Annotated in this window: 116 protein-coding genes, 6 tRNA genes and 1 pseudogene; 68 read left to right on the top strand and 55 right to left on the bottom strand. The window is 61.7% G+C overall.

All coding sequences use genetic code 11. From position 1 onward, the window contains the following. Positions 1-191: 191 nt before the first annotated feature. Complete coding sequence (locus B0G73_RS22000; protein WP_106283389.1) at positions 192-1,577, top strand: amino acid permease; 1,386 nt, start codon at positions 192-194, stop codon at positions 1,575-1,577. Positions 1,578-1,727: 150 nt separating this feature from the next. On the opposite strand, the gene B0G73_RS21995 is transcribed toward B0G73_RS22000, so the two are convergent. Further along, a tRNA-Leu gene (locus tag B0G73_RS21995) sits at positions 1,728-1,812 on the bottom strand. Positions 1,813-1,918: 106 nt separating this feature from the next. Then, a complete protein-coding gene (gene hemN, locus B0G73_RS21990) occupies positions 1,919-3,301 on the bottom strand; it encodes an oxygen-independent coproporphyrinogen III oxidase (protein ID WP_106283458.1) in 1,383 nt (460 codons plus the stop codon). Positions 3,302-3,525: 224 nt separating this feature from the next. Here hemN and B0G73_RS40120 point away from each other — a divergent pair, with 224 nt between their 5' ends. From B0G73_RS40120 to B0G73_RS21980, 3 genes are all read left to right on the top strand, one after another. Further along, positions 3,526-3,861: a YkgJ family cysteine cluster protein gene (locus B0G73_RS40120; protein ID WP_146144225.1), complete on the top strand. Its 336-nt coding sequence runs from the start codon at positions 3,526-3,528 to the stop codon at positions 3,859-3,861. Positions 3,862-3,967: 106 nt separating this feature from the next. After that, the gene (locus B0G73_RS21985; RefSeq protein ID WP_106283388.1) at positions 3,968-4,561 is read left to right on the top strand and encodes a DUF1439 domain-containing protein; all 594 of its coding nucleotides are present in this window, start codon (positions 3,968-3,970) and stop codon (positions 4,559-4,561) included. A gap of 81 nt (positions 4,562-4,642) precedes the next feature. Then, complete coding sequence (locus B0G73_RS21980) at positions 4,643-5,479, top strand: undecaprenyl-diphosphate phosphatase (protein WP_106283387.1); 837 nt, start codon at positions 4,643-4,645, stop codon at positions 5,477-5,479. Positions 5,480-5,559: 80 nt separating this feature from the next. Here B0G73_RS21980 and trmB read toward each other — a convergent pair whose 3' ends face one another. Then, positions 5,560-6,342, bottom strand: coding sequence for a tRNA (guanosine(46)-N7)-methyltransferase TrmB (gene trmB / locus B0G73_RS21975; protein ID WP_106283386.1), 783 nt, complete (start codon positions 6,340-6,342; stop codon positions 5,560-5,562). 652 nt (positions 6,343-6,994) lie between these two features. Next, positions 6,995-7,068, bottom strand: a tRNA-Gly gene (locus B0G73_RS21970). A 214-nt stretch (positions 7,069-7,282) separates the two neighbouring features. Between B0G73_RS21970 and B0G73_RS21965 the strand changes: the two genes are divergently transcribed. Together B0G73_RS21965 and B0G73_RS21960 are read left to right on the top strand one after the other, a co-directional pair. Further along, positions 7,283-7,948 (top strand): hypothetical protein, encoded by a 666-nt coding sequence (locus B0G73_RS21965; protein WP_106283385.1) that lies wholly within the window; start codon positions 7,283-7,285, stop codon positions 7,946-7,948. Then, complete coding sequence (locus B0G73_RS21960; protein WP_106283384.1) at positions 7,932-9,143, top strand: XRE family transcriptional regulator; 1,212 nt, start codon at positions 7,932-7,934, stop codon at positions 9,141-9,143. The genes B0G73_RS21965 and B0G73_RS21960 overlap by 17 nt, the downstream gene beginning before the upstream one ends. A gap of 174 nt (positions 9,144-9,317) precedes the next feature. On the opposite strand, the gene B0G73_RS40115 is transcribed toward B0G73_RS21960, so the two are convergent. From B0G73_RS40115 to B0G73_RS41925, 6 genes are all read right to left on the bottom strand, one after another. Then, positions 9,318-10,184, bottom strand: a complete 867-nt coding sequence (locus B0G73_RS40115; RefSeq protein ID WP_146144224.1) for a hypothetical protein — start codon at positions 10,182-10,184, stop codon at positions 9,318-9,320. Positions 10,185-10,502: 318 nt separating this feature from the next. Then, the gene (locus B0G73_RS21950) at positions 10,503-11,357 is read right to left on the bottom strand and encodes a serine protease (protein WP_219907290.1); all 855 of its coding nucleotides are present in this window, start codon (positions 11,355-11,357) and stop codon (positions 10,503-10,505) included. 503 nt (positions 11,358-11,860) lie between these two features. Continuing rightward, complete coding sequence (locus B0G73_RS21945) at positions 11,861-13,141, bottom strand: hypothetical protein (RefSeq protein WP_146144223.1); 1,281 nt, start codon at positions 13,139-13,141, stop codon at positions 11,861-11,863. A 177-nt stretch (positions 13,142-13,318) separates the two neighbouring features. Continuing rightward, positions 13,319-14,275, bottom strand: coding sequence for a retron St85 family RNA-directed DNA polymerase (locus B0G73_RS21940; protein ID WP_106283381.1), 957 nt, complete (start codon positions 14,273-14,275; stop codon positions 13,319-13,321). Then, positions 14,220-15,185: a retron St85 family effector protein gene (locus B0G73_RS21935; protein WP_106283380.1), complete on the bottom strand. Its 966-nt coding sequence runs from the start codon at positions 15,183-15,185 to the stop codon at positions 14,220-14,222. Before B0G73_RS21935 ends, B0G73_RS21940 begins: the two co-directional genes overlap by 56 nt. 931 nt (positions 15,186-16,116) lie before the next feature. After that, positions 16,117-16,548 (bottom strand): hypothetical protein, encoded by a 432-nt coding sequence (locus B0G73_RS41925; protein ID WP_374957028.1) that lies wholly within the window; start codon positions 16,546-16,548, stop codon positions 16,117-16,119. On the opposite strand from B0G73_RS41925, the gene B0G73_RS21930 reads away from it, so the two are divergent. Beyond that, a complete protein-coding gene (locus tag B0G73_RS21930; RefSeq protein ID WP_374957027.1) occupies positions 16,526-17,155 on the top strand; it encodes a hypothetical protein in 630 nt (209 codons plus the stop codon). The two genes, B0G73_RS41925 and B0G73_RS21930, sit on opposite strands and share 23 nt — an antisense overlap. Positions 17,156-17,250: 95 nt before the next feature. Here B0G73_RS21930 and B0G73_RS21925 read toward each other — a convergent pair whose 3' ends face one another. From B0G73_RS21925 to B0G73_RS21915, 3 genes are all read right to left on the bottom strand, one after another. Further along, entirely contained in the window at positions 17,251-17,814 is a 564-nt protein-coding gene (locus tag B0G73_RS21925; RefSeq protein ID WP_106283378.1) for a YggT family protein, read from the bottom strand. Between the two features lie 228 nt (positions 17,815-18,042). Then, a complete protein-coding gene (locus tag B0G73_RS21920) occupies positions 18,043-18,363 on the bottom strand; it encodes an EthD family reductase (protein WP_106283377.1) in 321 nt (106 codons plus the stop codon). Between the two features lie 77 nt (positions 18,364-18,440). Then, positions 18,441-19,379 (bottom strand): Rossmann-like and DUF2520 domain-containing protein, encoded by a 939-nt coding sequence (locus B0G73_RS21915; RefSeq protein WP_106283376.1) that lies wholly within the window; start codon positions 19,377-19,379, stop codon positions 18,441-18,443. Positions 19,380-19,615: 236 nt separating this feature from the next. On the opposite strand from B0G73_RS21915, the gene B0G73_RS40605 reads away from it, so the two are divergent. From B0G73_RS40605 to B0G73_RS21905, 3 genes are all read left to right on the top strand, one after another. Next, positions 19,616-19,777, top strand: a complete 162-nt coding sequence (locus B0G73_RS40605; RefSeq protein WP_007180743.1) for a hypothetical protein — start codon at positions 19,616-19,618, stop codon at positions 19,775-19,777. 374 nt (positions 19,778-20,151) lie between these two features. After that, positions 20,152-20,445 carry a hypothetical protein gene (locus B0G73_RS21910; protein WP_106283375.1) on the top strand — a complete coding sequence of 98 codons (294 nt, stop codon included), beginning with the start codon at positions 20,152-20,154 and terminating at the stop codon, positions 20,443-20,445. Positions 20,446-20,699: 254 nt separating this feature from the next. Continuing rightward, positions 20,700-21,665, top strand: coding sequence for a threo-3-hydroxy-L-aspartate ammonia-lyase (locus tag B0G73_RS21905; RefSeq protein ID WP_106283374.1), 966 nt, complete (start codon positions 20,700-20,702; stop codon positions 21,663-21,665). A gap of 78 nt (positions 21,666-21,743) precedes the next feature. On the opposite strand, the gene B0G73_RS21900 is transcribed toward B0G73_RS21905, so the two are convergent. Together B0G73_RS21900 and B0G73_RS21895 are read right to left on the bottom strand one after the other, a co-directional pair. After that, positions 21,744-22,421, bottom strand: coding sequence for a LysE family translocator (locus B0G73_RS21900; RefSeq protein ID WP_106283373.1), 678 nt, complete (start codon positions 22,419-22,421; stop codon positions 21,744-21,746). Between the two features lie 52 nt (positions 22,422-22,473). Then, positions 22,474-24,042: a UbiD family decarboxylase gene (locus tag B0G73_RS21895; RefSeq protein ID WP_106283372.1), complete on the bottom strand. Its 1,569-nt coding sequence runs from the start codon at positions 24,040-24,042 to the stop codon at positions 22,474-22,476. A 606-nt stretch (positions 24,043-24,648) separates the two neighbouring features. On the opposite strand from B0G73_RS21895, the gene B0G73_RS21890 reads away from it, so the two are divergent. Further along, complete coding sequence (locus B0G73_RS21890) at positions 24,649-25,833, top strand: transglycosylase SLT domain-containing protein (protein WP_106283371.1); 1,185 nt, start codon at positions 24,649-24,651, stop codon at positions 25,831-25,833. Between the two features lie 113 nt (positions 25,834-25,946). Here B0G73_RS21890 and B0G73_RS21885 read toward each other — a convergent pair whose 3' ends face one another. The 8 genes and pseudogenes from B0G73_RS21885 to B0G73_RS21850 form a co-directional block, all read right to left on the bottom strand. Then, the gene (locus B0G73_RS21885) at positions 25,947-27,143 is read right to left on the bottom strand and encodes a pyridoxal phosphate-dependent aminotransferase (RefSeq protein WP_106283370.1); all 1,197 of its coding nucleotides are present in this window, start codon (positions 27,141-27,143) and stop codon (positions 25,947-25,949) included. A gap of 157 nt (positions 27,144-27,300) precedes the next feature. Continuing rightward, the gene (gene nusB / locus B0G73_RS21880) at positions 27,301-27,735 is read right to left on the bottom strand and encodes a transcription antitermination factor NusB (protein WP_106283369.1); all 435 of its coding nucleotides are present in this window, start codon (positions 27,733-27,735) and stop codon (positions 27,301-27,303) included. After that, entirely contained in the window at positions 27,732-28,238 is a 507-nt protein-coding gene (gene ribH / locus B0G73_RS21875; protein WP_006050161.1) for a 6,7-dimethyl-8-ribityllumazine synthase, read from the bottom strand. Before ribH ends, nusB begins: the two co-directional genes overlap by 4 nt. Positions 28,239-28,287: 49 nt before the next feature. Further along, positions 28,288-29,424 (bottom strand): bifunctional 3,4-dihydroxy-2-butanone-4-phosphate synthase/GTP cyclohydrolase II, encoded by a 1,137-nt coding sequence (gene ribBA / locus B0G73_RS21870; RefSeq protein ID WP_106283368.1) that lies wholly within the window; start codon positions 29,422-29,424, stop codon positions 28,288-28,290. A gap of 199 nt (positions 29,425-29,623) precedes the next feature. Then, entirely contained in the window at positions 29,624-30,238 is a 615-nt protein-coding gene (locus B0G73_RS21865) for a riboflavin synthase (RefSeq protein ID WP_106283367.1), read from the bottom strand. A gap of 15 nt (positions 30,239-30,253) precedes the next feature. After that, positions 30,254-31,423, bottom strand: coding sequence for a bifunctional diaminohydroxyphosphoribosylaminopyrimidine deaminase/5-amino-6-(5-phosphoribosylamino)uracil reductase RibD (gene ribD / locus B0G73_RS21860; protein ID WP_106283366.1), 1,170 nt, complete (start codon positions 31,421-31,423; stop codon positions 30,254-30,256). A 71-nt stretch (positions 31,424-31,494) separates the two neighbouring features. Next, on the bottom strand, positions 31,495-32,778 hold the full coding sequence (hemL, locus tag B0G73_RS21855) for a glutamate-1-semialdehyde 2,1-aminomutase (RefSeq protein WP_106283365.1): 1,284 nt from the start codon (positions 32,776-32,778) through the stop codon (positions 31,495-31,497). A gap of 138 nt (positions 32,779-32,916) precedes the next feature. After that, positions 32,917-33,401: pseudogene (locus B0G73_RS21850) on the bottom strand (hypothetical protein). A gap of 258 nt (positions 33,402-33,659) precedes the next feature. Here B0G73_RS21850 and B0G73_RS21845 point away from each other — a divergent pair. From B0G73_RS21845 to B0G73_RS21835, 3 genes are all read left to right on the top strand, one after another. After that, positions 33,660-34,880, top strand: a complete 1,221-nt coding sequence (locus B0G73_RS21845; RefSeq protein ID WP_106283364.1) for a Bcr/CflA family multidrug efflux MFS transporter — start codon at positions 33,660-33,662, stop codon at positions 34,878-34,880. Positions 34,881-34,999: 119 nt separating this feature from the next. Next, the gene (locus B0G73_RS21840; protein ID WP_106283456.1) at positions 35,000-35,230 is read left to right on the top strand and encodes a hypothetical protein; all 231 of its coding nucleotides are present in this window, start codon (positions 35,000-35,002) and stop codon (positions 35,228-35,230) included. A 180-nt stretch (positions 35,231-35,410) separates the two neighbouring features. After that, positions 35,411-35,815 carry a RidA family protein gene (locus B0G73_RS21835; protein WP_106283363.1) on the top strand — a complete coding sequence of 135 codons (405 nt, stop codon included), beginning with the start codon at positions 35,411-35,413 and terminating at the stop codon, positions 35,813-35,815. Between the two features lie 528 nt (positions 35,816-36,343). Here the strand turns inward: B0G73_RS21835 and B0G73_RS21830 are convergent. Beyond that, positions 36,344-36,757, bottom strand: coding sequence for a DUF4279 domain-containing protein (locus B0G73_RS21830; RefSeq protein WP_106283362.1), 414 nt, complete (start codon positions 36,755-36,757; stop codon positions 36,344-36,346). Between the two features lie 16 nt (positions 36,758-36,773). After that, positions 36,774-37,574 (bottom strand): hypothetical protein, encoded by an 801-nt coding sequence (locus tag B0G73_RS21825; RefSeq protein WP_106283455.1) that lies wholly within the window; start codon positions 37,572-37,574, stop codon positions 36,774-36,776. Between the two features lie 584 nt (positions 37,575-38,158). Here B0G73_RS21825 and B0G73_RS21820 point away from each other — a divergent pair. The 17 genes from B0G73_RS21820 (at position 38,159) to B0G73_RS21750 (ending at position 47,415) form a co-directional block, all read left to right on the top strand. Next, a complete protein-coding gene (locus B0G73_RS21820) occupies positions 38,159-39,391 on the top strand; it encodes an integrase arm-type DNA-binding domain-containing protein (protein ID WP_106283361.1) in 1,233 nt (410 codons plus the stop codon). A 3-nt stretch (positions 39,392-39,394) separates the two neighbouring features. Continuing rightward, entirely contained in the window at positions 39,395-39,571 is a 177-nt protein-coding gene (locus B0G73_RS40600; RefSeq protein ID WP_181196618.1) for a hypothetical protein, read from the top strand. Positions 39,572-39,662: 91 nt separating this feature from the next. Further along, the gene (locus B0G73_RS21815) at positions 39,663-40,145 is read left to right on the top strand and encodes a hypothetical protein (protein WP_106283360.1); all 483 of its coding nucleotides are present in this window, start codon (positions 39,663-39,665) and stop codon (positions 40,143-40,145) included. Positions 40,146-40,236: 91 nt separating this feature from the next. Next, positions 40,237-40,440, top strand: coding sequence for an AlpA family transcriptional regulator (locus tag B0G73_RS21810; protein WP_106283359.1), 204 nt, complete (start codon positions 40,237-40,239; stop codon positions 40,438-40,440). A 9-nt stretch (positions 40,441-40,449) separates the two neighbouring features. Then, entirely contained in the window at positions 40,450-40,779 is a 330-nt protein-coding gene (locus B0G73_RS21805; RefSeq protein WP_106283358.1) for a helix-turn-helix domain-containing protein, read from the top strand. 3 nt (positions 40,780-40,782) lie between these two features. Beyond that, a complete protein-coding gene (locus tag B0G73_RS21800; protein ID WP_106283357.1) occupies positions 40,783-41,202 on the top strand; it encodes a hypothetical protein in 420 nt (139 codons plus the stop codon). Positions 41,203-41,356: 154 nt separating this feature from the next. After that, complete coding sequence (locus B0G73_RS21795; RefSeq protein ID WP_106283356.1) at positions 41,357-41,575, top strand: hypothetical protein; 219 nt, start codon at positions 41,357-41,359, stop codon at positions 41,573-41,575. Continuing rightward, complete coding sequence (locus tag B0G73_RS21790) at positions 41,572-41,949, top strand: hypothetical protein (protein ID WP_106283454.1); 378 nt, start codon at positions 41,572-41,574, stop codon at positions 41,947-41,949. The genes B0G73_RS21795 and B0G73_RS21790 overlap by 4 nt, the downstream gene beginning before the upstream one ends. Further along, complete coding sequence (locus B0G73_RS40595; RefSeq protein WP_181196617.1) at positions 41,946-42,089, top strand: hypothetical protein; 144 nt, start codon at positions 41,946-41,948, stop codon at positions 42,087-42,089. Before B0G73_RS21790 ends, B0G73_RS40595 begins: the two co-directional genes overlap by 4 nt. Positions 42,090-42,176: 87 nt before the next feature. Then, a complete protein-coding gene (locus B0G73_RS21785; protein ID WP_146144221.1) occupies positions 42,177-42,938 on the top strand; it encodes a hypothetical protein in 762 nt (253 codons plus the stop codon). A gap of 248 nt (positions 42,939-43,186) precedes the next feature. Further along, on the top strand, positions 43,187-43,849 hold the full coding sequence (locus B0G73_RS21780) for a phage baseplate protein (protein ID WP_146144220.1): 663 nt from the start codon (positions 43,187-43,189) through the stop codon (positions 43,847-43,849). Between the two features lie 121 nt (positions 43,850-43,970). Continuing rightward, positions 43,971-44,378, top strand: a complete 408-nt coding sequence (locus tag B0G73_RS21775; protein ID WP_106283353.1) for a DUF5681 domain-containing protein — start codon at positions 43,971-43,973, stop codon at positions 44,376-44,378. Beyond that, complete coding sequence (locus B0G73_RS21770) at positions 44,375-44,698, top strand: hypothetical protein (RefSeq protein WP_106283352.1); 324 nt, start codon at positions 44,375-44,377, stop codon at positions 44,696-44,698. The genes B0G73_RS21775 and B0G73_RS21770 overlap by 4 nt, the downstream gene beginning before the upstream one ends. Further along, positions 44,692-45,051, top strand: coding sequence for a hypothetical protein (locus B0G73_RS21765; protein ID WP_106283351.1), 360 nt, complete (start codon positions 44,692-44,694; stop codon positions 45,049-45,051). The genes B0G73_RS21770 and B0G73_RS21765 overlap by 7 nt, the downstream gene beginning before the upstream one ends. A gap of 876 nt (positions 45,052-45,927) precedes the next feature. Further along, positions 45,928-46,239, top strand: a complete 312-nt coding sequence (locus tag B0G73_RS21760) for an AlpA family transcriptional regulator (RefSeq protein ID WP_146144219.1) — start codon at positions 45,928-45,930, stop codon at positions 46,237-46,239. Continuing rightward, on the top strand, positions 46,226-47,227 hold the full coding sequence (locus tag B0G73_RS21755; RefSeq protein ID WP_106283350.1) for a hypothetical protein: 1,002 nt from the start codon (positions 46,226-46,228) through the stop codon (positions 47,225-47,227). Before B0G73_RS21760 ends, B0G73_RS21755 begins: the two co-directional genes overlap by 14 nt. An 8-nt stretch (positions 47,228-47,235) precedes the next feature. Next, positions 47,236-47,415 carry a hypothetical protein gene (locus tag B0G73_RS21750; protein WP_106283349.1) on the top strand — a complete coding sequence of 60 codons (180 nt, stop codon included), beginning with the start codon at positions 47,236-47,238 and terminating at the stop codon, positions 47,413-47,415. Between the two features lie 159 nt (positions 47,416-47,574). On the opposite strand, the gene B0G73_RS21745 is transcribed toward B0G73_RS21750, so the two are convergent. Further along, positions 47,575-47,988, bottom strand: coding sequence for a PH domain-containing protein (locus B0G73_RS21745; protein ID WP_106283348.1), 414 nt, complete (start codon positions 47,986-47,988; stop codon positions 47,575-47,577). Positions 47,989-48,103: 115 nt separating this feature from the next. On the opposite strand from B0G73_RS21745, the gene B0G73_RS21740 reads away from it, so the two are divergent. After that, on the top strand, positions 48,104-48,784 hold the full coding sequence (locus B0G73_RS21740; protein ID WP_146144218.1) for a hypothetical protein: 681 nt from the start codon (positions 48,104-48,106) through the stop codon (positions 48,782-48,784). A 49-nt stretch (positions 48,785-48,833) separates the two neighbouring features. Here the strand turns inward: B0G73_RS21740 and B0G73_RS21735 are convergent, their stop codons facing one another. From B0G73_RS21735 to B0G73_RS21720, 3 genes are all read right to left on the bottom strand, one after another. Then, a complete protein-coding gene (locus tag B0G73_RS21735) occupies positions 48,834-49,634 on the bottom strand; it encodes a hypothetical protein (protein ID WP_146144217.1) in 801 nt (266 codons plus the stop codon). A gap of 128 nt (positions 49,635-49,762) precedes the next feature. Beyond that, positions 49,763-49,999: a hypothetical protein gene (locus B0G73_RS21730; protein ID WP_106283345.1), complete on the bottom strand. Its 237-nt coding sequence runs from the start codon at positions 49,997-49,999 to the stop codon at positions 49,763-49,765. Positions 50,000-50,292: 293 nt separating this feature from the next. Further along, entirely contained in the window at positions 50,293-50,526 is a 234-nt protein-coding gene (locus B0G73_RS21720) for an Arc family DNA-binding protein (protein ID WP_106283343.1), read from the bottom strand. 131 nt (positions 50,527-50,657) lie between these two features. Here B0G73_RS21720 and B0G73_RS21715 point away from each other — a divergent pair, with 131 nt between their 5' ends. The 6 genes from B0G73_RS21715 to B0G73_RS21695 are packed head-to-tail and all read left to right on the top strand — an operon-like array spanning position 50,658 to position 53,149. After that, positions 50,658-51,017, top strand: coding sequence for a hypothetical protein (locus B0G73_RS21715; protein ID WP_106283342.1), 360 nt, complete (start codon positions 50,658-50,660; stop codon positions 51,015-51,017). Positions 51,018-51,066: 49 nt separating this feature from the next. After that, positions 51,067-51,573: a hypothetical protein gene (locus tag B0G73_RS21710; RefSeq protein ID WP_106283341.1), complete on the top strand. Its 507-nt coding sequence runs from the start codon at positions 51,067-51,069 to the stop codon at positions 51,571-51,573. Further along, positions 51,570-51,899, top strand: coding sequence for a S24 family peptidase (locus B0G73_RS21705; protein ID WP_181196616.1), 330 nt, complete (start codon positions 51,570-51,572; stop codon positions 51,897-51,899). Before B0G73_RS21710 ends, B0G73_RS21705 begins: the two co-directional genes overlap by 4 nt. Continuing rightward, positions 51,892-52,167 carry a hypothetical protein gene (locus tag B0G73_RS40105; RefSeq protein WP_146144216.1) on the top strand — a complete coding sequence of 92 codons (276 nt, stop codon included), beginning with the start codon at positions 51,892-51,894 and terminating at the stop codon, positions 52,165-52,167. The genes B0G73_RS21705 and B0G73_RS40105 overlap by 8 nt, the downstream gene beginning before the upstream one ends. A gap of 11 nt (positions 52,168-52,178) precedes the next feature. Beyond that, positions 52,179-52,646: a hypothetical protein gene (locus B0G73_RS21700; protein ID WP_106283339.1), complete on the top strand. Its 468-nt coding sequence runs from the start codon at positions 52,179-52,181 to the stop codon at positions 52,644-52,646. A gap of 23 nt (positions 52,647-52,669) precedes the next feature. Then, on the top strand, positions 52,670-53,149 hold the full coding sequence (locus B0G73_RS21695) for a hypothetical protein (protein ID WP_106283338.1): 480 nt from the start codon (positions 52,670-52,672) through the stop codon (positions 53,147-53,149). Between the two features lie 744 nt (positions 53,150-53,893). Here B0G73_RS21695 and B0G73_RS21690 read toward each other — a convergent pair. From B0G73_RS21690 to rph, 6 genes are all read right to left on the bottom strand, one after another. Next, positions 53,894-54,184: a hypothetical protein gene (locus tag B0G73_RS21690; RefSeq protein ID WP_106283337.1), complete on the bottom strand. Its 291-nt coding sequence runs from the start codon at positions 54,182-54,184 to the stop codon at positions 53,894-53,896. Continuing rightward, positions 54,185-54,397, bottom strand: a complete 213-nt coding sequence (locus B0G73_RS21685; RefSeq protein WP_106283336.1) for a ribbon-helix-helix protein, CopG family — start codon at positions 54,395-54,397, stop codon at positions 54,185-54,187. A 207-nt stretch (positions 54,398-54,604) separates the two neighbouring features. Then, positions 54,605-54,694 (bottom strand) — tRNA-Ser (locus B0G73_RS21680). Between the two features lie 55 nt (positions 54,695-54,749). Continuing rightward, positions 54,750-55,979: a radical SAM family heme chaperone HemW gene (gene hemW, locus B0G73_RS21675; protein ID WP_106283335.1), complete on the bottom strand. Its 1,230-nt coding sequence runs from the start codon at positions 55,977-55,979 to the stop codon at positions 54,750-54,752. Further along, entirely contained in the window at positions 55,976-56,623 is a 648-nt protein-coding gene (rdgB, locus tag B0G73_RS21670) for an RdgB/HAM1 family non-canonical purine NTP pyrophosphatase (RefSeq protein ID WP_106283334.1), read from the bottom strand. The genes hemW and rdgB overlap by 4 nt, the downstream gene beginning before the upstream one ends. Continuing rightward, positions 56,616-57,356, bottom strand: coding sequence for a ribonuclease PH (gene rph / locus B0G73_RS21665; RefSeq protein WP_106283333.1), 741 nt, complete (start codon positions 57,354-57,356; stop codon positions 56,616-56,618). Before rph ends, rdgB begins: the two co-directional genes overlap by 8 nt. A 210-nt stretch (positions 57,357-57,566) precedes the next feature. Here rph and B0G73_RS21660 point away from each other — a divergent pair, with 210 nt between their 5' ends. From B0G73_RS21660 to B0G73_RS21640, 5 genes are all read left to right on the top strand, one after another. Next, a complete protein-coding gene (locus B0G73_RS21660) occupies positions 57,567-58,490 on the top strand; it encodes a YicC/YloC family endoribonuclease (RefSeq protein ID WP_106283332.1) in 924 nt (307 codons plus the stop codon). Between the two features lie 18 nt (positions 58,491-58,508). Next, positions 58,509-59,189: a guanylate kinase gene (gene gmk, locus B0G73_RS21655; protein ID WP_106283331.1), complete on the top strand. Its 681-nt coding sequence runs from the start codon at positions 58,509-58,511 to the stop codon at positions 59,187-59,189. Between the two features lie 60 nt (positions 59,190-59,249). Then, entirely contained in the window at positions 59,250-59,453 is a 204-nt protein-coding gene (gene rpoZ / locus B0G73_RS21650) for a DNA-directed RNA polymerase subunit omega (protein ID WP_006025620.1), read from the top strand. A gap of 142 nt (positions 59,454-59,595) precedes the next feature. Next, the gene (locus tag B0G73_RS21645; RefSeq protein WP_106283330.1) at positions 59,596-61,953 is read left to right on the top strand and encodes a bifunctional (p)ppGpp synthetase/guanosine-3',5'-bis(diphosphate) 3'-pyrophosphohydrolase; all 2,358 of its coding nucleotides are present in this window, start codon (positions 59,596-59,598) and stop codon (positions 61,951-61,953) included. 108 nt (positions 61,954-62,061) lie between these two features. Then, positions 62,062-62,550 carry a phage protein NinX family protein gene (locus B0G73_RS21640; protein WP_106283329.1) on the top strand — a complete coding sequence of 163 codons (489 nt, stop codon included), beginning with the start codon at positions 62,062-62,064 and terminating at the stop codon, positions 62,548-62,550. Positions 62,551-62,660: 110 nt separating this feature from the next. Here B0G73_RS21640 and B0G73_RS21635 read toward each other — a convergent pair. Together B0G73_RS21635 and B0G73_RS21630 are read right to left on the bottom strand one after the other, a co-directional pair. Next, a tRNA-Arg gene (locus B0G73_RS21635) sits at positions 62,661-62,737 on the bottom strand. Positions 62,738-62,815: 78 nt separating this feature from the next. Next, positions 62,816-62,892 (bottom strand) — tRNA-Arg (locus B0G73_RS21630). A 120-nt stretch (positions 62,893-63,012) separates the two neighbouring features. On the opposite strand from B0G73_RS21630, the gene greB reads away from it, so the two are divergent. After that, the gene (gene greB, locus B0G73_RS21625; RefSeq protein WP_106283328.1) at positions 63,013-63,582 is read left to right on the top strand and encodes a transcription elongation factor GreB; all 570 of its coding nucleotides are present in this window, start codon (positions 63,013-63,015) and stop codon (positions 63,580-63,582) included. A gap of 114 nt (positions 63,583-63,696) precedes the next feature. Here the strand turns inward: greB and B0G73_RS21620 are convergent, their stop codons facing one another. Beyond that, complete coding sequence (locus B0G73_RS21620) at positions 63,697-64,842, bottom strand: porin (RefSeq protein WP_106283327.1); 1,146 nt, start codon at positions 64,840-64,842, stop codon at positions 63,697-63,699. A 529-nt stretch (positions 64,843-65,371) separates the two neighbouring features. Next, on the bottom strand, positions 65,372-65,620 hold the full coding sequence (locus tag B0G73_RS21615) for a hypothetical protein (protein ID WP_106283326.1): 249 nt from the start codon (positions 65,618-65,620) through the stop codon (positions 65,372-65,374). Between the two features lie 594 nt (positions 65,621-66,214). On the opposite strand from B0G73_RS21615, the gene B0G73_RS21610 reads away from it, so the two are divergent. After that, positions 66,215-67,366 (top strand): exonuclease domain-containing protein, encoded by a 1,152-nt coding sequence (locus B0G73_RS21610; RefSeq protein ID WP_106283325.1) that lies wholly within the window; start codon positions 66,215-66,217, stop codon positions 67,364-67,366. Positions 67,367-67,492: 126 nt separating this feature from the next. Here B0G73_RS21610 and B0G73_RS21605 read toward each other — a convergent pair whose 3' ends face one another. Together B0G73_RS21605 and B0G73_RS40590 are read right to left on the bottom strand one after the other, a co-directional pair. Then, on the bottom strand, positions 67,493-68,089 hold the full coding sequence (locus B0G73_RS21605) for a chorismate mutase (RefSeq protein WP_106283324.1): 597 nt from the start codon (positions 68,087-68,089) through the stop codon (positions 67,493-67,495). A gap of 256 nt (positions 68,090-68,345) precedes the next feature. Further along, a complete protein-coding gene (locus B0G73_RS40590; RefSeq protein WP_007180815.1) occupies positions 68,346-68,495 on the bottom strand; it encodes a hypothetical protein in 150 nt (49 codons plus the stop codon). Between B0G73_RS40590 and B0G73_RS40100 the strand changes: the two genes are divergently transcribed. Continuing rightward, positions 68,494-68,847, top strand: a complete 354-nt coding sequence (locus tag B0G73_RS40100; RefSeq protein WP_146144215.1) for a hypothetical protein — start codon at positions 68,494-68,496, stop codon at positions 68,845-68,847. The genes B0G73_RS40590 and B0G73_RS40100 overlap by 2 nt on opposite strands. Positions 68,848-69,009: 162 nt before the next feature. Here the strand turns inward: B0G73_RS40100 and B0G73_RS21600 are convergent, their stop codons facing one another. Further along, entirely contained in the window at positions 69,010-70,125 is a 1,116-nt protein-coding gene (locus tag B0G73_RS21600) for an aldo/keto reductase (RefSeq protein ID WP_106283323.1), read from the bottom strand. Between the two features lie 128 nt (positions 70,126-70,253). Here B0G73_RS21600 and B0G73_RS21595 point away from each other — a divergent pair, with 128 nt between their 5' ends. Further along, complete coding sequence (locus B0G73_RS21595) at positions 70,254-71,165, top strand: LysR family transcriptional regulator (RefSeq protein WP_219907288.1); 912 nt, start codon at positions 70,254-70,256, stop codon at positions 71,163-71,165. Positions 71,166-71,183: 18 nt separating this feature from the next. Here the strand turns inward: B0G73_RS21595 and B0G73_RS21590 are convergent, their stop codons facing one another. Further along, on the bottom strand, positions 71,184-73,871 hold the full coding sequence (locus B0G73_RS21590) for an excinuclease ABC subunit UvrA (RefSeq protein ID WP_106283321.1): 2,688 nt from the start codon (positions 73,869-73,871) through the stop codon (positions 71,184-71,186). A 235-nt stretch (positions 73,872-74,106) separates the two neighbouring features. On the opposite strand from B0G73_RS21590, the gene B0G73_RS21585 reads away from it, so the two are divergent. Continuing rightward, positions 74,107-74,307, top strand: coding sequence for a hypothetical protein (locus B0G73_RS21585; RefSeq protein WP_106283320.1), 201 nt, complete (start codon positions 74,107-74,109; stop codon positions 74,305-74,307). Positions 74,308-74,414: 107 nt separating this feature from the next. On the opposite strand, the gene B0G73_RS21580 is transcribed toward B0G73_RS21585, so the two are convergent. The 5 genes from B0G73_RS21580 to pepN form a co-directional block, all read right to left on the bottom strand. After that, positions 74,415-74,490: transfer RNA gene (locus B0G73_RS21580), tRNA-Thr, on the bottom strand. A gap of 55 nt (positions 74,491-74,545) precedes the next feature. Further along, positions 74,546-75,562, bottom strand: a complete 1,017-nt coding sequence (locus B0G73_RS21575; protein WP_106283319.1) for a class 1 fructose-bisphosphatase — start codon at positions 75,560-75,562, stop codon at positions 74,546-74,548. A 121-nt stretch (positions 75,563-75,683) separates the two neighbouring features. Further along, the gene (locus B0G73_RS21570) at positions 75,684-76,139 is read right to left on the bottom strand and encodes a HigA family addiction module antitoxin (RefSeq protein WP_106283318.1); all 456 of its coding nucleotides are present in this window, start codon (positions 76,137-76,139) and stop codon (positions 75,684-75,686) included. 16 nt (positions 76,140-76,155) lie between these two features. Beyond that, positions 76,156-76,437 (bottom strand): type II toxin-antitoxin system RelE/ParE family toxin, encoded by a 282-nt coding sequence (locus tag B0G73_RS21565; protein WP_012434039.1) that lies wholly within the window; start codon positions 76,435-76,437, stop codon positions 76,156-76,158. A 203-nt stretch (positions 76,438-76,640) separates the two neighbouring features. Further along, positions 76,641-79,337, bottom strand: a complete 2,697-nt coding sequence (pepN, locus tag B0G73_RS21560; RefSeq protein WP_106283317.1) for an aminopeptidase N — start codon at positions 79,335-79,337, stop codon at positions 76,641-76,643. 240 nt (positions 79,338-79,577) lie between these two features. Between pepN and B0G73_RS21555 the strand changes: the two genes are divergently transcribed. The 19 genes from B0G73_RS21555 (at position 79,578) to B0G73_RS21465 (ending at position 98,232) form a co-directional block, all read left to right on the top strand. Then, a complete protein-coding gene (locus tag B0G73_RS21555) occupies positions 79,578-80,282 on the top strand; it encodes a DUF4136 domain-containing protein (protein WP_106283316.1) in 705 nt (234 codons plus the stop codon). A gap of 681 nt (positions 80,283-80,963) precedes the next feature. After that, a complete protein-coding gene (locus B0G73_RS21550; protein WP_106283315.1) occupies positions 80,964-81,728 on the top strand; it encodes a beta-ketoacyl synthase chain length factor in 765 nt (254 codons plus the stop codon). Next, complete coding sequence (locus B0G73_RS21545; RefSeq protein WP_106283314.1) at positions 81,712-82,506, top strand: 1-acyl-sn-glycerol-3-phosphate acyltransferase; 795 nt, start codon at positions 81,712-81,714, stop codon at positions 82,504-82,506. The genes B0G73_RS21550 and B0G73_RS21545 overlap by 17 nt, the downstream gene beginning before the upstream one ends. Further along, complete coding sequence (locus B0G73_RS21540) at positions 82,481-82,780, top strand: phosphopantetheine-binding protein (RefSeq protein WP_106283313.1); 300 nt, start codon at positions 82,481-82,483, stop codon at positions 82,778-82,780. Before B0G73_RS21545 ends, B0G73_RS21540 begins: the two co-directional genes overlap by 26 nt. 3 nt (positions 82,781-82,783) lie before the next feature. After that, entirely contained in the window at positions 82,784-83,035 is a 252-nt protein-coding gene (locus tag B0G73_RS21535) for an acyl carrier protein (protein WP_007180827.1), read from the top strand. After that, a complete protein-coding gene (locus tag B0G73_RS21530; protein WP_106283312.1) occupies positions 83,035-83,697 on the top strand; it encodes a hypothetical protein in 663 nt (220 codons plus the stop codon). Before B0G73_RS21535 ends, B0G73_RS21530 begins: the two co-directional genes overlap by 1 nt. Beyond that, positions 83,694-85,568, top strand: a complete 1,875-nt coding sequence (locus B0G73_RS21525; protein WP_106283311.1) for an AMP-binding protein — start codon at positions 83,694-83,696, stop codon at positions 85,566-85,568. Before B0G73_RS21530 ends, B0G73_RS21525 begins: the two co-directional genes overlap by 4 nt. Further along, a complete protein-coding gene (locus B0G73_RS21520) occupies positions 85,568-87,292 on the top strand; it encodes a glycosyltransferase (RefSeq protein WP_106283310.1) in 1,725 nt (574 codons plus the stop codon). Before B0G73_RS21525 ends, B0G73_RS21520 begins: the two co-directional genes overlap by 1 nt. Continuing rightward, positions 87,279-88,874 carry a histidine ammonia-lyase gene (gene hutH, locus B0G73_RS21515; protein WP_106283309.1) on the top strand — a complete coding sequence of 532 codons (1,596 nt, stop codon included), beginning with the start codon at positions 87,279-87,281 and terminating at the stop codon, positions 88,872-88,874. The genes B0G73_RS21520 and hutH overlap by 14 nt, the downstream gene beginning before the upstream one ends. After that, entirely contained in the window at positions 88,871-89,302 is a 432-nt protein-coding gene (locus B0G73_RS21510; RefSeq protein WP_106283308.1) for a thioesterase family protein, read from the top strand. The genes hutH and B0G73_RS21510 overlap by 4 nt, the downstream gene beginning before the upstream one ends. Next, on the top strand, positions 89,290-89,979 hold the full coding sequence (locus tag B0G73_RS21505) for an outer membrane lipoprotein carrier protein LolA (RefSeq protein ID WP_106283307.1): 690 nt from the start codon (positions 89,290-89,292) through the stop codon (positions 89,977-89,979). Before B0G73_RS21510 ends, B0G73_RS21505 begins: the two co-directional genes overlap by 13 nt. Next, positions 89,979-92,387 (top strand): MMPL family transporter, encoded by a 2,409-nt coding sequence (locus B0G73_RS21500; protein WP_106283306.1) that lies wholly within the window; start codon positions 89,979-89,981, stop codon positions 92,385-92,387. Before B0G73_RS21505 ends, B0G73_RS21500 begins: the two co-directional genes overlap by 1 nt. Further along, the gene (locus tag B0G73_RS21495) at positions 92,384-93,565 is read left to right on the top strand and encodes a beta-ketoacyl-[acyl-carrier-protein] synthase family protein (protein ID WP_106283305.1); all 1,182 of its coding nucleotides are present in this window, start codon (positions 92,384-92,386) and stop codon (positions 93,563-93,565) included. Before B0G73_RS21500 ends, B0G73_RS21495 begins: the two co-directional genes overlap by 4 nt. 32 nt (positions 93,566-93,597) lie before the next feature. Beyond that, on the top strand, positions 93,598-94,083 hold the full coding sequence (locus B0G73_RS21490) for a hotdog family protein (RefSeq protein ID WP_106283453.1): 486 nt from the start codon (positions 93,598-93,600) through the stop codon (positions 94,081-94,083). Continuing rightward, a complete protein-coding gene (locus B0G73_RS21485) occupies positions 94,080-94,805 on the top strand; it encodes a 3-ketoacyl-ACP reductase FabG2 (RefSeq protein WP_106283304.1) in 726 nt (241 codons plus the stop codon). The genes B0G73_RS21490 and B0G73_RS21485 overlap by 4 nt, the downstream gene beginning before the upstream one ends. Beyond that, positions 94,805-96,031 carry a beta-ketoacyl-ACP synthase gene (locus B0G73_RS21480; RefSeq protein ID WP_106283303.1) on the top strand — a complete coding sequence of 409 codons (1,227 nt, stop codon included), beginning with the start codon at positions 94,805-94,807 and terminating at the stop codon, positions 96,029-96,031. Before B0G73_RS21485 ends, B0G73_RS21480 begins: the two co-directional genes overlap by 1 nt. Beyond that, positions 96,028-97,269 carry a beta-ketoacyl synthase N-terminal-like domain-containing protein gene (locus B0G73_RS21475; RefSeq protein ID WP_106283302.1) on the top strand — a complete coding sequence of 414 codons (1,242 nt, stop codon included), beginning with the start codon at positions 96,028-96,030 and terminating at the stop codon, positions 97,267-97,269. Before B0G73_RS21480 ends, B0G73_RS21475 begins: the two co-directional genes overlap by 4 nt. Before the next feature lie 36 nt (positions 97,270-97,305). Next, complete coding sequence (locus B0G73_RS21470; protein WP_106283301.1) at positions 97,306-97,728, top strand: signal peptidase; 423 nt, start codon at positions 97,306-97,308, stop codon at positions 97,726-97,728. Positions 97,729-97,788: 60 nt separating this feature from the next. Further along, the gene (locus B0G73_RS21465; protein ID WP_106283300.1) at positions 97,789-98,232 is read left to right on the top strand and encodes an excinuclease ABC subunit A; all 444 of its coding nucleotides are present in this window, start codon (positions 97,789-97,791) and stop codon (positions 98,230-98,232) included. A gap of 115 nt (positions 98,233-98,347) precedes the next feature. Here B0G73_RS21465 and B0G73_RS21460 read toward each other — a convergent pair whose 3' ends face one another. Then, positions 98,348-99,076, bottom strand: coding sequence for a class I SAM-dependent methyltransferase (locus B0G73_RS21460; protein ID WP_106283299.1), 729 nt, complete (start codon positions 99,074-99,076; stop codon positions 98,348-98,350). Positions 99,077-99,211: 135 nt separating this feature from the next. Here B0G73_RS21460 and B0G73_RS21455 point away from each other — a divergent pair, with 135 nt between their 5' ends. Further along, positions 99,212-100,459 carry an NAD(P)/FAD-dependent oxidoreductase gene (locus B0G73_RS21455; protein WP_106283298.1) on the top strand — a complete coding sequence of 416 codons (1,248 nt, stop codon included), beginning with the start codon at positions 99,212-99,214 and terminating at the stop codon, positions 100,457-100,459. Between the two features lie 108 nt (positions 100,460-100,567). Here the strand turns inward: B0G73_RS21455 and guaD are convergent, their stop codons facing one another. The 6 genes from guaD to B0G73_RS21425 all read right to left on the bottom strand — a co-directional run bounded on the left by guaD (position 100,568) and on the right by B0G73_RS21425 (position 109,148). After that, on the bottom strand, positions 100,568-101,944 hold the full coding sequence (guaD, locus tag B0G73_RS21450; RefSeq protein ID WP_106283297.1) for a guanine deaminase: 1,377 nt from the start codon (positions 101,942-101,944) through the stop codon (positions 100,568-100,570). Between the two features lie 105 nt (positions 101,945-102,049). Next, a complete protein-coding gene (locus B0G73_RS21445; protein WP_106283296.1) occupies positions 102,050-103,102 on the bottom strand; it encodes an adenosine deaminase in 1,053 nt (350 codons plus the stop codon). A gap of 82 nt (positions 103,103-103,184) precedes the next feature. Next, positions 103,185-104,201: a xanthine dehydrogenase accessory protein XdhC gene (gene xdhC, locus B0G73_RS21440; protein ID WP_106283295.1), complete on the bottom strand. Its 1,017-nt coding sequence runs from the start codon at positions 104,199-104,201 to the stop codon at positions 103,185-103,187. Between the two features lie 105 nt (positions 104,202-104,306). Beyond that, positions 104,307-106,712: a xanthine dehydrogenase molybdopterin binding subunit gene (gene xdhB / locus B0G73_RS21435; RefSeq protein ID WP_106283294.1), complete on the bottom strand. Its 2,406-nt coding sequence runs from the start codon at positions 106,710-106,712 to the stop codon at positions 104,307-104,309. Continuing rightward, positions 106,712-108,259, bottom strand: a complete 1,548-nt coding sequence (gene xdhA / locus B0G73_RS21430) for a xanthine dehydrogenase small subunit (protein WP_181196615.1) — start codon at positions 108,257-108,259, stop codon at positions 106,712-106,714. The genes xdhB and xdhA overlap by 1 nt, the downstream gene beginning before the upstream one ends. Positions 108,260-108,638: 379 nt before the next feature. After that, positions 108,639-109,148, bottom strand: a complete 510-nt coding sequence (locus tag B0G73_RS21425; RefSeq protein WP_106283292.1) for a disulfide bond formation protein B — start codon at positions 109,146-109,148, stop codon at positions 108,639-108,641. Positions 109,149-109,221 lie beyond the last annotated feature (73 nt).

Below are 109,221 nucleotides of genomic sequence, written 5' to 3'. Positions count from 1 at the left end.
CTCGACTAGGGCAACATACAGAAGCCCTGCGCCAGTGACAATCACTATCCTTGCCGTTAAGTGCGGCGCAGAACGAAACGCGGGTTGCTCCCAGTATTTCGCTAATATCGGCCACGGTAAAATTTCAGGTTCTGCCGGGCCGGGCCATAAGTCCGTCCGGGCGATCGATATCCATACACTGGGGCGCAACGTTGAATAGTGCACAGCAGCAAGACGGCCTGAAGCGCGGGCTCAAGAATCGCCATATCCAGCTCATCGCGCTGGGCGGTGCGATCGGCACCGGCCTGTTTCTCGGCTCCGCCAGCGTGTTGCAGGCAGCCGGCCCGTCGATGATTCTCGGCTACGCGATCGGCGGCATCATCGCCTTCATGATCATGCGGCAATTGGGCGAAATGGTGGCGCAGGAGCCGGTGGCGGGTTCGTTCAGCCACTTCGCGTACAAGTATTGGGGCGACTTTCCCGGCTTTCTGTCCGGCTGGAACTACTGGGTGCTTTATGTGCTCGTCAGCATGGCCGAGCTGACCGCCGTCGGCACTTACGTTCACTACTGGTGGCCGGGCGTGCCGACGTGGGTGTCGGCGCTGGTGTGTTTCGCTTTGATCAACGCGATCAATCTCGCCAACGTCAAAGCCTACGGTGAAACCGAGTTCTGGTTCGCGATCATCAAGGTCGTGGCGGTGATCGGCATGATCGTGTTCGGCGGCTATCTGCTGATCAGCGGCCATGGTGGTCCGCAAGCCTCGATCACCAACCTTTGGGCTCACGGCGGCTTTTTCCCGCACGGCTTTCATGGCCTGTTCATGATGCTCGCGGTCATCATGTTTTCGTTCGGCGGGCTGGAACTGATCGGCATTACGGCGGCGGAAGCCGACCAGCCGCAGAAGAGCATTCCGAAGGCCGTGAATCAGGTGATCTACCGGATCCTGATTTTCTACATCTGCTCGCTGGCGATATTGCTGTCGTTGTATCCGTGGAATGAAGTAGCGGCGGGCGGCAGTCCGTTCGTGATGATCTTCTCGCAGATCGGTTCGACGCTGACCGCGAACGTCCTCAACGTGGTGGTGTTGACTGCCGCGCTGTCGGTGTACAACAGCGGCGTGTATGCGAATAGCCGCATGCTGTACGGCCTCGCGGAGCAGGGCAATGCGCCGCGCGCGCTGATGAAGGTCGACCGGCGCGGCGTGCCGTATATGGCGATCGGGTTGTCGGCGCTCGCCACGTTCACGTGCGTGATCGTCAACTATCTGATTCCCGCCGAGGCGCTCGGCCTGCTGATGGCGCTGGTGGTCGCCGCGCTCGTGCTGAACTGGGCGCTGATCAGCCTGACGCATCTCAAGTCGCGCAAGGCAATGGTTGCTGCCGGCGAGACACTCGTGTTCAAGTCGTTCTGGTTCCCGGTCAGCAACTGGATCTGCCTCGCGTTCATGGCGCTGATCCTCGTAATTCTGGCGATGACGCCGGGCTTGTCGGTGTCCGTGTGGCTGGTGCCGGCGTGGCTGGTGGTGATGTGGGCCGGATATGTGTTCAAGCGCCGGCGCGCGGCTGTGCAGGGTGGGGCGCGGGTGGTGGGGCGGTAAGGCGTCTCGAAGGGCGTGAGGGGCGAAGTTCGCGCTCACGCCGTTTGAATTCCCTGAGGTTTTCAGACCGGCCAGAAACGACAAACCCCGCGAGCAGCATGTGCTGGCGGGGTTCGAGGAAATACTGAAACAGCGGCGTTTCGAATTCTTTGGTGCCCAGGGCCGGAATCGAACCGGCACGCCTTGCGGCGGGGGATTTTGAGTCCCCTGCGTCTACCAATTTCACCACCTGGGCAGGTCTTGCAGCGTACGCGTCAGAAGCTGGCGCGCGGCGAAGACGCAGATTATGGCCGAAAATTCGGCGCCGGGCAAGCCAGTTGCCTTCTTCCGCTGCAAGGCCTTCAAACCGTGCGGGAAAATCGCTCGAGTGTCTGCTGGCCGAGATAGCGGTCGAACACCATCGCGATGTTGCGCACGAGCATGCGGCCGGCCATCCGCACTTCGAGCTTGCCAGCATCAAGCGACACCAGACCGTCCTGCTCGAAGCCGCGCAAGCGCTTTAACTCCGGCTCGAATGTCCCGGCGAAGCGGATGCCATACGCCGCTTCGAATTCGTCGAAGCGCAATTCCAGGTTGCACATCAGTTGCGTGATCACGTCGCGGCGCAGACGGTCGTCGGCGGTGAGGCGCACGCCGCGTGCGATGGCGAGTGTGCCCGCATCGATCGCCGCGGCATAGCCCGGCAGATCCTTGACGTTCTGCGCGTACACGTCCCCGACCTTGCCGATGGACGATGCGCCGAAGCCGATCAGATCGCATTCCGCCCGCGTGCTGTAGCCCTGAAAATTGCGATGCAAGGTGCGCTGCGCTTGCGCGCGCGCGAGCTCGTCGGTGGGCAGCGCGAAGTGATCCATGCCGATGTACACATAGCCCGCACCTGTCAGACGTTCGACCACATGCTGCAGGATCGCGAGTCTCACGTCGGATGAAGGCAGCGTGGCGGGGTCCATCTGGCGTTGCATCTTGAAGAGTTGCGGCATGTGCGCATAGGCGAAGACCGAGAGGCGATCGGGCGCAAGCGCGAGCATCGTGTCGAGCGTGCGGCCGAAGCTCTCGACCGTCTGATGCGGCAGTCCGTAAATCAGATCGACGCCGATCGAGTGAAAGCCCGTGGCGCGCGCGGCCTGCATCACCGAGGCGGTCATCTCGAGCGGGTGAATGCGGTTGATCGCCTGCTGCACGACCGGATCGAAGTCTTGCACGCCGAGGCTCAGCCGGTTGAAACCCAGCTTGCGCAGATGCGCGATCGTATCGGGCGATGCTTCACGCGGATCGACTTCGATCGAATACTCGGCGTCGGCGTCGGGCAGCAGCGCGAAGTGCTCGCGCGTGGCGGCCATCAGTTCGGCCGTTTCCTCGTGCGACAGGAAGGTCGGCGTGCCGCCGCCCCAATGCAATTGCGATACCGGACGCCGCGTGTCGAAGCAGGCGGCCTGCAACGCCATTTCGCGCTTCAACCGATCGAGGTACGGGCGCGCGTGGGCGCGATTTTTGGTGGCGACCTTGTTGCAGCCGCAGTAGAAACACACGGTGTCGCAAAACGGAATGTGGAAGTACAACGAGAGATCCGTGGACGACGCGCCCGGGTCGGCGGCGCGTAAATAGTCGGTGGGATCGAAGTCGTCGCGGAACTGCAGGGCGGTCGGATAGGACGTATACCGTGGGCCGTTCGCGCTGTATTTGGCGAGCAGGTCAGGGCGAAACAGCGTACTGGCGATGGACATGAGGGACTCGATGGCTGGCAGGCGGCCATCGAGTAAGAGGCGGACCGCCGCGATTCGCGCGACCGGATCGATCCGCGCAGACGCCTCTTGCGCATGGCCTTTAAGATCTTTCGAGTTTACGCGAGTGACCATTCGCCCGATTGCGTAAAAAGGTCGCACGGAATGCGATGGCACAATGCGGGTCTGATAGTGCATGGCCCGTTTTCAGGTTCAGGAAAAATGTCGTGAGTGATGTGTCGAACAGCGCCGTGAAGCGCGAGCCCCCGTTCCACGCGGCGGGTCACGCGTGCCGCCCTGATTGCGGCGCGTGCTGTATTGCGCCGTCGATTTCGAGTCCGATTCCGGGTATGCCGAATGGCAAGCCGGCGGGCGTACGCTGCGCGCAACTCGGCGACGATCTGCGCTGCGCGATCTTCGGTCAGCCTGAACGGCCGGCGTGCTGTTCAGGTCTGCAGCCGCAGCTTGAAATGTGCGGCACGAATCGCGGCGAGGCGCTCGCGTGGCTCACGCAACTGGAGATGCAGACTCAACCGAACGCGCAACCGGTGGCTCAGCGCTAATGCGCGCAAGCGATCGCCGCGAACAGCAAACTGCAAACGGCAAACCACCAGCCGAAAACGAACACCGTAATCGCATGCCAGAACAGGTTTCCACAGGAGATTTCGCATGACTCGACCCGCCGCGCCGGCCCGGCGCCGCTTTCTGCTTGCCGCGCTGACAGGCTGCAGCGCGCTCGGCATCACCGTTTCGCTCTCGGCCTGCGCAACCTCGACTTTTCCGTTCATTCCGTCGCATTACACGTTCTCGCAGCAGCAGGTGCAGGACGCGGTGCAGCGTAAATTCCCCTATCAGCGCACGGTTTCGCAGGTGTTCGATGTCGCGCTGACCCACCCGGTGGTCGGCTTGCTGCCCGACGCGAACCGCGTCTCAGTGAAGCTCGATGCGCGTCTCGTGAGTCCCTTCATGCCGCAGCCGGTCGACGGCGTGTTCACGCTGTCGAGCGAACTGGCCTACGACGCCGCCAGCAAATCGGTCGTGCTCAAGTCGCCGAACGTCGATAACGTCAGCGTGAGCGGGCAGGCGCAGGCCTATACCCAGCAGATCAATGCGGCCGCGGCGGTGCTCGCCACGCAGTTGCTGACCAACTATCCGATCTACACCTTTAAGCCCGAACAACTGCAATTTGCCGGAGTGAATTACGAACCCGGTACAATCACCATCCTTACAAACGGCATACGCGTGCAGATCGTCGAAAAATGACGCGGCGCGCGGCCGGCAGGGCCGCGCGCTTTCCGTGCCGGCCCTGTTCGTTCCGACTGACTACAGCGATTAGGGGCACGGATGGACTGGCTATTGGCTTGCAAGGCGCTGATTCTGGGCGTCGTCGAGGGATTGACGGAGTTTTTGCCCGTGTCGAGCACCGGGCATTTGATCGTCGCGGGCAGCCTGCTGAACTTTACCGATGAGCACGCGAAAACCTTCGACGTCGTGATCCAGCTCGGCGCGATTCTCGCCGTGTGCTGGGAATTTCGCCGCCGCATCGGCAGTGTGGTGTCCGGTTTGCCGAGCCGGCCGGATGCGCGCCGCTTCACGCTGAATGTGATCATCGCCACGATTCCGGCGATCGTGCTCGGCTTGCTGTTCGAGAAATCCATCAAGGCGGCGTTGTTCTCGCCCGTGCCGGTCGCGTTCGCACTGGTGGCGGGCGGCGTCGTGATCCTGTGGGCAGAGGCGCGTCAGCGCGCGCAAGGCGAGAGGGAAGCGCGCGTGCAAAACGTGGACGACCTGAGCGCGCTGGACGCGCTGAAAGTCGGCCTCGCACAATGTTTCGCGCTGATTCCGGGCATGTCGCGCTCGGGCTCGACGATCATCGGCGGGATGCTGTTCGGCCTCGATCGGCGCGTTGCCACGGAGTTTTCGTTCTTCCTCGCGATTCCGATCATCTTCGGCGCGACCGCTTACGAGCTATACAAGGACTGGCACCTCCTTTCCGTCGATGCGCTCGGCACCTTCGCGATCGGGTTCGTGGCCGCGTTCGTCAGTGCTTTTGCCTGCGTGCGCTGGCTGTTGCGCTACATCGCCGCGCACGATTTCACCGCGTTTGCGTGGTATCGCATCGGCTTCGGACTGCTGATCCTGCTGGTCGGCTACAGCGGCGCGTTGAGCTGGACGGATTGAGCGCTTGCTTTTTGCTTCAGCTATGAGAAAAGGTCCGCGTTGCGGACCTTTTTCGTTGCGTGCCGAATCGTGCTGCGCGTTTATGCAACGCCGCGTTTGCGGAAGACGAGATCCCACACGCCATGTCCGAGCCGCAAGCCGCGGCGCTCGAACTTCGTCACCGGACGGTACTCCGGACGCGGCGCATAGCTGCCGGCGGTATTTTCCAGCGCCGGATCGGCGCTCAGTACTTCGAGCATCTGTTCGGCGTAGTTCTGCCAGTCCGTCGCGCAATGCAGATACGCGCCGGGCTTCAGGCGCGATGCCAACAGTGCGACAAACTTCGGCTGGATCAGCCGGCGCTTGTGGTGGCGCGCCTTGTGCCACGGGTCCGGAAAGAAGATGTGCACGCCGTCGAGGCTGGCCGGCGCGATCATCTGTTCGAGTACCTCGACCGCGTCGTGCTGAACGATGCGGATGTTGGACAGGTTCTGTTCACCCATCAATTTCAGCAGCGCGCCGACGCCCGGCTCGTGTACTTCGACGCCGAGAAAATCGTCGCCGGGACGGTGTGAGGCGATTTCGGCGGTGGTCGCCCCCATGCCGAAGCCGATTTCCAGCACGCGTGGCGCCTCGCGGCCGAATACGGCGTTCCAGTCAGGCTGCTGCGGCGCGAAGGGCACCACGAAGCGCGGGCCGAGTTCGTCCATGGCGCGGCGCTGGCCGGTCGAGACGCGGCCGGCGCGCGTGACGAAGCTGCGGATGCGGCGCCGATGCAGCGCTTCTTGCGGCGCGTTGTCGTCGGCGTTCGGTTGGTGTCCGGTTTCGCTGGAGGGCGTCGGGAGGTCGTCCGGCGGGCCGGCGTCGTTTGGATCGTGGATCATTGTCGATGCTGCTACAAGGGTAAAGGGCTTCGCGGCGCGCCCGGCGTGCTGCACGGTGCCTGTCCGAGCTTGCGCGGTATGAGGCGCGAGTCCGACCGGCACGGCGAGTGAGCGCGAGGTTGACGGGTCGCTGCGCCAGGCCGCCGCTATGACAAAAAAGCCGCCTTCATGGAGGCGGCTCGTGCTGGATTCTGCTGAAGGTGTCAGCAGGAAAGTGGAGCGGGCGTTGCAAGTGCGCGTAAGGTAGCACAACCCAAAAGGGCGCGTCCAGACTGACCGGAGATGGCGGGAGTAGGGATGTGAGGGGGAATATTACATTCCAATAACGCGGGCATCTGCACAGGTGATCTAATCTTTTTGTAAGCTATTTCTTCGGGCGATTATCTGACCGAGTAATGATCATCAGCAAGTATGCGCATCGTCGCCCATAGTCTTACTGCCCCTCCCACTACCGGTGATTCGCGCTTCGCGATGAGATGCCTTTTGCGGCGACGTAGCTACTCAAGACTCTTCTCGGCCGATTTGCGCAAGCGGATGCATTGCCGGATTCGACGATCAGGAAAAGCTTTTTTCGGGTAGGGATGAGAAGAGCGGTAGAGTCAGATCCCTTCGCGAATCTGCACGGTTGCTCACGAGCCGACTAGAAAGAATCTGGAGCGGGCGATGGGAATCGAACCCACGGCTCTAGCTTGGGAAGCTAGGGTATTACCATTATACGACGCCCGCAGAGCACGCAATTTTACAAGGGTTTCGGCGCTTTGGGGGGCGGATTCGTGTGAAGTGGGGTGAAAAGTGTATGCACTTCGGAAATTCTTGCTGGCATCACGCGAATGTCATCGTCACGCGCTCACGCGGACGAAATTTGATGATTTACCCTTCAACGCGAAACTTTTGGTGGTAGAATTCGCGTTACTCGAAAACAACCTACGGTGTGTCATGTATGGCGACTTCGCCCGCTGATGGTATCGAAGCACTGGAACAGCTCATCGTCCAAAACATTCCGCGTGATGCGCTGATGGCTTGTGAGGATGCGTATCACAATGGGGATGTAAAAGGCCGCGCTCAGGCGTCCGCGTTTGCGCTGGGGCATCGCCCGTCCGCCGCTGGCCAAGTGAAGCACTTCTACATCAATGAGGCATTCCACGAAGCTTTGTTGGCTCATGGCGCAGATCCGACGCCTCTTCGTGGCACGCGTCTGGTTGTGGGACGCTGGGGTATCTTCCACGTTGCACGTCTCAACGTCCCCGGACATCAATGGGTGAATTTGCGGCGGAGTGCGACGCGCAAGACGTTGGCAGAAGTCAACAAAAGCATCGAACAAAAATACGTGCAGCGCGATTTGTTCGACGAAGCGTCGGAAGCGACGGCGGGCACCATATTCATTCTCGGTGTTATGGATGGTGTCGATGCGAACGGCATCGCTCAACTGACTCAGGTCATGTTGGCGCTGCCAGCGCCCGACTTAAAGTCTTGGCTGTATATGAAGTCAGTGACCGAATTCTTGAGCCTGTACGAGCAAACGAACACGGTGGAGCAGCCTGATAACGCTCAGCCCAAACTCAAGACACAACCCAAGAAGCAGACTGGCAATGACGAAGGGAATTAATGATCTTCAACCCGCAAGGCTTGAGCAAGCGCTTGCGGCTCGTGGGCTGACGAAGGGCCAGCTGGCAAGCTTGGTTGGCGTTGCGGCGCCGACCGTCACCAAGTGGTGTAAGGGAGATCAAGCTCCCGAAGCGGATACATTCGAGCGGCTTGCGTCTGTACTCAACGTGCAGCCGGAATGGCTCACGCGCGCTATGTTGCGGCCTGTCTCTAAGCCACTTTATCGAAGCAATGCATCGGCTTTGAAAGCCGCTCGCGCCAAGTTGGAGGCTCGGACCGAATGGACGCAGGAGATCGCCGTTCTCCTCGGCGACTACGTTGACTATCCGGAACTCAACCTTCCCGTGCGCGCATTTCAGGATCCTGAGCAGATCAGCGAGGCCGATATCGAGGCAGCGGCTGAGGAATGTCGCGCGCTTTGGCAATTGGGCCGGGGTCCCGTGCAGAACCTTGCTCTTGCCGCTGAAAGTGCGGGCGTCCTCGTCATTCGCGAAGAAACTGAAATATCGGCTATTGAAGGTCTTTCAAGTTGGAGCGAACTGCTTGGACGGCCCATCGTGTTTCTGTCGGCTGACAAAGCCAATGCTTTCCGCAGTCGATTTGATTTGGCCCATGAAATCGGGCATCTCATTTTACATAAGCACATACCGAGAGCTGAAGAGCGCGACCGCTATAACCAGATGGAAAGACAAGCGCATCGATTTGCAGGTGCGCTCTTGCTCCCAGCGGAAACGTTTGCTAGTGAAGTTCGGGTGCCTACAAACCTAGACAATCTGCTCATCCTCAAGCAGCGCTGGGGCGCGTCTGTGGCGGCAATGATGATGCGGTTGCACGCACTTGGCTTGCTTAGTGATGAAGATAAGTTGACGCTCTTCAAGCGACGTTCGGCCCGTTGGGGATCCAAGGCAGAACCTGGCGACGAAAAATGGGAGCCAGAGGAGCCGCGGTTGCTACGACGCACAGTGGAACTGCTGGTCAACGAAGGGATTTTGCCGGTCGAAAGCATCGCACGTCACTTGGGATATTCACCTCGTGATGTGGAAAAACTCTGCGGTCTGCGCATGAATTACTTCAATGCGCCAGCTCAAGTAGTGGAGTTAGCGACCCTTCGATCAGCGAGGTCGAGCGGTCCGACTGAGCGTCAAACCGGTGTTAGTCTGGCCGATATTGTGTCGTTTCAGAGATTCAAGAAGTAACTTGCGACTCTCGCCCGGTTCTACAAAAAACAGTCGATGGCAACCTTCAATGTGACTCATTGAAGGTTCGCGCTCAGAGATTCCGGCTCGACGAAGCATGAAGCGGGTCATCTTCCGTTGAGCCGTGAACGAACTCGCCGTGCCATGCGGCTCGCATAGCGCTTTGGCACCGCACTATTCTCCTTCGTCGTAGTAGCCATCCCACCATGAACTCGTGTCGACACATAGTGAGTCCTCGACCATTGCGAGTTCGTCAGGATCCTCAACGTAACTGACGAAGTTGCACGTCAAAGGATAAGACTCACTCATTTCAGCACCCTCGCCTCGGCGCAAGTCGCCGTTTGATCCCCATTGCAGCGTGACGTCTACAGTGCCAGACGCTACGAAATGAATCTCACGGCTGTCGAGCGCAATTATTTCGACCCGTTCAACGTAGACATCTTCTATCGAGTGATGGGTCGCAATTTCATCGACGGAAAGGATCGTTTCGCTAATGGCTTGTCGGATGACATCATTCTGGACTTGCTCTTCGACCCGACTACACAAGAGGCGTCGCGCTTCATCGGCGCAATTCAAAAACGCTTCGAGAGCTTCGCACGCATCGAGAACATGTCGTTCGACCTCGTTAGAGGGCGAGTCAAAGGAGTCTTCATTAACGTGCGTAAATTTGTTGAGTCGATCGATCGTCTTGAGCAAAGCCGACCGTTCTGCTTGCACTTCAATTCCAAGGGTGTCTTCCACATATGCGGGATCGAGGCCGCCGTGCACGACATACGTGACTTTCTGGCCGCGTGTAATCTTGCCAGCGTTTTTTTCATCAGGGACAAACCAGTTTGAGGCTAACACTTGCTGGTCGGGTGCTAGTTCGGCGAGCACATGTCGAAAGAGCTCCCTAAATGACGCTGAGAAGTTGTTCAGTCTTAGGGGGTTCAACTTTTCCTGCGCACTCTGAAGGGATGCGTCCAAGAGTTTGCGCTGGAAGTCATTCGCCAGTCGGGGCTTCAGCCTCTCTGTCAATTCAAGAGATGATTGCATCGTCATGTGTTTGTTGTGCGTCCCTTACTCGCATATTTACCGACAGTTGGCGCGTGGATTATCGGAGCCCGATTGTCCGAGGTGTCTTCGATGTCTGCGCGCATCATCTGCTTGATCCGTTGGACATGCAAAGATATGGTAAGTCTCGCGTATAGTCAGTGCTCGGCCGGCGGTCCTTAGCCGGTCGCTTCACCGAGGCCAAACGGTCACTCAAGCGTCTGCTCGGCAGGAGGCAGACATTCGCGCATCGCATCGCGATTAGGTAAAGCTACAGGCAGCTGATCTTGGTCAGTTGGCATCTAGGGCACGCCGACACTAAGAAGATTATTTGGACTTGGAAATTTCTGCAGCGGCCAACAGTTCCTCGATAGCGCTGACGTGCCACACCCGCCCCAAATCTGACTCTGAATTGACCCTGCCCGAATAGATACCGAGGAACTCCCACGCGACCGAACCGGCTCCCATGGTGGTTGAGGCCTTATTGCCCTCGACCGTCGTAATCATGTTGGTTCGGTATGCAATCACAGGCGACCCTGACTGCCCCTGACGGGTTCGGCAATCAATGAGAAATGTTGGATTGTCCGGCGTAACAGTCCCTAACTCCTGGGCAAGAAATCCAGTCGCCCATATCGGAAACCGTCCGCTGGAAGACAAGCCAAAAGGGAAGCCAATTACGCTAACCGGTTCAGCGGGACGAAGCAACAACTTCTTTCGGTCAAGATCTGTCTTGAGGTAGTAGGGCACTTTGTGGACGTCGCTTCCCCACTTCAAGTTTAGGGCCACCATGTCGGCCGTCGCTCCAAAGCGGGGATGTTCAATCCACAACGGTGAATCGTCCTCTCGGAAAAGTGGAAGTTTGATGCATTTCCATTCCCCGAGCTCTAGAGGATCTTTGTGAAAGTAGATGAGGACATTGTCGGGGACAGCTCCATGCTTTTTATCTAGACACTCGCCCGTTTCCTGATGCCTGCCGGTTACGTTGTGGCGATTCGTAATCAAGGCGCAATGCGAAGACTGGTCGTTGGCTACGAGGAACGCGGTCCCGCTGCTCAACAGAGTTTCTTGGAACCGCATTTCGATGTACAGCGATTTAAGCGACGGAATTTGCAGGTTCATTGCAATTGCGCTTCCCGGCGCGACCGGCAGGTCGGGGGGCAGGGCGGACGCTTCGATGCTCATAGAGACCTCGCCTTATAGATGATTTACCGGCTCACTTGCACGCTGTGGAGTGCACGCGTCGACGACTTACCGTCAAAGATCAACAATCAGTATTTCCCCTTTGCGGACATTCGTCTCTTTCTAAGCGCAGCGTGGCCTTCGATGATCGCACAAGTCCGCGAGCGGTTCACTCGTAGATCTCGTACCCGCCAAGAAGAGCCTCTCGTTTTACATCGTCGCCAGTGGCCAGCATTGATGCCGACATTAATGCTCGTTGTTCCTTGGAAGCAGCCTTTGAAGGTGAGACGAACGACGAGAACGAATCGAATTGAGACGACTAGCCGAGCGAACCACCCAGATTTCGATCCGTTGTCCAAAGCGCGAAGTCGCCCGGATAGTCGTCGTATGAACGACACCCGATACCACAACAATTTCCCGCCGCTGACCGCCGACCAGATTCGCGATCCGGCCGCTACCCTTTGCGACGTTTTCGGAAGCAAAGTCCGGATGGCCCGGTTTCGAGTTCACCCTTTCTTTTGCTGGATCAAATGGATCAGCTTCTCGCGGTCTGCTTCCAGAATGGATCGGACCGACATTGCGGGCCGGCGCCTAGCTCGATCAAGGAACGCTTCTGGCAGGAAGTAGTCCGACAGCGCGCCCATGCGTTTCGGCCCAAGGCGATTTCCCAACCACTCGGCAACATCGCTATCGAAGAAGGGGAAGTTCTTCTTCGATGGCCGATGTACGGCGATCGCCCTCAATTTCGTGGTGTTGATGATGTCTGATACGTCGCCATCGAAGCTGAGCACCTCCGCCACATAGAAGTCCACGTGAGGAGCCTGGTCAGGAGTGACGGAGGTCAAGGCATCCAGGGCGCGGGGAATGTACATGTCCCAAGCGCAGTTTCTGATCAGCGCTAGGGGATCAGCATGGTTTTGGATGGAATTGAGCTTTTTGGAAATTCTAGATCGGTTGCTGCGAAGTAGGATGTCACCGCAGACGATCAGCTCCCGTAGCATGATTGTGGACAGTTCTTCGTGCATGAAAGTGACCAACTGCGCCAGCTTGTGCTCCTTGGCTTTCTTGGAGCTCAGCTCGATGATCTGAGTCCGAATTAAAACGACCTCCATCAGATTGAGCTGGTCCTCCAGGGCGGCAAAGAGCCCGGCCTCCAGGCTCCGCTCGAATTCCGCAATCAGGCCGGTGGCGAAATTCTCCGCACTCTCACGGAACACCGCGCGGAAGCGCCGGCCCCATTCTGCACTTAGCTTGCTACCGGACGACGACAGCGCATGGATCGCCGCGACTGACCTTTTGCATTCGGCAACCGTCTCATCCTTCCAGGATCTGACCGACTCCCACAGATAGAGATAGGGGTTGAGCTGCTGCAGCCTTGGACCGATCTGGTTGATCAGATTTGCCCAATTCAACGCTTCCGGAGATAGATCATCCTTGTAGGCGATATTGCGAATATAGGTGGCCGCATTCGAGTCTAGAAACATGGCCGAGCCGCCGCGAAAGCCGCTTGGTCCGGATTGCGAGACAAATGGCGCATCCATCAACCATAGCGATCTCCCGCGGAATACAGACGTTGCAACGCCGGAGGAGCCTAGCGTCTGATCCAGCAACTTGATGGATCCGGCGTTGCTCTCCTCCCCAAAGATAATCTGCCATTCTTCCAATGCGGCCGCGGTTTTCTCGAACCGGCGGTGGGCTTCGAGTGCATTGGGAGCTGAACAGATCTCCTGCACCAGTTGCTGTTCGGAGAGTTGTTGGGATGGTGTTCGTTCGGGAGATTCGGACATTGGAGAGGTTGGGAAGAGGTGACGGAGACTCAGCCGGTCTGAACCTCCCGTCCTGTGCCACCATGAAGCCTTGGCAGGCATTTGAACAATTCTATGAAACGTGGTGGGCATCCGGCGGGCTGTTCGTATGCTTCGACTCGCGCGTATGAGCCTGGGCGGTGCGTTGCGTGACCGCACTCAAACGGGATTCAAACTGGGGTGTCCGCGCAACTTAGCGATCTCCGCGTGGTATCTAAACGATAGGCGGGTGAATAGGTCAGGATCGGCGTGTTCAATAAATGCGAGGTGTCCTCGCAGTTTTTCGTTCTCTGCGGGCTTCAACCGTCCGGTCGAGAATAGCTTCAGTAGCAACCGAATGTGATCCCTGTAGTTCGCGTGGATGCCAACGTCCCCGTCGTTATTCACGCGCAATCCGGTGATGAGGGTCGTTCCTCCCATACGGCTCATGAATCGAGTCTTCGCTTCGTTGATGGATAGCTTGGGGCTCGGCGTTGACGCCAGCAAGCTCCGCATCTCCGATAAGAATTCGTTGCACGCGCCTTTCTTATCCGTAGAGAACACGAAGTCGTCCGCATACCGTGTGAGGACCGCTTGACCAAAGCGAACCGAGTCGCGCGATACCGCCGTCGCCAGAGCTGTATCCAACTCCAGCATGATGATGTTTGCAATTCTCGGCGACGTCATGTAGCCGACTGGCAGCCTGTCGGCGCGATCGAAGCACGCGTTACGCACCACTGCCTCGAAATCTCCGCCGGATGCCCATTCGGGAAGCAACTCACGTGACCTTGACAGTGCGAGCAGCAGATCGCGAGAGCGAATCGATGGAAAAAAATTCGATAAATCGATTCGGACGGAATAAAGGGACTTGCTGTGGGTTCGTGCGTTCTTGATGATTGAAGTTCCGGGTTCAAACGCGGTAGCAATGGGGCTTACCGGTGCGTTAGACAGAACACGAGAATCAAGCCAACTCAATACAAGCTTAAGTTCGGACGCGGGCTGAATCATTACCCGCTGGCCGCCAGAGCGTTTGGGGACCTTGATTTTTCTGAATCGAACGTGAGCTAGTCGCACAGCGCTTTCAAGCAGCGATTGCGGGACCGACAGCTCGTTCGACATACGTTCCACGATGTTCATCGGCAAATCGCTTTGGGTTTGTCTGGAGGTGGTATCGTCGAAACGTCGCCATCAGCGCGTTTGTATCTGCTGCATATTGCAGGAATGGCGTAGTTGTAGTTGCTCGGAATGCCCAATCGGTGCCTACCTGATTGCTAACAATAAGTCTCGCTTCGCGAAGAATGCCAAGCAGGCTTTTCGCCATGTCGAAGCTTTTCTTCCCGAACGCAGTGATGAGGACATCAATGAGCTCGGCGTGGGTGACAGGACCCACGAACAAAACGAGATCATGGATGAAATAGAGGCTCAGTTTGCTGGCAGACAGATCTCCGATGTCGGCGCTTGTTGGCTTCCCGACTGAGATTGGCCTGCCGTCAACTGCGGCTTTGAGATCGCTAAAGATTGCGCCGATTCCATCGGTCTTCGCTAGGCCGTCTGCACCCATCGGGTACCAAAGTATTGGTGATTTGCATTCTCTAACTGCTGCAAGCGGACCGGTGTCTATGAATGAGCCGTTTCCCCGGAACTGGGAATCGTTAACGATTATTAGCTTTTCCCTCAGCGTTTTGTGGGCAAACGCGCCCAGTTCGCAAAACGCACTTGGACTTTCGAGAACAATGAGGATCCGATCTGCGATTTCAGAGATTTCGTGCTCCAAGTCCAACGCATTGCTGCCGTGGCCGACTTTGGCCAACTCGTTGAACACCCCTTCGGCGTAGATCACTCGGTAGTCGGAGGAGATGTTTTCGACGAACCGCTTAATAGCTTGTCGTCTCGGGGAGGGTACCCCGGGACTGCGGTTCGCTCCGCAGAGAAATAAAAGACGGTTCGCCCGTGATAGAGCGGGATGGCGAATGCGAAGCCGCGCGGCGAATTTCTCTAACTGCTTGCTTATCGCACTGTTTTTGTGTTTTAAGTCGCGCACGAGCATGCCTACTAGAGCGTCGATGGGAGCCGTTTTGGCACGACGTCGACTGACGGCGGGACGGAACGGCTCCCATCGCCACAGAGGTAAAAAATCAAGGAGGATTGCAACCCGCAACCCGGTTCAAAACATCAGAACAAATGCTAGGCAAGGAAATTATTGCTGATCGATCTTTCGCTTGCAAGGAATAAATGCTGCTCCTGGTAGCGTTGATCATACGAAGGGATAGGCAGACAGTACTGCCGCTTCTGGGATTTAGGGATGGGGTGAAAACTGGCGTCTTCGTCAAACCCGCACGACATGTGGTTTTCAATGGTGCCCGCTGGAAAGCCGCATCCAAAAACCTGCATGAATAGTGGGTTTGCTCAAGCCGTTGCAGCTTGGGAAGCTAGGGCATTACCATTATACGACGCCCGCAGAGCGCGCCAATCTACGCGGGTTTCACGCAACTTGGCAAACGTGGACGTTTGCGGCGCGTCAGGTGGTGTGCTGACTGCGGGGAGCGCGTGTGATGTTCCGCGCCACTTCGCGCCGGCTCATCGTATCTGCCGAGCCGTACTCAGCGATTCGTCGCCTGCTCCTGCGCATTCGCTCCGCTATCTCTCTCGCGAGTTCCACCCAACGCGTCTAACGCGGCATCGTCTTCGTCAGGCGCCGCAACTGAGTACACCGAGGCGCTGCCGTCCGCCACCGCGCACAGCGCGGAACTAGCCGATTAACGCTCCGACTGCCAACCAGATCGCGGAACTCGAATGCAGCTAGAAGCCCATATAAATACAAGGCCAATCAAATAGTTACGCACCGCTTGCATTGATTTTTTGATTCGTTATGCATGAAATTTCATCGCTATCGACTGAGTGGTCGCTCAAGACATTCGAATAAATATTAAAGCTTACCGGAATGCCGCCGTTTACTTCTTTAGCGCCCTTTCCAAATGTTACAAGAATTCATTCGATTTGATTCTGTCAAGTGACTTTCTGAAATATTTCAACGAATCGGCGCTGGCGGCAATCATCGAGATCAAAATGACCAACGGTGTGCCATAGCCGATCTGATTGGCTGTGCACTCACCCAAATACAAAATGGATATGAAAATTAAAGCTAAATTGACGTTATCCCTGCTCGCTTCGCTCGCGCTGGCCGCGTGTGGCGGTGGCGGCGACGGGGGCAATTCGGCGGCAGCGCCTGCGACCGGCAGCGCTTCGGCGCCGGCCGTGGCAAGTGCTCCCGTTCCCGCAAGCGCGCCGGTTCCGGCTTCTTCGCCCGCCCTGAGCGGCGAGCAGCTGCCGAGTCTGACCAGTCCGCAGAGCGGTTCGGCCGCGGCCACGGGCAACGGCGTAGAAGGGGTGTGGACAAGCCAGTCCGGCATCGACAAGACCACGGCGTTCGTCGATCCGCAAGGCAACATCTCTTACCTGAATACGGTAGGCGGCTTCGGCATGTCGGAATTCTTCGGCGTCATCGCGCCCAGCGCGCCGAACTGGACGCTCACCTCGGGTGTGGCATTCATCGGCGGCTTCTATTATCCGACGACCTCCGGCTCGGGCACCTTCGTGAATAAACAGACGTTCACGGGCAGCTACGTCGAGAACGGCACCACGGTGAACCTGTCCTGGAACTACGACGCGGCGAATGCGCTCGCAGTTACCCAGTCGAGCGTCGCGGGCACGTGGGCGCAAACCGGTTCGTCACTGACGATTGCAAACGACGGCACGCTCAGCGGCACACTGAGCGGCTGCCCGGTCTCCGGAACGTTGCTGCTCGCCACGCCGTCGTCCAGCAAGAATCTCTACACGTTGAGCGTGAGCGGCACGACCGCGTCCTGCACGTTGAAATCGGGCGCGACGTATTCGGGCAATGCCGCGATTACGTTCCTGCCGATCACGGGCAGCACCCTGTACGCCCGCACGATTCTCTTCATGATCAGGACAGCGGCCAACAACACGGTCGCCTACGGTCAGTTGACGAAGCAATAAGCGGAAGCAATCAGCTGAAGCAATAAGCGACGCATGAAACAAAGCCGCCGCCTTTCTGATGGGCGGCGGCTTCTGAATATTCGCTACCTGCGCGTTCAGATCACGAAATAAGTCAGTTGAACGGCGGCGCGGGTGACCACCATCAGCAGCACCTGCACGATCACGAACAGCAGGATCGGCGAAAGGTCGATGCCGCCGAGTTGCGGCACCACGCGGCGCAGCGGATTCAGAAACGGCGCCGTGAGCTGGTACAGGATCGGCATGGCCGGCGAACGCGGATTGAGCCATGACAGCAGCGCCATCAGAATCGTCAGCCAGATGATCAGATTCAGCGCCCACTTGATCAGAGTCAGCACCGCGACGATCAACAGCGTCGGCAATAGCGTGAGCGGATCGGCGCCCGTCAGCACCACCATCAGCACCACATACACGATGGCGGCGAGGAGGGCCGCGACAAGGCTCGCCCAATCGATCTTGCGCGTGCTCGGCAAGATATGCCGCAGCGGCAGCACGATCCAGTTGGTGGCTTGCAGTACGGCATTCGTGACGGGGTTGTAGGGCGGCATGCGCACGACTTGCAGCCATGCGCGCAGCAACAGCGCCGCGCCGAACAGCGTGAAGACGGTATTGAGCAGAAAACGGGCGATATCGCCAAACATCTCGTGTCCTTATCCTTCGAATGACGGCCGCCGGGCGGCCGCAGGGTGCCGGCGCTCTCCAAACGGCGCGCCGGCGGGTTCATTTGAATTTCCCGCGCCTTTCCCGCACTCGGGGCGCGTTACGCGTCGTTTGAAGCGGCCGCGTGGTGCTGCAATGTCACGGTTCGCGGGTCCCGATCAACGGCTCACTATATTAAAGACCGCGATTCGTCCGCGTTCCGCGGGGCATCACACGGAAATCTTGATCTCGCTGATCAGAATCGCGCCGTTGCCGCCGTCCGTGTAGTTGGGAATGTCGGCCATCAATTGCTCGGAAGCCGGTTTGAAGACTTTGTAGAAGTCGTCCGCGCTGTCGAACAGGAAGTGGCCCGCTGCGACGTACGGTGGCGGCGTTCCCGGCGGCCCTGCGTTGATGCCGACGTCGACCGACCAGCCCTTCAGCGACGGCCCGAACAGCTTCGCCGCGAGCGGCATATGCGTGACGCAGTAGTAGTCCACGTCGAAGTGGCCGTTTTCCCGATACGGATAGAGGATGCTGACCTTGATCATTGTGCGTTCTCGTCTGTTGGTCCCGATGCGCGGCGCTGGCGGATTGCGCGCGGCGCCGGACGTCACATTATCACGGCTTACTTGACGCTTGCACCTGCTGCGGCCTGATTCAGCGACCGGTTGAGCGATTCTTCCACCACCTCCGCGATGGCGTCGATCGCGGCGGGCGGCGTGGCGCGGCGTTCGGCCAGGCCGACCGCGCGCCGCGACATCAGCCCGTACAGCGCGGCGTGGTCGCCGCCGAGGCCTTCCAGCAGCGCCAGTTGTTTCTGAACCACGCCGGTGTCGCCGCGCGATACCGGGCCCGCGAGCGCGTTGGGCAAACCCCTGTCGCGGGCGGTTTCAATGGTGCCGGAAAGCATCGGCAGCAGCGCGCGCAGCGCATCGTCTTCGGCAAAGCCGAGCGTGCGCCACAGCGCGACGCATTCCGCGAGGCTGCACAGCGCGAAGCTGGCGGCGTAGTGCGCGGCGGCGTGATAGAGCATGCGACCGCCCGCCGGAATCGACAGCGGATGGCAGCGCAGCGCGACGGCTAGCGCTGTCAGCGTGTGTCTCAGTGCGCCGTCGGCTTCGATCGTCACCGAACACCCGGCGATGCGCTCCAGATCGGCGAGTTCGCCGCTAAAGAGGTACAGTGGGTGAAAACCGCCGATCGAGGCGCCCTGGTCGCGTGCCGGGGCGAGCAATTCGACCGGCGAAGCCCCGCTGCAGTGCACGAGCGCCTTGCCGTGCGCGCCGGCGGCGGTGTCGGGAGTGAACCGGAGTGTGTGCGCTGACGTACCGATGCTGTCATCGGGAACAGCTAAAAAGACGATATCAGCGGCGTCGACAACCTGTTGTGGGTTCTCGAATGCCGCGCAATGCTCGATTTGACTGGCAAGCCGGCCAGCGGAAGTTGCCGAGCGACTGGCTACCGCGGTGACCGGATAACCGGAGCGTGAAAAGCTCAGCGCGAGACAACGTGCGAGCCGGCCCGCACCGATAAAGCCGAGGCGCGGCAGAGAGGACTGGGACATGGGTGCCTGCTCCAGACGAAACGTTGGGAAAGCAGAAGTATCGCCCATCCGCCACGCTCGCGGCGCGGCTGGGCACTGGCTTTCGCTCGATCAGTGCGCCTGCGATATGACGCCCCCGGCCGGCCATTCGGCTGCTGGCGCCCGCGGGTTTAAAAACTGCTCATAATTCTTCAGAGCCGGTTTGGCAGTTGCTGTTCTGGGTATTTCGTCTCGCAGTCAGATTCGGGAGGTTCACGATGAATATTTTTTCTTACCGAAAGCACTTGCGGTTCCTGACGCACGCGCAGCGCCGTCGCTGGTGGGATCAGAAAAAGCGCCTGACGCCGCGCGTGCGGATCAGCGGCGCCTATGTCCCGCCCAGCGTGTCTCGCGAGTTCGCGTATGTGAAGGTCGGTTGACATAGCGACCCCTGCAGGTAAGGAATGCCCGGCCTCATCAGTCGGGCATTTTTCATTCTGGGGTGCAATTGGACGCCGTCAGGATCGAAGCTAATTTGTAATCAAAGATTACTGTGAAGCAAATGCCGCAAGCCGTAAGGCGGGCATTGCGACTGAATGTGGCGTCTCCAAACACGGGCAATCCCTGAGTTTTCAGCGCATTACGAAGGTGATTGACCGCTTGCGGCGTCCGCTGGCATTGCGCGCTTTTGTCGCCGATTGCAATTTGCAACAAATGCGAACAGATGGGTGCGGTCTTTTTCGATACATTGATTTCATAGCATGCAGGGCATGCGAAGTCGGCGACCCTGGTGGGCCGCGCTAGGAGAATAAAAGTGAAAAAGATCGTTCCGTTTGTCGTTGCCGCAGCACTCGGATTGGGGCTTGCCGGTGCCGCTCAGGCACACGTTTCCGTCGGTATCGGTATCGGAGTTCCGATTGCGCCGGCCTACCCGGTTTATGCCGCGCCGCCGCCGGTCTACTACGCACCGCAGCCGGTTTATGCGCCGCCGGTCGTTTATGCACCGCCGCCAGTCGTGGTAGGCGGGTATTACGGTGGCTATGGGCGTCCTTACTATCATCACGGCTATTATCGCGGTTACTACGGTCACGGCTACTATCGCCGCTAAATGTAGCGGGTCGATTTTGATTGACGGCGTAACGCCGGCTTGATCGCCGGGTTACGCCGTTTGTATTTTTGTTGGCGGCTTTTCATGCAGTCGATGGCGGGCTCATTGTCCGAATGACGGTTTGAATTCGCGCCGGCCGGTCAGGGCGAAGAGTTGCCAGAGGCGTTCACACGCTCACTTCACGCCTGACGTTCCAAAGCTCGGTCGAAGCTGGGAGAATGGTTGTTTCGCCACCGCTCTGGAGAGTTTCGCCGATGCAAGCGCTTCCCGCTCCCACTTTCGACGACGTACTCGACGCCGCAGCGCGTCTTGAGGGCGTCGCCCACCGCACACCCGTTCTGACCTCTGGCACTTTCAATGAGCGCACCGGGGCGTCGGTGTTCTTCAAGTGCGAGAATTTTCAGCGCATGGGCGCCTTCAAATTTCGCGGCGCCTACAACGCGATCTCGCATTTCGACGCGGAGCAGCGCAAAGCCGGTGTGCTGACATACTCGTCGGGCAACCATGCCCAGGCGATTGCCTTGTCGGCGCGCCTTGCCGGCATCCACGCCACGATCGTCATGCCGCAGGACGCACCCGCGGCCAAAGTCGCCGCAACCAAGGGCTACGGCGGTGAAGTAATCACCTACGATCGCTACACGGAAAATCGCGAAGAAATCGGGCGGCGGCTCGCCGAAGAGCGCGGCATGACACTGATTCCGCCTTACGATCATCCGCACGTGATCGCCGGGCAGGGCACGGCGGTGAAGGAGTTGATCGAGGAAACCGGGCCGCTCGACATGCTGTTCGTGTGCCTCGGCGGCGGCGGATTGATCAGCGGCAGCGCATTGTCCGCGGCGGCACTGAGTCCGGCGTGCACGGTGATCGGCATTGAACCGGAAGCTGGCAATGACGGCCAGCAGTCGCTGGCGCGCGGCGAGATCGTGCATATCGACACGCCGCGCACGATCGCCGACGGCGCTGCTTCCACGCATCTGGGCGACTACACGTTTGCCATCATCCAGAGACTGGTCGCGCGGATCGAAACGGTCAGCGACGCGCAGTTGATCGAGACGATGCGCTTTTTCGCGCAGCGCGTGAAGATCGTGGTCGAGCCGACGGGCTGTCTCGCCGCGGCCGCGGTGCTCAACGGCATCGTGCCGGTGAAGGGAAAGCGTGTCGGCGTGGTGGTGAGCGGCGGCAACGTCGACCTGGAAAAGCTTGCGCAGTATCTTGCCTGATACATTGCGTGGGCAGGCACTGTTGCGCTGGCCTGGCGCTCAATCGAAAACGGCTCGCCAACGCGGGCCGTTTTCATATCAGCTTGCCACGTGCGCGGTTTGCACGATCAGATCACGATACCCGTTGACGATCACGCTGTACGAGAAGTAGGCAAACAGCAGCGCAGACAGCACGTGACAGGCGCGCAGCAAGCCGGTGCCGGCGCGTTTGCGCCCGTGGCTGCCGAGTCCGCAGATAAAGATCGTCCAGCACAGACCGCCAAGAAAGAATCCGCCGAGAAAGACCGGCGCGGTCGTCACGCTCGTGGCGCCGGCTTTCGCGATCAGCGCGCCGCCGACCGCGGCGAACCACAAAATCGCCGACGGCGACGACACCGCCAGCAGGACGCCGCGCAGGAAACCGCGCCACGCGGACAGATGCGGCGCATTCGCGTCCGCCTCGCCGGCCACGGCCGGCGCCGTCGCCGGGAACATCGCTTCACGGGCCATCTTCCAGGTCAGGAAGAGCAGGATCGCCGCGCCGCCGATCCACACCACCCAGCGCACGGATTGGAACTGCAGCAAGGCGGCCATGCCCGCGAGCGCGAGCGCCGCATAAATCAGATCGCCGATGCACGAACCGAGGCCGAGCCAGAAGCCCGGTTTGAAGCCATGCGAGAGCGTCAGGGAAATCATGGCGACGTTCACAAGACCGATATCCAGACACAGCGACAGCGACAGAAAAAACCCATCCGACATCATTGAAAAAGCATGCATCTGCGCAACGGCTCCGTTAGCTTTGTTATTCAGTCTTGTCGTACGGCTTGCCTCAGAGGCCCAACTCGTTCCACAAGGAGTCGATGCGCTGTTTGATCGCGTCGTCCATCACGATGGGGCGGCCCCATTCCCGATCGGTTTCCCCGGGCCACTTGTTGGTCGCGTCGAGGCCCATCTTCGATCCGAGTCCGGCCACCGGCGAGGCGAAATCCAGATAGTCGATCGGCGTGCGATCCACCAGCACCGTATCGCGCGCCGGATCGATGCGCGTGGTGATCGCCCAGATCACTTCCTTCCAGTCGCGGATATTCACGTCCTCGTCGACCACGACGATGAACTTCGTATACATGAACTGCCGCAGGAAGCTCCACACGCCGAACATCACGCGTTTGGCGTGGCCGGGGTAGCTCTTCTTCATCTGCACGATCGCCATGCGGTAGCTGCAGCCTTCGGGCGGCAGATAGAAGTCGGTGATCTCGCTGAACTGCTTTTGCAGCAGCGGCACGAACACTTCGTTGAGCGCGACGCCGAGCACGGCAGGTTCGTCCGGTGGTTTGCCGGTGTACGTGGAGTGATAGATCGCATCGCGCCGCATGGTGATGCGCTCGACCGTGAAGACTGGGAACCACTCCTGCTCGTTGTAGTAGCCGGTGTGGTCGCCGTATGGGCCTTCCAACGCATGTTCGTAGGCCGCCGAGGCGCCCTTGACCGGACGCGGCAGTGCGCCTGCGGGAGCGGGCGAAGGCGCGCCTTCCTGCGGATAGATGAAGCCTTCGAGCACGATCTCGGCGCGCGCGGGCACCTGCAAGCCGTCGACGCCCGGCGTGATGCACTTCGCCAGTTCCGTGCGGCCGCCGCGCAACAGGCCGGCGAACTGGTATTCAGACAGCGTGTCGGGCACCGGAGTGACCGCGCCGAGGATCGTGGCGGGATCGGCGCCCAGCACGACTGCCACCGGATACGGCTTGCCCGGGTTCTGCAGGGCGAACTCGCGGAAATCGAGCGCGCCGCCGCGATGCGCGAGCCATCGCATGATCAGTTTGTTACGTCCGATCAATTGCTGGCGATATATGCCTAAATTTTGTCGGCTCTTATTTGGGCCTTTTGTGACGGTCAGGCCCCATGTGATCAGCGGGCCGGCGTCGCCGGGCCAGCACGTTTGAATCGGCAGCTTCGCGAGGTCCACGTCGTTGCCTTCCCAGACGATTTCCTGGCAGGGCGGCGCGCTCACCGTCTTGGGCGCCATGTCCCACACTGCCTTTGCGAGGGAGAACAGCTTGCCGGCGTCCTTGAGCCCCTTCGGCGGCTCCGGTTCCTTCAATGCGGAGAGCAGCCGGCCCACGTCGCGCAGCGATTCGAGCGCGGCGCCGTCGCCTTCGCCGGCTTGCGCGTCCACTCCCATGCCGAGCGCGACCCGCCGAGGCGTGCCGAACAGGTTGCCGAGCACCGGGAACGCATGCTGTGTCTTGCTCTCGAACAGCAAAGCCGGGCCGCCGGCGCGCAGCACGCGGTCGCACAACTCGGTCATTTCCAGGACAGGCGAGACGCTTTGTGAGATGCGGCGCAGTTCGCCGATGGTCTCGAGACGGCCGACGAAATCGCGCAGGTCTTTGTATTTCATCTGGTGCGGTTCAGTGCCGCGCAAGCGGCGAAGAAGGGAGGCGCAGCACGGTTTAACGGCGCCAGAACGATTGTCGATTTTACCTGTGTTGGCGAGCGCACGTAGCTCGGCCAAATGACCTAGGCGGGACGGGGGAACCGAAACAGGTCAAAAGGCGCGCGCCGCGCGGTTTTGGGGTGTCTGAACAGGGTTCGTTATTACAATTAGTTATACATTTGCCTATCTATAGTGTTGACGATCTATAAAACCCTGCATAAAATCCGTCCACATTGGTTGCAGGGCGTGAACCTTTTTACCACTGCCCCCGGTCCCATCAGACGCAACGCGTCACCGCTTACCGATTCCTGCACGGTATTAGACGGTCTTATTGATGTCCTCGCCAGCGTTAACTGACGCTGGTTTTTCGCGTGGGAGCCACCGCCCGCATGCTTTTTTGACATGCCGCGGTCCTTTTCCAGGATGGCTCCCCACAAACGGTATTTACCGTTTTCCCGACGTCGCTGCTGCCCTAACCAGACAGAGCGCGCGATGTCTTGATTCTGCGAACGTGCTTCACCGCCTATTCATATGGCGGGGTTCGCGGATCATGCAACATGGGAGATCTGAATGAACGCCTGGTTATCGTGGCGTCCCGATGAGCGTATCGCGCAAGTTGTGCGCGGTGTGGTGCGTTGCGGGACGCGAATGAGTCATCACCTGTTCAGCATCGTCGGCGGTATCGCGGTGGTGCTGACAGTCGCACTGTGGCTGATGCCGGCCCTGCGCGGCACGTTAGCCGCCAAGGCAATGCCGGTCATCTCCGCCGCTGTGCAAGCCGGTCCCGCCCGTCTGCTGCAGGGCAACCCGCTGCCGGCTTTCGGACCGCCCGCGCGCGCGTCCTCCGACGACTCGCTGACCGCCAGCTCGAACGGCCCCGATGCCGTGAGCGGCACGAACAACGGCAACACTGTCACCGCGAGCAACAGCAGCTTTGACAACGCATTCGACGCCGCCGGGTCAACCGGCATGGGTGTCGCGGCGCTGAACGGCCTCGATCCGCGCACCATGCAGAGCGTTACTGCGCTGGCAAGCTTGATCCCGTCGCAACGTGTATCCGCCGACGCGCGCGACGACCGCGTCCTGATCTCGACCCGCGAGCAGGACCTGGTTGCGTCCTTTCTCGCACGGCGCTATCGCGTTGCTCAGGAGCCCGTCAGCGAGCTCGTGAAGGCGGCGTTCGACACCGGCCGCGAAGTCGGTCTCGATCCGCTGCTGCTGCTTTCAGTGATGGCAATCGAGTCGGGCTTCAACCCGTACGCCGAGAGCGGCGTCGGCGCACAAGGCCTGATGCAGGTTATGTCCAAGGTGCACTCGGACAAATTCCAGTATTTCGGCGGTCAGAGCGCGGCGCTCGAACCGGTCGCGAACATCAAGGTGGGCGCGCTGGTGTTGAAGGATTGCATCGCACGCGGCGGCTCGCTGCCGGGCGGCTTGCGTCTGTACGTCGGCTCGACTTCGCCGGACGACGGCGGCTACGGTGCCAAGGTCATGGCCGAGCGTGCCCGTCTGCGGGACGTGGCGCGTGGCCGCAAGGTGCCGATCAACGCACCGCAGGCGCCGGTTTTGACGGCGTCGACCAACACGGCTACTGCCGCGTCCGCCAGCAATGGCAAGCGCGTGCAGGTGACGCTCGAAGGCAGTCACCCGTTGAGCGCGGCGACGCCGGTGAAGGCGCCGGTTTCCTCCGAGCTGGACGATGCGAGCGCCAACGCGACGAAGCACGTGGCATCGGCCTCGGAGTTGGGCGCTTGAGGTTGGCAGCTTAGAACGGGCGACTCCGCGCAGGAGTGGCAACAAAAAAGGACACGCTCTGGCGTGTCCTTTTTTTTCGTCTGCGATTGAGGAGAGATTGAGAGTCGCTGCGCTCAACCCTTGCCGAAGAATTTCGCCAGTCGGTCGACGGCCTCTTCCAGTTTCGGATAGGCAGTGGCGTACGACAGCCGGATGTACTCCTTCGGCGCGTGCGTACCGAAATCCATGCCCGGCACCAGCACCACGCCCGCATCGTGCAGCATGGCCTTGGTGAGTGCCGCGCTGTCGCCGGCCGCGGCGTGCGCGACCGTGCGGCAATCGGCATATACATAGAAAGCGCCGTCGGGCATTACCGGCACGGAAAAGCCGAGCGATTCCAGCGCCGGCGCGATGAAGTCGCGGCGACGCTTGAATTCCTGGCGCCGCGCTTCGTAAATCGCGATCGTTTCCGGCTCGAAGCAGGCGAGCGCCGCGTGCTGGGCGAGCGCCGAAGCGCAGATGAACAGGTTTTGCGCGAGTTTTTCAAACGCGCCGACCATGCCGGGCGGCACCACCAGCCAGCCCAGACGCCAACCCGTCATGTTGAAGTACTTCGAGAAGCTGTTGACGGTGATCACGTCGTCGCCGAACGAGAGCGCCGACACGGGCTTCGCGTCGTAGCTCAGCCCCTGGTAGATCTCGTCGACGATGGTAAAGCCGCCACGCGCGCGCACCGCCTTGACGATGCGCTCCAGTTCGGCCGGTTCGATCGACGTGCCGGTCGGGTTCGACGGCGACGCCAGCAGCACGCCACGGGTGTGCTCGTTCCAGAGACGCTCGACGTCGGCGGCGGTGAGTTGGAAACGCTCGGCCGGGCCGCTAGGGACCATTACCGGCTTGCCTTCGGCGGCGATCACGAAATGGCGGTTGCACGGATAGCACGGGTCGGGCATGAGCACTTCGTCGTCGCGATCGACCAGCGCCGCGCAAGCCAGCAGCAATGCGGCCGATGCGCCGGCGGTAACGACGATCCGCGCCGGATCCACGTTAACGCCGTAGAAGTCGGCGTAATGCGCCGAGATCGCTTCGCGCAGCGCGTGCAGGCCAAGCGCGCTGGTGTATTGCGTGACGCCACGGCGCAGTGCGCTCGCGGCCGCCTCGATAACCGGCTCGGGCGCGGTGAAATCGGGTTCGCCGATTCCCATATGAATGATGTCGCGGCCGTCGCGCTCGAGAAGCGCGGCCTCCTTGGCCAGTTCCATCACATAGAAAGGCTGGATGGCGTCCACACGTGCAGCAAGCCGCACCAAGGGTTCGGTCACGGAGTTCATACGATCAAATCCAGTTCAGAAGCAAAAGCGGGACGACGTTCGGCGCGAGTGCTTGTGCGCGAAACGGCGTCCTTATGAACGGTTCGGTTACGCCAGCTCGTTCAGCGTAGCGCACGCCAACGACCATGCCGCCGGCCATGCGCCATGCGCCTTGCGCTTAACGCTTGCGAGCCGCCTGCGTCTCATCCACGCGCAGTTGCGCCGACAGCTTGTCCAGCACGCCGTTCACGTACTTGTAGCCGTCCGCGCCGCCGAACGTTTTGGCGAGTTCGACCGCTTCGTTGATGACCACGCGATAAGGAATATCGATGTGGTTCTTCAGTTCAAACGCGGCCACCAGCAGCACGGCGCGTTCGACCGGCGAGAGCTGCTCGATCGGACGGTCGAGACACGGAGCGATTGCCGCGGACAGTGTTTCCGAATCGCGGATCACGCCGTGCAGAATGGCGTCCAGATGTTCGTGGTCGGCCTTGTCGAAGCCTTGCGCGCCGCGCAGTTGCGCGTCGATTTCACCGCCGGGCGAACCCGACAGCAGCCACTGGTAAAGCCCCTGCGTGGCCAGTTCGCGGGAGCGTCGGCGTGCGCTCTTCATGCCTCTTCCTCTTCTTCGTCTTCTTCCTCGTCGTCGCCGCCGAGTTGTTCGAGCGCGACGGCAAGGTTCGCCATTTCGACGGCCACGCGCGCCGCGTCACGACCCTTCTCGGTCATGCGCGCAACGGCTTGTTCGTCGTTTTCGGTGGTCAGTACCGCGTTCGCGACCGGAATGCCGAAGTCGAGGCCGATACGCGTGATGCCCGCGCCGCTTTCGTTCGATACCAGTTCGAAGTGGTACGTTTCGCCGCGAATCACCGCGCCGAGCGCGATCAGTGCGTCGAATTGCGCGCTTTCGGCGAGCTTTTGCAACGCCAGCGGGATTTCCAGCGCACCCGGCACGGTGACGAGCAGCACGTCTTCGCCGGTCACGCCGAGGCGTTCGAGTTCTTCGATGCAGGAGTCTGCGAGGCCATTGCAAACGGGCTCGTTAAAGCGCGCCTGCACGATGCCGATACGCAGTCCGTCGCCGTCGAGATTCGGTTGGTATTGTCCGATTTCCATGTGAATTCCGTAGTGTTTTGAGTGGGCGCGAAGCGCGTGAATGATCGGATCAGCCTTGTTGCGGAGCTTGTGCCTTGCCGCCCGGCATCGGCACGAAGCCCGTGACTTCGAGACCGTAGCCCGACATGCTGCCCAGCTTGCGCGGGTTCGACAGCACCTGCATCTTGCCGACACCGAGCTCACGCAGAATCTGCGCGCCGATGCCGTACGTCTTGAAGTCGACGGGGCGGCGTTTCAGCGCGTCGGCTCTTTCCTTCGAGTCGAACGCCTTGAAAACGTCGATCAGATGGTCCTTCGAGTCGCCGCAGTTCAGCAGCACGATCACGCCGCAATCGCGTGCGGCGATTTCTTTCATGGCCGCGTCCAGCGTCCATGAATGGGTGGATTCGCCGACTTCGAGCAGGTCCAGCACCGACAGCGGCTCATGCACGCGCACCAGCGTGTCCTGATCCGTGCACGGCGTGCCGCGCACCAGCGCGATATGCGGCTGGCCGCTCGGCTGGTCGAGATACATGACCGCGCGAAACGCGCCGTGCGCGGTCTGCATGGTGCGTTCGCAAATCCGCTCGACGATCGACTCGGTGCGGCTGCGATAGTGGATCAGATCCGCGATCGTGCCGATTTTCAGATCGTGCTCTTTGGCGAATTCCATCAGGTCCGGCAAGCGCGCCATCGTGCCGTCGTCCTTGATGACTTCGCAGATCACCGCGGCCGGCGTGAGCCCGGCCAGCTGGGTGAAGTCGCAGCCCGCCTCGGTGTGTCCGGCGCGCACCAGCACGCCGCCAGGCTGGGCCATGATCGGGAACACATGGCCCGGCTGCACGATGTGCTCGGCCTTGGCTTCCGGCGCGACCGCGGCGGCAATGGTGCGGGCACGGTCCGCCGCCGAGATGCCGGTGGTGACGCCTTCGGCCGCTTCGATGCTGACCGTGAACGCGGTGCCGTACTGCGTGCCGTTGCGGTAGGTCATGAGCGGCAGGTTCAGCAGCTTGCAGCGTTCCTGCGTGAGCGTCAGGCAGATCAGGCCGCGGCCGTAGCGGGCCATGAAGTTGATCGCTTCCGGCGTGACGAATTCGGCGGCGATCACGAGGTCGCCCTCGTTTTCGCGGTCTTCTTCGTCGACGAGGATCACCATCCGGCCTGCTTTCAGTTCGGCAATGATCTCTGGAGTGGAGGCGAGCGTCATGTTGGCGAGAGTTTCGAAGAAAGCGCGTATTTTACGCCACGCGCGAGCCCAAGTCGCCTCCGCCGAACGGCATAGGCCATTTGGCCGACTGGCGATGAGCCGCCCGCCGTTGCTAAGCTCGTTGAAACGATGGATGCATGAACCGGCGGAATGCGGCCGGGCGCCGCCGCCGGCCCATGCGTGACCGGCTTGCGGCCGGTTACTTGGGCGCGTTCAGCATGCGCTCGACGTAGCGCGCGATCAGATCGATCTCCAGATTCACCTGCGTGCCCTCACGCAGACGCTTGAGCGCCGTCACTTCAACCGTGTGCGGAATCAGGTTGATCGAGAATTCGCAGCCATCGTCGCGATCTTTAACCGAGTTGACGGTCAAGCTCACGCCGTTGACAGTGATAGAGCCCTTGTACGCCAGGTAGCGGCCGATCTCGCGCGGCGCCAGCACGCGCAGTTCGTGCGATTCGCCGACCGGCGCGAAGTGCGTCACCGTGCCGAGCCCGTCCACATGGCCGGAAACGATATGGCCGCCGAGCCGGTCGTGCGCGCGCAGCGCTTTCTCGAGATTGACTTCGCCGGTCTCGCCGAGGCCCGCCGTGCAGTTCAGGCTTTCGCGCGAGACGTCGACTTCGAACGAGTGGGCGGTTTTCGCGACCACGGTCATGCAGGCGCCCTGAATGGTGATGCTGTCGCCGAGCTGCACGTCGCCGAGATCGAGACCGCCGGCTTCGACGTTCAGGCGCACGCCCGCGTCGCCGTCCGTGCCGAGCGGCTTGACTGATTCAATGCGGCCCACGGCCGCGACGATTCCTGTGAACATCGTACTAATCCTCGATCATTTCGAAACGGGTGGGGACGCGGGATCGCTGCCGGGTCCGGGCGTGGCCTCGGGGGCGGGTTGAGGCATGAAGCGGGCGAGAATCCGCACATCTTCGCCGATCCGGTCGACCGCGTGGAAGTTCAGTTTGACGCGGCCCTCGAGCGTGTCGGGCGCGCTCAGATTGAACATGCTCATCGAATCCATGCCGAGCAGGCTCGGCGCGAGATACACGAGCAATTCGTCGACGCAGCCTTCGCGCAGCAGCGAGCCGTTCAGCTTGTAGCCCGCCTCGACATGCAATTCGTTGACGTTGCGCTCGCCCAGCACTTTCAGCACCGCGGGCAGATCGACCTTGCCCGCCGGGTTCGCCAGCTGGACGATCTCGGCGCCGCGATCGCGCAATGCGTTGGCGCGATCGGTATGTCGCCCATCCAGATTGCCGCAGAAGATCAGCGTGGGTGCGCCGGCCAGAATTAGCGCCTCCGGCGGCACGTCGAGCTGGCTGTCGATCAGTACGCGTTGCGGCTGGCGCGGCGTGTCGACGGCGCGCACCGTCATGCGCGGATTGTCTTCCCTGACCGTGCCGATGCCCGTCAAAATCGCCGACGCGCGAGCGCGCCAGGCGTGGCCGTCGGCGCGTGCCGCTTCACCGGTGATCCATTGGCTGACGCCGGAAGGCAAGCCGGTGCGGCCATCCAGCGAGGCCGCCACTTTCATGCGGACCCACGGGCGGCCGCGCGTCATACGCGAGACGAAGCCGATATTGAGTTCGTGCGCTTCGTGGGCGAGCAGCCCGCAGCGCACTTCGATACCGGCGTCGCGCAACATGGCGAGACCGCGGCCGGATACTAGCGGATTGGGATCTTCCATCGCCGCGACTACGCGCGCGACCTGAGCTTCGATCAACGCATTCGCGCACGGCGGCGTGCGGCCGAAGTGGCTGCATGGCTCCAGCGTCACGTAGGCCGTGGCGCCGCGCAAGTCGTGACCGCGCGAGCGCGCGTCCTTCAGCGCGCGGATTTCGGCATGATCCTGACCGGCCGGTTGCGTGAAGCCTTCGCCGATCACCTCGCCATTCTTGACGAGCACGCAGCCGACGCGCGGATTCGGGTCGGTGCTGTACATGCCGCGCTTGGCCAACGCGAGCGCGCGTTCCATATGGACGAAATCGGTTTGCGAAAACATCGGGGTCCAGTCGAGTACGGTGGCTAGGCTGTAATGGGTTTTGGTTTTAGCAGTGTGTTGTCTTGCCCGCTTCAGGCCGCGAGCGAGGCGAATGCGCCACGCGCGGCGTCGATCGTGGCGTCGACAATCGCGTCGTCGTGAACGATCGACACAAAGCCTGCTTCATACGCCGATGGCGCGAAATACACGCCGGCGTCGAGCATCTTGTGGAAGAACGCGTTGAAACGCGGCACGTCGCTCTGCGTGACTTCGGCGAAGCTGGTCGGGATCGAGTCCGTGAAGTAGAGGCCGAACATGCCGCCGAGAGAATCGGCCGCGAACGGCACCTTGGCTTCGCGCGCCACGTTGGCAAGACCCTGCGCGAGGCGCATGGTGCGCGCGGTCAGCGTGTCGTAGAAGCCCGGTGCCTGGATCAGTTGTAGCGTTTTCAGGCCGGCCGCGACCGCGATCGGGTTACCCGACAGCGTGCCCGCCTGATAGACGCCGCCAAGCGGCGCAAGGTGAGCCATGATGTCGCGCCGCCCGCCGAATGCCGCTGCCGGCATGCCGCCGCCGATCACCTTGCCGAGACACGTGAGATCCGGCGTGATGCCGTAGACCTCTTGCGCGCCACCCAGGGCGACGCGAAAGCCGCACATCACTTCGTCGAAAATCAGCACCGAGCCATACTCGGTGCACAGGCGCCGCAAGGCTTGGAGGAACTCGGGCGTGGCGCGCACCAGGTTCATGTTGCCGGCCACCGGTTCGACGATCACCGAGGCGATCTCGTTGCCGAACGCCTTGAACGCTTCTTCGAGTTCAGCCACGTTGTTGTACTCGAGCACGGTGGTGTGCTTGGCGATATCCGCCGGCACGCCCGCCGAAGTCGGATTGCCGAAGGTCAGCAGGCCCGAGCCGGCCTTAACCAGCAGACTGTCCGCGTGGCCGTGATAGCAGCCTTCGAACTTGACGATACGGCTGCGGTTCGTGAAGCCGCGCGCGAGACGCAGCGCGCTCATGGTCGCCTCGGTGCCGCTCGACACCATGCGGACCTGTTCGATGGAGGGCACCAGCTTGCAGATTTCTTCGGCGATTTCCACTTCCGATTCAGTCGGCGCGCCGAACGAGAAGCCGTTGCCCAGCACGCGCTGCACGGCCTCGAGCACTTCCGGATGGACGTGGCCGAGGATCATCGGGCCCCATGAGCCGATGTAGTCGATATAACGCTGACCGTCCGCATCCCAGAAGTAGGGGCCCTGTGCGCGTTCGATGAAGCGCGGCGTGCCGCCGACCGAGCGGAAGGCTCGCACTGGCGAGTTCACGCCGCCGGGAATGGTGCGTTGCGCGCGTTCAAAAAGGGTTTCGTTTCTGGACATGGCGATGACTGGAATTGGGGTTGCGCAGCGGCGCGGGCCGCCTATGGGCGAGTCGCGTGGCGCTGGGATGGGTGGGGAAATTGTACCGGAGTCAGCGTGAACAGGTTTCCGGATGTGCCTACGCAGCGGGCCCCTCACTCACTTTTTGTGCGTCGGCACAGTCGGCGTATCGAACTTTGGCGGCTTGCGCTTGCCGGTGAGTTCCGCCCAGCGCTTTTCCAACGCCCCTTCGGCCATTGGCTTGATGACGGTGCCCGAACTCTGCGCGTCCCACGTCTGCACGGAGAAAGGATGCGTGCGCAACATCTCACGCGGAATCACCACGTCTTCGTGTGCATCGACGAGCCAGTCGTACACGAAGTCGATGCACAAACGGTAGCCGCGCTTCGTCGCCGGATCGGGGACCTCGTACGGCGCGCGCGTGACATAACCAGAGCCGAAGATACCCTTCGGTTCCTGTGCCACGCGATGCAGAAACACGCGGTCTCCCGGCAGGATCTGCGTGCAAATCCGCAGCCCCATGCGTCGGCGACCGCGACGCCCGTGGTCACGCGTTTGGCCACGTCGGGCAGCTCGGGCCATGGCCATTTCCTCGGGCTCCAGATCAGCAGGAATGCGGTCATCGCATGGTCGCGTACAGAATAGTCGGGAAGGGCGCGGCGCCTAGATTCGCGCGTCGCCCGCAGCGTTCAGGCGGCAGCTTAACCGATCGGCAACGTGGCTGCCGCGAATCGTCGATGCCGCACAGGCGTCTTCGCGATCAGGTCCGAGGCCCGGCTGTCGTGTTAACCGTCGCGTACAATTGAGGCTGTCAAGTTGCTGTTTTCCCCGTTTCACCTGTTCCGCTGCCGATGACGGCGCGGTGCTTCATCTGGATTCCCATGTCTCACGTCACCAGAAGCCGGCCCGATGGCCGGCTGATTCTGTTGCTCGGTGCGCTTGCCGCATGCGGGCCGATTTCCATCGACATGTACCTGCCGAGCTTGCCGACCATCGCGCAGGCGTTCGCCATCAGCACCGGCTCTGCGCAGACGACGCTCACCAGCTTCATGTTCGGCTTTTCGATCGGCATGCTGCTCTATGGTCCGCTGTCGGATACCTATGGCCGCCGGCCCGTGTTGCTCGGCGGCATTGTCATGTATGCGCTGGCTAGCATCGCCTGCGCCATGTCGTTCTCGATCGGCTCGCTGGTGACGTTCCGTTTCGTCCAGGCGTTGGGCGCGGGCGCGGCCTCGGTGCTGGCGCGCGCCATCGCACGCGACGCCCACGGCCCGACCGATGCCGCTCGCGTGCTGTCGATGCTCGCCATCGTCACGTCGATCGGACCATTGCTCGCGCCGCTCATCGGCGGCCAGTTGCTGCTGCTCGGCGGCTGGCGCGTGGTGTTTATCGTGCTGACGTTGTTCGGCACGGTGTGCGCGATCACCGCGTTTCTTAAGGTGCCGGAAACGTGGCCGCGTGAGAAGCGTGCGCACTCGGCGTTGCTGAAGTCGTTCGGCGCGTACGGCAAGTTGCTGCGCGATCCGGTTGCGTGGGGGCATATGCTGTGCGGCGGCATGGCGTTCGCGTCGATGTTCGCGTACATCACCGCGACGCCGTTCGTCTACATCGAATATTTCCATGTGTCGGCGCAGCATTACGGCTTCCTGTTCGCGCTCAATATCGTCGGCATCATGTTCGGCAACTTCATGAATACGCGGCTGGTTGGCCGGCTCGGTTCACTGCCGATCATTTCTTTCGCCGCGACCGTGAGCTGCATCGCATCGCTGTTTGTCTGTCTCGTGTCGCTGACCGGTTGGGGCGGTTTGTGGTCGATCGTGTTCGGCCTGTTCTTCGTGGTCGGTGTGGTCGGTCTTCTGTCCGCCAATTGCACGACCGATCTGATGCATCGCTATCCGCTGAATGCCGGCGCCGCGGCCGCCGTGTTCGGCGCCGTGCAGCTGGCGCTCGGCGCGCTGTCGAGCCTTGCGGTCGGACTCTGGCAGGACGGTTCGCCCACGGGCATGGGCGTGACGGTGGGCGTGGCGGGCTTGCTGTGTTATCTCGGCCGGATTCTGGTTGTCAGGTGGCACGCGACCAAGGTGCCGGTCGCTGCCGTCTGAGGACCAATGAAGCGCAAGCCGCGTCGCGTCTACGGTAAACACCAGGTGTTGCGTGCGCGCGACCGTGCGTTTGAATTTCCGTTGCTATGATGGGCTCACTGTTCCTCGGAGCGGCATTCATGGCGATCAGAGATTTGATGAACGGCGAACGGCAACAAGCTGCTTTCGCTGAAGCGCAGAAGCTGGCGGACAGCGGCGCTTATCACGACTACACCGACATCGAATACGTACTGCGCTTTGATTTCGGTTTGTCTGATGTATCAGCGCTGCTCGACAGTCAGTTGATGCATCGCGATCTGAACCGCCGTTGCGCGGATGCGCGCGAGAAGCTGGAAATGCTTGGCGTGTGATGAGCGCGGCACGTTTGCAGAAGCGTGTTGATGCGAGACGCTGTGCCTGGGGGCGGACAGCGCTAGCGCGTTGCATGATTGCTCGTGTGATCGCCCATCGCTTTTGCAAAAACGGGATGCTGTCGTGCGGATGAAGCGCGCGCGGTGTCATGTGCCGTCGTCAAGTCTGGAGTGATATTCATGGCTGGTAGCCAGCATGACCCGCATCTGCCGCATACGGACAATCCCGCCACGCTTTCGCAGCCGGGCGGTCATTACAGTCACGTCGCGGTCGCAAATGGTTTCGTGTTCGTTTCGGGGCAATTGCCGATCACGGCGCAAGGCGACAAGCTATCCGAGGCCTCGTTCGAGGTTCAGGCCGAACAGGTGTTGGTCAACGTGCAAGCCGCGCTCGAAAGCGCCGGCAGCAGCGTCGCGCAACTGGTGCAGGTGCGCGTCTACATTGTCGATGTCGAACACTGGATGAGCTTCAATCAGATCTACGCTCGGTGGGCCGGTGAAGCACGGCCTGCGCGCGCCGTCGTGCCTGTTCCGCAATTGCACTACGGTTTCAAGATCGAGGTGGAGGCGACCGCGCTGGTTTAGCTTCGACGACTGAAGAGCCACAGTCTTGAGCGTTTGCGCGTGCTCGCCAGCGGGGGTGATTTCAACGAACCGCGTGAATGCGTTGGCTTGATGAACGACGAGTCTATTGACCTAGGCACTTGCTCACGCTGGCAGCGATATTCACGCCGGCATCACCGCTTAGTGCGTCAACGTGCCCGAACCGAACGTGGTTGCGGTGTCATTGTCGGATAGCGCTGCCGGCGTCTCCGCGAGCACGGACGATGCGCCCACGCACGCGGAGACGCAGACCACTGTCAAACTAGCGGATGGAGTTGCATAAGGTTCACGCATACCGTCGCGAATAAGGTCGAAGCGGTCTATCACCGAACTGATTTGCTGGAGCAGCGCCGCCCACTTATGGAAGCATGGGCGAAGCACGTCTGCGCCTGATGACGATTGCATACGCGAAAAGGCCCGCGATGATGGCGGGCCTTTTATTTTGCTAGACTATTCGACGTAGCGCCAGTCAGGCAACACCCGCCACTTCGGCATCAGATCGAACCGGGCCTACCGGTACTCGTCAATTTCGATGGTGCCCCCCATCGCTTCCATCATCGCGCGAATGTCGGCAGGCACATCGGGCGTGCGGTCGCCGGTCTCGTTCATCCAGTAGCACCACACGGCCATCTTGCCCCCTTGTTTGCGCACTAACTCATGCAAATCGTCGCGGGGCAAGAAAAGATAGTTCTTGAGGTACTGCAAATGCGGGCCAAGGTAATTGCTGCGTACCGCAGCCTTGCTCTCAACGGCCCAGAGGCCGAATTTGCCGGGACGCGGGCTCAGCTTGCCAGATGGGAGCTGGTAGCGCTGTCCCTTCGTTATCGCGCGACTGGGCTGAACGCTGAAATAGGAGGTCCAAAACTCAGGGCTGACGGAATCGCCCGAAATGATGAACGTCGCGTGAGCAAGTGCGTGAGGCATATCTGTTGGCTTCTGGTTATGGGGCATAGTCGTGAATATTGTCGTCTAGCATCTGACCATTAAATTCGACGTTCCCGTCGTCGTGAAAGATGACGTTGGCGGCTGGACCTAATCCGTTTGCTGGCTTGAACGTGTGAAGCATGGTGCTGAAGGTGTTTTGATCGTACCCAAGCATCTTTGCGGCGTAGCGAGGGTTGTTAGTGCTGGCCGCTATTTCCTCTGTGTCACCGCCCACCACATCGGGCGTGTACTCGAACGGCTGCGCGTTGCCAAGCGGTGGAGAGGTTTCCGCGAGATTGCTCGCTTCGCCGGCCAATGACGACGCCGCCCCGCTGGCATAGCTAGCCGCACTTGCATTAACCCTATCGACCATATCGTTGTACCGGTAGATGTAGGCCGTCGCAGCGTCGTAAGACATGCCATGCATGGTCATTAACGATTCGCGGAAACTCTGCAACCGATAGGGTGCGGGCGCTGGACCAGATCCGGCGCCGCCGGTTCGCGCTTGCTCGGCAATGAGTACAACACTCCCGCCACGGATCATTGATTGCAAGGTCTGCACGACCTCAAGGTCGGCACCGTTCTTTACCAGCCGCTCGTGCCAGTGAAAGTTCTGCCGGAGAAACGAGCGCACGCGCTGCACGAGCGCGGCATCCCGCGCCCATACATCGGCGTAGCCACGTGACGTGAAGTCTTTCCCCTCCTGGGCCGCCTGCTTCTGTTCGGTCGTGAGGAAGATGCGCCCACTCCCGTAGGTATCCTTGCTGTACATCGTCCACCGCTGCGACGAATCTGTTTTCAGTTCAGTGCCGGCCATCAATCTGTCCTGTCCGTGTGACGGCATAAACCTAGCAGATAGTCGCAGAATCATGTTTTCGGGATGCGACGAAAGCCCTGCTCGTGTTAATGGATGCAATGCAAGCTTGTGACGCTACTGCCGTCTTTGTGTGGAGGATTGTTAGAGATACGGCAACGCGAACGGGTGTGGGCGCAAAAAAGCCCGCTCAAGGCGGGCATGGCGGCTATCGACGCGTTGCAAACATCAACGCCGCGGTTGTGTACTGTCTTCGATGAGCGCCGCGCGCACTTCGCCAAGTGCATCCTCGAACAGGCCGAAGAGCGACACCTGTCCGCGCACTGACAGAGGCAGAGGCGAATTTGTGGCCGCCGATGGGCTAAATGATGGGCTGAAAAACAAAAACCCCGCAAGTCTCTGACCTTACGGGGTTTTCCGGAATATTCTGGCGGAGGCGGTGTCCGCCATAAAGAGGCCTGACAAGATTTGGCGAGACAACCAGAATGCCAATACAGCAAAGGGATAGGGAAATAGATTGTCTTTGAATGTCTTTGCTCGTACCATTGAATCTCAACTTTTATGGCGGGTTCAATGGTGGGTGCGAGATGCCGAAAGTAGCGAAAGAACTCGGTGCGTTGGCTGTCTCTAGGCTGAAGGAGCCGGGCATGCATCCGGTCGGTAAGGTGCCCGGTCTTTATTTGCAGGTCGCCAACGGCAATGCGCGGTCGTGGATATTGCGCGTTAAAGTGGGTGAAAAGCGCCGCGAAATTGGGCTCGGTTCTTATCCCGCGGTCTCTCTGAAGGACGCGCACACGAAGGCGCAGGCGGAGCGCGACAAGGTCAACGCCGGCATAGACCCAATCCTTCAACGCCGTCAGGCCGCCAGCAATCTCAAAGCTAACCAGGCGCTCGAGATGACGTTCGAGGCCGCCGCAAAGCGCTTCATGGATGCGAAGTCCTCGGAATGGAAAAACCCGAAGCACGGCGACCAGTGGCGTAATACGCTCGAGACGTACGCATATCCGTTCATCGGCCGGCTGTACGTTCGGCATATCGGACGCGAGCACGTTATGCAGGTGCTTGAGCCGATCTGGTTGACGAAGAACGAGACCGCGTCTCGCCTGAGAGGGCGCATTGAGGTGATCCTGAACTGGAGCAAGGTGAAGGGTTACCGTTCTGGCGAAAACCCGGCGGCTTGGCGTGGAAACCTGGAGAACCTTCTGTCGAAACCGTCAAAGGTCCAAAAGGTCCGAAATCATCCGGCACTGCCGATCTCGGAAATGGGTGAGTTCATGCCGCGGCTTCGAGCGATCGATGCCAACGGCGCACGCTGTCTAGAATTTGCGATTCTGAGCGCCGCTCGCTCCGGCGAGGCCCGCGGTGCTTGTTTCAGCGAAATCGATTGGGACGCGAATGTTTGGCGCGTGCCGGCCGAGCGTATGAAGGCAAAGAAAGAACATCGCGTACCTTTGTCTGCGGCGGCAGTGACCCTACTCAAGTCGATGCCGCGATCCAAAGATCACGATCTCATCTTTCCAAGCCCGCGCGGTAAGGTTCTGAGCGACATGACACTGCTCATGATGGTACGCCGCCTAGGTGTGGATGCTGTGCCTCACGGTTTCCGGAGTACATTCCGCGATTGGGCCGGCGAGCGGACGAATTATCCGCGGGAGCTGGCGGAAGTTGCACTAGCTCACGTGAAGGGCGACGCGACTGAGGCGGCATACTGGCGCAGCGACGTCCTTGAGAAGCGTCGACGGATGATGGACGATTGGGCGCATTTCATCTCGCAACCATTCAAAGGCGGGTCAGTCGTGCCGCTCCATCGACAGGCCTGAACAATGGATGAACGAGATATCGAACTGCTACGCATGAGACTTGGATCTGCGCTGATCTACCTGTTCAAAGCGACGGTCAGGTATGGTCTGGATGACGATCTGACGCGTGCCAAGGCAGCTATTGAACAAGCTAGCGCGATCCTCGGACCGATACGCGTCGACGTTGAACGCCAGCAGTAATCGATCAAACCGCGCCTAGGCTGATCCCCGAAAGCCAAGCCCCTCCTTGGTTGGCGCGGTCCCTAACAGAGGGATATTGCGTGAGGGCGCAATGACGGAAAAGAAGGACATCAACGAACGGAACCGCGAGTTCTGGGAGACGGAGAATCGCAAGTTCCAAGAGCGCATCGCCAAGCGGCCTCACGACCTGCAGCACGTCGTCCAGAAGACAAATGAGCGTGTCGAAGATGGCGCGATCGGACGCGTCAAGAGTCTGGAGGCGCAAATGGCAGAATTGGACGCTCTGCGCGGCGCCGATCAATCGGTCCGAGCCAAGGGCCCACGCAAGCGCGCACGTAGTCACAGGGAGATCGTTATTGAGGCGATGCGGCCGGCCCGCCGCGAGCAACGGACATTTTTAGAATTTCTAGACGCAGCGGGGAAGGGCTCGATATCAGGAATCGAAATCCGACTCCCTGGTCCGCGAGACGGCGGGAAATTCTTGATTAGCTGCGACGAACTCGACTCTGACGCAAAGTTCTCGGAGTCTACGATAGAAGGCTGGTGGACTGCCGCGGACTCACCGCAATCCTGAGTTAGCCGGTTCGCTCAGAATCGATTCTTAATCTGCTGACAACCAAGACAGATTGTCTTGGGAAACAACCTGATACGAACAGGAGTTTCGAATGTCAGCAGAAGCACAAGGGCGCGCCCTGCGCCCCTCGAAGGCCGCCGAACACCTCGGCATCGGCGTTTCGACATTTTGGCGCTATGCCAAAACCATCCCGGACTTCCCTAGACCGGTGAAACTGTCACCGCGCTGCACGATCTTTTTCGAGTCGCAGCTCAACGACTGGCTCGCGTCACGCGCGGCTGCGTACCAAGCATAGGGGGCACACATGACCACCCCAAATGAAAAGGGCCGCAACTCCGGCAAGAGCGCGACCCAGAAGACCACCAAGGTCAATCATAGAGACATGTCGGCCGCGGCGCAATGCAAACGCGTGCTCGAATATCTCAAGGCCGATGGGCAAACAACCTATGCCCTGCGCGCCAAAGGCATTAGCCACCCGGCGCAGCGCATCAAGGAACTAATCCAACTCGGTTATTGCATCTACTCGCACCGCGTTACCGCAGTCGATAGCGACGGATTCGCACACTGCAATGTTGCTCGATACAGCCTGATCGATCGCGAGCACGACCTCGTCGACATGATGGAGGCCGCGTGATGTATGGCCAAATCGAAGCGACACAGTTCCTCCAGTCGCGATCACGGCGGCTTCGTGCCGATACCTTGGATGGTGCTCGACAGCCCTGCGTACTTGGCCTTGTCGCACCCAGCGAAGGCCTTGTTGCTGGAGATCGCCCGTCAATTTCACGGGGACGACAACGGGCGAATGATCGTCACGTTGGCGCACCTGAGGCCACGGGGCTGGACGTCCTACGACACGATCCAACGGGCGAAGCAGGAGTTGTTGAAAGCCGGGCTGATCCACGAAACGGTAAAGGGCCACAGACCGCACAAGGCGAGTTGGTACGCACTGACATGGTTGAGTTTGGACAAGCTCGACGGGTACGACCAGGGAGCGACCGCGGGCTTTGTGCGGAGTGCCTATCTGAAAACGCAGCCCTTACACCGTCAGGCGGTGTAGGAAGCCTCTCAATTGCACCGGGAGACGGTGTAGAGACCGGTTCCACTACACCGCCAGACGGTGCAATCAGGTCCATTTTCTGGATTCTCTCTACACCGCCAGACGGTGACCCTCTAGATATGCCATCTACACACGCTTTTGGTGGGGGTGTTGCATGACGGTGATCGGTGATGCACAGCCTGAGAAGCTGCGGGCGGCCCGGATGAAGGTACGCCCTATGACGATCGATCAGCAGAGATGGAAGCGGCTCACGCAGCGCGACTACCTACTGTACCTAGTCGGTGCAATCCAGCGTTTGCAGTTCAACGAGGCGAGGATTGCAGATGCACGCGAGGTGCTAGAGCGCCTGAACGGAATGGGAGGTGAGTGGTGAGCGAGATCCAAACCAACTCCGGCATGTGGGCGGCGATCGAGGGGACGATGTTCAATGATCCGCACCGACGCAGCCTACTGCAACGAACGCTGCGGGCAAAACTAATAGCGCTCGACGCAAGGGGAAATGAGGTCAGCGTGCGACTCGTTACGCGAGCAAGCAGCGCTGGCTATGCGGGTGTCCTAACGCTGCGCCACGGTGATCGCGTGCGCATCATCGGGACAATGGCGATCCCGCCCAGCCCGATCGTCGGAGAGCCGCCCAAAATCATAATCGACGTAGATAGTGCCGTGCGGCTGGAAGGCGCCGAACGCACCAAGCACTCATTTTTCGAGCGCCTTATCAATCCACTAAAACTTTGGAGTACACAATGAAATCTTACTGGCAGATCCGCGACGCGGAAGGCCGCATCCTTGCCGATCACCTCTCGTGGCCGATCGTTACCGAAGTGCTGGCGACGTTCCAGCATCACAACCTCATTGTGACTCTGCACCAGATGCAGACGGAGGGCTAAATGCAAGAGCCAGCAATTTTCCGGATCGTCGATAGTTCCGGAACGGTGCACCACAGCCGTTTGACGTCGGCGCAGTGCGACGCCTTTATGTCGGTCATGCTGGGCGGGAGTCAGTTTTCCGGCCTTCGCAGCGAACGTATGGATGCGGCGCCGCAGCCAGACGCCGGCGCCATGACACCAGCCATAGCAGCTGCGTTCGCGGCAGAACAGGCGGTTTCCAAGGCGCTGGCGACGATCGAGCCGGGCGCGGAACGTGAGGTTCTTCGGGAGGCGATCGAGGCGCATCGCAAGGCATCTGACTGCCTTGCGCATGCCGGCCACGCTGTAGAGCGGGCAAAGGCCTTTGTCGACGCTCGCCAGCTCGAGCTCGACGTTCTGACGGCTGCGCGCGATAACGAGATTGAGGCGAGCGGCGCGAACCTGGCTGAGATGCTGAAGGCGGGTGCCGCGGTCCTCGAGGCAGATCGGTGCATCGATAGCCGCGCCGTGTCCAACGCTGAGATCCGCCGCGACACGGCACGATCGGCACTCGACCATCTGAAGACGGAGCAGCAAGCGGCCGACGCCGCCTACAAGTCGGCAGAGAGCGCCGTGCGGCTCGCAATCATGGCCGTGAAACGCTCGGACGTCGACGCGATGACAAAGCGTCTGATCGACATCAAGGCTGAATACCAAGCCCTCGCAAGCGCTATCGACGCCGCACGGTTTAGCGACGTGCCGGTATCGATCGAAGCTCAGAACGCGATGCGCATCGACATGCCGGCCATCGACGCTGCGGCGAAGCGCTGGCACGGCTATAGCGCAGCGCTGCGCGAAGACCCGCAAGCCACATGGGAGGCGCAGCAATGACTTTCACGACCGACCGTAAGCCCTGCGGCTGCACGCGACGCCCAGGGTCGCCGAAGTGCACAGAATGCGCGCCACGCCGTCGCAAAACGGCCGATAGGGCCCACGCAAAGCATCTGCACATTGACGTCGACGAGATCCTGACGATGATGCGCGCGCACTTGCGAACCAAGGGAAAGCGCTAGAGATGTCCAGGCGGATTAGTCGGCGAGTGCCGCCCCAGAAGAAAACCCCGACAGCCGGCGGGCGTCATGGAAACGCCGCGGCCGGCACCACTTCTACAAGGACATGACATGACTAATTTATTGCAGACGGGCGCCGGCATCGCCGCATCAATCGGTGGCGAGATCGTCAGCGCATTTTTCAGCCCGAAGCGTTCGATTACTTCGTCGATCGCCTCGTTCCAGGCCTACGTGACGCTCGACGAGCGGCATCACGACGAAGTGGTGATAACGGACCATCCGGTAGAGCAGGGCGCTTCGATTTCGGACCACGCGTATAAGAAGCCGGCCGAGGTAACTCTCACACTCGCATGGACCAACAGCAGCGTCCCTGCAGTCACATCTTTGCAATTCGGCAACTACAGCCAGTTTGTCTACAAGAACCTGCTCACCCTGCAGGCTTCCCGCACACCGTTTGATCTCTCCACTGGCAAGCGCAGATACACAAACATGCTCATCCAGTCGATTAGCGTGACGACCGACGCGAAGACCGAAAACAGTCTCATCGCGACGATCCACTGCAGAGAGGTAATCATCGTCCAGACCACCGCGACGCAGCTGCAGCCCGCGGCAAACATGACGAGCCCGCAGAAAACGGCGCCGATCACCAACACCGGGGTGAAGCAGCCACAGGCGACGAACGTCAGCCTTGCCTATCGCGTGGTGAGCGGCGTTACGGGGCAACCGCAATGACGGCAGCGGAGCGTTTCTCCGCCCCTATCCAATCGCACACGGGGATTCGGAGTGCCCAGCTATCAGCTACCCGCCAAAGCGCCCGCCATTGATAAACCTGATATTTACAGGAAAAGAACAGATGACGCAATTTAAGCCAGGCCGATCGGGGAACCCGAAAGGACGACCACGCGGCACGAAGAACAAAGCGAACGCGCTGCGGTCACGAATCGTCGACGAGATTCCTGGAATCGTCGATAACCTGATCGACGCCGCGAAAGGCGGCGACATGCAGGCGGCCCGACTCCTGATCGAGCGGGCCATTCCGACGCTCCGAGCCGAAGAGGCGCGGGTAACGCTTGATCTACCCGACGACGCACCGCTGAGCGAGCAAGGCTCGGCTATCCTGCGCGCCGTGGCCGATGGTCGGATCACTCCGAGCCAAGGTGCGGCAATGGTGCAATCGCTAGCCGGTCTGGCTCGCATCATCGAAGTGAGCGAACTAGAAGAGCGGATCGCCGCCTTGGAAAAAGCGCGGGGCGCGCAATGAAGCGTGAACTGATGGATCGATTAAGGCGCCTCGAGTTCAGCATGGGCCCGCGACGCGTGCCTCATGGCATGGACGAGGCATACGAACACATGGTGAGGCTGGGCTTAGGCGAAGACGTGCCCGACAGTGATACAGAGGCAGGGATGCGTTTCCAGCGTGGGATCGCGTGGTACTACCGCAAGTTGATGATCGACTTCGACGGGGGCGTGCGGGAGCCGAAAGATGATTGGGAGCGCGGCATCATGGAGCGGTATCGGGTACGCCTCGCGGCTGGCGCGATCCGTGAGTTCGAGTTTGCCGAGGAGGACGGGATATGGTGAAGTCGAGACTTTCACGGATCGCCGTGCTCGAGGCACGATCGCCTGTTGATCCGATCGAGCAGGCTTACCCGGGCCTAGCGGAGGCCGTGCGGCGGCTTCATGACGCTTTGCACCGTGCCGTACCGCCCGATGAAGGGAGCCGCGTCGATACTGGCCCATTCTCTTATTGCACAGTTGGCTACCAGTCGTCGAGCTACAAAATTCTTGATTTGGGCCGCCGGCTGCGCGCCGGCACTGAGACCGCCGAGGATCTGACCGTGCTGGCCGCCCTACCTCTCGAAGAACTTACCCGGGTTGGCGTTGATGCTAGAGGTTTCGTCGAGATGCTTCTTTCGCTGGACGAGAAGATCTGAAGCGATGATGCTGCGGTCGCCGGACTCGGCCGCAGCGCTGGATCGATTCGAGTCCGGTCCCCGGCACCCATACCGTCCCCTGCGGCGGTGAGGAGTCCTATGCGGGCGCCCAATGGTGCAACGTTGCACTTTTGATCAACCTCATAGTCCGTGACACGTGTCGCAAAATCAGTCGTCATCGAACGCGGTCAGCGCTGGACCATCGTTGGCAGTGTCACTCCTTCGAATCGACGGCCGTCTGATAGTTTTCCCGATACTACTGGCACGCTATTTCCGGGTTCCACGGCGAGCGGGGTGCCTGCAGGCACAAACGTACAGCCCCAGTCTTCCACGCGCGGCTCTTGCCCGATGTCATCCCCGGTAATCAATTCCCTCTGCCGGCGTTGTTCGGGTGATAGTGTTCGCTGCGCGTGCCGAGCCACATTCACTTGACCGTAAAGCCAAGCGGCCAAGTCATAGGAGCGGCAGACGATCGCCCCGTCGACCAGGTCCATTCCCTTTGCAGCAGCGTCTGCTGCGTAGGCCCCGTGGCATGTACACACAGCGGCCAATATTCCAACCCCGACAAAGCTTTTTTTCATTTTGATCTCCTGGCGCCGAAGTCCGCGCAGCGCCGATTATCTACGGCTTTCTTCGCGATGGAAACCATTGAGAGAGCGGCGGATCATCGGTCCGCCGCTTGTCCGCGTCCGTCGCGGCGCTGCACCGTATCGAATCCGTTTACCCGCCATCATCCCCGCCATAACCAATCCTGAGTTAGCCGGTTGTCACAGGCTGAGGCAATCAAATGTACTCAAGCTGAGACTTTAGACCACGAGCGGCAGCAAACGCACAAAGAAACACTCAGCCCGCGAATAGCTGTTGCGCGAGCGAACAATGACTAACCCGCAAGCAGCCGGCGTCGATGCTGCCGTGCTGAATTTTGACCTACTGCCCGACTCGGCCTATGTGTCTGTCGGCACTCTCGCCTCTCTCCTAGGCGTCTCTGACGTCACCATCCGCCGACGCATCGCGGACGGCATCCTCCCGCCGCCCGTTGGCGTCCTCGGCCTGCAGCGCTACAACGTCGGCGAGATCCGAAGCTACCTGAAATCGTCGGTTGCACCGGCATTTGCATTCGACACCGCAGGCGCCGGCATCGGGCAAGGCGCATTCTCGAAACCGGAGGAAGTGAATGGCAACGAATGACTTCCTCCCGTTCGCGAATGGCGGCGCAGCGAACGTCCTGCCGCAAAGCGCCTATGCAGCCCTAACGTCGCTGCTCTCTGGCGGCTTTCAGTCCGGCGTAGCGCAATCGATTCAGGTCAATAAGGTGCTACGCCAAAGTTCCATCATGGCAGCCGTACTTGGCCAGTTCATCGTCAATATTACCGGGCAGAACGCCACTGACGACGGTACGACTGCGACGCTGCTGGCTAACCTGACTGCCGCTATCAACGCGAATTCTGCCGCGATTGCCGGTACAGCACGAAATCTCAACGCCATTCTTACTACGCAGGGCACAACGGCGACATGGACTGCTGACGAAATCCTGATCAAGAGCGCACTGGGCGGACTCGCATATCAGGTTGGCAGCTTCAGCAAGTCGGTCAACCTAAGTGGATCGGGAATCGGCGGTGTTGTGGGCACGGCACCGGCAGCGAACGGTTTCGCGGCGATCTACGCAGCGATCGGCAGTTCCGGCGTTGGCGCTTTTGCGACGGACGCGACTGCCGCGAAAGCGCCCGAGGTTGCAAGTGTGACGCTTCCCGCAGGTTACACGTGGGGCGCACAACTGATCGGCATTGCGCCGGTGAGCGCAACAGCAACGCAATTTGCGCCATTTGCGCAGATAGATCGGCGGGTGGGATGGGGTGGTGGCAATCTATTGACCGGTTCAACTTTTGTTGGGGGACCCATTGCGCGTACGTCAACCCTGATTCCGTTTAATGCTCGTTTTATTAGCGGCTTTAATCAATTGGGCTGCACGGCTGCAAGCGCAATTTCGCAAGTGCTTACGCCGACTTCGATCGCCGGATTAGATGGCCAATACAACACCTGCAATATCCAATCAGGTGCTTCACAAGCCATTCCGTTCCGGGTCGCAGTCATTGCGCCGCAGACGATCTATCAGCAGTCGTCGAACAGCACTGGTACACCCGGGTTCACAATCTCTACCAACTCCTTCGAGTTTTGAGGCGACCGATGATTGCTCAGTTTGCAGACGACACCAATGCAGTTGTGATCGGAATCTTCTCGTCTCCGCAGCCGCTCGACGCTGTGGAGTTCCAGGGGCTAATCGACGCAACAGACCCCCGTTACAAAGCGTGGTGGAATCGGTTGCTGACCGGCACGATCACGTTAGGTCTACCGACGCCGGAGTGAGCGAAAAGCCGACCCGATGCGTTCAGATGGGGCGCTTTCGGGCGGCTTTTAATGGGGCCTAGGGCGGGTGTATGGTGGGTTTGGACGCCAAGGAGGCCCATGAGTCGCATCCAGCAAGGCGGTACGGCGGAGACTGGCTCCGCCGATAAGTGCTGAAAATTACGCCGCCGCTTCTTGGTGTTCAAGGAATTGCTTACGAAACTCCATTGGCTGGGAGATGCCCGGAATAGGCGCTTGCGGGTTTCCTGCGCCGGCCATCACGATCGATCCGAAATTAAACAACCGGCCCAGAATACCCTGATGGACTTGAATACTTTCGATCTTCCGCACACCAATTTCTACCGTGCTGCGCCGAATGAAGCCAAACTTTGCGACAATCCGTTTGTTTGTAATTGCTAGTTCAGTCGATTTGTAGCGGATGAGCACGCCAAGCAAAACCAGCAAGCCAAGGCCGAACACAGGCAACAACAACACGCCAGCGATGATGTTCGGTGCAAGATGCCAAAGGCTCAGTTGCCCTTTGTAGATGATCTGTTCGCCTGAGACAAGATTTTTCTCTACGTAATTTGCCATACTTTCCCCGATTGTGAGATTTGTTTTATAGGAAACGCGAAGATTAACGCGGTCCACAATAGGATATCGGCACCGAGCCTCGACTACTTTAGCTCGCCGCGAACGGAGAGGAATCGTGACCGCTCGCTCGCGTTTCATTGCATGCCACGATTGCGAAAAAACAAGGTTTGTCATGCGCAAATTCATAATAAAGCACTGGCTGAAAGTCTCTTTGGCTGCCATCCTGTTCACGCTTTACTGGACCACGCCGAAAACAAGTGGGGATTGGGCAGCCTGGGTGCAGGCTATAGGCGTGATAGGCTCAATTTCGATTGCCATTGGGCTTTCGCAAGATCAAAGACGTCAGCAAGTAGAGGCCGAATTGCGTAGCCGATGGCGCCGGCTTGCGGTCGTCCAAGCTATTGTTGACGATGCGCTGGGCTTGATCGACATGTCATGCTCGGCCTTAAGAGATCAATCTTCGGCCTCGGAATACGCCCATAGTTATTCGCTAGCTGAGGCGCGCGATGTGCATGAGACGATGAAGGCAGTTCCAGTGCTCGACCTTCAGGCGTACGAGGCAGCAGCAGGTTTTATGCGTGTTCGAAGGTCGTTGGAGCGGACGATTAATTTGGTAGACGATATCGCATTGGGTCGCCTCGCGCTCGAAGACGACGGGGGATATCGGCGATGCATGCAAAGAATCAGCGAGATAGTCGGCCAAGCTGAAAACGGTAGAGCGGACATTGCCAGCGTCACGCAAAGGGCTTGGCGTGAGGTCGAGTCACTTGTGAGCGCTGGTGCGCCTCGTGCCTGATCGCTCGCCCTGGGCGGCGACCAATCCGTTTGGGCGCAACTCCGCCAGTCTAGGCGCCATCGCGCTTCATAATCGCGCCAGAACTGTCAACGAGTGAACGAAGCGCGAGAGCGTGGGCTGCCGTCGCATTTCGAATTTTTAATGCTGCGTCGGCATCCGGAAAGCTCATGGCAAAAAGGCTAAGCGTGAACATGCCGGCCTCAATAACGAACTTATTAGCGAGCAGCGACGCGGCATTCCAGTCATGCAGAAACTTCATCTGCAGCTTCGTTGAGCCGTCATCTGCGCGCTGGCTATCCATATTGGCGTACACGCCCTCCTTGTTCGGATGGCCGCCAAAATCAATCGCTGTTTGATGCAGCCATTTTGCCCACTGGACTCCATCGCTGTGCGTCTGTGTGAGCTTTGCGGCAAGAGTTGAGAACTTGAACTCGTTGCTCCAGACGCCAAGCAGTTTCCTGTCTGTAGGCTTGTTATGCCACCGGGCGGCGGCGTCACGGTCAGACTCGAGATACCAGCCATACAACGATGATTCAACAGTAGCTCGGCCCAATGGATAGGCCGCCAACGCCTGTCCAGACGATGCCATGCGAGCCGCTGCCAAGTATTGATTGTGTGCAGACGCATATAACAGTCGACTGGCTGGATCGCCAACATTCAGCAAGGTCGACATCGCGTAGCCGGTGCATCGCGACAGATCGGAAGCGATGTTGCTGAGCGCTTTATGCCATGCGGGCGCGTGAACGAACATTGCTTGCTCGTTCAGCGAGGCGGCTTCTTGGAAGTGCGATAGCGCGTCATCTCCCCACCCTGCGGGAGACGGGATGCCTTTTCTTTGCGATTTGTTCACGGCGCCCCCGGTTTTATTTGTATGGTCGGCGGACCTTTTCTCCGCCGCTGCCTAAAGCACATCAACGCGTTTGAGCGTGCGGCCCGGTTTTACCCGCCATCAGCCCGCCATCAGCCCGCCATCTGGCCTCATTTTCGCATCTCTTTGGGATCGGCCTCAGATCCCAAGTACAGCTTGCCGTCCTTTTCCATTGTCCACGGACTTGAGTGCTCGCGGTGACTGCGCGGGACATAGCCATCGGCCTCAACTTTCAGCCGGGCGCGCTCCTCACGGCGATGGCGCCGATGCCACATCGCTTTTTCCCATGCTTCGCTGACCGCTGTTGTCATTGCGATGATCGGCGTCTTGCGCTTGCTACGACTCATCGTCGACCTCCTGAAACCAGCGTTGCTCCCACACCGTGAGCTTGTCCTTTTTTAAATGGCGCCGCGGATTGCCACACATCCAGCAGCTACAAGGGGTAGGTGTATCGACGACCTTGCCGAGTTCCTCGGAGCTCAGCCGGCGTCCCCACCAATAAAAACCACGATTTTTCTTGATTCGCGCCCGGTCCGCCCGGCGCCGCGCTGTACCTGCCATTTCGCACCTCACTTTCGATAGCTGAATGTGCGAAAGCCCGCTCAAGGCGGGCTATGGCGGTAAGACGTTTTGGCGGAGTCTACGCCTTCTTGCGGCGCTTGTCGCGCTCGTCCAACACTTGGCCGACCTTCTCCGCGAAGAGGTCAAGCGTGTGTTCGTCGATTGGCCCAGTTACAGCGCCGCTGAAACTCTCTTCAAGGCGCGCAACCACCTCCGCGTTCATCGATCGATTGCTGGCGTCGGCGGCCTGCTTCAGCCGTTCTTTCAGATCGATGGGCAATCTGAGATTGGTTTGGATGTCTTCACTTGGCATAAACGAAGTATATATAGCAAAGTGCTTGCTATCAACGTAGCACTTTGCTACATTGAAGTCAGACCGGCGCTCCGATGCTCAGAAAACAGCAGGAGTGATCACCCGGTTACCGATCTCATAGGGGAATTTCCATGGACAAGAGCAACGTCAAACCCGTTATGTCGTTCTGCGCTGCAGCCGGCGCCGAGGCCGCACGCCGCTGGTTGCTTTGCCCGAGCGCCAGCATGGCCGACTACCGCGATAGCGCATTGGCCGAACTGCTGGCGACGTGCGATCAGCCGCAGCATGCCGCGGAGCGTGCGCGTGAGTTCTGTGACGGCTTCGCCGCACGCATTGCGAAGGAGATCGCGGATCGATCGTCCGACGTCCACTATCAGGTGCGCAAGGCTCTCCAGGCGCCTGGTCGCCCCGCGCATCGCCGGTTGCGCCGCAAGCCTGCGCCGACGCCGCGACGCGCGTCATTGGTCGTCATCGGCCGGGGCGTACTGTAGGCATGCACCGGTCGTCGGTGCGCCCTAAAACCTAAATCGAGGACACATCATGTCTACAGTTATTAGCGTTCCCGCCAGCGTCGAACTCTCGCCTCGTGCGTTGTCGGCATCCATGGCGACATACATCGCCTATAGCGAATGGCGTCCGACACGTTGGAGGCTGTCGTTGTCGACCGGCCAAAAGTACGGGCTGTTCACTAGCCACGAGAAAGCGAGCAAGTTTGCAGACGGCGCGTTGATGCATTTCGACGAGGGAGACCCTGTTGAAGCGACAATTACTTGCGTCCGGCAGGCGGCATATTTCACTTGGCAGGGCGACAACATAGGCTGCGACGAGGGGGCGGCCGTCATTCACTTCAACGACCAGTTCGGCATTCTCAGGTCGCTCGGCGTGGCTGAAACACTGCGCAGAGCCGAACATATCGACGGCTATGGCCTTACGCGGGTAGTCCTCGCCCTGCGTGCGTGCGTCGACCAACTGCATCCTGGCGACTTGACGGCGTGGCTCGAGCATGAGGCTGAATATCCAATTCGGACTGGCGGAGAACTATTATGAGCATCCAATCCCGGTACGCCGTAGCGGTCCACAGCGATGACATGAGCCCTCGGATGTTCAAAGGTGAATCGGTCATCTTCGATAAAGATGAGGTGCCCCGCGCCAATGCTGATGTGGTCATCGCGCTTTCTGCGGGCGGCTACCTGATTCGCAAACTGGTCAGCATGAACGAAGAGAGTCTGCAGGTCTATACGTACACGCCCGATACCACTGCCATCATGCCGCGCAATGCTGTTGCCGGCGTTTATCCGATCGTACAACGTTGCTTCTGCTCGCTGGCAGAACTGCTGGACCAGTTAGGATTGCCGGAGGTTCGCAATGGCTAATACTCCTGTTCCGAAGACCTATCGTGCCACAGGCATTTCCTGGGCAATCGACGGCGACGCTCAGGGTCCGGCGTGTTTGGTGGTCGAAGACGAAGGCGGAAAAACAGCGTTTTGGTGGCTCTCCTACGCTTTGCTTCACTCTAGCCAGATAACGAATTTCAGTCGGCTCTCGGCAGATGTCGAGTCGGGAAGAATTCGGCTTGGCGATGACGATGCAAAAGTGTGGACGTTGTGGCGCTTGTCGACAGAACCGCTCGGCGCGAGCTAGAGGACGTCACCATGCAAGAAGAACAACATCTCATCCGCGACCGTGCCTATGGCGTCTGGCACAGGTCGCGATCGATTGGTCGATACATCGGGCATCGGAAGGCTCAGTCGCTGACCATGGCCGATCTCGATAGCGTGCTGTTCGTTGAATACGGCTATGACGGTAAGCTGCCGCTCGCGCTCGTTGAGGTCGCACAGGACATCGGACAGGAGAAGCCGACCGGCGTTATTCGCGAGCTTGCGAAGATGGCGAATCTGCCGGCTTTCGTGGCGCTGTACACGCCTGCACCGAGAGCTAATCCATCTGCTCGTGCGTGGCACGACATCGATCAGTTCCGCGTCAAACGCGTGTGGCCCAAGCCCGAGCCTGATTGGCGAACGCTGTCGCCGGGCGAGTGGGCCAACGCCCTCCTACAGATCCGTGATTGGCAGCTTCGACGGTTTACGTCGATGCCTGCAGCCAACGATGAAGCTTACTGAAATCCACCTGGTGAGGTCGATGTATGAGCCGCTCAAAGCGGTACAAGGCCGACGCCAAGAAGCGCGATGGTTCGACGTTCGCGGCCGTGCCCTATGTCGTGCTCGAGAGCCAAGGCTATATCAACCTGAGCGCCTATGCTCGGGCGCTGCTGCTGGAGTTCTGCAGGGAGTTCAATGGACGCAACAACGGTCGCCTGTGCTGCATCTGGGATCAATTGCGCGAGCGAGGCTGGAACTCGCCGAACACGGTCACGAAGGCCAAGGCTGAGCTGATAGCAAACGGCCTGCTGTGGGAATCGCGCAAGGGCGCTTTTCCGAAGCGGACCGCATGGTATGCGCTTACTTGGCGTGATCTGGACGTCACCGAGGATCTGGACGCGTCGCCGGCAGCATTCCCGCGACGGGCCTATCTGGCTGTCGAGCCGATCGCGCGCACGAAGAAAACCGTGGGCCGCAAGAAGGCCGAGACGCCTATTACACTGCGTGTAGCTAAGGCCGCTTGATCAAGTACGTGCGATGTAACAGGCGCTGCGTTTCTAGATACATGCCGTGTATCTGTTGAACGCTGTTTGGCCCGTTCCTAGTTACATGGCATGTACATCTCTAAGAGTCACCATCTGTTTCCCGATTTGCCGAAGCCGTGACCTATCCAGTAACCGTTCCGGATTCGGTAACCCGATCGAAACTTCTTCCGTGGGCCTTGGTTGCTGAAAGAGCAACCGTTGCTGATTTGGCAACCCCTCGAAAAGGCTCCGGGAAACCCATCGGTTACCCGTAGGTTCACGGTAGGTTACAGGAGCGTCACCGTGCGTCACGCGGCGTCACATCCTGGTAACACCGATGTAACGCTGGCTGCGTTACCGGCAGATTCTGTCGGCGCTCTGTGACAGAGTTTGTCACAGAGGACGAAAGCGCTTGTCACCAAGGACGGCGGGAGCATGTCCCTCGGACGTCCGCGGGACATCCACGGGACAAGGGGTTATTACCCGTCCCGAATCGGGACCAGTCCCAAAATGGGACACCCTGCAACGCAAGGCAACGCGCTGCAACGAGGATGCTTGAAGGAATGCTTGGAGCATCCGGCAAGGATCTGCTTAGCGTCTGCCTGGCAAGTGCGCACGGATGCCTACACCAAAGGGACGCTTTGGTGTGCTGGTTGACGAGGAGATTGGCAGCGCCGACATCCGCTTTGCCCGAAATTGAAAAGCCGCCCCAAGGCGGCTTCACTAGTGTTGCTGATTGACGCTCTAGTCACTCTTTCTGGTGAAGTAGGCGCCGAGCACAAGCGTAACGATGGGCGGGAAGGCCTCTCTCACGAAGTCAAAGACCTCTTTGGCCGCGGCATTGCTGACGTAGTCGCTCTTGGCGACATAGAACAGGCACGCTATCAGGAACAGAGTCGCCAGCCCAGTAAGGACCCACCGCGCGAGATTGATCTTTTCCTTCTCGATGTCAAAATTCTTGACGTCGCTCTTTTCAAAACCAGCGCCCCCCGACTCAGTCAGATCAAGCAGTTCCTCAACTGTTTGATCTGACATTTACACACCGATGAGCTTCGCGACGACATCAAGCTTTCCGCCGTGGTCTTGGATCACGCCTAAGCTGCGGCCTTTCTTGGACTCTTCATTGGACACCTTCACCAGCGAAAGAATGCGGCGCATAGCTTCGGTCTTTGTAACGCCTTCGCGCCGAGCGAACTTTTCGATTTCGTCAGCGACTTCGTCGGACACATTAAGTGTGAGCTTTGCCATAATTTTCCCTCCATGGAAGGTGCTGATTTGGCTCCAAATCCACTCCAAATCCACACCTGAAACAAACTATAGCACTTGCTGTAAAAGACGTCCGGAAAATTCTCAGGAGCGATTCCAGAGCGCGTTTGACAGCGTTGTCTACGATGGCGGGTTCTTTGGCGGGTAGAAACGAAAAACGGGCCAAGAGGCCCGTATTCATTGACGTTCTGGCGGAGGCGGTGAGATTCGAACTCACGGAAAGATTGCTCCTTCGCCGGTTTTCAAGACCGGTGCCTTAAACCACTCGGCCACACCTCCAAGCCCTAAATTGTAACCTGAAAAAACCTCGCTGCGACGCCCAGTCGATCCGCAATCACTGCGGATCTTTCAGAAACAGCTCCTGCAGATCATTCAGGAACGCCTGGCCGAGCGGTGTTGGCGCAATCTTTTCGTGGTCGCGCGTAATCAGCTTGCGCCGTTCGGCTTCCTGCAAGGCCGGTTCGATCGACGTCATCGACATACCCGTGCGCTCGATAAACCGATGCACAGGAAACCCTTCCACCAGCCGCAGCGCGTTCAGCATGAACTCGAAAGGCAGATCGCGTGTCCCGACCTCGTGCTCTTCCTGCACCGCCGTGCCGGCCTTCGCCTGCTCGATGAAGGTGGTCGGATGCTTATAGCGCGCCTGCCGCAGCACGCGATTCGGAAACGACAGCTTCGTATGCGCGCCCGCCCCGATGCCGAGATAGTCGCCGAAACGCCAGTAGTTCAGATTGTGCTTGCTCTGCCGATGCGGCTTCGCATACGCCGAGACCTCATAACGCTCGTAGCCCGCAGCGGAGGTGCGCTCATGAATCCAGTCCTGCATGTCGGCCGATGCATCGTCGTCGGGCAGGGCGGGCGGGAACTTCGCGAACAACGTGTTCGGTTCGAGCGTCAGGTGGTACAGCGACAAATGCGGCGGCGCGTACGACAACGCCGTCTCGACATCGGCTTGGCATTCGGCGAGCGTCTGCCCCGGCAGCGCGAACATCAGATCGAGATTGAAGTTGTCGAAGGTGGTCGCGGCCACTTCGACGGCATGGCGCGCCTGCGCCGAGTCGTGGATGCGGCCGAGCGCCTTCAGATGCGCTTCGTTGAAACTTTGAATGCCCACGGAGAGCCGATTCACACCGCTCGCGCGAAACTGCGCGAATTTGGCGGCTTCGAAGGTGCCGGGATTTGCTTCGAGTGTGATTTCCGCGTCGGCGTCGAGCGGTAGCAGCGCGCGCACATCCGACAGCATGCGATCGAGCCCGGCCGCCGAAAGCAGGCTGGGCGTGCCGCCGCCGATGAACACCGTATGCACCTGGCGGCCCCAGACCAGCGGCAGCGCCATTTCGAGATCGGCGCGCAAGGCGTCGAGATATTCGTTCTCCGGGAACGTGTCGCCTTTCCATTCGTGCGAGTTGAAATCGCAATACGGACACTTGCGCACACACCACGGGAAATGCACGTACAACGCCAGCGGCGGCAGGGACGTCAGCCGGATGCTGCCCGGCGACGTGAAGGCCTTGATGACGCCGTTGCCGATATCGGCGGGAGCCGGTTTGATCGGAATCACGCTTCCTCCGTCAGACGCGCAAGCAGTTGGCGCAACGCAATCGCGCGATGGCTGCTGGCGTTTTTCACCGCCGGTTCGAGTTCGGCAGCGCTCGCATTCAGCGACGGCAAAAAGAAGTACGGGTCGTAGCCGAATCCATTCGCGCCGCGCGGCGCGTCCAGCATTTCGCCATGCCAGCGGCCTTCGGCGATCAGCGGTTCGGGATCGTCCGCGTGACGCACCAGGGCCAGCACGCAGAAGTAATACGCGCGCCGGTCTGTTTCGCCTTGCAACGCCGAGACGAGGCGTGCGTTATTCGCCGCGTCGCTCTTTTCGCCGCCGGCAAGTTGCGCGTAGCGCGCCGAATGGACGCCCGGTGCGCCGCGCAACGCGCGCACGCACAGGCCCGAGTCGTCGGCGAGCGCGGGCAGGCCGGTTAGCTTGGACGCGTGGCGCGCCTTCGTTAGCGCGTTTTCGACGAAGGTCGGATGCGGCTCTTCGGCTTCCGGCACATTCAACTCGCCTTGCGGAATCAGTTCGATACCGGCCGCGCCGAGCAACGCCGCGAACTCGCGCAGCTTGCCCGCGTTGTTCGACGCCAGCACGACTTTTTTCAACGACGCACCGGAACCGGCTGCGCCATTGCGTTGAAAAACCTCACTCACTCTTTTGCTCCAACGCCGCCTTCTGCTTCGCGATCAGCGTGTTGATGCCGTCGCTCGCCAGATCCAGTAGCGCATTCATTTCGTCGCGCGAAAATGGCACGCCTTCGGCGGTGCCCTGAATTTCGACGAAGCCGCCCGCGCCCGTCATCACGACGTTCATGTCGGTGTCGCATTGCGAGTCTTCGTCGTAGTCGAGATCCAGCACCGGCAGTCCGTCGTACACGCCCACCGAAATCGCCGCGACGTAATCCGTGATCGGCGAGCTTTCGATGCGGCCCGTGGCCAGCAACCTGGCCACCGCGTCGTGTGCCGCCACGAACGCGCCGGTAATGCTGGCCGTGCGCGTGCCGCCGTCGGCCTGGATCACGTCACAATCGATATGCAGCGTGCGCGCGCCGAGCTTCTCCAGATCGAACACCGAGCGCAGCGCGCGGCCGATCAGCCGCTGGATTTCCTGGGTGCGGCCGGTCTGTTTGCCGCGCGCGGCTTCGCGGTCGCTGCGCGTATGCGTCGCGCGCGGCAACATGCCGTATTCGGCGGTCAGCCAGCCCTGGCCGCGGTCGCGCAGAAACGACGGCACGCTCTCGGCAATGCTCGCCGTGCAGATCACTTTCGTATCGCCGAATTCGACCAGCACCGAGCCTTCCGCGTGCTTCGTGTAGTGGCGCGTAATGCGCACGTCGCGCAGCTGATTGGCCTGGCGGCCGCTGGGGCGTTGGGTGTCGTTGGTCATGTTGGGATCGTTCAGGAAGAAAAGCGGAGGGGAAAGCGCGATTTTACAGCCGATCGGGCAGGGCGGCCGCCCGCGTGTGCCGGGACTCTCCAAGGGGACCCATCGCCAAAAATGGGATAATGCCGTTTCCCCGCCCCGCGTCTCGTACACGCCGGGCGATTCGACTCTCCGGCCATCGTTGAACGCATGGCCACAATCGCGAGAAATACGATGATCTACAGCATGACTGGCTATGCGAGCGCCACGCGCGAACTCGTCGCGGACTCGGGCACAGGCGGCGTGAGCGTATCGGTCGAACTGCGCACCGTGAACTCGCGCTTTCTCGATCTGAACTTCCGCATGCCGGAAGACGTGCGCGTGTGTGAACCCACGCTGCGCGAGATGCTGATGAACAAGCTGTCGCGCGGCAAGGTCGATATCCGTATCAACCTGCAACGCAGCGAACAGTCGGCCAACGCGGGTTCGATCAATCACGACGCGCTCACGCAACTCGCGGTGCTTGAGCGCACGGTGCTCTCGACGTTTCCGGAAGCGGAGCGGCTGCGCACCGGCGAGATTCTGCGCTGGCCCGGCATTCTGGCCGAAAGCGGCGTGGCGCCCGAAGTGCTGCGCGATGCCGTGCTCGCCTGCGGCAAGCAGGCCATCACCGACCTGATCGACGTGCGCGCCCGCGAAGGCGCGCAACTGGCGACCATGCTGCTTGCCAACGTCACCGAAATGGAAGCGATCGTCACGAAGATCACGCCGCTCGTGCCGGAGTTGATCGCCAAGCATCAGCAGAAGATTGTCGAACGCTTGCAGGAAGCGCTCGGCATCGCCGCGCCGGATACCGCCGCGACGATCGTCTCGCGTGAAGAGATCAATGAGCGGATTCGCCAGGAAGTGACGATGTACGGCATCCGCATCGACATCGCCGAAGAACTGTCGCGCCTCACGGCTCACCTGAACGAAACGCGTCACGTGATCCAGAAGGGCGGCAAGGTCGGCAAGCGCCTCGACTTCATGATGCAGGAGCTCAATCGCGAAGCGAACACGCTAGGTTCGAAGGCGGCCGCGAAGGAACTGGCGGATTCGTCGATGACCCTGAAGCTGCTCATCGAACAGATGCGCGAGCAAGTACAGAATCTGGAATAAGGCTGGAGCACCACCACCATGACTGACCACCATCACACACGCGAAACGCCGCGCAATCCGTACGCCGGTGCTTACCCCGGCAATCTGTTCATGGTCGTCGCGCCGTCGGGCGCCGGCAAGTCGACGCTTGTGAACGCCTTGCTCGCCGGCGACGACGCGATCCGTCTGTCGATCTCGTACACGACGCGCCCGCCGCGTCCGAAAGAGCAGGACGGCGAGCACTATCACTTCACTACCGTCGACGATTTCATGAAGCGTCACGATGCCGGCGAGTTTCTGGAAAGCGCGGAAGTGCACGGCAATTACTACGGCACCTCGCGCGTGTGGATCGAGGACCAGATGAAGAGCGGCCATGACGTGCTGCTCGAAATCGACTGGCAGGGCGCACAGCAGGTGAAAAAGCAGTTTCACAACGCGGTCGAAATTTTCATCTTGCCGCCTTCGCTCGAAGCTTTGGAAGAGCGGCTGAGAAAGCGCGGTCAGGACGAGCCGAACGTGATCACGCGTCGTTTGCTGGCAGCCGGCAGCGAGATGGCGCACGCGGCGGAAGCGGAGTATGTGGTGATCAACGAGAAGTTCGAGCGCGCGCTCAGCGAACTGCAATGTCTGGTGGCCGCGACACGTTCGCGCTTCGCCTCGCAATACGCGCGCCACACGCAGCTTTTCGTGCAGCTCGGCATTCACTTGCCACACGCGTGAACGCGGCGGTGTATCGAGCACATAAGGTAGAATAAGCAACATACTGAGAAGGAACCCAACATGGCCCGGATTACCGTCGAAGACTGTCTCAAACAGATCCCGAACCGTTTCGAACTCGCGCTTGCCGCAACCTATCGCGCGCGACAACTCGCTCAAGGCCACACGCCGAAGATCGAGAGCCGCGACAAGCCCACGGTCGTCGCGCTGCGCGAAATCGCAGCCGGCCAGGTCGGCGTCGAAATGCTGAAGAAGGTGCCTGTTTAAGGCGCACTGTTCCGTTTTCGATTGCGCGTTTGTCGAAGCTGTTTTGCCACACGCGCTTGCTACACCTGCTATACCTATTTGCCACACGTAATTGCATCAACGTGCAGACCGGCGTCCAACCCCAACCGATACGGAGGCGAAATTGAGTGCTACCCCGCCCACCGCCACGGAAGTGGAACACGACGCTGACTCGCCCTCGTCTGCACGGAAGTACATCGACGCGGTCCTCGAACAGTCGTTTCGCCATCTGTTCGGGCCGACCGCCACGCCGGAGCAACCGCGCCGGCATGACGTCGTCTCTATCGCCAAACTGACGTCCGTCTTGTCCGGCTATCTGCAGCCGGAAGAGATCAAGGACATCAAGTCGGCTTTCCATTTCAGCGACGAAGCCCACCTCGGCCAGTACCGGCAGAGCGGCGAGCCGTACATCACGCATCCGGTCGCCGTCGCGGAAATCTGCGCCGGCTGGAATCTCGACGCCCAGGCGCTCATGGCGGCGCTGCTGCACGACGTGATGGAAGACCAGGGTGTGACCAAGGCCGAACTCGCCGAGCGTTTCGGCCCGAAGGTCGCGGAACTGGTCGACGGCCTGTCGAAGTTGGACAAGATGGAGTTTCGTAATCGCGAAGAAGCGCAAGCGGAAAACTTCCGCAAGATGCTGCTCGCGATGGCGCGCGACGTCCGTGTGATTCTGGTGAAGCTCGCCGACCGGCTGCACAACATGCGCACGCTGGGCGCGGTGCCGCCCGAAAAGCGCCGCCGCGTGGCCCGCGAAACGCTGGACATCTATGCGCCGATCGCGCACCGGCTCGGCCTGAACAACACTTATCGCGAATTGCAGGACCTGAGCTTCGCGAACTTCAATCCGCACCGCTACGCCACGCTCGAAAAAGCCGTCAAGGCGGCGCGCGGCAACCGGCGCGAAGTGGTCGGCAAGATTCTCGAATCGGTGCAGCGCGCCATTGCCGACGCGAAGCTCGACGCCGAAGTCACCGGCCGCGAGAAAACCATCTTCAGTATCTACAAGAAGATGCGTGACAAGCAGTTGTCGTTCTCGCAGGTGCTCGACGTGTACGGCTTCCGTGTGGTCGTGGAGAGCGCGCTGGAGTGCTACACCTGCATCGGTGCGCTGCATGCGCTGTACAAGCCCGTGCCGGGTAAGTTCAAGGATTACATCGCGATCCCGAAGGTGAACGGCTATCAGTCGCTGCACACCACGCTGGTCGGCCCGTTCGGCGCGCCGATCGAGTTTCAGGTGCGCACGCGCAAGATGCACGAGATCGCCGAAGCGGGCGTGGCCGCGCACTGGCTGTACAAGAACGGCGGCGCGGACCTGAATGACGTCCAGAAGCGGGCGCATCAGTGGCTGAAATCGCTGCTCGACATTCAGAGCGAAGCGGGCGACTCGAGCGAATTCCTCGAACACGTCAAGATCGACCTGTTCCCGGACGCGGTCTACGTGTTTACGCCGAAGTCGAAGATCATGGCGCTGCCGCGCGGCGCCACGGCGCTCGACTTCGCGTATTCGATCCACAGCGACCTGGGCAACCAGTGCGTCGCGGTGAAGATCAACAACGAATTGCTGCCGTTGCGTACCGAGTTGAAGAGCGGCGATATCGTCGAAGTCATCACTGCGCCGTATTCGAAGCCGAATCCGGCGTGGCTCGGTTTCGTGCGTACCGGCAAGGCGCGCTCGGCGATCCGCCATTATCTGAAGACGATGCGCTTGAACGAGTCTGTTCAACTCGGCGAGCGTCTGGTCGACCAGGCGTTGAAAGGCTACGGGCTGGCGCTCTCCGACGTGACGCCGGAAGCGTGGGAAAAGCTCGTGCAGTGGACGGGCAACAAGAACCGTCAGGAAATTTTCGCGGACATCGGCCTCGGCCGGCGTGTCGCGGCGGTCATGGCCAAGCGTATCGAAGTGCTGATGAGCGGCCGCGATGCCGACGACGACGGCTCACGCTCCCACTCCGATATGCCGCATGCGCCGCCGGTGGTTATCACCGGGACCGAGGGCATGTCGGTGCAACTGTCCGCGTGCTGCCGTCCGATTCCGGGCGACGACATCATGGGCTATATCGGCATCGGTCTCGGTATGGCGATCCACACCACGGATTGCCGCGTCGCGCAACGCATCCACCGTCGCGATCCGGGCCGCTGGATCGACGTCGCCTGGGCACCGCAGCCGGGGCGTCTGTTCGACGTCGCCGTGAAGGTGCTGGTCAAGAATACCAAGGGCGTGTTTGCCCGCGTGGCGGCGGATATCACCTCCGCGGATGCCAACATCGTTCACATTGCAATGGACGAAGACCTGTCGCAGGAATCCACGGTGTTGCGCTTCGTGATCCAGGTCAGCGACCGCGTCCATCTGGCCAACGTCATGCGTCGCGTGCGCACGAACCCGGACGTCATGCGCATTGCGCGCGAACGGCCTAGCGAGGAAGGCCATCACCGTCACGACGGCGGGATGCGAATCGATCGCGAGCGAGCGGATTACTGATCACCGGCGGTTGCCCGGGGCAGGTCTCGGGGCGAGTCCATCTCCCTCATTCGAATCTGAACGCACCGGCTACGCGCGAGTCTCATCTGAAACTCAGGGAGAACGCTTGTGAAGGTAGCTGACCTCAACGGCCTGGCGCTCGATTATTGGGTCGCCCGCAGCCTGCACGACTTCGTGCGCGAAATCCACTTTACCGATAGCGGCGAAACCGTCTCGATTCGCGGCAATGACCGCGGTCGTCCGTGGGATGGCCGTTTTACGCCGTCCACCTCATGGGAGGCGGCAGCGGCGGTGCTGGAGCGCGCGCAGCGGCTGGAAGTGCGCGAGCGGACCGCGCTTGGCGCCGCACACTGCGTCGCGGAATTCGAAGGCGGGCACCGAACCGTCGAAGGGCGGGGCGACTCGTTGCGGGTTGCCTTGCTGAGGGCGTTCGTCGAAAGCCGATTTGGCGATACCGTCGGAGATGTGTTGCGCGAGGCGCAGGCGGTGAGCGGCGAATACGCGCAACCGATCGGCGAGCAGACGGCAGGCAGTTCGTTCGTCGACTTGCCGAGTCCGGACGGGCAGATTGGGGATATTCAGTCGCCGCCGCGATAAGGGGCGTGTCTGTTGCCGCCGCCAAGGCCTCCGGTGGGGGCAAGGCCTAATGAAATTCAACTCGACGGACAAAAAACAAAGGGCCTTCCGATCGGAAGGCCCTTTATAAGTGGTGCGGCTGGCAGGATTCGAACCCACGACCCCTTGGTTCGTAGCCAAGTACTCTATCCAACTGAGCTACAGCCGCACGCTAAACGGGTAATGCTTACTGCGCTGAAACTTGGGTAAACGTAAGGGCCTTCCCGGAGGAAGGCCCTCGAATAAGTGGTGCGGCTGGCAGGATTCGAACCCACGACCCCTTGGTTCGTAGCCAAGTACTCTATCCAACTGAGCTACAGCCGCACGCAGAAACGAGATTATAGCAAAGGTTTTGAAAAAGGGAAGCATGTAACTGCGATTTGTCTCATGGTCATGATCGTGTACCCTTGATAGGCAGTCGAATGCTGCAGTTACCGGATCATCATGAACAAGGCCTTTGTCAAAGAGTCGAGCGAAGAGAATGACGACGACCTCGACGTCGCCCCGCCGGACGTTCCCGCCGGCACGAAAAACTACATCACGCCCGCCGGCTACCGGCGCATGCGCGATGAACTGCTGCATCTGATCGACGAGGATCGGCCGGAAGTGGTCAAACTGGTGTCGTGGGCGGCCTCGAACGGCGATCGCTCCGAGAATGGCGATTACATCTACGGCAAGCGCAGGTTGCGCGAAATCGACCGGCGCATCCGTTTTCTGACCAAACGCCTGGATCTCGCTGAAGTCGTCGACAGCAGCAAGCAGGAGAACGTTGACCAGGTTTTCTTCGGCGCGACGGTCGAGTATGCGACGGAGGACGGCGAGGCGCATATCGTGACGATTGTCGGCATCGATGAGGTCGACCTGGATATCGGCTACGTGAGCTGGATCTCGCCGATCGCGCGCGCGCTGCTCAAGGCGAAAGTCGGCGATACCGTCACGTTGTACACCCCTGCCGGCCCGCAGCCGATCGACATCCTCGACGTCAAATATCCGCCACCAGATACCGGCGGTTGAATCACCGCTGGCGGACGCCCTGTCTCGTTCTCGCCCTTCAACTCGAGCGCTGACGACGCATAAAAAAAGGCGCCGCGAACGGCGCCTTCGAGACCACGGCTGTTACCCGCGGTTTTAGAAGCGGTGACGCAGACCTGCGGTCACAGCGATTTGCTTATTGTTGCTCGAAGCGGCCAGGCCGTTGATGTCGGCATCCACGATAGCGTTTTCGTTGACTTGCTGATACTCGCCTTGCAGATACACGTCAGTACGCTTGGACAGCGCGTACGCGGTTTGCAGGTTGAATTGATTCCAGTGCGGACGCGTCCCAGCGAGGCTTGCGCGGGTGTATGTATACGAACCGGCAACGCTGACCGCCGGCGTCAGCGCATAGCGAGCGTTCGCTTCGAAGTTCTGGAAATGCGCGCTGTTGTTGCCGAAGGCGATGCCTCCGCTTTGACCCGAAGCGCTAGCGCCGATACCGGCGAGGCTCGACAGGTTGGTTTGCGAGTACACGAGGCCGACGGTTGCCGGGCCGAACGCGTAGTTGGCACCCGCGCCCCACGTTTGCTGGCGGCCCGCGAAGAACGTGTTGTCGCTCGACACTGCGCCACCCGAATTGAACGCCGCAGCCGCGCCGGTCGCGCCGTTGCTGTTCAGTTGCAGGTAGGCGGCGGCGACGTTCAGGCCGCCCCAGCTGTACGACGCACCCGCGCTATAAGCGCGGTTGTTCGCGAAGCCGTCGGCCTGGTTCGAGAAGCCATACAACGCGCCGAACTTGAAGCCGCCGTAATTGGCGCTCTGGTACTTGACCGAGTTGTTGATGCGGAACGAGTTGTTCAGGTTGTCGTTGTCGAACGGATGCGCGAACTGCGTGCCGCCGTATTGGGTGCCGGTCAGCGCCAGCGGACCGACATAGTCGACCATGCTGTCGTATTGACGACCGAGGGTGACGGCGCCGAACTGGTCGCTCGTCAAACCGACGAACGCTTGACGGCCGAATTCGCGGCCACCCTGCTTGAGTGTGCCGTCATTGATACCGAAGCCGTTTTCCAACGTGAAGATAGCCTTGAGACCGCCGCCCAGATCTTCCGATCCACGCAGGCCCCAACGGCTGCCGTTCACCGAGCCGCTGGTTTCCTGCCAGTTGCTATGGCCGTGCTGGTTGTTCGTGTAAGTGATGCCGGCGTCGATCAAACCGTACAACGTGACGCTGCTTTGTGCATGCGCGGCGGTTGCGCAAACGCCCGTGAGGGCGGCGACCATGAGTGTCTTTTTCATCTTGTAACTCCGAGAGCGAGAGCGGGCGTTGAACCCAGGCTTAAGGAGACCTTCACGCGGGCGCTGCGAGAGGCGTAATCCGAGTGAGATGCGCGTTGAGCAAAACGCGCTGGTTTCCAGTTACGCAGAGTGTAGAGAGACACTCCGCGTAATGGACGTTCCGATTTACGCAATAAAGTATTACGCGTTAAGAAACGATATGCGAAAGCCGCTGAAGCCTTATCAATAAAGGCCTCCAGCGATTTTCAAGAGGTGGAAGCCTGGCGCAGACGGCGGTGCGTTGCTGATTCGCGACAAGAATCGATGCTAAAAAACAACGGAATAAAACGTAAAAACGAGATTGTTGTTATTGCCGCAACAGATGATTGTTATTTATGTGAATAATCGAAATGGAACTGAACCGCTATACTGAAGTTTCTGCTTTCCGAAGCAGACTTTTTCGTTGACGAAAAAGATCTCCAAACCTTTGTCGGCGCGACTTTCCAGTCGCGCTTTTTTTTTGCCTGCGTTGTGCCGATTGACGTCGTGGTCAGTGGGCGGGCGCCGCGCCGTCCACTTCGTTCCAGTCGTCCGCGATCGATACGCTCCAGTCTTCCATGACGTAGTGACGCGCGTCCATGGGGGACGACAGCAGATTTTGCCAATGATCGCCATGCCACATGGGATCGATTTCGAAGATCGACGGCGTGTCCGCCACGAGTGCAGATTGTTCGGAGGCCGTGTTGTCGTGCGAGTGGGTCAGCCAGGTAAAGAGCCGGCGGATCTGGTTGAACAGCATGGCAATCTCCCTAATGCGCGTTACTACAACTACTGAATCCGATCATCCGGCTATGCATGCGGTGCAGCAAGTCGGACAAACACTTACGGGAACGTCGTTTGTTACATTTTTCGGCAGGCTGCTGAAAATTTTCCCGTTATAACGCGTCCCTACAATCGATTGGGTAATATTGACTTGGTCTGATTATCCAGACTGAAGTACATATATGCGCTTAGGACTTATATAAGCCAATAAACGCGGGCTTAGCGTGCCGCGTGATAAACGCATATCGAGAATTCGCTTGACGGCATTTCTTCGTTCCTCGTATAGCGGCAAGGCTGAATTTCACCTGCCAGATCGCGCGCAATGTGGTGTTCTCTTGATTGATTAACAAAATCGAGCATTGCCCTGAAACGAAATATCCGCTTCGCCGTCATTCCGCTGTGGCGGCCGTGAAACATACTGATTTCAGGTATTGCGAGAGACTTGTCGCTTACGCAGAAACAGGACCGTTGCGCCGCAAGTCACTTGACGTAAACGCAATGCTATCCGGGTACTCGGCCGCCAACTGGTGCATACTTGCCGCAAAGCCACGCGTCCAAAGTCTCCTTTTCCATGTCTGAACAGTTTTTGCCGGAACCGGCCCTGGATGGGCCGATCGTCTTCGTCGACCTTGAAACCACCGGCGGCTCGACCGCCGAGCATCGCATCACCGAGGTCGGTGTGGTCGAAATCGGACCTGCCGGCGTGTCGCGCTGGAGCAGTCTGGTCGACCCTCAGCAGCCGATTCCTTCATTCATCCAGCAACTCACCGGCATCACGAATGCGATGGTGCGGGGCGCGCCGACCTTCGATGCGATCGCGCCCGCGCTCTTCGAGCGTCTGAACGGCAAACTGTTCGTCGCGCATAACGCCAGTTTCGATCGCGGATTTCTGCGCGGCGAGTTTCGCCGGGTGGGCCTGGCGTTCGATCCGGACGTGCTGTGCACCGTGCGCCTGTCGCGAGCGCTGTTCCCGGCGGAAAAGCGTCACGGTCTCGACGCCTTGGTCGAGCGTCATGCACTCGTGCCTTCCGATCGCCACCGCGCGCTCGCCGACGCCGATCTGATCTGGCAGTTCTGGCAACGGCTGCACGGCCTTGTGCCGCTCGACGTATTGCGTACGCAGATCGAGCGCACCACGCGGCGCTACCGGCTTGCAGGCGACATCACGGAAGACCTGCTCGATACCGCGCCGGCCGGTTGCGGCGTCTACGCGTTCTATGGGGAAGAAGATGTGCCGCTGTATGTCGGGCGAAGCGTGCGCGTGCGCCAGCGCGTGCGCTCACATTTGACCGGCGAGCGGCGCTCGTCGAAAGATATCCGGCTCGCGCAGCAGGTGCGGCGCGTCGAGTGGCGCGCGACCGGCGGGGAATTGGGCGCCATGCTCGCGGAGGCGCAGTGGATCGCGACGCTGCGTCCCGGCCATAACCGTGTGCCGCGTATCGCGAAGAGCGATCCCGCTGACGCGCCGTGGCCGTTCGACGGGCCGATCGTCTTCGAAGAGCGCGAGGAGGCGTCGCAAGCGCGCGCGTTTCATGTCGTCGACCGTTGGTGTTACGTCGGCCACGCGGCGTCGCTCGCGCTGGCGGCGGAATTGCATGCGTCGAGTGCGGCGGGACGGTTCGAACTGTCGACGTATCGCATCTTGCAGAGCCATCTCGCCCGCGGTTTGCGTGTGATGCCGTTGAGCGTGTCGAGTGGAGCGGCGGTGGCGAGTCTCGCCTGAAGACGTTCGCCGGTTCAGCTTTTAGCGAATCCGTTATCACCGATCGCCTGCTATTCAAAGTAGGTTCAAGCGCGCGGTCTCCGCGGCCATTAGCCGGCCTCAAACCGCGCGCTTATCTCAGCCGACCTAACCGGTCGCGCCCACGCCACCGGTTTCGCACACGTGCCCGAGGGCGCGCGTCAACGCGCTCGAATGAGCTGAGTCGTAGCGCGTCAGCGACTTCCAGTTAGCCAGCGACTGTGCGACGCGCGACGGACAATCCGCCGCCGTGCGCAACGGCTGAACGCGCGCAAGGCCGGCGACGAGCGATTGCGTCAGCCGGTCCAACTGCGGTCTAGTACTGGTTGCCAGATCGGGCGCGGGTCCTTGCGGCGCCTGAGTGCCGCGCCACGTGGCGAACAGCGCATTTTGGACGTCTTTGCTGGCGTCTATCTGATCCTGAAAGAAAGCGCGGGCGAACGCCGGGTCGACGTTCGCCGCGGCAGCGCGCTTCTCGACATCGGCGAGGAGAGCGTTCTCGCGCGGCGTGTCGGTGATGTCCTGGTGATTGGCCCACTTCCAGCGCGCCACGGGTTCCGCGAGTGCGAGGCGCTGCGAGGCAAGCGCGATCAGACTGGTGAGCGCGGTGTCGTCACCATCCGCGATGGCGGGAGCGGGCGCGAATGCAAGAGCGGTCAGCAGCGCGAGCGCGCATGACGCGCCGAAGCGATAAGAACGATTCATGGAAGATGGCAGTAGCCGAGCGGCCACGGAGGAAAAATCAGAAGAATAAACGATGCATCGAGCCCGCGTCTTGCTCGCGACCGGGACACCCGGCATATTTGTCGCGGCAATCAAATGCCGACGCCAAGCCGCACGGCCGGGCGTCACCTGAATCAGACGGACTGACCCCGCGTCACGAATCGAGCAGAAAACGATCGGTTAGACGTGTGCACGCAATGCTGCACGCACGTCCATGCTGCATTGCGCCACTGCACAGCTACTTCGAGTCGCACGACTTGCGTTGCTCGTCGAAAAAGGCGCGGACATGCTCCGGCAGTTCAGCACCCAAAAACTCAACGCCAGCCGGTTCCGGATCCGGGCAAAAGACTTTATCCGGGGTCGGAACTTTCGGTGGTTTGGCATCCATGATCTCTCTCCTTTACAAACCGATTATCTGCCTCGGTCCCCGTTTTGCACCAGCGGCTGATGCCGGCCACATGTTCTTTGTTGCTTTAACGGCACAGGCCAACAACGGAACGGAATATTTGAATAGAATTTATCGGATGACTGCGAATAAATTGATTTCGCGGTCACCCTTCCAGGCAGTCCAATATTCCAGCCGTTTCCCTCTCGGCCTTATCCTGCAGGCCGTTCAGCATCGAGCCCGCGTTTTCGCACACTCCACACTCGTATTGGCTGATATCAAACCAATCGTCGCGGATTTTTGTGCGCTGCCGCATCGGCAGCATTTTCTGCTTAAGAGGCCGAACGTTCGTTAATTACCGCTCCGTTCAGCACGCGCCATTCGGCCCTCTAATGTTTTGTAAACGAACGATTCTCAAGTTTCGTTGACGACTAAAAACACTTTTTAAGATCTTTCGCCTGAATAAGAAATTCCAACGTTCGGCAGCGAACGCTGGGCTTTCGTCAGACGCATATTTTTAAGCTGTTGGTGCGGGGATTTTCACTGACGCGGAATATCCGGCCGGTTTGTCAGTCACTTCGACTTTTCCGTGAATCCGCGCCTGATGACCGTCCGCGAACATGTAGTAGGGGAATGGACGGGCCGGTTCGGACACGGCGTCGAGCCGCGCGATCAGTTCCGGCGCCAGCGTGAAGTCGAGCGAACCGAGCGATTCCTGCAACTGCTCCGGCCGCGTGGCGCCGACGATGATGCTCGACACGCCGCGCTTCTGATGCAGCCAGTTCAGCGCAACTTGCGCCATCGGCCGGCCGGCGAGATGGGCGACCGACTCCAGTTCCGCCACGATGCGGAAGTTGCGCTCGGTCAGTTTGTCGAATCCCGGCGGCGGCGCGCCGGCCATGCTCGCGAGACGTCCGTCGCCGGAAAAGCCGCCTGCCGCGCCGCTTTGCGAAGGCCGGTACTTGCCGGACAGCACGCCCATGCCGAGCGGGCTCCACGGCACGAGTCCCATGCCGAGATTGGCGGCGAGATCGGCGAATTCATTCTCCGCGTTGCGTTCGATCAGCGAGTACTCGAGCTGCATGGCAGCGACCGGCTCGAAGCCGCGCCAGTCGGCGAGCGTCTGCGCGCGCCCGGCGAACCAGGCGGGCGTATCCGACAAACCGACATAACGGATCTTGCCGGCGCGCACGGCGTCGTCCATGGCGCGCATCACTTCTTCCACCGGCGTGACGCGGTCCCACGTGTGCAGGTAATACAGGTCGATATAGTCGGTGCCGAGCCGCTTGAGCGAGCCGTCGAGCGCGCGCAGTAAATTCTTGCGATGGTTGCCGCCCGCGTTCGGGTTGCCGGTCTCGGCGTTGTAGCCATATTTGGTCGCGATCACGAGCCGCTCGCGCAGGCCGCGCGCCGCGACGAACTTGCCCAGCCATTTTTCGATGGTGCCTTCCGTATAGAGGTCGGCGGTATCGACGAAATTGCCGCCGGCATCCACGTACAGATCGAACAGCCGTTGTGCCGACTTTTCCTCGGCGCCCCAGCCCCATTCCGTGCCGAAGGTCATCGTGCCAAGCGCGATCGGGCTGATGCGCAAGCCTGAGCGGCCGAGCAGGGTATAGCGGTTCATCGTCATGTCAGTCTCCTTGAGCGGTGCGCTACGAAAAATTGAATCGATGGCCCCATCGTGCGCCTATTCTTTTCGTGGAAAAATGCCGCTTGTCTGCAAGGATTATGAAGTCTGACTTAATAATGGGGGCCGCGATGGATTCTGCGCAACTACCGGCGTTGATGGGGTTCTTGAGCGTGGCGCGTCACGGCAGCTTCACGCGCGCGGCCGCCGAGACCGGCGTGACGGCTTCGGCGCTGTCGCAAAACATCCGCTCGCTCGAGACCCAGTTGAATGTGCGTTTGTTCAACCGGACCACGCGGCGCGTGGCGCTGACCGAAGCCGGCGCGCAGTTTCTCGCTCGCGTGCGGCCGGCGCTGGGCGAACTCGAGGCCGCCTTCGAGGCGCTCGACGAAACCCGCGACCAGCCCGCGGGCAATTTGCGTATCAACTTGCCGCGGATCGCGAGCGAGTTGCTGGTGCAGCCGCATCTCGCGGAATTCACGCGCCGTTATCCGCAGATCCGCCTCGACCTGACGCTCGACGACGGCCTGGCCGACGTCGTAGGCGAAGGCTTCGACGCCGGCATCCGGCTCGGCGAACGGGTTGCGCGGGACATGGTGGCGGTGCCATTGGGCGGCGAGATGCGCATTGCAGTGGCGGCCTCGCCGGCCTATTTCGAGCGCTATGCGCCGCCCGCGACGCCAGCGGATCTCGCCGCGCATGACTGCCTGCGCTACCGCTTTACGTCGAGCGGCGGCATCTATCGATGGGAGTTCGCGCCGCCCGACGACCCGGCGCGTGTGTTCGAAGTCGAGACGCGCGGCGCGCTCGTCACCAACGACCTGCGCACGATGGTGCAAGCCGCAGAGCAGGGCGTGGGTCTGCTGCACGTAATCGAGGACTACATACGCGAGCAACTCGACGATGGCCGCCTCTCGCGCGTACTCGACGCATGGTGTCCGAGCTTTCCCGGTTTCTATCTCTACACGGCGAGCCGCGCGCAAATGCCGCTCAAACTGCGCGCGTTGATCGACTTCCTGAAAGAGAAGCGCAGCGCTCGCTAGCGCACCCGCTTCCTTCTTTCACACTACAAGCAGTTGCCGCAGATACTCGGCGGTGCGGCTTTCCGTCGCGCGCACGATCTCGGCCGGCGTGCCGCTCGCCACGATCTTGCCGCCTGCGTCGCCGGCGCCCGGGCCGACGTCGACGACCCAGTCGCTTTGCGCGGCCACTCGCATGTCGTGCTCGACCACGACGACAGTATTGCCGGCATCCACGAGTCCCTGAAGTTGCACCATCAGCCGGTCGACGTCGGCGGGATGCAGGCCGGTGGTCGGTTCGTCGAGGATATACAGCGTGTCGCCCCGTTGTGCGCGTTGCAGTTCCGTGGCGAGCTTGATGCGCTGAGCTTCACCGCCGGACAATTCGGTGGCCGGCTGACCGAGCCGCAGGTAGCCGAGGCCGATGTCGCGCAGCACTTTCAGCGCGCGCATCACGCTGGCATCGTCGGCGAAGAAATCGCATGCGGCGTCGACGGTCAGGCCGAGCACCTCGGCGATGTTCTTATCGCGCCATGTGACTTCCAGCGTCTGCGTGTTGTAGCGCGTGCCGTGACAGGTCGAGCAGGGCGCATAGACGCTCGGCAGAAATAGCAGTTCGACGCTGACGAAGCCTTCGCCTTCGCACGTCGGGCAACGGCCTTGCGCCACGTTGAACGAGAAGCGGCCTGCGCTGTAGCGGCGCTTGCGGGCGAGCGGCGTGTCGGCGAACAGCTTGCGCACGTGGTCGAAGAGGCCCGTGTAGGTGGCCAGGTTGGAGCGCGGCGTGCGGCCGATCGGTTTCTGATCGACGCGCACGAGCCGCCGCAGCGCGTCCATGCCTTCGACGATGCGGCCGCCGGTCGGCGCGCTCGCGGCGGCAAGCAACGGGTCCTGCTCGTCGTCGTCGGGATTTTCAAAGACGCGTCCAAGGTGGCTGGCGACCAGTTCCGGCAGCGCCTGGCTCACGAGGCTCGATTTGCCCGAGCCCGACACGCCCGTGACGGCGGTCAGGCAGCCGAGTGGAAACGCGGCGTCCAGCTCGTGCAGATTGTTGCGCGTGATGCCGGCGAGCCTCAACCAGCCGGCCGGTTTGCGCGTCGCGCGTGCGACCGGCGCAGGCGGCGCGAATAGATGCCGGCGCGTATGCGACGCTTCGACCTTCGCGAGGCCGGCGGGCGGCCCGCTATAAACCACATGGCCGCCTGCTTCCCCGGCTGCGGGACCGACATCGACGAGCCAGTCGGCACGCCGCATCATCTGCAAATCGTGTTCGACGACGAACAGCGAATTGCCCGCGGCCTTCAGGCTCTGTAGCGCGCTGAAGAGTGCTTCGCCATCCGCGGGATGCAGTCCGGCTGATGGTTCGTCGAGCACATACACGACGCCGAACAACTGCGACGACAACTGCGTGGCGAGTCGCAAGCGCTGCAGTTCGCCGGATGACAGCGTGGGCGTGCTGCGCTCCAGCGCGAGATAGCCCAGACCCAGATCGACCAGTGTCGTTATGCGCTCGAGCAACTCGGCTGCGATGCGTTGCGCGGCAACGCGTTTTTCCGCGGACAGGTTGGGCGTGCGCCGTACGTCAGGCGCGGCTTTATGCGCGGAGCCGCCAGCGGCGACCCGTTTGTCGACGGCATCGCGCATAGCGTTTTTGCTGAGCACGCCGCCTTTGACGGCGTCTTTGCCCGCATGTGCTACATCCGGCTCGGGCCACTCGCCGCGCGCGATCGGTTCGAGCATCTCGGCGAGTCTGGCTAGCGGCAACTGGGCGAACTCGCCGATATCGAGCCCGGCGAACTTCACCGACAGCGCTTCCTTCTTGAGCCGCTTGCCATGACAGGTCGGACAGACGCTGCCGATCATGAACCGCGACACGCGTTTTTTCATCAACTCGCTTTGGGTGTTGGCGAACGTATGCAGCACGTAGCGGCGCGCACCCGTGAAGGTGCCTTGATAGCTCGGCTCGTCTTGGCGCTTGAGCGCGGCGCGGGTTTCCTTCGGCGTGAGGCCGGCGTAGACGGGCACGGTCGGCTGTTCGTCGGTGAAGAGAATCCAGTCGCGGTCTTTCTTCGGCAAATCGCGCCACGGTTTATCGACGTCGTAGCCGAGCGTGACCAGAATGTCGCGCAGATTTTGTCCGTGCCAGGCGGGCGGCCATGCAGCGATTGCGCGCTCGCGAATGGTCAGCGAGTCGTCCGGCACCATCGATTTTTCCGTGACCTCGTAGACGCGGCCGAGTCCATGGCAAGTCGGACAGGCACCTTGCACCGTATTCGGCGAGAAATCCTCGGCGAACAGCATGGGTTGCTTCGGCGGATAGTCGCCAGTGCGTGAATAGAGCATCCGCACGAGACTCGACAGCGTGGTCACGCTGCCGACCGACGAGCGCGCGCTCGGCGTGCCGCGCTGTTGCTGCAACGCGACCGCGGGCGGCAGGCCCTCGATGGCGTCCACTTCGGGCACGCCGACCTGCTCGATCAGGCGCCGCGCATATGGCGCGACCGATTCGAAATAGCGCCGCTGCGCTTCGGCGTACAACGTGCCGAATGCCAGCGACGATTTGCCCGAGCCGGATACGCCGGTAAAGACGACCAGCGCATCACGCGGAATCTGCACGTCGATGTTCTTCAGATTGTGTTCGCGAGCGCCGCGCACACGCACGAAGCCGGTGAAGGCGGGTGCGTCGGGCGGCGGCGTCGTCGGGCGGGCTTTATTGCGGCTGGTGTCCATATCGATAGGTGTGAGCATCGCCCGGCGCTTCAGGCGAATATTGGTGAAGCTGCACGGAGCATGCCCGACGATGAAATGGCGATGATGCCAGTGAAGGCGGAGCACGCGCACGCCGTCAGCCCGGAAATCGTCGCCTATCGTTGATAGCGATTATCCGCGCCCAGAGTGCGGTGGCTAACGGACGCGCCACGGCCGGCGCGGAAGATGGCAGTCTTCGCCCCTCGGAGAGTTCGCCATGGAAAACGCCGTGTACTGGAAAGGTCGTCAGGTCGGAATCGAGTGTGATGGCCGGATTTTGTGGTTCTCGTCGGCACCGCAGGAAGCGGTCGCCGCCTATGGCGCTCAACGGCCGGAGCCGGCCCGCGTGGAAAATTCCGTTGTGGCACGCAACCTCGGCGTGACAGCGCAATTCGATCGGCCAGGTTTTCGTGGATGAGCCGTAGCGCGGTTTGCTTGAGGGCGCTTTGCGCGGACGCGCCCAAAGCATGCTCAGAAAAGCAAAAAGCCCAGTCGCGAGGACTGGGCTTTTTGCTTGAATCTTGATGGTGCCGGAAAGAGGAATCGAACCCCCGACCTTCGCATTACGAATGCGCTGCTCTACCGTCTGAGCTATTCCGGCATCAGGAGAAACGAGATTATAGGGACTTCTTAATCAGCTTGGCAAGCCCCTGAACTCACTTTTTTGTTTCGAGATGGTAGCGTGTAACCCGGTCCACCTCGTTCTTCGAGCCGAGGAACACTGCGACGCGTTCATGGAGGCTTTTCGGCTGGATGTCCAGAATGCGCTTCTCGCCGTTGGTCGCGGCGCCGCCCGCCTGCTCGACGATGAAGGCCATGGGATTCGCCTCGTACATCAGGCGCAGCTTGCCCGGCTTGTCCGGCGTGCGCTTGTCGGCCGGATACATGAAAATGCCGCCGCGATTCAGGATACGGTGCACGTCCGCCACCATGGAGGCGATCCAGCGCATGTTGAAGTCGCTTTGACGCGAACCGTCCTTGCCAGCCTTCAATTCGCCAATGTATTGCTCGACCGGCGGATACCAGTGGCGCTCGTTCGAAGCGTTGATCGCATATTCACGCGTTTCGACCGGAATGCGCATATCGCTTTGCGTGAGCACCCACGAGCCGAGTTCACGGTCCAGCGTGAAGCAGTTCACGCCATTGCCGGTGGTGAGCACCAGCACGGTTTGCGGACCATAGACCGCATAGCCCGCGGCGACCTGCTGCGTGCCCGGCTGAAGGAACGACTGTTCGGTGGGTTGTTGACCGTCCGGGCAACGCAACACGGAGAAGATCGTGCCGATCGACACATTGACGTCGATGTTCGACGAGCCGTCCAGCGGATCGAACACGAGCAGGTATTCGCCCTTCGGATAGTTCGCCGGGATCGGGAAGAACTGTTCCATTTCCTCGGAAGCCATGCCGGCGAGGTTGCCGCCCCATTCGTTCGCTTCGAGCAGGATTTCGTTCGACAGGATGTCGAGCTTTTTCTGCACTTCGCCTTGAACGTTCTCGCTGCCCGCTGTGCCGAGCGCATCGCCCAGCGCGCCCTTGCTGACGTGGTAGCTGATTGCCTTGCACGCCCGCGCGACGACTTCGATCAAAAGGCGCAGATCGGCCGGCAGATTGTTGGTTTCGCGCTGCTGCTCGATCAGGTACTTCGTGAGAGTGGTACGACGTTGCAAAGCCATGCTGTACTCCGGGAAGGCTTGAGGAATATTCCGATTTTAACCGTTCGTTGTGTCGCTTCCGCGCTTTTGCGCGGGAACCTTGCACAGCGATCGCGCCGGACATGCCGGTGCGTGGCGAAATTCAGGCTTTGCGGCGCGCCTTGCCGGCGGTGACCTTGCCGCTCACATTGGCTGCGAGCGCGGCGGCGCGGGCGTGTCCGGCCGATATCTTCGGCATTTTCGGGCGTTGGGCCTTCGGCATGGGTTCGATTTCCCGCTCGATCTGCTCGCCGGCCGCCGCGGTGGCGACGCGCAGGTCGTAGGCGATTTGCAGATTGAGCCAGAACTGCGCGCTCGCGCCGAAGTAGCGCTCGAGCCGCAGCGCCGTGTCGGCCGAGATGGCGCGCTTGCCACGCACTACGTCGTTGATGCGCGGCGCCGGTACCCGCAGCGCAAGTGCGAGCGCGTTGACCGACATGCCGAGCGGTTCGAGGAACTCGCCGCGCAGAATTTCGCCCGGATGGCTTTCCGGGATGCTGTCGCCGGTGCCGATGTCCGAGAAATCGATGCTGCCCAGGTCGGAGCGTTTGATGACCATGCCGGTCTCCCAATAATCAGTGATAGTCGACAATTTCGACATTCAGCGCCTCCCCTTCGACGAAATGAAAGCAGATGCGCCATTGCGCATTGATCCGGATACTCCATTGCCCGCTGCGCTGGCCCTGCAATGCTTCCAGCCGGTTGCCCGGCGGCGCATGCAGGTCGCGGATGGATTCCGCGGCGTCGATCATGAACAGCTTGCGGCGCGCGAGCGCCTGCATGTGAAGCGGCAATGAGTACACGAACTTGCCCTGAAAGATTCCCGCCGTAGCTTTGTCGCCGAATGTCGTGATCATGGGATGATATAACGCAGTGCGTTAAACGTAAACCGTTAAATGAATGCGTTTACTTTCACCCCGTCGGCGCGAGTCGAACAGTCGTCCAGATGGCTAACGTTATCGCCGCGCGCGGCGGCGGCGTGCTTCCAAAAAATGCAGGACGAAAAAAAGCCGGCAACGCGTGCCGGCTTTTAGATGCGACAACAGCGTTCAGGCGAGCGTTATGCCAACGCTTTCTCCACGATCTCGCGCACGTCGCGCGATTTCACCTGAGCCGCCACTTTCTCCAGCGCCGCGCGCATGCCGTCGCGCAGCGTTGGCGTGAAGCGGCGCCACAATTCCAGCGAGCGGGCGAGGCGGGCAGCCACCTGCGGATTGATGGCGTCGAGTGCGATCACCTGATCGGCCCAGAACGCATAGCCTGAGCCGTCCTCGGCATGGAACTGCGCGGGATTCGCCGCGCAGAAGCTGAAAATCAGCGAGCGCGCGCGGTTCGGGTTTTTCAGGTTGAAGGCTGGATGCGTCATCAGCTTACGCACGATCCCGATCACCGGACGTTGCGCGCTGCCACGCTGCGTGGCCTGCAAGGCGAACCACTTGTCGATCACGAGCGGCTCCTTTTCGAAGCGCCGGTAGAAGTCGTCCAGCGCCTGCTGCGCCTCGGCGCTGCCGCCATTCGCCGCCGACGCATTGAGCAACGCGGAGAGCGCCGCCGAGCGGTCGGTCATGTTGTTCGCCGCATCGTACTGCGCGGACGCGAGACGCACGGCTTCGGCAGGATCGTCGAGTTCCGCGAGGTACGACAGCGCGAGATTCTTCAGCGCGCGATGACCCGCCGCTTCGGGCGTGGCTTCATACGCACCCGGCGTGCGATGCTGCTCGTACACCTTGAGCCAGTCGCCCCTGAGAGCATTGGCAAGACGCTTGCGCACGAACTGCCGCGCGGCGTGCACGGCGGCCGGATTCGATTCGGCCATCTGCTCGGCGAGATACGCTTCCGAAGGCAGCATCAACGCGAGTTCGCGGAACGAAGGCGAGAGTGTTTCGTCGGTCAGCACGCGGGCGAACGCGGCCACCACGGAGTCGTCGAGTTGCAGCGGCACACCGGTGGCGGCGCGTCCTGCAAGCGTGAGCAGTTCGCGCGTGGCGAGCCGCTGGCCGGCTTCCCAGCGGTTGAACGGATCGCTGTCATGGGCAAGCAGGAATGCAAGCTGATCCGCCGAATAGTCGTATTCGACGATCACCGGCGCCGAGAAATTGCGCAGCAGCGAAGGCAGCGGCTCTTGCGCCACGTTGACGAACGTAAAAGTCTGTTCGGTCTGTGTGAATTCAAGCACACGCGTGGTGAAGGCCGAGGCCGTATTTTCGCCTTGCAATTGCAGCGGCAGGTCGTGGCCGTCCTGGCCGATCAAACCGATCGCGAACGGAATCAGCAGCGGGCCTTTTTGCGTTTCGCGCGCGGCCGGCGCGCCTTCGCCGTAGCCTTGCGTGAGCGTTACGCTGTAACGTTGCTGCGCGGCGTCGTATTGCGTGCGCACGGACACGCGCGGCGTGCCGGCCTGGCTGTACCAGCGCTCGAACTGCGTGAGATCGCGGCCGTTGGCGTCGGCGAGCGCGTGACGGAAGTCGTCGCAGGTCACGGCCTGGCCGTCATGACGCTTGAAATACAGGTCCATGCCCTTGCGGAAGCCGTCGCGGCCGAACAGCGTCTGATACATCCGCACGACTTCCGAGCCTTTCTCGTAGACGGTCATCGTGTAGAAGTTGTTGATCTCGACGTAGCTTTCCGGGCGCACCGGATGCGCCATCGGACCCGCGTCTTCGGCGAACTGCATCTGGCGCAGCACGCGCACGTCTTCGATACGCTTGGTGGCGCGCGCCGCTTCGTCCGTGGCGCCGCCAGCCATGTCGGCCGAGAACTCCTGATCGCGGAACACCGTCAGGCCTTCTTTCAGGCTCAGCTGGAACCAGTCGCGGCACGTGACGCGGTTGCCGGTCCAGTTGTGGAAATACTCGTGGCCGACCACGGCCTCGATGTTCGCGAAGTCGGTGTCGGTTGCCGTTTCCGGGTTCGCCAGCACGTACTTCGTGTTGAAGATGTTGAGCCCCTTGTTCTCCATCGCGCCCATGTTGAAGTCGCTCACCGCGACGATCATGAAGCGGTCCAGATCGAGTTCGAGCCCGAAGCGTTCCTCGTCCCAGCGGATCGAATGGATCAGCGAATCCATTGCGTGGCGGGTCTTGTCGAGGTCGTGCGGTTCGACCCACACCTGCAGCAGCTTTTCCTTGCCCGAGCCGCTCTTCACACGCTCTTCCAGGGCGACCAGCTTGCCCGCGACCAGCGCGAACAGATAGCTCGGCTTTCTGAACGGATCTTCCCAGCGGGCGAAGTGGCGGCCGTCCGGCAAATCGCCTTCCTCGAGCAGGTTGCCGTTGGACAGCAGGACCGGATAATCGGCTTTATTGGCGCGTAGCGTGACCGTGAAGGTCGCCATCACGTCCGGACGGTCGAGAAAGTAAGTGATGCGGCGAAAGCCCTCGGCCTCGCACTGCGTGAAGAAGTTGCCGCCGGACACGTAAAGGCCCGACAGCGTCGTGTTGTCAGCCGGATTGCAGAGACTCGTGAGCGTCAGTTCGAACTGATCCGGCACGTTGTCGAGCCGCAAGCCGTGTTCGTGCGCGTGGGCATTGGTGAACGGCCGGCCGTCGATCTCGGCGCCGACGAACTCCAGTTGTTCGCCCATCAGCTCCAGGTGCGCGGCGCGCGACGCCTCCGGATTGCGGCGCACGCGCATCGTGTTGCGGACCACCGTGCGTTCGGGAACCAGATCGAACACCAGTGCGACGGTGTCGATCAGGAAGGCGGGCGGCGCGTAGTCGGCGCGGCGAATCACATTGGGCGTTGCGGTATCGGCCATGGCGTTCTGTAGTGTTGGAACTCGAGCCGGCGAGCGCGCTTCTGGCGCGCGGGCCGGGCATGTCGAGCCATTGTACAAAGCCTCGGCGAATTGTGCGGAGCGAACTTTTTACCGGGTCGGCTGGTCAGCGTATTATCGGGCGCCCGAGTGCGGGAATGCCCGTGCGTCGACGGGGCCGGGTTTGACGGACAAGTTTGACGGACAATACAGAAGCAACTTGGAAGCTTCACGAGGTAGACCATGAAAATCGATCGATGGACCCGCCACGCCACGCTGCTGCTGGGCGCACTGGCGGTGCTGCTGTCCGGCTGCACGACCTACGTCACCACCCAGGTCACGGCCTTTTCAGACTGGAGCGGCAGTGACGCCACGCGCACCTACGCGTTCACGCGAGCGGCGGACCAGCAGAATAATCTCGAACTCAGCACTTACGAGCGCCTGGTCGCGAACGAACTCGCCGCGCATTCGTTCCGTCAGGTCGACGGCGCGCAGGCCCGCTATCTGGTCGGACTGTCCTATGGGATTCGTTCGGACGTGGTGACGGTTGCGGAGCCGGTGTATTACAACCCATGGCCGGCGCCGTACTGGGGCTATGGCCGGCCGTTCGATCCGTGGGGCCCGTGGGGCGCATTCCCGGCCACTTACGTGAACCAGAGCTATCCGATTTTCACCCACCTGCTGGGCGTGCGGATCACCGAGCGCGCGAGCGGCAAGGAGGTCTACAACGTGACGGCGCGCAATACGGGCGGCGAGTCCTCGCTGGTTCGGGCCATGCCGTATCTGGCGCGTAGCGCGCTGGCCGATTTCCCACTCGGCAACGGTGTGGTTCACACGGTAAAGATTCCGGTGGGTACGAGTGGCGGCCCGTCGAACGAAATGGTGGCGACCGGCACGGCGCCCGCCGCCGCGCCGATGCCGGCGTCTGGTGCGAAAGTCGTGCAGTAAATAGTACCTGGCTGACGACGCGTCGAATCGGCGATGTCGGTGCAGGTTAAGCGGCCCGCAGGTCACCCTGCCGGGCCGTTTTGCTTTTCAACGTCGGCGGGCGTGAAGCTCTACGCCCAATACCGCACTCGGATATCCGCACGGCCTATCTTCTTATTAGGGCAGATCCGAGTCGACCGTACGCGGCGAGACTTCCTTCTGAACGGACAAACAACGCCAGCGCCTTCCAATCTGAAACACTTTTTAAGAAAGTAAATTGAAAGTATTGCCGTATTTCGGCGAAATGGTTCCGACTTCAGAATCGGCGGCAGCCGCGCTGCTAACGGGTAAAGGGTTCGTTCGCAAGCTGGAAAACGGCGCCGGAAGCCGGCGCCTTCGCTTTTCAGCGGGGCGTCGTATGAGAGATACGGATACAGATGGATACGTCTTTCGAAGCTGATTTATCCGAGAATATTCAGTATGATTCCGGCGACCCTAGGGGCCCGCGACTATCCTTCAGACGAATTGACAAAAGGCGCCTAAATAATCGGGGGCCATGTGCCGTTAATCCGTTGAACCCTATTAGAAGATTGGATCGACCCCGGCTGGAGCTTGCCGGTCCGCGCGGCGCGTGAACGCTGTGACGGTGCCGTATTCCGTCAGGCGCTTCAGCCTCTCCTCGCTTCTACGCGCGAACCCGATATGCCCGATCTGCACTGGACCATTCCGGTCGCTCGCTGGTCTAGCTGGCCTGCTGCCGCATCTGCCTCACCCGATATCGGCTTCATCGAGCCGATCGTGCGGCGTCGTCTGAGCACTCTCTCCAGAGTGGCGCTGAAGGTTGCGCACGATTGTGTCGCCCGGGACGCGGTGCGGGTGGTGTTCGCCTCGCGCCACGGCGAATTGCGGCGCACCACGGATATCTTGCGCGCCATCAGCGCGGGCGAGCCGGTCTCGCCGACTGCCTTCAGCCTCTCGGTGCTCAATGCCATGACCGGCGTGTTCGGGATTGCGCGCGGCGACCGCTCCGCGGCGAGCGCGATCTCGGCCGGCGCGGAAACGCTGGGTTACGCGCTTCTAGAAGCGCATGCGCAATATGCCACGCAGCCGGATTCGCCGACGCTGCTGGTGTACGCGGACGAACCGGCCGATCCGGCATACGGCACGATCGAAGACGAAGTGCAGGGCGGCGCGATCGCGCTCCTGCTCGATAGCGAAACGGCGACGGGCGAGTTGGAGTGCGCGGTGTCGCGCGCAGACCAGTCAGACTCCGTTCCGGTGAGCGAAGCCCGCGCAGGCAAGACGGGCGAAACAGGCGAAACAGGCGGTAAAAATAGCGCCGCCCCGGAAACCCTCTTCGCGACCCAGAGCCAGGCGCTGCAGCACTGTCTGGAAACAGGCCTGCCCACCGCCTGGCAAAACGCCGGCGCCACGTGGCATTGGAGGTGGCATGGCCGCGCGGCTTGATTACTTCTGGCGATTCTGCGCGACCGGCATGGCTTTCGTGGTCTTCGGGGTGTGCGGCGTGCTGTTTTCCGTGGTGGTGTTTCCGCTCGCATGGGTGTGGCCGCACCGCGCCTCACGCCAAATCGCGGTGACGAGCGTGATTCACTGGTTTTTCCGCGCGCTGGTCGCGGTATTGCAACGCATCGGCGTGATGGAACTGGAAGTGTCCGGCGTGCAGGCCTTGCGCGCGGGCGGCCCGGCGATCGTGGTCGCGAATCACCCGACCTACCTCGACGTGATGGTGCTGCTGTCGCTCACGCCGCATGCCTGCTGCGTGGTGAAAAACGCGCATTGGAGCAACCCGTGTTTCTGGGGCATCGTGCGCTCGGCGGAATACGTCAGCAATGCCGATCCCGCCGAACTCGTCGAGGCAGGCGCGAAGCAACTGGCCGCGGGCTATACCATGATCATCTTTCCGGAAGGCACGCGCAGCCCGGCGCCGAACCGGCTGCACGCGTTTTCGCGCGGTTTCGCGCACATGGCGTTGAAGGTCGGCGCGCCGATCGTCCCAGTGCTGATGGATTGCGATCCGCCCGCATTCACCAAGCAGATGCGCTGGTACGACGTGCCGGCGCGCGCGTTCAGAATACGCGTGAACGTGCTCGAGCCGCTCGGCGTCGACCAGCTCGCGGCCCATGACACTCCACCGGCTCTCGCGGCGCGCAGCGTGACGAGCGCCGTCGAAGCCCACATTACCCAGCACCTGTTCGATTATGGATTCTTTAAAACTCGAAATTAAACAGCTCCTGATCGAAGCGCTCGATCTGGAAGACCTGAGCCCGGCCGATATCGACGACGATGCACCGTTGTTCGATACCGACGGCATCGGCCTCGATTCGATCGATGCGCTCGAAATCGGCATCGTGCTGCGCAAACAATACCAACTGACCATCGCAGCGAACGACGAGCGCACGCGCGAACACTTCCGCTCGATCAGCACGCTGGCGGCGCTGGTGGCGAGCCAGCGCGAAGCGGTGCACGCTGTGAACGAAACAACCAGAAAGGGGGAGTAAATCGTGTCCGAGGCAGAGATTCTGGAGCGCATCCGCGCCATCTTCAAAGAGAACTTCGCGATCGAGCCCGAGCGCGTCACGCCCGAGGCGCATCTATTCGAAGACCTCGATCTCGACAGCATCGACGCCGTCGACCTCGCGATCAAACTGCAGGAAATGACCGGGCGTCGCATCAAGCCGGAAGAGTTCAAATCAGTGCGCACCGTTGGCGACGTGATTGGTGCGGTCGAATCGCTGCTGGCGGCACAGGGCTGATGGCCGCCGCGCGCTCGCGAACGCAAGCGGCGGCGGATCGGGCCGCCGATGCCTCGCCCGGCACTGAGCGCCACCTGGGCAAAACCGTCGTGCAGGTGCTCTTGAAGCTTGCCTACCCCGCGCTGATTCTGTGCGCGTGGAAATGGGACACGCCGCGCTACGTCGGCTGCATGCTGTTCGCGATCCTGTGGCTGCAGCGCTGGGCCGGCAGCGGGCCAGTCGCGACCTCGCTGCGGCGGCTTTCGTCGATCGACTGGAGCGTGGTCGGCTTGCTGAGTTGCGCGTCGGCGGCGATCGTGTTGACCAATAGCGAGCTGCTGTTGCGTCTCTATCCGTCGCTCGTCAACCTGGGCCTGTTGATCGCGTTCGGGGCGACGCTCGTGCGCGGGCCGTCGATGATCGAAAAATTCGCACGCCTCGGCAACCCGAACCTGCCGCCGGGCGCGGTGCGCCACACGCTGCGCGTGACTCAGGTGTGGTGCGCTTTCTTCGCGCTGAACGGCGTGTTTTCCGCATACACGGCGTTGTACTGGAGCCGGGCGAGCTGGTCGCTCTACAACGGCGCGATCGCCTATGTGCTGATCGGCGTGCTGCTGGTGGCCGAGGTCATCTGGCGTTATCTGGTCGTGCTGCCGCGCGCCGCACGTTCGGAGGCGGCATGATCGCGTTGCATGATCTGTTGTCGGTGGCCGATGAGGCTGGCGCGGTGCCTGCCCCCGTATGCCGGGACGGTGCCGCGGTGCTCGATCGCGCGGCGTTTCGCGCGCGCGTCGCTGCGCTCGTCGCACTCGTGCAAACGCAAGACGCGCAACGCTACGCGCTGTGCATCGACGATCCGTTCGATTTTGCCTGCGCGCTATTCGCGCTGTTCGCGTGCGGCAAGGAGCCGGTGATTCCGGCCAACTCGACGCCGGGTTATCTCGCCGATCTCGCCGATGCGTATGAAGTCGTGCTGACGGACGCGGACTTGCCGCCGTTCGCGTTTGCGGCAGATGCTGGCGGTTCGGCCGAGGCCGAGGCCACCGGCGGCGCTTTCGGCAACGGCCCCGGCAACTCCGACGTCAACGCCAACGCCAGCGCCAACGCCAACGCCCCCGCCGTATTTACAGCCAATGCCGGAGCCGACGCCGACGCCAATGCCGTCCAGAACGCCAGCGCCGAAGCGGCTTCAGCGCAACCGAACCACTCCGCCCACACGATCGACCCCCAAGCCCCGCTCACGCTCTACACCTCCGGCAGCAGCGGCCGCCCCAAGCCGATCCGCAAGACGCTCGCGCAATTCAACGCCGAAGTGCACACGCTCGAAAAGCAGTGGGGTGCGCTAGTCGGCGACGCGACGATGCTCGCGAGCGTGCCGCATCATCACATCTACGGTTTGCTGTTCCGCGTGCTCTGGCCGCTCGCAGCAGGTCGCGCATTCGATCGCGCGGTGAGCATCGAGCCGTTGCATCTGCAAACGCAGATCGACAACGGCGGCGCAGCGGTGATCGTCTCGACACCTGCGCAACTATCGCGCTGGCCCGCGTTGCCGGGTTTCGCCGACCTGACGCCGGCGCCGCGCGCATTTTTCTCATCGGGCGGTCCGCTCGCACTTGAAGCCGCGCAGGAATACGCCGAGGCCTACGGCCCCGCGCCGCTCGAAATCTACGGCAGCACGGAAACCGGCGGCATCGCGTGGCGGCGCCAGGATCAGACCGATGCCTGGCAACCGGTGTCCGGCATCGAAGTGCGCCGCGACGAGGGCGGCGCGTTGAATGTCCGCTCGCCGCATCTCGGTCACGCCGGCTGGCATCGCACCGACGACAAGATCGCCTTCGACGCCGAGGGCCGTTTCCGCCTGCAAGGCCGGCTCGACCGCGTGCTCAAGCTTGACGGCAAACGCGTCTCGCTGCCGGAACTGGAAGCGCGCCTCGCGCTGCATCCGCATGTGGCGCAAGCGGCACTCGTGCCGCTCGCCGGCGCCTCGCGCGAGCGCGTCGGCGCGGTCGTAGCGCTGACCGAAGCGGGCGGCGCGGCTTTGCGCGACGAAGGCCGCGTGGCGCTCGCGAAAGTGCTGCGTCGGCATCTCGCCGAATATTTCGATGTCGTGGTGCTGCCGCGCCATTGGCGTTTTCGCGTCACGCTGCCGTTCGACGCGCGCGGCAAGTTGCCGGTGGCCGCCGTGGCGGCCGCGTTCGAACCGCGCGTCGAAGGCATGGAAGTGCTGTCCGAAGCGCGCAGCGGCGACACGCTGCACTACGAGTTGCGCGTGCCGCCGACGCTCGTGCATTTCGCCGGCCACTTTCCCGGGCTGCCAATTCTTCCCGGCGTGGTGCAGGTCGATTGGGCGGTGCGTCTGGTCGCCGAGCACGTGCCGGCGGCACGCGCGGTGGCGTCGATCGATCGTCTGAAGTTCATGGCGCCGGTCTCGCCGGGCGCGGTGCTCAAGCTCACGCTCGCTCACGACGCAACGCGCCGTCGCGTGCAGTTCGCGTACCGCGTGAACGGCCGTGATTGCGCATCGGGTGTGATCGTCTACGGGGAGTCCGCGTGATGACTTTCTCCCCCTGCATCGTCATTCCGATCTACAACCATAAGGATGCGATCGGCGCGACCGTCGCGCATCTGGCGGTGCACGGCCTGCCGTTTTTCGTCGTCGACGATGGCAGCGACGAGGCCACCCAGCAGGTGCTTGCCGCGCTCGCGCAGCAGTACCAGGGGCAACTCACGCTGTTGCGCCTGCCGGTGAACGGCGGCAAAGGCGCGGCCGTGATGGCGGGATTGCGCGCCGCGCGCAAGGCGGGTTACACGCACGCGTTGCAGATCGACGCCGATGGCCAGCACGATGCCACCGACGTGCCGCGTTTCATCGAAGCGGCGCGCGCCGAACCGGGCGCGGTAATTCTCGGCCGTCCGGTCTACGACGCGAGCGTGCCGAAAGCGCGTCTCTACGGCCGCTATCTGACGCACGTGTGGGTCTGGATCGAAACGCTTTCGCTAACGATCCGCGACTCGATGTGCGGCTTTCGCCTCTATCCGCTGACGCTCGCCTGCAATCTGATCGACAGCGTGCAACTGCCCACGCGCATGGACTTCGACATCGAGATTCTCGTGCGCCTGTATTGGCGGCGCGCGGTGTTTCGCTCAATTCCGACGCGCGTCACGTATGCAAGCGACGGCGTCTCGCATTTCGACGTGCTGTGGGACAACGTACGCATCAGCCGCAGTCATACGCGGCTCGTGTTCGGCATGTTGTGGCGTCTGCCGATGCTGCTCGCGCATAAGGTCATGCCGCGCCGCTCCGCACTTGCAGGCGAGCAGGGCAAAGAAAACGAACAGGACTGGTGGCGCATTGCCGAGCGCGGCAGCCATTTGGGCATGTCGCTGCTCGCGTTGAGTTGCAAGCTGTTCGGCCGACGTTTCACCGCGCTGTGGCTGCATCCGATCGTCGCGTATTTTCTGCTGACGGGCCGCGCCGCGCGCGAAGCTTCCAGCAACTATTTCAAGCATCTCGGCGAGGCCGCGCCGCACGGGGACACGCCGCGCCCAGGCTGGCTGTCCGCGTATCGCCATATGCTGGCATTCGCGCAATCGGGCTTCGACAAACTCGCAGCATGGTCGGGCCGCGTGAACAATGCCGACGTCAAGTTCGAAGATCCTTCGGCATTCGAAGCATTGGTGGCGAGCGGCAAGGGCGCGCTCGTGATCGGCGCGCATCTCGGCAATCTGGAAATGACCCGCGCGCTTGCCGCGCAGGGCGCTTATGCGAAGGTCACGGCGGTCGTCTATACGGAACACGCGCGCCGCTTTAACAGCGTGCTGGCCTCGGCCAATAGCGAGTTCGCGAAGCATCTGCTCGAAGTCAGCGACTTCGGTCCCGAAACCGCGATGATGATGCAGGAGCGCGTCGATGCCGGCGAACTGCTGGTGATCGTCGGCGACCGTGTGCCCGCGCACGAAGCGGGTCGCACGACCGAAGCGCAATTTCTCGGCTCGACCGCGCCGTTCGCGCAAGGCCCGTATGTGCTCGCGCATGCGTTGGGCTGTCCGGTCTATCTGTTCTTCTGTCTGAAAGAGCGCGACGGCTACCGTCTGTATTTCGAACCGTTTGCCGAGCGCATCGAATTGCCGCGCCGTGAACGCGCGCAGCATCTCGCCGCGTGGGCGCAGCGCTATGCCGCGCGTCTCGAACACTATTGCCGCAAGGCACCTTATCAATGGTTCAATTTCTTCGATTTCTGGGCCAGCCCCAAGCGAGGCGCGAATGGCCGAACATGATCTGATCGATGTACCGAATGCGGGCGAGACCGTGAACAACGCGGCCGTCGTGATCGGCGGCCGCAAGCTGACGATCGAAGAGGTCGTCGCGATTGCGCAGCATCGCGCGCCGGTCGCGTTGAATACCGATCCGGCGTGGCGCGCTCGCATCCAGCGCGGCGCGGATTTTCTGCGCCGCCATCTGGCCGCGGGTGCGACGGTGTACGGCGTCAACACCGGTTACGGCGACGCCTGCGTGGTCGACGTGCCGATGGAACTCGTCGAAGCCTTGCCGCTGCAACTCACGCGTTATCACGGTTGCGGCATGGGCCAGTATCTCGACGACGCGGAAACACTCGCCGTGATCGCCGCGCGACTCAACTCGCTCGCCTATGGTTTTTCCGGCGTGCGTCCCGTGTTGCTCGAACGTCTGGCCGATCTGGTCAATCATCGTGTGCTGCCGCGCATTCCGTCGGAAGGCTCGGTCGGCGCGAGCGGCGATCTCACGCCGCTCTCGTATGTGGCCGCCGCGCTCGCGGGCGAACGCGATGTGATGTTCGAAGGGCATTTGCGTGACGTACACGAAGTGTGGGCCGAACTCGGCCATGCGCCGCTCACGCTCGCGCCGAAAGAAGGGCTCGCGCTGATGAACGGCACGGCCGTGATGACGGGCCTCGCCTGTCTCGCGTTCGCGCGCGCCGATCATCTGACGCGGCTCACCGCACGTCTGACTGCGCTGTGCACCGTCGCGCTCGACGGCCGCGCCGCGCACTTCGACGCGATGCTCTTCGAAGTGAAGCCGCATGCCGGCCAGGCCGAAGCCGCGGCATGGATTCGCGATGACCTGTCAGGCCGCGACGACACGCCGGGCCATCGTCTGCAGGACCGTTATTCGATTCGCTGCGCGCCGCATGTGATCGGCGTGGCGCGCGATGCGCTGTCGTGGGTGCGTCGCGATGTCGAGAACGAACTGAACAGCGCGAACGATAACCCGCTGATCGATCCGGACAACGAACGCGTATTGCACGGCGGCAACTTCTACGGCGGACATATTGCGTTCGCGATGGACTCGCTGAAGGTCGCGGTCGCCAACCTCGCCGATCTGATGGACCGGCAACTCGCATTGCTGGTCGACGTGAATTTCAACAACGGCTTGCCGCGCAATCTGTCGGGCGCCGGGCCCGCGCGCGTGGCAATCAATCACGGTTTCAAGGCGGTGCAGATTTCTTCGTCCGCATGGACTGCGGAAGCCTTGAAGAACACGATGCCCGCTAGCGTCTTTTCGCGTTCCACCGAGGCGCACAACCAGGACAAGGTCAGCATGGGCACGATCGCCGCGCGCGACTGCCTGCGCGTGCTCGAACTGACCGAGCAGGTCGCCGCCGCGCATACGCTCGCCACCGTGCAAGCCGCGCGTCTGCGCTTGAAGATCGATAGCAGAACGCCGGTGCCGGCGCCGCTGCAGGCGTTCATGGACAGCGTAAGCGCACAGTCGCCGTTCGTCGACGAGGACCGCGCGCTAGAACACGAACTGCGTGCCCTGACCGCGCGCATTGCCGCGTGCGATCTGGTCAGCGACTATCGCGGAGGATCGAACGCATGACCGATCCCCGCAAAGTGCTGAGCGCGAGCGCGACGGTGGAAGTGCCGTTCCACGATGTCGACGCGATGAACGTCTGTTGGCACGGCCATTACCTGAAGTACTTCGAAATCGGCCGCGCGGCGCTGTTGCGCGCGTTCGACTACGACTATCGTGAGATGCAGGCGTCGGGTTATCTGTGGCCGATCGTGGAAGCGCATCTCAAGTACGTGAAGCCGGCCACCTACGGTCAGCAGATCGAAGTGCGCACGCAACTGCTCGAACACGAAAACCGCCTGAAAATAGGCTATGAAATCGTCGACTGCGCGACCGGCACGCGATTGACCAAGGGTTATACGATCCAGGTCGCGGTCGATGCCGCCACTCAGGAGTTGCAGTTCGTCTCGCCGCCGGTTGTGTTCGAGAAGCTGGAGCGCGTATGGGGACGATGAATTTCCGCGTCGTGATCGCGGGGGCATTGAGCGCGCTGAGCGTGCTCGCGGCAACCGTCGTATCGACGGAGCCCGCGTCGGCCGCGTCGCCTGTCTCGACGAAAGAAGCCGCGTCCGGCAATCCCGCGCTCGTCTCGCAGATCGCTGCGCACCTCGCGCAAGCCAAGGGTGTGCGCGCGCAATTCACGCAGACGCAAACCCTCGCCGCGATGAAGCAGCCGCTGGTGAGCACCGGCTCACTTCTGTTCTTCCGCGAACGCGGCGTGATCTGGCAGATCGACACGCCGTACAAAGCCACCTACGTGATCACCGATGCCGGCGTAACCGAAGTCAACGCCAACGGCCAGCGCGTCACGGCCCACAGCGCGCAGGGCACGCGCGGCGTCGCGCAAGTCTCGAAGATGATGCGCGCGATGCTCGGTGGCGATCTATCGGCGCTGTACTCGCAATTCGACGTGCAGGCCGAAGGCAGCGCCGCGCAATGGCGCATGCAACTCACGCCGAACCAGCCGCAGATCGCGCAGTCGATCAAAGGTCTGGAGATGAACGGCGGCGACTATCTGCAGCGCTTGCGCATTACGCTCGCGAACGGCGACATCACGCAACTCGACTTCACGAAGAGCGCGGCCGTGACCGAACTCACCGCGGCTGAACGCGGTCTGCTCGGAGCGCCGTAATGGACATGCTGCAACAGCGATCCGCGAAACAGGCGTGGGGCATGCGCGCCGCGTGGCTGCTGCTCGCGCTCGTTGCGGCACTCTATTGCGGCTGGCGGTTCGCGGGGCCGTCGCCGTTGCAAACCAATCTGCTCGCGCTCTTGCCCGCGACTGAGGCCGACCCGATCGCGGAAAAGGCGGTCGATACACTGGCGAGCGCGCTGGGCGACCGCACTGTTTTTCTCGTCACCAGTAACGACGACGCGCACGCGAAAGCCGCGGCGAAACAACTCGGCGCGTCCTTGCAGAAGAGCGGCGCGTTCGGTTCGGTGACGGCGGAGTTGCCGCCGTTCGATCTGTCGCAGATCGCGTCGCTGTACATGCCGTATCGCTTCGGCTTGCTGGCGCCCGCGGATCGCGCGGCGCTCGCGAGCGGCACGGTTGGCACCACGCTGCATGACGCGCTCGCCCAGCGCATCTACAGCCCGCTGCGCGGCGGACTCACCACGCCGCTCGCCGACGATCCCTTCGGCTGGCTCGAACACTGGCTCGACGGACTGCCGCTCGCCACTTCGAATCTCGAACTTGAAGACAACCTGCTGGTTGCGCATCGAGGTGCGACCACCAGCGTGCTGATCGTTGCGACGCTGCCGGGCTCCGCTTACGAAACGAAGACGCAGCACGCGGTACTCGCGGCACTCGCCCAAGGCGAAAGCGCGTTGAAGCAGTCGTTCCCCGATGTCTCCGTGGCGCGAACCGGCGCCGTCTTCTACGCGGAATCGGCACGCAGCGCGTCGGAACATGAAGTGCATCTGATCGGCGTCGCGTCGCTGTGCGGTATCGCGCTGCTGATGATGTGGGTGTTCCGTTCGCCGTGTCTGCTGCTGCTCGGCTTCGTGTCGACCGCGCTCGGCATTGTCTGCGCGCTGGCGGTCACAATGCTGATATTCGGCAAGCTGCATCTGCTGACGCTCGTGTTCGGCGCCAGCCTGATCGGCGAGGCCGTGGACTATTCGATTCAGTACTTCGTCGTGTATCTCGGCGCGCAACGCGATTGGGACGCTCGGCGTGGCGCGCGCGCGGTGCGTCCCGCGTTGAGCGTGGCGCTTGCGACGAGTCTGCTCGGCTACGCGATTCTCACATGGGTGCCGTTTCCCGCGCTCAAGCAGATCGCCTGTTTCGCGATTGCCGGTATTACGACGGCGTTCGCCTCCGTGCTGTGGCTGCTGCCCGCGTTGCTCACGCGCGCACCCAAACGCAGTCCCAGGCGCGTGTTCGCAGGTGCGGCGCGCGTGCTGACAGTGTGGCATCGCACGATAGGCGGCAAGCGGGCGTGGTTCGTGGCGGCGCTGTTGCTGCTGCTCGCGATTCCCGGCTGGCTGCGTCTGACCAGTGACGACGATATCCATCTGCTGATCCAGCGCGATCCGGCGCTCGTCGCGCAGGAAGACAAAGTGCGTGCGGCGGTCGGTGTGGATAACAGCGCGCAGTTTTTCGTCGTGCGCGGCGAGACGCCCGAGGTCGTACTCCAACGCGCGGAAGCCTTGGGCACAAAACTGGATGCATTGAACGGCACCGCGAACAAGGTCGGCAGCTATCAGTCGGTCGCGCAGTTCGTGCCGTCCGCGAAACAGCAGAATGAAGATCGCGCGTTGCTTGCGCAGCATGTGTTCAATGATCGCGCAGCCTTGCGCGCCACGCTCCTGCAAGCCGGTTTCAAGGACGAAGTCGCCGACGCCTGGCTCGCCGCGTACGCCAAACCACAAGCGCCGCTCACGGTCGATACGTGGCTCGCGGCGCCGTGGTCGCAACCATACAAACACCTGTGGCTCGGCGAAGTCGATTCGTCGACGAAAGCCTATGCGGCGGTCGTCATTCCGCAAGGCGTCACGCCGCAGAACGAACCCGCCTTGATCGCAACCGCGCAAGGCTTGCCCGGCGTCGTGTTCGTCGACAAGGCCGCCAGCGTGTCGAAGCTGTTCGGCGCGTATCGCGTGGATAGCGGCTGGTGGCTCGGCGGCGCGCTTGCCCTCGTACTCGTCCTGCTGATGCTGCGCTACAAAGTGCGCGGCGGCGTCGCCGTGACCTTGCCGGTGCTGCTCGCGGTGGGCGTCACGCTGGCCGTGTTCGGCTATGCCCACGTGCCGCTCAATCTGTTCAATTGGCTTGCGCTGATGCTCGTGCTCGGCGTGGGCGCAAACTATGCCGTGTTCCTGCGCGAAGGCTGCCTGCGCGCGGACGCGGATCTCGGCGCGGTATGGACGGGCGTGCTGCTCTCGGCGGCCACGACATTGTTATCGTTCGGCATGCTCGGCATGAGCGCAATGCCTGCGCTGAAGAGTTTCGGCGCGACACTCGCGCTCGGCATCGCGGTCTCGGTGCTGCTCGCGCCGATCAGCATGCCATCGGAATCAAGGAGGGCCGCATGAAAGCGCCATCAGTCTATTTGCACGCGCTCGGCATGATCAATGCGCTCGGCGGCGACCTCGAGAGCATTGTCCCGGCGCTTGCCGCCGCTCGTTCGCCGGGTATGGCAAACGCCCATACCGGGATCGGCGAGGCGTTCGTCGGCAGCGTACTCACGCCGCTGGATCTTGCGCCGCCCGCCGAACTCGCCCGTTACGACTGCCGCAACAACCGCTTGCTGCTCGCCGCGTTGACGCAGATCGGACCCGTTGTCGAGGCGGCGCGCGAGCGCTACGGCGCGCATCGCATCGGTGTGGTGCTCGGCACCAGCACGTCGGGTATCGAAGCCGCCGAAGCGGCGTTCGTCTATCAGGCGCAAGCGGGCGATCTGCCCGCGAACTTCAACTATCGGCAGATGGAAATCGGTACGGCCGCGCCGTTCGCCGCCGCTGCGCTCGGCCTGCATGGACCGGCGTTTACTATCTCGACCGCGTGCACGTCGAGTGCGAAGGCTTTCGCGTCGGCGCGGCGGTTGCTGCAATTGCAACTGTGCGACGCCGTCGTGGTGGGCGGCGTCGATTCGCTGTGCGAGCTGACAGTGCAGGGTTTCGCATCGCTCGAATCGACCAGCAACGTGCGCAGCAATCCGATGAGCCGCAACCGTTGTGGAATCAACGTCGGTGAAGGCGCGGCCGTGTTCCTCATGAGCCGCGACGAAGCGGCGGTGCGGCTTGCGGGAGTCGGCGAATCGAGCGACGCGCATCACATTTCGTCGCCGGACCCGCAAGGGGTGGGCGGCGAACTCGCTTTGCGCGCGGCACTTGCCGATGCGGGCATCGCGTCGTCGGCGATCGGTTACGTGAATCTGCACGCCACCGCCACCCGCAAGAACGATGAAATGGAAGCGGCTTTGATGTCGCGCGTGTTTCCGCAAGGCGTGGCGACGAGCGGCACCAAACCGTTGACCGGCCATCAACTCGGCGCGGCGGGCGCCACCGAACTGGCCTTCACGTGGCTCCCGCTGGCGCATGACGACGTGCCGCTGCCGCGTCATCTGTGGGACGGCGAGGCTGATCCCGCGTTGCCCGCGCTGGACCTCGTCGTTAGCGAGCGCTTCATGCCACAAGGTGGCGCGCAATACGCGATGAGCAATTCATTTGCTTTCGGCGGCAGCAATGTCAGCCTCGTTCTTGCCCGATGAGCCAGCCGATGAGCCAGCCGATGAACCACGCGATGAACCCTACGCCCACCGTTGACGAACTGGTCCAGCAGCCCATCGAAGCGATCATCCCGCATCGCGGCACCATGCTGCTGATCGACTCGGTCGACACGTTCAGCGAAGAAACGCTGACCGCGCGCGCCACGGTGCGAGCCGACGCCTGGTATGCCGACGCCGATGGCGCGATGCCCGCGTGGATCGGCATCGAACTGATGGCGCAGGCGATCGCCGCGCACGTCGCGTTGCTGGCCATGCGCGGCGGCGGCCGCGCGCGGCCCGGCGTGCTGCTCGGCTCGCGCAGCTACAAGGCATTGCAGCCGTCGTTCGAGGGCGGCGCGCAGTTGTCGGTCCACGTGGTGGAACTGCTGCGCAGCGAAGAGGGTCATGGCGCCTACGAATGCATGATCCGGCACGGCGACGCGGTGTGCGCCGAAGCCGTCATCAAGGTCTTTCAACCGCGCGATTTTCAGTCATTCATCGAAGGGAGTTTCAGTTCATGAGCCGGCGTGTTCTCGTTACCGGCGCAAGCCGCGGCATCGGCCGCGCGATTGCGTACAAATTGGCCGCCGATGGTTTCGCGGTGTCCGTGCATTGCCGCACGGGGCGCAGCGAAGCGGATGCGGTGGCGACGGGCATCGCCGCTCAAGGCGGCACGGCGCGCGTGCTGCAATTCGACGTGCGCGAGCGCGCGGTGTGCCGCGAAGTGCTCGAAGCGGACGTTGCGGCGAACGGCCCGTATTACGGCATTGTGTGCAGCGCGGGCGTGACGCGCGACGCCGCGTTCCCCGCGCTCACCGAAGAAGATTGGGACATCGTGATCGAAACCGGTCTCGACTCGTTCTATAACGTGGTCCATCCGTTGACCATGCCGATGGTGCGCGCCCGCAAGGGCGGCCGCATCGTCACGATTGCTTCGGTGTCCGGCGTGATGGGCAATCGCGGCCAGGTCAACTACAGCGCGGCGAAGGCCGGCCTGATCGGCGCGAGCAAGGCGCTCGCCGTCGAACTGGCGTCGCGCAACATCACCGTCAATTGCGTGGCGCCGGGTCTGATCGAGACCGGCATGCTCGATGAAATGCCGCTCGAGCAGGCGCTCAAGACGGTGCCGATGAACCGCGTCGGCCAGCCTGCCGAGGTGGCGTCCGTGGTCAGCTTCCTGATGTCGGATGCGGCCTCGTATGTCACGCGTCAGGTGATCGGCGTCAACGGCGGGATGATCTGATGAAGCGCGTCGTCATAACCGGCATGGGTGGCGTCACGGCGTTGGGCGATAGCTGGGACGTGATCGAAGCGCGCTTGAAGAGCGGCGTGAACGCCGTGCGCCGCATGCCCGAGTGGGATTACTTCGAATCGCTGCATACGCGGCTCGCGTGTCCGCTGCCAGGCTTCACGACGCCCGCGCATTATCCGCGCAAGAAGACGCGTTCGATGGGTCCGGTGTCGATGTACTCGGTGCGCGCCAGCGAACTGGCGCTCGCCGACGCGGGCCTCGCCGACGACGACACCATCAAGGACGGCCGCATGGGCGTCGCGTATGGTTCATCGTCGGGCTCGGTGCAGCCGATCCGCGCGTTTGGCACGATGCTCGAAACCGGCTCGATGAGCGACGTCACGTCGAACAGCTACGTGCAGATGATGCCGCATACCACCGCGGTCAACGTCAGCCTGTTCTGGGACCTGAAAGGGCGGATCATTCCGACCTCGTGCGCGTGCGCGTCGGGCAGCCAGGCGATCGGCTATGCGTATGAAGCGATCCAGAGCGGCAAGCAGACACTGATGTTGGCGGGCGGCGCGGAGGAATTGTCGGGGCCGGCGGTCGCCGTGTTCGACACGCTGTACGCCACCAGCACGCGCAACGACGAGCCGCATCTGACACCGCGTCCATTCGACGCCGCACGCGACGGCCTCGTGGTCGGCGAAGGCGCGGCCACGCTGGTGCTCGAAGAATATGAACATGCGGTGTCGCGCGGCGCGCGGATTCACGCGGAGATTGTCGGCTTCGGCTGCAACTCGGACGGCGCGCATATGACCCAGCCGACCGCCGAAACCATGGCGCTCGCGATGCGGCTCGCCCTCGACGACGCGCAACTGCCGCCTGAAGCAATCGCGTATGTGAACGCGCACGGCACCTCGACGGATCGCGGCGACATTGCCGAAAGCCATGCGACCGCGCAGACCTTCGGCGCGCGCATGCCGATCAGCTCGCTCAAGAGTTACGTCGGCCACACGCTCGGCGCGTGCGGCGCGCTCGAAGCGTGGTGGACCATCGAGATGATGAAGCGCAACTGGTATGCGCCGACCTTGAACCTGGAGAATGTCGATCCGGCCTGCGCGCCGCTCGATTACATCGTCGGCACGGGCCGCGAAATCGACGCCGAGTATGTGATGAGCAACAACTTCGCGTTCGGTGGCATCAACACATCGCTGATTTTCAGGCGCGTTCGATGAGCGTCGCGATGCAGCGCGTGGTCGTGACCGGCATGGGCATCGTGTCGTGTCTCGGCAATACGCTCGATGATGTTTCCGCAGCGTTGCGCGCGGGCCGCTCGCGAATCGAGCGGATCGAGGCATGGCGCGAGCGCGGCTTCGGCTCGCAGGTCGCGGGCGTTGCGTCAGTCGCGCATGAGACGCCGTTCGAGCGCAAGCTCGAACGCTTCATGGGCGACACAGCGCGGTTTGCGTGTCATGCCGCGCGCAAGGCGATCAACGACGCCGGGCTCGACCCGGCGCACTTGCGCTCACCGCGCGCGGGCACGGTGATCGGTTCGGGCGTCGGCAACATGCTGAGCTACGACGCGGCCATGACTGTCGCCAACACGCGCGGCGTCGAGAAAGTGCCGCCCTACGTCGTGCCGCATGCGATGAGCAGCACCGCGTCGGCCAACGTCGCGCAAGTGTTCGGGCTCGAAGGCGTCAGCTACTCGCCGTCGTCGGCGTGCACGACTTCGGCGCTCGCGATCGGCCAGGCGATGCAACTGATTCAGACCGGCCGCCAGCAGATCGTGCTGGCCGGCGGCAGCGAATCGTTGCACGACAACATGACGCTGATGTTCGACGCGATGGGCGCATTGTCGCGCCGCTTCAACGACACGCCGCAGACGGCGTCGCGCCCCTACGACACGGAGCGCGACGGTTTTGTGATTGCGTCGGGCGGCGGCGTGCTGGTGCTCGAAGCACTCGATCACGCGCTCGCACGCGGCGCGCGGATCTACGCGGAGCTCACAGGATTCGGCGACTGCACGGATAGCGCAGGCATGGTCACGCCGCGCGCGGCGGGGATCGCGCGTGCCATGCGCGGCGCGCTGAACGAAGCGGGCAAGCGGCCCGACTACATCAACACACACGCACCGTCGACCCCACTTGGCGACCTGGAAGAACTGCACGCGTTGAAGGAGGTGTTCGGCGCGGCGTTCGACCATCGCGTGCCGGCGTTTTCGTCGACCAAGGGCATGACCGGGCATCCGCTTGGCGCGTGCGGCGCGCACGAGGCGATCTACACACTGCTGATGATGCGCGACGGCTTCATTGCGGGTACGGCGGATATCGACACGCCGGAGCCGGCGCTCGACGGCATGCCGCTCGTGCGCACGACGCGCGACGCGCGCATCGGCACGGCGATGTCGGTGTCATACGGGTTTGGCGGCAGTTGCGCGAGTTTGGTGTTCGAAGCATGGCAGGGCGGCTGAAACGGTCGCGACTTTAATAAAACGAGGGTGATAAGAATGAAAAGAACAGGTGTATTGGGTGCGCTGGCAGTCATGGCGCTGACCCTGACGGGTTGCGCCACGCAGGTGAAGTCGCTGCCGCTCGCCGCGGCCGGCGGCGAATCGCGCGGCAACGTGCCGGTGTATTTCGGTCAGCAGGATCACCCGGCGGTCAAGAGCAGGTTGGGCGACGTGTCGTACTCCGTGCGGATCGCGCGCAAGGTCGCGGATCCCGACGACGCCTGCCACGAAGCGCTTGTCGAAGCGGTGCGCAAACTGCGCGCGGCGGCCAACGAACGCCACGCCAATGCCGTGATCGATGTGTCGACGCGTTTTCATAGCACCGAGAGCAACTCGTCGACGGAATTCACCTGCGGCGTGAGTCCGAGCGCCGCCGCGATTGCGGTGAGCGGTCAGCTCGTCGTGCTGGAATCGAACTGAGCCGAACCAGGCTGATTGAAATAGAACTCACAGAGCAACAACAACCACCAAGGAGTCTCAATGAAACGCCATCTGCTGTTTACTGCATTGTTTGCTTCGTTTGCCACGCTGAGCGCTGCGCCGGCTTTCGCTCGCGATACGGTCAGCTACTTTCCGGTCGAGCAGGCTTTGCAAAGCGAACCGGGCAAAGTGAGCGAGGACATCGGGCTGTATTTCGCGGGCCAGCGCCATCCGGCTGTCGTGAAGACGATAGGCGAATTCGCCACCAACAAGAAGACCAACGCGTTCGGCAAGAGCGATTTGCAAGCCTGCCAGCACGTGTTTCTCTCCGCGGTGATCGAGTTGCAGGAACGCGCGCGTAAGGAAGGCGGCAACGCCGTGATCAACATCAAGAGCAACTACAAGAACGAATTGCGCGAGAGCGCCACCGAGTACACTTGCGGCGCCGGCGCGGTGGTTGCCGGCGTCGCGTTGACGGGCGAAGTGGTGACGCTGCGCAAGTAAGAATGGGTCCGCGCAAATCAGCGCGGAGAAGTGCGCATGCGCGCGAGGCAAGCAGGAAGGCGGTGTACGCCGCCTTGCGCTGTTTTATCGCATCAGGCGCGTGCCTTGCTGCGTATTAACTGGTTTTGACCGCCGCGACATTGACCAGCGTTTCCCGACGCTTGCCGGGTTGCGGATGAGACAGCCCGAGCCGTTCGAACAGACCGAAGTCTTTCGCGCGGCTCCACCAGAGATAGGGCAGGGACACGTTGCGCTCGCTGAAGTGAAAGCCGCCGCGCCGGATCATGTCGAGGTAGCCGTCGGCGCTCTTTTGCACGTGCATCGGGTGGCGGAACAGCAGCCGGATCACCCACGATTTGATGTACGCGTCGGTGGATTCGGCGAATAGCAACACGCCGCCCGGTTTGAGCACGCGGTGGAACTCGGCGAGCGCGCGGTCCTGCTCGACGAGGTGGTGGAAAGTTTGATGGCAGAACACGATATCGGCGCTTGCGTCGGGCAGCGGCAGTTTCGCGCAGTCGCCGTGCAGCAGTTCGATATCTGCCAGCTTGTCACGGCAGGCGCTCGCGGCCTGAGCGGCAAGCGCCAGCGACGGCTCGTGGAAGTCGATGCCGACAAGGCGGCGCGGCTTGAACGCCTGCGCGAGCAGACGGAAGGAAATGCCCTGGCCGCAGCCGACGTCGACGATCACCGGCGCCTCGGGCAAGGGCGTATCGATCAGGCGTTTGAGGTCGTTGATGGCGACCCGCAGCACATGATGTTCCCAGGTATAGGTACGCAGGAACCAGATCCCGAAAGCCGTTTCCGGCACGAAAGGCACACTGGATGTTTCGGATGGCGACACGCTGGGCTCCCCGCGAAATGGCGTCTTGCTGTACCCGCCCTGAAGACATCCTTCGGGGCGTTAAAGCGTAGTTGTAACGAGACGTAAGGATGCAGCGAAACGCTGCTCCGGGCAAGCCAAACGATTGAGGCAATTTTGAGTACACATTCTTCAAAGCGCACGACAGTGGATGTCGTGATCATCGGCGCCGGACCGGCGGGCGCGGTGGCGGCAGCCTTGCTGCGCAAGTCCGGGCGCACCGCGCTCGTGCTGGAACGCCAGCACTTCCCGCGCTTTTCCATCGGCGAGAGCCTGCTGCCGCAAAGCATGGCCTACCTCGAAGAGGCCGGCATGCTGCAGGCCGTGGTCGAAGCGGGCTTCCAGTACAAGAATGGCGCGCATTTCGTGTATCGCGACCAGTCGTCGGCGTTCGACTTCCGCGACAAGCACTCGCCGGGCTGGGGCACCACCTATCAGGTGGAACGCGCGGTATTCGACGACATTCTGATTCGCTGCGCGGCGGAGCAGGGCGCCGAGGTGCGCTTCGGCCACGCGGTGCGCGCGGTTCATACCGGCGCCACGCCTTTGGTCGATGTGATCGACGAAGCGGATCACGCGTATCAGATCGAAGCGCGTTTCGTGTTCGATGCAAGCGGCTTCGGCCGCGTGTTGCCGCGCCTGCTGAACCTCGAAGCGCCGACGCGCATGCCCACGCGCGCCGCGATCTTCACGCACGTGCAGGACGGCATTCCATTCGGCGTGACCGACCGCAACAAGATTTGCGTGGCGACGCACCCGGGGCACCGCGATGTGTGGTTCTGGATGATTCCGCTGGCGGGCGGACGTTCGTCGGTGGGATGTGTCGCCGAGGCGAGTTTCCTCGACGTGCCGGATGCGGAGCGCGACGCGAAGCTGCGCGCGCTGATCCAGCAGGAGCCGACGCTGAATCGTTTGATCGGCAACGCGCCGTTCCTGATGCCGGTTCGCCACATCGGCGGCTATGCGGCGAACGTGGAGCGTCTGCATGGGCCGGGTTACGCGCTGCTCGGCAATGCGGGCGAGTTTCTCGATCCGGTGTTTTCGTCCGGCGTGACGATTGCGTTGCGCTCGGCGCATCTCGCAGTGGAAACCTTGAATCGTCAACTGGACGGCGAACAGGTCGACTGGTCGACCGCTTACGACGTGCCGTTGCGCAAGGGCATCGATACGTTCCGCGCTTTTGTGGAGCGCTGGTATTCGGGTGCGTTGCAGGACATAATTTTCTATCCGGAGCAGACGCCGTCGATTCGCCGCATGATCAGTTCGGTGCTGGCGGGTTATGCGTGGGATGAGTCGAACCCATATGTCGCCGATCCGGTGCGGCGGTTGAATGCGTTGCATGAGGTGTGCATGCAGCAGCGTTGATAAGCTGTGCGGGGCGGGCTGCACGGTAGGCACGAATTAGGCACGAATAAAAACGGCGCTTCGTTATCGAAGCGCCGTTTCTTCATTCAGCCGTGCAAATCAAGCAAATCAAGCCGCGATCCTCGCTGCGCCCGATGACGCAGCCTGCCGCGCATCATCACGGCGGTGCACGCGCTTGCCGGCCGCATACGTTTCATAGATCGCGCGATCGTCGCCGAGCAGCGCGAACGCGAACAGCAACTCTTCCAGCGTTTCAGTGCGCGCGGTGCGGCGCGCGAGCAGCGGCGTTGCGCTCGGATCGAGCACGACAAAGTCCGCTTCCGACTTCGGCTTCAGCGTGCCGACCTTGTCAGCCAGATCGAGCGCTTCGGCCGCACCGGCGGTCGCGAGGTAGAACATGCGCGTGGCCGTCAGATGATGGCCGCCCAGACGCGCCACCTTGTGCGCCTCGTTCATGGTCTGCAGCATCGAGAACGAGGTGCCGCCGCCGACGTCCGTCGCCAGTGCGACCGGCATGCCGGCTTCATCGGCCTTGTCGAAATCGAACAGGCCGCTGCCGAGGAACAGGTTCGAGGTCGGGCAATGCGAGGCAACCGTGCCGGTCTGCGCCATGCGCTTGCGGTCTTCCTCGTCGAGGTGGATGCAATGGCCGTACACGGCGCGGCGGCGCAGCAAACCGTAGTGATCGTAGATGTCCAGATAGCTGCGGTGGCCCGGGAACAGATCGGCGACCCATTTCACTTCGTCGTGGTTTTCCGCGACGTGGCTCTGGATGAAGATGTCCGGGTTCTTGCCCGCCAGCACCCCACACGCTTCCAGTTGCGCTTCGGTCGAAGTCGGCGCGAAACGCGGCGTGAGCGCGTACATCTGGCGGCCGCGATTGTGCCAGCGGCCGATCAACTCGGCGCTGTCGTCATAGCCCGACTGCGCGGTGTCGCGCAGGAACTCGGGGCAGTTGCGGTCCATCAGCACCTTGCCGGCCACCATGCGCAGATTGCGCGCTTCGCTCTCGGTGAAAAGCGCGTCGGCCGATTCCTTATGGACTGTGCAATACACGAGCGCGGTGGTCGTGCCGCACGCCAGCAGTTCGTCGACGAAGAAACTCGCGGTGTCGCGCGCGTAGGCCGGGTCGGTGAAGCGGCGCTCGGTCGGAAACGTGTACGTTTCGAGCCACGGCAACAAACCCGGCGCCGGCGAGGCGATCATGTCCGTCTGCGGATAATGAATGTGCGTATCGATGAAACCCGGCACGATCAGCTTGTCGCGCATTTCCTGCACTTGCGTACCGGGCGCGAGTTGCGGCGCGAGGGCGGCATACGCGCCGGCCGCGACGACATGGCCGTCTTCGACGATCAACAAGCCGTCTTCGTTGAAGACCGCCGCGTTGGGCGATTGAGCGGGATCGCCGTTGAAGGTCAGCAATTGCGCGCGGAATGCCGCTTGGGCCGATTGGGCTGCTTTTGCCGGGTTGGCAGATTGAGTCATGGAAAAACCGTCTCCGATTGTGGAAAGCTGCACAGCCCGGACGACGGTTAAAACCTCGGCTCACTCACGAGCCCGTGCCGCCGCCGGCTGCGATATCTCGGCCCGTCAGTGCGGACCGCTTGGGTGCCAGTGCGCGTCGAGCTTCGCGATCAGTTCGCTGCGTTGCTCGGGCGTGACGAACGACGCTTCGAAGCTGTTGCGGATGATCGTGTAGACCTCGGCATCGTTGAGCTTCAACGCGTCGATGGTGGCGAAATAATTGGCGTTCACGTAGCCGCCGAAGTAAGCCGGATCGTCGGAATTCACCGTGACGGCCACGCCGCGATCGAGCAGGTCCTTCAGCGTGTGCTTGGTCAGGTCGTCGAATACGCAGAGCTTCAGGTTCGACAGCGGACACACGGTTAGCGCGACGCGTGAATCGGCCAGCCGCGTGACAAGCGCCGGATCTTCGATGCTGCGCACGCCGTGATCGACGCGGTCCACTTTCAGCAGATCGAGCGCTTCATAGATATACGAGGGCGGGCCTTCTTCGCCGGCATGCGCCACGAGTTTGAGGCCGAGCGCGCGCGCCTTGGCGAATACACGTTCGAACTTTGAAGGCGGATGGCCGCGTTCCGACGAATCGAGACCGACGCCGATCAGGCGATGCTTGTATTGCTCGAACAGCGGCCGCGCTTCTTCGAAGGTGGCGAGCGCGTCTTCTTCGGACAGATGGCGCAGGAAGCACAGAATCAGCTTGCTCGTCATGCCGCGCTTTTCTGCGTCGGCGAGTGCGCGTTCGATGCCCGCCACCACGGTCGCGATCGGCACGCCGCGTTCGGTGTGCGTCTGCGGATCGAAGAAGATTTCGCTGTGAATCACGTTGTCGGCGAGGCAGCGCTCCACATAGGCCATCGTCATGTCGTAGAAGTCCTGCTCGTGCAGCAGCACGCTCGCGCCCGCATAGTAGATGTCGAGGAACGATTGCAGATCGGTGAACGCATACGCGGCGCGCAGGGCGTCGATCGAGTCGTACGCGAGCTTCACGCCGTTACGCTCGGCGAGCGCGAAAATCAGTTCGGGTTCGAGCGAACCTTCAATATGGATGTGCAACTCGGCCTTCGGTGCCAGCGCGGTTTTTTCGGCCAGCGGTGTGGGGGTAACAGTCGTTGTAGTCATGGTCGGTCAGGAGTTTGTTGAATCGCTTTTGGAGTCATCGCGCGCCGGATGCGTGAGCGTTGTGTCGAACACGTGTCGTTTATCAAACCGTCTGCGTGGCGTGATGCACGCCCGCGTTCTGCTCGACGGCCTGAAGCACCTGCGCCGCCGCCGAGATCGCGATGATCTCCGGCGACTTGTCGACGATGCCGTCCACGCCTAGCGGGCACTTCATCCGCGCGATCAACGACGGATCGATCCCGCGCGCGGCCAGCCGGTGTTCGAACTGCTTGCGCTTGCTATGCGAGCCGATCATGCCGAAGAACGCGAAGTCGCCACGCCGCAGAATGCGCTCAGCCAACTCTAGATCGAGCGCATGGTTGTGCGTCATCACGATGAAGTACGTGTTCGGCGCGGCCTGGTCGATGGCTTCGTCGGGGGCGTCGTTCGGATCGATCTTCACGTTCGGCGCATGCAGCGTTTCCGCGGGCGGAAATTGCGCGTCGCGTTCGTCGACCCAGCGAACCGCGCACGGCAGCGTGGCCAGCACGCGAACCAGCGCGGCGCCCACGTGGCCGGCGCCGAACAGCACAACCGAGAAGTCGCCCGGCGCGATGGTTTCGGTGAGCAGCGCGCCGCTGTCGTCGAAACCGGCGCCGTCCCACAGCAGGCAGTCGGCGGCGTCGACGCCCGGCTCGGGGTCGGACAGCATCACCGCATCCGGTGCGGGGCCGAATGATACGCTACGCACCGTCGATTGGCCTGCGGCCACGCGCTTCGCGAGCGTCGTGATCCAGCCGAGGTCGCCCACATCGAGCCGCTCGAATGCGAGAATCACCGCGCCGCCGCAGCATTGGCCGAGACTTGGGCCGAGCGCGAAACGCTCCAGCCGGCGCATATGCGGCGAGCGCATGCCGTCGCGCAGCACCTGGCGCGCGGTCTCGATGGCTTTCCATTCGAGGTGTCCACCGCCGATGGTGTGTTTCGCCGAATCGCGCGTGACGATCATCTTGGTGCCGGCTTCGCGGGGCGCCGAACCTTCGACGCGCGCGACCGTCACCAGCACGGCGGCATCACCGTGCGCGAGCAGTTGTTGCAGGTCAGGCAGCCAGGCTTGCATCCGGCGTTCTCCATACGTGGCCGCGCGGGGTGTCCGTGCGGCCGGTTGAATGTGGCTTGGCGCGTTCGTGTCGCGTCAGGCCGTGGGGTTATCTTTTCACGCCTTTCACGCGGTCGTGTCGGTCGTCGCGGGTTCCGTTGCCGGTGGGGGCGCGGCCTGCGGCTGCAAGGCGTCCAATGCGTCGAGAATCGCTTCGGGCGTGGCCGGCGCGCGCAACTGCGGCGCCTCCTGCGCATCCGGCACCGCGGCCGCGATCGCGTCGCGAATCGCCAGAAACACCGAGAATGGCAACAGCAACGGCGGCTCGCCGACGGCCTTCGAGCGGAACACGGTCGGCTCGGCGTTGCGGTTCTGATAGAGCTGCACGTGGAACGCGGCGGGCGTGTCGCTGACCGCGGGAATCTTGTAGGTGGATGGCGCGTGCGTCATCAGGCGGCCGTCACGGTTCCACCAGAGTTCTTCGGTGGTGAGCCAGCCCATGCCCTGAATGAAGCCGCCTTCCACCTGACCGATGTCGATGGCCGGATTGATCGATTGCCCGGCGTCGTGCAGCACGTCCGCTCGCACCAGTTTCCATTCGCCGGTCAGCGTATCGATCACGACTTCCGACACTGCCGCGCCGTACGCGAAGTAATAAAACGGGTGACCGGTCAACGTTTTCGCGTCCCAATGCACTTTCGGCGTGGTGTAGAAACCGTCCGACCACAACTGCACGCGCGCCAGATACGCGGCGCCGACGAGTTGTTCGAACGGCATCGCGCCACCGTTCACCGACACTTCGCCGTTGGCGAATTGCACGTCGTTCGCCGTACCGCCGAGTTGTTTGGCGACGAGTTCAGCGAGCCGCGCGCGAATCGTTTTTGCCGCGGCTTCGGCTGCTTTGCCGTTCAGATCGCTGCCGGTGGATGCGGCCGTTGCCGACGTGTTCGCGATCTTGGAAGTATCGGTTGCCGTGACCCGCACGCGCGAGAGCGGCAAGCCGAACTCGTTGGCGACCACTTGCGCGACTTTGGTGTTGAGCCCTTGTCCCATTTCCGTGCCGCCATGATTGACGAGCACCGAGCCGTCTTTGTACACGTGCACCAGCGCGCCGGCCTGATTCAGAAACGGCACGTTGAACGAAATGCCGAACTTCACCGGCGAAAACGCGATGCCGCGCTTGAGCACCGGACTGCCCGCATTGAACGCCGCGATCGCTTTGCGGCGCGTGCGATAGTCGCTGGAGCCGAGCAGTTCATCGGTCAGCGGCGCGATGATGTTGTCCTCGACGCGCTGTCCATACGGCGTCGTATCGCGCTCGCCGATACCATAGTAGTTGGCGAGGCGCACGTCGAGCGGATCGCAGTCCAACTGACGCGCGATGCTGTCGAGCACTACCTCCATCACGAGCGCGCCTTGCGGGCCGCCGAAGCCGCGAAACGCGGTATTCGATTGCGTGTTGGTCTTGCAGCACAGCGCGACGATGTCGACATCGGACAGGTAGTACGCGTTGTCGAAATGGCAGACGGCGCGCGTGGCGACCGCGCCCGAGAGATCAGCGGAATAGCCCGCGCGCAACGCAATTTCGACGCGCGCGCCGAGAATGCGGCCGCTGTCGTCGAAGCCCGCTTCGTACGCGTAGACCGCGTCGTGGCGCTTGCCGGTGATCATGAAATCGTCGTCGCGGTCGGCGCGCAGTTTGACCGGACGGCGCAGCAGTTTCGCGGCGAGTGCGGCCACGCAGGCGAATACTGCCGATTGCGATTCCTTACCGCCGAAGCCGCCGCCCATGCGCCGGCATTCGCACACCACGTTATGCGCCGGCCAGTCGAGCATATGCGCGACGACCTGCTGCATTTCGCTCGGGTGCTGAGTCGAACTGTAGACGAGCATGCCGTCCATTTCCTTCGGCACCGCGTACGCAATCTGGCCTTCCAGATAGAACTGTTCCTGCCCGCCGACTTCGAACGTGCCGCTGATCCGGTTAGGCGCGCTGGCGATTTTCGCATCCGGCTCGCCGCGTCTCAGATGCAGCGGCGGCAGCACGAACTGCTTCGCGGCTTTGGCCTCGGCGGGCGTGAGGATGGCTTCGAGCGGTTCGTAGCGGATCACGTCGTCGCTCTTTGCGAGCGCGGCGGCACGGCGGGCGAGGTCGTGGCTTTCGGCGATCACGGCGAACACCGGTTGGCCGAGGTACAGCACTTCGTCGACGGCGAGAATCGGGTCGTCGTGCAGCACCGGGCCGCAATTGTTCTCGCCGGGGATATCTTCCGCGGTCAGCACGGCGATCACGCCCGGTGCTTTTCTGACCGCGTCCAGATCCATCGACACGATCCGCGCATGCGCATGGCGCGACAGGCCGAGCGCCGCGTGCAGCGTGCCTTGCAGTTCGGGCACGTCGTCCGTGTAGGTCGCTTCGCCGCTCACGTGCAGCGCGGCCGATTCATGCGGCAACGACACGCCGATCGACGCGTCGCTTACTTGAGCGACGTGCCTCGCGGCATGTTCGACAAAAGCATCGGTGCGGTTCATCACGACGGCTCCTTCGCAACGGCGGCGTCCGGCGCGCCGGCTTCGAACGCGAACGCATTCACGTCGAAGAGCGCGAGCGGCGCCTCATCGCGCGTTTCGAGGTGGAAGCGCCACAGCACGTTGCGCGCCACCTTCAGTCGATACGCGCTCGACGCGCGCATGTCGGTGAGCGGCTGGTAATCGGCGACGAGCGCATTCATGGCTTGCCGCGCGGTGCTTTCGTCCCAGCTTGCGCCGTTCAGGACGGCTTCGGTCTGCGTGGCCCGCTTCGGTGTGGCCGCCATGCCGCCGAACGCGATGCGGGCTTGCTGAATCACGCCGTCTTCGCCGAGGTGCAGCGCGAACGCCGCGCACACGGCTGAGATGTCCTGGTCGTAGCGCTTCGACACCTTGTAGGTACGAAAGCGCAGATTGCCGGCCGGCCGCGGCACGCGCAGCGCCGCGACGAATTCGCCGGCCGCGAGCGCGGTCTTCTGGTAGCCGAGATAGAAGGCGTCGAGCGGCAGCGTGCGCGTTTTCGGACCGTGACGCAGCACGACTTCGGCGCCGAGCGCGAGCAGCGCCGGCATCGAATCGCCGATCGGCGAGCCGTTCGCTACGTTGCCGCCGAGCGTACCGGCATTGCGGATCGGCAGCGACGCGAAACGCGTCCACAGTTCGGCGAGTTCGGGGTAGTCGACGGCGAGTGCCGCATACGCGTCTTCGAGCGTGACGGCGGCGCCGATGGTCAGCGTCTGCGCATCGCGCTCGATCGTCTTCAATTCGGCGACGTTGCCGATGTACAGAATGTCGCCGAGATCGCGGAATTGTTTGGTGACCCACAGGCCGACGTCGGTGCTCCCGGCCAGCAGTCGCGCGTGCGGATGGTCGGCGCGGAGTCTGGCGAACGCATCGAGCGAGATCGGCGCATAAAAGGTGGGTGAACCGAACGCGGCGCCGCGCGTGTCGGGCGCACAATATTCGAAGGTGTCGCGCCGTTGCAGTTCGCGCAGGTGATCCGCAACGGCCTTGCGGTCGAGCGTGACGCGCGGGTATTGCGGATAGTCGAACATCTTCTGCGACGCGTCGACGATCGGCCGGTAGCCGGTGCAGCGGCACAGGTTGCCGGAGAGCGCGGCGTTGATCTCATCGCGGGTGGGCAGGCCGGCGGCGACCGGCTGGTTTTCGTACAGCGCCCACATCGACATCACGAAACCGGGCGTGCAGAAGCCGCATTGCGAACCGTGGCAATCGACCATGGCCTGTTGCACGGGGTGCAGGGCGCCGTCGGCGGCGCGCAGGTCTTCGACGGTGAAGAGCGCGCGGCCGTCGAGCGTCGGCAGAAACTGGATGCAGGCATTGACCGCTTTCAGCGCGAGGCCACCGTGCGCGTCCAGTTCGCCGATGACCACCGTGCAGGCGCCGCAGTCGCCTTCCGCGCAGCCTTCTTTCGTGCCGGTGCAATGCAGATCTTCGCGCAGGTGCTGGAGCACGGTGCGCGACGCCGGCACGCCCGCAACCTCACGGACGGACCCCTGGTGATAAAAGCGGATGGTTTGCGTTGTCATGGCGAATCCGAAAGACAGTGCGGACCGGGCGCGCGTTACGCATGGGGTCGCGCCGAAGCCGGCCTCGCGCACGTAGATCGCCATCCAGTTCCGAAGATAGCATTACCTTGTCCCAAAAAGATTTCCCATCTCGCATGAAGCTTATTCGGATGCGGTCATGAGATAAGTACGATTCGCGCCAGGGCGGGAAGTTGCGTGAGCCGGCGGAAGTCTGAAAACCAAGCGGGGCGGGGCATTGCGGGGGAAATAGATGGTCTGGCGGACCAGAAGCGGCGTGGTTTGGGGACGAAAAAAAGCCGGATTTCGCGTCGCCGCGCTTGGCGGCACAAAATCCGGCTTTAGTCGTTCAGGGTGGTGAACGCGGGGCGGAGAACGCCGGTCAGGCAATCCGGCGGCGGTTGCGAACCAGCGTCAGCGCCAAGGGGATGAAAGCGACCACAAACGCGACCAGCGACCATTGCGGCAGCGTCAGGCCCAGGATTGGCGGATAGGCCGTCTCACACAACCCGGCGACCTTGAACACGCCCGGCAGCCAATGCGCGGGCGGCAAGCTGTCGACCAACGGCTGCAGTGCGTCGAAGCCACAGCTAAAGCCCGGATTCGCCTGAACATACACATGACGCGCGGCCGTGACAATACCGGCCAGCGCCGACAAGGCGGCCAGCACTTCCAGCAGACGCACACCGCGCCAGTGGTTGAAACGCGCGCCGAGGAACGCGAAAATCGCGATCAGCAGGAAGAAATACCGTTGGATGATGCACAACGGGCACGGGTCTTCGTGCAGAAAATACTGCAGATACAGCGCGCCGCCCACGAGGGCAACGCAGATCAGGCCAAGCAGAACCAGCAGGGAGCGCTCGCGGCGCAGCATTGCAGTGTCGTTATTCATGGATCGTGTGGCTGTCTCGAAACGGAAAGGGCGGGTGCCCGCGATTCTAGCGCGAACCCCCGCCCCGCCGCTT

The sequence above is a fragment of the Paraburkholderia sp. BL25I1N1 genome (genome assembly GCF_003002025.1).
Lineage (GTDB): Bacteria > Pseudomonadota > Gammaproteobacteria > Burkholderiales > Burkholderiaceae > Paraburkholderia.
The sequence above is the reverse complement of the archived record's forward strand: the minus strand, read 5'-3'. Positions and strand labels throughout refer to the sequence as shown.

Excerpts from the sequence above, each read along its gene's own strand:
- hemN (WP_106283458.1), bottom strand. The coding sequence starts at position 3,301 with ATGTCCATCGCCAGTACGCTGTTTCGCCCTGACCTGCTCGCCAAATAC.
- B0G73_RS21985 (WP_106283388.1), top strand. The coding sequence starts at position 3,968 with ATGACTCGACCCGCCGCGCCGGCCCGGCGCCGCTTTCTGCTTGCCGCG.
- B0G73_RS21980 (WP_106283387.1), top strand. The coding sequence starts at position 4,643 with ATGGACTGGCTATTGGCTTGCAAGGCGCTGATTCTGGGCGTCGTCGAG.
- trmB (WP_106283386.1), bottom strand. The coding sequence starts at position 6,342 with ATGATCCACGATCCAAACGACGCCGGCCCGCCGGACGACCTCCCGACG.
- B0G73_RS21965 (WP_106283385.1), top strand. The coding sequence starts at position 7,283 with ATGGCGACTTCGCCCGCTGATGGTATCGAAGCACTGGAACAGCTCATC.
- B0G73_RS21960 (WP_106283384.1), top strand. The coding sequence starts at position 7,932 with ATGACGAAGGGAATTAATGATCTTCAACCCGCAAGGCTTGAGCAAGCG.
- B0G73_RS40115 (WP_146144224.1), bottom strand. The coding sequence starts at position 10,184 with ATGACGATGCAATCATCTCTTGAATTGACAGAGAGGCTGAAGCCCCGA.
- B0G73_RS21950 (WP_219907290.1), bottom strand. The coding sequence starts at position 11,357 with ATGAGCATCGAAGCGTCCGCCCTGCCCCCCGACCTGCCGGTCGCGCCG.
- B0G73_RS21945 (WP_146144223.1), bottom strand. The coding sequence starts at position 13,141 with ATGTCCGAATCTCCCGAACGAACACCATCCCAACAACTCTCCGAACAG.
- B0G73_RS21940 (WP_106283381.1), bottom strand. The coding sequence starts at position 14,275 with ATGAACATCGTGGAACGTATGTCGAACGAGCTGTCGGTCCCGCAATCG.
- B0G73_RS21935 (WP_106283380.1), bottom strand. The coding sequence starts at position 15,185 with ATGCTCGTGCGCGACTTAAAACACAAAAACAGTGCGATAAGCAAGCAG.
- B0G73_RS41925 (WP_374957028.1), bottom strand. The coding sequence starts at position 16,548 with ATGCCGGACTGGCTTGTCCACACCCCTTCTACGCCGTTGCCCGTGGCC.
- B0G73_RS21925 (WP_106283378.1), bottom strand. The coding sequence starts at position 17,814 with ATGTTTGGCGATATCGCCCGTTTTCTGCTCAATACCGTCTTCACGCTG.
- B0G73_RS21920 (WP_106283377.1), bottom strand. The coding sequence starts at position 18,363 with ATGATCAAGGTCAGCATCCTCTATCCGTATCGGGAAAACGGCCACTTC.
- B0G73_RS21915 (WP_106283376.1), bottom strand. The coding sequence starts at position 19,379 with ATGTCCCAGTCCTCTCTGCCGCGCCTCGGCTTTATCGGTGCGGGCCGG.
- B0G73_RS40605 (WP_007180743.1), top strand. The coding sequence starts at position 19,616 with ATGAATATTTTTTCTTACCGAAAGCACTTGCGGTTCCTGACGCACGCG.
- B0G73_RS21905 (WP_106283374.1), top strand. The coding sequence starts at position 20,700 with ATGCAAGCGCTTCCCGCTCCCACTTTCGACGACGTACTCGACGCCGCA.
- B0G73_RS21900 (WP_106283373.1), bottom strand. The coding sequence starts at position 22,421 with ATGCATGCTTTTTCAATGATGTCGGATGGGTTTTTTCTGTCGCTGTCG.
- B0G73_RS21895 (WP_106283372.1), bottom strand. The coding sequence starts at position 24,042 with ATGAAATACAAAGACCTGCGCGATTTCGTCGGCCGTCTCGAGACCATC.
- B0G73_RS21890 (WP_106283371.1), top strand. The coding sequence starts at position 24,649 with ATGAACGCCTGGTTATCGTGGCGTCCCGATGAGCGTATCGCGCAAGTT.
- B0G73_RS21885 (WP_106283370.1), bottom strand. The coding sequence starts at position 27,143 with ATGAACTCCGTGACCGAACCCTTGGTGCGGCTTGCTGCACGTGTGGAC.
- nusB (WP_106283369.1), bottom strand. The coding sequence starts at position 27,735 with ATGAAGAGCGCACGCCGACGCTCCCGCGAACTGGCCACGCAGGGGCTT.
- ribH (WP_006050161.1), bottom strand. The coding sequence starts at position 28,238 with ATGGAAATCGGACAATACCAACCGAATCTCGACGGCGACGGACTGCGT.
- ribBA (WP_106283368.1), bottom strand. The coding sequence starts at position 29,424 with ATGACGCTCGCCTCCACTCCAGAGATCATTGCCGAACTGAAAGCAGGC.
- B0G73_RS21865 (WP_106283367.1), bottom strand. The coding sequence starts at position 30,238 with ATGTTCACAGGAATCGTCGCGGCCGTGGGCCGCATTGAATCAGTCAAG.
- ribD (WP_106283366.1), bottom strand. The coding sequence starts at position 31,423 with ATGTTTTCGCAAACCGATTTCGTCCATATGGAACGCGCGCTCGCGTTG.
- hemL (WP_106283365.1), bottom strand. The coding sequence starts at position 32,778 with ATGTCCAGAAACGAAACCCTTTTTGAACGCGCGCAACGCACCATTCCC.
- B0G73_RS21845 (WP_106283364.1), top strand. The coding sequence starts at position 33,660 with ATGTCTCACGTCACCAGAAGCCGGCCCGATGGCCGGCTGATTCTGTTG.
- B0G73_RS21840 (WP_106283456.1), top strand. The coding sequence starts at position 35,000 with ATGGCGATCAGAGATTTGATGAACGGCGAACGGCAACAAGCTGCTTTC.
- B0G73_RS21835 (WP_106283363.1), top strand. The coding sequence starts at position 35,411 with ATGGCTGGTAGCCAGCATGACCCGCATCTGCCGCATACGGACAATCCC.
- B0G73_RS21830 (WP_106283362.1), bottom strand. The coding sequence starts at position 36,757 with ATGCCTCACGCACTTGCTCACGCGACGTTCATCATTTCGGGCGATTCC.
- B0G73_RS21825 (WP_106283455.1), bottom strand. The coding sequence starts at position 37,574 with ATGGCCGGCACTGAACTGAAAACAGATTCGTCGCAGCGGTGGACGATG.
- B0G73_RS21820 (WP_106283361.1), top strand. The coding sequence starts at position 38,159 with ATGCCGAAAGTAGCGAAAGAACTCGGTGCGTTGGCTGTCTCTAGGCTG.
- B0G73_RS40600 (WP_181196618.1), top strand. The coding sequence starts at position 39,395 with ATGGATGAACGAGATATCGAACTGCTACGCATGAGACTTGGATCTGCG.
- B0G73_RS21815 (WP_106283360.1), top strand. The coding sequence starts at position 39,663 with ATGACGGAAAAGAAGGACATCAACGAACGGAACCGCGAGTTCTGGGAG.
- B0G73_RS21810 (WP_106283359.1), top strand. The coding sequence starts at position 40,237 with ATGTCAGCAGAAGCACAAGGGCGCGCCCTGCGCCCCTCGAAGGCCGCC.
- B0G73_RS21805 (WP_106283358.1), top strand. The coding sequence starts at position 40,450 with ATGACCACCCCAAATGAAAAGGGCCGCAACTCCGGCAAGAGCGCGACC.
- B0G73_RS21800 (WP_106283357.1), top strand. The coding sequence starts at position 40,783 with ATGGCCAAATCGAAGCGACACAGTTCCTCCAGTCGCGATCACGGCGGC.
- B0G73_RS21795 (WP_106283356.1), top strand. The coding sequence starts at position 41,357 with ATGACGGTGATCGGTGATGCACAGCCTGAGAAGCTGCGGGCGGCCCGG.
- B0G73_RS40595 (WP_181196617.1), top strand. The coding sequence starts at position 41,946 with ATGAAATCTTACTGGCAGATCCGCGACGCGGAAGGCCGCATCCTTGCC.
- B0G73_RS21785 (WP_146144221.1), top strand. The coding sequence starts at position 42,177 with ATGTCGGTCATGCTGGGCGGGAGTCAGTTTTCCGGCCTTCGCAGCGAA.
- B0G73_RS21780 (WP_146144220.1), top strand. The coding sequence starts at position 43,187 with ATGGAAACGCCGCGGCCGGCACCACTTCTACAAGGACATGACATGACT.
- B0G73_RS21775 (WP_106283353.1), top strand. The coding sequence starts at position 43,971 with ATGACGCAATTTAAGCCAGGCCGATCGGGGAACCCGAAAGGACGACCA.
- B0G73_RS21770 (WP_106283352.1), top strand. The coding sequence starts at position 44,375 with ATGAAGCGTGAACTGATGGATCGATTAAGGCGCCTCGAGTTCAGCATG.
- B0G73_RS21765 (WP_106283351.1), top strand. The coding sequence starts at position 44,692 with ATGGTGAAGTCGAGACTTTCACGGATCGCCGTGCTCGAGGCACGATCG.
- B0G73_RS21760 (WP_146144219.1), top strand. The coding sequence starts at position 45,928 with ATGACTAACCCGCAAGCAGCCGGCGTCGATGCTGCCGTGCTGAATTTT.
- B0G73_RS21755 (WP_106283350.1), top strand. The coding sequence starts at position 46,226 with ATGGCAACGAATGACTTCCTCCCGTTCGCGAATGGCGGCGCAGCGAAC.
- B0G73_RS21750 (WP_106283349.1), top strand. The coding sequence starts at position 47,236 with ATGATTGCTCAGTTTGCAGACGACACCAATGCAGTTGTGATCGGAATC.
- B0G73_RS21745 (WP_106283348.1), bottom strand. The coding sequence starts at position 47,988 with ATGGCAAATTACGTAGAGAAAAATCTTGTCTCAGGCGAACAGATCATC.
- B0G73_RS21730 (WP_106283345.1), bottom strand. The coding sequence starts at position 49,999 with ATGAGTCGTAGCAAGCGCAAGACGCCGATCATCGCAATGACAACAGCG.
- B0G73_RS21720 (WP_106283343.1), bottom strand. The coding sequence starts at position 50,526 with ATGCCAAGTGAAGACATCCAAACCAATCTCAGATTGCCCATCGATCTG.
- B0G73_RS21715 (WP_106283342.1), top strand. The coding sequence starts at position 50,658 with ATGGACAAGAGCAACGTCAAACCCGTTATGTCGTTCTGCGCTGCAGCC.
- B0G73_RS21710 (WP_106283341.1), top strand. The coding sequence starts at position 51,067 with ATGTCTACAGTTATTAGCGTTCCCGCCAGCGTCGAACTCTCGCCTCGT.
- B0G73_RS21705 (WP_181196616.1), top strand. The coding sequence starts at position 51,570 with ATGAGCATCCAATCCCGGTACGCCGTAGCGGTCCACAGCGATGACATG.
- B0G73_RS40105 (WP_146144216.1), top strand. The coding sequence starts at position 51,892 with ATGGCTAATACTCCTGTTCCGAAGACCTATCGTGCCACAGGCATTTCC.
- B0G73_RS21700 (WP_106283339.1), top strand. The coding sequence starts at position 52,179 with ATGCAAGAAGAACAACATCTCATCCGCGACCGTGCCTATGGCGTCTGG.
- B0G73_RS21695 (WP_106283338.1), top strand. The coding sequence starts at position 52,670 with ATGAGCCGCTCAAAGCGGTACAAGGCCGACGCCAAGAAGCGCGATGGT.
- B0G73_RS21690 (WP_106283337.1), bottom strand. The coding sequence starts at position 54,184 with ATGTCAGATCAAACAGTTGAGGAACTGCTTGATCTGACTGAGTCGGGG.
- B0G73_RS21685 (WP_106283336.1), bottom strand. The coding sequence starts at position 54,397 with ATGGCAAAGCTCACACTTAATGTGTCCGACGAAGTCGCTGACGAAATC.
- rph (WP_106283333.1), bottom strand. The coding sequence starts at position 57,356 with ATGACCAACGACACCCAACGCCCCAGCGGCCGCCAGGCCAATCAGCTG.
- B0G73_RS21660 (WP_106283332.1), top strand. The coding sequence starts at position 57,567 with ATGATCTACAGCATGACTGGCTATGCGAGCGCCACGCGCGAACTCGTC.
- gmk (WP_106283331.1), top strand. The coding sequence starts at position 58,509 with ATGACTGACCACCATCACACACGCGAAACGCCGCGCAATCCGTACGCC.
- rpoZ (WP_006025620.1), top strand. The coding sequence starts at position 59,250 with ATGGCCCGGATTACCGTCGAAGACTGTCTCAAACAGATCCCGAACCGT.
- greB (WP_106283328.1), top strand. The coding sequence starts at position 63,013 with ATGAACAAGGCCTTTGTCAAAGAGTCGAGCGAAGAGAATGACGACGAC.
- B0G73_RS21620 (WP_106283327.1), bottom strand. The coding sequence starts at position 64,842 with ATGAAAAAGACACTCATGGTCGCCGCCCTCACGGGCGTTTGCGCAACC.
- B0G73_RS21615 (WP_106283326.1), bottom strand. The coding sequence starts at position 65,620 with ATGCTGTTCAACCAGATCCGCCGGCTCTTTACCTGGCTGACCCACTCG.
- B0G73_RS21610 (WP_106283325.1), top strand. The coding sequence starts at position 66,215 with ATGTCTGAACAGTTTTTGCCGGAACCGGCCCTGGATGGGCCGATCGTC.
- B0G73_RS21605 (WP_106283324.1), bottom strand. The coding sequence starts at position 68,089 with ATGAATCGTTCTTATCGCTTCGGCGCGTCATGCGCGCTCGCGCTGCTG.
- B0G73_RS40100 (WP_146144215.1), top strand. The coding sequence starts at position 68,494 with ATGATCTCTCTCCTTTACAAACCGATTATCTGCCTCGGTCCCCGTTTT.
- B0G73_RS40590 (WP_007180815.1), bottom strand. The coding sequence starts at position 68,495 with ATGGATGCCAAACCACCGAAAGTTCCGACCCCGGATAAAGTCTTTTGC.
- B0G73_RS21600 (WP_106283323.1), bottom strand. The coding sequence starts at position 70,125 with ATGACGATGAACCGCTATACCCTGCTCGGCCGCTCAGGCTTGCGCATC.
- B0G73_RS21595 (WP_219907288.1), top strand. The coding sequence starts at position 70,254 with ATGGATTCTGCGCAACTACCGGCGTTGATGGGGTTCTTGAGCGTGGCG.
- B0G73_RS21590 (WP_106283321.1), bottom strand. The coding sequence starts at position 73,871 with ATGGACACCAGCCGCAATAAAGCCCGCCCGACGACGCCGCCGCCCGAC.
- B0G73_RS21585 (WP_106283320.1), top strand. The coding sequence starts at position 74,107 with ATGGAAAACGCCGTGTACTGGAAAGGTCGTCAGGTCGGAATCGAGTGT.
- B0G73_RS21575 (WP_106283319.1), bottom strand. The coding sequence starts at position 75,562 with ATGGCTTTGCAACGTCGTACCACTCTCACGAAGTACCTGATCGAGCAG.
- B0G73_RS21570 (WP_106283318.1), bottom strand. The coding sequence starts at position 76,139 with ATGGTCATCAAACGCTCCGACCTGGGCAGCATCGATTTCTCGGACATC.
- B0G73_RS21565 (WP_012434039.1), bottom strand. The coding sequence starts at position 76,437 with ATGATCACGACATTCGGCGACAAAGCTACGGCGGGAATCTTTCAGGGC.
- pepN (WP_106283317.1), bottom strand. The coding sequence starts at position 79,337 with ATGGCCGATACCGCAACGCCCAATGTGATTCGCCGCGCCGACTACGCG.
- B0G73_RS21555 (WP_106283316.1), top strand. The coding sequence starts at position 79,578 with ATGAAAATCGATCGATGGACCCGCCACGCCACGCTGCTGCTGGGCGCA.
- B0G73_RS21550 (WP_106283315.1), top strand. The coding sequence starts at position 80,964 with ATGCCCGATCTGCACTGGACCATTCCGGTCGCTCGCTGGTCTAGCTGG.
- B0G73_RS21545 (WP_106283314.1), top strand. The coding sequence starts at position 81,712 with ATGGCCGCGCGGCTTGATTACTTCTGGCGATTCTGCGCGACCGGCATG.
- B0G73_RS21540 (WP_106283313.1), top strand. The coding sequence starts at position 82,481 with ATGGATTCTTTAAAACTCGAAATTAAACAGCTCCTGATCGAAGCGCTC.
- B0G73_RS21530 (WP_106283312.1), top strand. The coding sequence starts at position 83,035 with ATGGCCGCCGCGCGCTCGCGAACGCAAGCGGCGGCGGATCGGGCCGCC.
- B0G73_RS21525 (WP_106283311.1), top strand. The coding sequence starts at position 83,694 with ATGATCGCGTTGCATGATCTGTTGTCGGTGGCCGATGAGGCTGGCGCG.
- B0G73_RS21520 (WP_106283310.1), top strand. The coding sequence starts at position 85,568 with ATGACTTTCTCCCCCTGCATCGTCATTCCGATCTACAACCATAAGGAT.
- hutH (WP_106283309.1), top strand. The coding sequence starts at position 87,279 with ATGGCCGAACATGATCTGATCGATGTACCGAATGCGGGCGAGACCGTG.
- B0G73_RS21510 (WP_106283308.1), top strand. The coding sequence starts at position 88,871 with ATGACCGATCCCCGCAAAGTGCTGAGCGCGAGCGCGACGGTGGAAGTG.
- B0G73_RS21505 (WP_106283307.1), top strand. The coding sequence starts at position 89,290 with ATGGGGACGATGAATTTCCGCGTCGTGATCGCGGGGGCATTGAGCGCG.
- B0G73_RS21500 (WP_106283306.1), top strand. The coding sequence starts at position 89,979 with ATGGACATGCTGCAACAGCGATCCGCGAAACAGGCGTGGGGCATGCGC.
- B0G73_RS21495 (WP_106283305.1), top strand. The coding sequence starts at position 92,384 with ATGAAAGCGCCATCAGTCTATTTGCACGCGCTCGGCATGATCAATGCG.
- B0G73_RS21490 (WP_106283453.1), top strand. The coding sequence starts at position 93,598 with ATGAACCCTACGCCCACCGTTGACGAACTGGTCCAGCAGCCCATCGAA.
- B0G73_RS21485 (WP_106283304.1), top strand. The coding sequence starts at position 94,080 with ATGAGCCGGCGTGTTCTCGTTACCGGCGCAAGCCGCGGCATCGGCCGC.
- B0G73_RS21480 (WP_106283303.1), top strand. The coding sequence starts at position 94,805 with ATGAAGCGCGTCGTCATAACCGGCATGGGTGGCGTCACGGCGTTGGGC.
- B0G73_RS21475 (WP_106283302.1), top strand. The coding sequence starts at position 96,028 with ATGAGCGTCGCGATGCAGCGCGTGGTCGTGACCGGCATGGGCATCGTG.
- B0G73_RS21470 (WP_106283301.1), top strand. The coding sequence starts at position 97,306 with ATGAAAAGAACAGGTGTATTGGGTGCGCTGGCAGTCATGGCGCTGACC.
- B0G73_RS21465 (WP_106283300.1), top strand. The coding sequence starts at position 97,789 with ATGAAACGCCATCTGCTGTTTACTGCATTGTTTGCTTCGTTTGCCACG.
- guaD (WP_106283297.1), bottom strand. The coding sequence starts at position 101,944 with ATGACTCAATCTGCCAACCCGGCAAAAGCAGCCCAATCGGCCCAAGCG.
- B0G73_RS21445 (WP_106283296.1), bottom strand. The coding sequence starts at position 103,102 with ATGACTACAACGACTGTTACCCCCACACCGCTGGCCGAAAAAACCGCG.
- xdhC (WP_106283295.1), bottom strand. The coding sequence starts at position 104,201 with ATGCAAGCCTGGCTGCCTGACCTGCAACAACTGCTCGCGCACGGTGAT.
- xdhB (WP_106283294.1), bottom strand. The coding sequence starts at position 106,712 with ATGAACCGCACCGATGCTTTTGTCGAACATGCCGCGAGGCACGTCGCT.
- xdhA (WP_181196615.1), bottom strand. The coding sequence starts at position 108,259 with ATGACAACGCAAACCATCCGCTTTTATCACCAGGGGTCCGTCCGTGAG.
- B0G73_RS21425 (WP_106283292.1), bottom strand. The coding sequence starts at position 109,148 with ATGAATAACGACACTGCAATGCTGCGCCGCGAGCGCTCCCTGCTGGTT.